Origin of the sequence: Pseudoalteromonas sp. T1lg88 (genome assembly GCF_002964765.1) — a bacterium.
Classification (GTDB): Bacteria; Pseudomonadota; Gammaproteobacteria; order Enterobacterales; family Alteromonadaceae; genus Pseudoalteromonas.
Genome location: NZ_PQCF01000032.1, coordinates 519,042 through 634,384, shown reverse-complemented (window position 1 = coordinate 634,384; position 115,343 = coordinate 519,042). Strand labels below are relative to the sequence as shown.

Annotated in this window: 102 protein-coding genes and 3 pseudogenes (2 of these 105 cut by a window edge); 43 read left to right on the top strand and 62 right to left on the bottom strand. The window is 48.5% G+C overall.

Annotated elements, in window-relative coordinates:
• From C2M34_RS14430 to C2M34_RS14390, 9 genes are all read right to left on the bottom strand, one after another.
• Positions 1-1,117 carry the 5' end (the start) of a M16 family metallopeptidase gene (locus C2M34_RS14430; protein ID WP_105259151.1) on the bottom strand. 1,667 nt of this gene lie to the left of the window's left edge, so only the first 1,117 of its 2,784 coding nucleotides appear in the window; its start codon is at positions 1,115-1,117; the stop codon falls past the left edge of the window.
• Between the two features lie 350 nt (positions 1,118-1,467).
• A complete protein-coding gene (locus C2M34_RS14425) occupies positions 1,468-2,127 on the bottom strand; it encodes a CoA transferase subunit B (RefSeq protein ID WP_105199024.1) in 660 nt (219 codons plus the stop codon).
• Positions 2,128-2,137: 10 nt separating this feature from the next.
• Positions 2,138-2,839: a CoA transferase subunit A gene (locus tag C2M34_RS14420; RefSeq protein WP_105199023.1), complete on the bottom strand. Its 702-nt coding sequence runs from the start codon at positions 2,837-2,839 to the stop codon at positions 2,138-2,140.
• A gap of 18 nt (positions 2,840-2,857) precedes the next feature.
• Entirely contained in the window at positions 2,858-3,769 is a 912-nt protein-coding gene (locus C2M34_RS14415) for a hydroxymethylglutaryl-CoA lyase (protein WP_199878805.1), read from the bottom strand.
• Positions 3,769-5,733: an acetyl/propionyl/methylcrotonyl-CoA carboxylase subunit alpha gene (locus C2M34_RS14410; RefSeq protein WP_105259149.1), complete on the bottom strand. Its 1,965-nt coding sequence runs from the start codon at positions 5,731-5,733 to the stop codon at positions 3,769-3,771. Before C2M34_RS14410 ends, C2M34_RS14415 begins: the two co-directional genes overlap by 1 nt.
• A gap of 3 nt (positions 5,734-5,736) precedes the next feature.
• Positions 5,737-6,513 carry an enoyl-CoA hydratase-related protein gene (locus tag C2M34_RS14405; protein WP_105215900.1) on the bottom strand — a complete coding sequence of 259 codons (777 nt, stop codon included), beginning with the start codon at positions 6,511-6,513 and terminating at the stop codon, positions 5,737-5,739.
• 8 nt (positions 6,514-6,521) lie between these two features.
• The gene (locus tag C2M34_RS14400) at positions 6,522-8,129 is read right to left on the bottom strand and encodes a carboxyl transferase domain-containing protein (protein ID WP_105215902.1); all 1,608 of its coding nucleotides are present in this window, start codon (positions 8,127-8,129) and stop codon (positions 6,522-6,524) included.
• Between the two features lie 8 nt (positions 8,130-8,137).
• A complete protein-coding gene (locus tag C2M34_RS14395) occupies positions 8,138-9,313 on the bottom strand; it encodes an isovaleryl-CoA dehydrogenase (protein ID WP_105189734.1) in 1,176 nt (391 codons plus the stop codon).
• A gap of 5 nt (positions 9,314-9,318) precedes the next feature.
• A complete protein-coding gene (locus tag C2M34_RS14390; protein WP_105199020.1) occupies positions 9,319-9,735 on the bottom strand; it encodes a MerR family transcriptional regulator in 417 nt (138 codons plus the stop codon).
• A 293-nt stretch (positions 9,736-10,028) separates the two neighbouring features.
• On the opposite strand from C2M34_RS14390, the gene C2M34_RS14385 reads away from it, so the two are divergent.
• From C2M34_RS14385 to C2M34_RS14355, 7 genes and pseudogenes are all read left to right on the top strand, one after another.
• On the top strand, positions 10,029-11,222 hold the full coding sequence (locus C2M34_RS14385) for a thiolase family protein (protein WP_105199019.1): 1,194 nt from the start codon (positions 10,029-10,031) through the stop codon (positions 11,220-11,222).
• A 62-nt stretch (positions 11,223-11,284) separates the two neighbouring features.
• Positions 11,285-12,774 (top strand): annotated as a pseudogene (locus tag C2M34_RS14380) (CoA-acylating methylmalonate-semialdehyde dehydrogenase).
• A 58-nt stretch (positions 12,775-12,832) separates the two neighbouring features.
• Entirely contained in the window at positions 12,833-13,990 is a 1,158-nt protein-coding gene (locus C2M34_RS14375) for an acyl-CoA dehydrogenase family protein (protein WP_105215907.1), read from the top strand.
• 9 nt (positions 13,991-13,999) lie between these two features.
• Positions 14,000-14,776 (top strand): enoyl-CoA hydratase, encoded by a 777-nt coding sequence (locus tag C2M34_RS14370; RefSeq protein ID WP_105259148.1) that lies wholly within the window; start codon positions 14,000-14,002, stop codon positions 14,774-14,776.
• Positions 14,776-15,909 (top strand): enoyl-CoA hydratase/isomerase family protein, encoded by a 1,134-nt coding sequence (locus tag C2M34_RS14365; protein ID WP_105259147.1) that lies wholly within the window; start codon positions 14,776-14,778, stop codon positions 15,907-15,909. Before C2M34_RS14370 ends, C2M34_RS14365 begins: the two co-directional genes overlap by 1 nt.
• A gap of 9 nt (positions 15,910-15,918) precedes the next feature.
• Positions 15,919-16,806: a 3-hydroxyisobutyrate dehydrogenase gene (gene mmsB, locus C2M34_RS14360; RefSeq protein ID WP_105199014.1), complete on the top strand. Its 888-nt coding sequence runs from the start codon at positions 15,919-15,921 to the stop codon at positions 16,804-16,806.
• Positions 16,807-16,808: 2 nt separating this feature from the next.
• Positions 16,809-17,582 (top strand): SDR family oxidoreductase, encoded by a 774-nt coding sequence (locus C2M34_RS14355; RefSeq protein WP_105199013.1) that lies wholly within the window; start codon positions 16,809-16,811, stop codon positions 17,580-17,582.
• Positions 17,583-17,663: 81 nt separating this feature from the next.
• Here the strand turns inward: C2M34_RS14355 and C2M34_RS14350 are convergent, their stop codons facing one another.
• Positions 17,664-19,757 (bottom strand): hypothetical protein, encoded by a 2,094-nt coding sequence (locus tag C2M34_RS14350; protein WP_105259146.1) that lies wholly within the window; start codon positions 19,755-19,757, stop codon positions 17,664-17,666.
• A 95-nt stretch (positions 19,758-19,852) separates the two neighbouring features.
• Entirely contained in the window at positions 19,853-21,592 is a 1,740-nt protein-coding gene (locus C2M34_RS14345; RefSeq protein ID WP_105259145.1) for a hypothetical protein, read from the bottom strand.
• Between the two features lie 168 nt (positions 21,593-21,760).
• Between C2M34_RS14345 and C2M34_RS14340 the strand changes: the two genes are divergently transcribed.
• Positions 21,761-23,578 (top strand): protein kinase domain-containing protein, encoded by a 1,818-nt coding sequence (locus C2M34_RS14340; RefSeq protein WP_105259301.1) that lies wholly within the window; start codon positions 21,761-21,763, stop codon positions 23,576-23,578.
• 473 nt (positions 23,579-24,051) lie between these two features.
• Positions 24,052-24,222, top strand: coding sequence for a ribosome modulation factor (gene rmf, locus C2M34_RS14335; protein WP_105199011.1), 171 nt, complete (start codon positions 24,052-24,054; stop codon positions 24,220-24,222).
• 57 nt (positions 24,223-24,279) lie between these two features.
• Here rmf and fabA read toward each other — a convergent pair whose 3' ends face one another.
• Positions 24,280-24,795, bottom strand: coding sequence for a bifunctional 3-hydroxydecanoyl-ACP dehydratase/trans-2-decenoyl-ACP isomerase (gene fabA, locus C2M34_RS14330; RefSeq protein ID WP_105199010.1), 516 nt, complete (start codon positions 24,793-24,795; stop codon positions 24,280-24,282).
• Between the two features lie 237 nt (positions 24,796-25,032).
• Between fabA and C2M34_RS14325 the strand changes: the two genes are divergently transcribed.
• The 3 genes from C2M34_RS14325 to C2M34_RS14315 are packed head-to-tail and all read left to right on the top strand — an operon-like array spanning position 25,033 to position 27,173.
• Positions 25,033-25,890 (top strand): 6-carboxytetrahydropterin synthase, encoded by an 858-nt coding sequence (locus C2M34_RS14325; RefSeq protein ID WP_105199009.1) that lies wholly within the window; start codon positions 25,033-25,035, stop codon positions 25,888-25,890.
• Positions 25,883-26,743, top strand: a complete 861-nt coding sequence (locus tag C2M34_RS14320; RefSeq protein WP_105215923.1) for a M23 family metallopeptidase — start codon at positions 25,883-25,885, stop codon at positions 26,741-26,743. Before C2M34_RS14325 ends, C2M34_RS14320 begins: the two co-directional genes overlap by 8 nt.
• Complete coding sequence (locus C2M34_RS14315) at positions 26,736-27,173, top strand: acyl-CoA thioesterase (RefSeq protein WP_105259144.1); 438 nt, start codon at positions 26,736-26,738, stop codon at positions 27,171-27,173. Before C2M34_RS14320 ends, C2M34_RS14315 begins: the two co-directional genes overlap by 8 nt.
• A 194-nt stretch (positions 27,174-27,367) precedes the next feature.
• Here C2M34_RS14315 and C2M34_RS14310 read toward each other — a convergent pair whose 3' ends face one another.
• The 12 genes from C2M34_RS14310 to C2M34_RS14255 all read right to left on the bottom strand — a co-directional run bounded on the left by C2M34_RS14310 (position 27,368) and on the right by C2M34_RS14255 (position 41,333).
• Positions 27,368-28,684, bottom strand: coding sequence for a Na+/H+ antiporter family protein (locus tag C2M34_RS14310; RefSeq protein ID WP_105259143.1), 1,317 nt, complete (start codon positions 28,682-28,684; stop codon positions 27,368-27,370).
• A 2-nt stretch (positions 28,685-28,686) separates the two neighbouring features.
• A complete protein-coding gene (locus C2M34_RS14305) occupies positions 28,687-30,624 on the bottom strand; it encodes a transglutaminase family protein (RefSeq protein WP_158681456.1) in 1,938 nt (645 codons plus the stop codon).
• On the bottom strand, positions 30,617-31,606 hold the full coding sequence (locus C2M34_RS14300) for a DUF58 domain-containing protein (protein WP_158681455.1): 990 nt from the start codon (positions 31,604-31,606) through the stop codon (positions 30,617-30,619). The genes C2M34_RS14305 and C2M34_RS14300 overlap by 8 nt, the downstream gene beginning before the upstream one ends.
• 1 nt (position 31,607) lies before the next feature.
• Positions 31,608-32,516 carry an AAA family ATPase gene (locus C2M34_RS14295; protein WP_105259140.1) on the bottom strand — a complete coding sequence of 303 codons (909 nt, stop codon included), beginning with the start codon at positions 32,514-32,516 and terminating at the stop codon, positions 31,608-31,610.
• A 5-nt stretch (positions 32,517-32,521) separates the two neighbouring features.
• Positions 32,522-32,902 (bottom strand): response regulator, encoded by a 381-nt coding sequence (locus C2M34_RS14290; RefSeq protein WP_105259139.1) that lies wholly within the window; start codon positions 32,900-32,902, stop codon positions 32,522-32,524.
• Positions 32,903-33,282: 380 nt separating this feature from the next.
• A complete protein-coding gene (locus tag C2M34_RS14285) occupies positions 33,283-35,184 on the bottom strand; it encodes a cation:proton antiporter domain-containing protein (RefSeq protein WP_105259138.1) in 1,902 nt (633 codons plus the stop codon).
• 102 nt (positions 35,185-35,286) lie between these two features.
• Positions 35,287-35,679 carry an MAPEG family protein gene (locus tag C2M34_RS14280; RefSeq protein WP_105215952.1) on the bottom strand — a complete coding sequence of 131 codons (393 nt, stop codon included), beginning with the start codon at positions 35,677-35,679 and terminating at the stop codon, positions 35,287-35,289.
• A 141-nt stretch (positions 35,680-35,820) separates the two neighbouring features.
• The gene (locus tag C2M34_RS14275) at positions 35,821-36,546 is read right to left on the bottom strand and encodes an SIMPL domain-containing protein (protein ID WP_158677959.1); all 726 of its coding nucleotides are present in this window, start codon (positions 36,544-36,546) and stop codon (positions 35,821-35,823) included.
• A gap of 125 nt (positions 36,547-36,671) precedes the next feature.
• Positions 36,672-38,228, bottom strand: coding sequence for a SulP family inorganic anion transporter (locus C2M34_RS14270; RefSeq protein ID WP_105259137.1), 1,557 nt, complete (start codon positions 38,226-38,228; stop codon positions 36,672-36,674).
• A 125-nt stretch (positions 38,229-38,353) separates the two neighbouring features.
• On the bottom strand, positions 38,354-38,812 hold the full coding sequence (locus C2M34_RS14265) for an Lrp/AsnC family transcriptional regulator (protein ID WP_105198954.1): 459 nt from the start codon (positions 38,810-38,812) through the stop codon (positions 38,354-38,356).
• Between the two features lie 102 nt (positions 38,813-38,914).
• Positions 38,915-39,556 carry an MBL fold metallo-hydrolase gene (locus tag C2M34_RS14260; RefSeq protein WP_105259300.1) on the bottom strand — a complete coding sequence of 214 codons (642 nt, stop codon included), beginning with the start codon at positions 39,554-39,556 and terminating at the stop codon, positions 38,915-38,917.
• Positions 39,557-39,563: 7 nt separating this feature from the next.
• Positions 39,564-41,333: a M14 family metallopeptidase gene (locus C2M34_RS14255; protein WP_105259136.1), complete on the bottom strand. Its 1,770-nt coding sequence runs from the start codon at positions 41,331-41,333 to the stop codon at positions 39,564-39,566.
• A 121-nt stretch (positions 41,334-41,454) separates the two neighbouring features.
• On the opposite strand from C2M34_RS14255, the gene C2M34_RS14250 reads away from it, so the two are divergent.
• Complete coding sequence (locus C2M34_RS14250; protein WP_105259135.1) at positions 41,455-42,282, top strand: SDR family oxidoreductase; 828 nt, start codon at positions 41,455-41,457, stop codon at positions 42,280-42,282.
• A gap of 57 nt (positions 42,283-42,339) precedes the next feature.
• Here C2M34_RS14250 and rplT read toward each other — a convergent pair whose 3' ends face one another.
• The 4 genes and pseudogenes from rplT to thrS all read right to left on the bottom strand — a co-directional run bounded on the left by rplT (position 42,340) and on the right by thrS (position 45,657).
• Positions 42,340-42,699 (bottom strand): 50S ribosomal protein L20, encoded by a 360-nt coding sequence (gene rplT, locus C2M34_RS14245; RefSeq protein ID WP_105189760.1) that lies wholly within the window; start codon positions 42,697-42,699, stop codon positions 42,340-42,342.
• Positions 42,700-42,714: 15 nt separating this feature from the next.
• Positions 42,715-42,915: a 50S ribosomal protein L35 gene (gene rpmI / locus C2M34_RS14240; RefSeq protein WP_022944197.1), complete on the bottom strand. Its 201-nt coding sequence runs from the start codon at positions 42,913-42,915 to the stop codon at positions 42,715-42,717.
• Between the two features lie 208 nt (positions 42,916-43,123).
• Positions 43,124-43,684 (bottom strand): translation initiation factor IF-3, encoded by a 561-nt coding sequence (gene infC / locus C2M34_RS14235; RefSeq protein WP_105199099.1) that lies wholly within the window; start codon positions 43,682-43,684, stop codon positions 43,124-43,126.
• Between the two features lie 63 nt (positions 43,685-43,747).
• Positions 43,748-45,657: pseudogene (gene thrS / locus C2M34_RS14230) on the bottom strand (threonine--tRNA ligase).
• 250 nt (positions 45,658-45,907) lie between these two features.
• On the opposite strand from thrS, the gene C2M34_RS14225 reads away from it, so the two are divergent.
• The 5 genes from C2M34_RS14225 (at position 45,908) to C2M34_RS14205 (ending at position 51,705) form a co-directional block, all read left to right on the top strand.
• Complete coding sequence (locus C2M34_RS14225) at positions 45,908-46,348, top strand: DUF3010 family protein (protein WP_105198950.1); 441 nt, start codon at positions 45,908-45,910, stop codon at positions 46,346-46,348.
• 92 nt (positions 46,349-46,440) lie between these two features.
• Complete coding sequence (locus C2M34_RS14220) at positions 46,441-46,980, top strand: manganese efflux pump MntP (RefSeq protein ID WP_105259134.1); 540 nt, start codon at positions 46,441-46,443, stop codon at positions 46,978-46,980.
• 435 nt (positions 46,981-47,415) lie between these two features.
• A complete protein-coding gene (locus tag C2M34_RS14215; protein WP_105259133.1) occupies positions 47,416-49,128 on the top strand; it encodes an AMP-binding protein in 1,713 nt (570 codons plus the stop codon).
• A 160-nt stretch (positions 49,129-49,288) separates the two neighbouring features.
• Complete coding sequence (locus C2M34_RS14210; RefSeq protein ID WP_105215968.1) at positions 49,289-51,133, top strand: ABC transporter ATP-binding protein; 1,845 nt, start codon at positions 49,289-49,291, stop codon at positions 51,131-51,133.
• 119 nt (positions 51,134-51,252) lie between these two features.
• The gene (locus C2M34_RS14205) at positions 51,253-51,705 is read left to right on the top strand and encodes a hypothetical protein (RefSeq protein ID WP_105259132.1); all 453 of its coding nucleotides are present in this window, start codon (positions 51,253-51,255) and stop codon (positions 51,703-51,705) included.
• Between the two features lie 50 nt (positions 51,706-51,755).
• Here the strand turns inward: C2M34_RS14205 and C2M34_RS14200 are convergent, their stop codons facing one another.
• The 9 genes from C2M34_RS14200 to lrp all read right to left on the bottom strand — a co-directional run bounded on the left by C2M34_RS14200 (position 51,756) and on the right by lrp (position 60,868).
• Entirely contained in the window at positions 51,756-52,805 is a 1,050-nt protein-coding gene (locus C2M34_RS14200) for a peptidase M42 (protein ID WP_105259299.1), read from the bottom strand.
• Between the two features lie 125 nt (positions 52,806-52,930).
• Complete coding sequence (locus tag C2M34_RS14195) at positions 52,931-53,317, bottom strand: hypothetical protein (protein WP_105215972.1); 387 nt, start codon at positions 53,315-53,317, stop codon at positions 52,931-52,933.
• A gap of 159 nt (positions 53,318-53,476) precedes the next feature.
• Positions 53,477-53,689: a hypothetical protein gene (locus C2M34_RS14190; RefSeq protein ID WP_105215974.1), complete on the bottom strand. Its 213-nt coding sequence runs from the start codon at positions 53,687-53,689 to the stop codon at positions 53,477-53,479.
• Positions 53,690-53,959: 270 nt separating this feature from the next.
• Positions 53,960-55,255: a serine--tRNA ligase gene (gene serS, locus C2M34_RS14185; RefSeq protein WP_105215976.1), complete on the bottom strand. Its 1,296-nt coding sequence runs from the start codon at positions 55,253-55,255 to the stop codon at positions 53,960-53,962.
• An 8-nt stretch (positions 55,256-55,263) separates the two neighbouring features.
• Positions 55,264-55,647 carry a fluoride efflux transporter CrcB gene (crcB, locus tag C2M34_RS14180; protein ID WP_249318882.1) on the bottom strand — a complete coding sequence of 128 codons (384 nt, stop codon included), beginning with the start codon at positions 55,645-55,647 and terminating at the stop codon, positions 55,264-55,266.
• On the bottom strand, positions 55,634-56,935 hold the full coding sequence (locus C2M34_RS14175) for a replication-associated recombination protein A (protein ID WP_105259298.1): 1,302 nt from the start codon (positions 56,933-56,935) through the stop codon (positions 55,634-55,636). The genes crcB and C2M34_RS14175 overlap by 14 nt, the downstream gene beginning before the upstream one ends.
• 46 nt (positions 56,936-56,981) lie before the next feature.
• On the bottom strand, positions 56,982-57,623 hold the full coding sequence (gene lolA / locus C2M34_RS14170; protein WP_105215988.1) for an outer membrane lipoprotein chaperone LolA: 642 nt from the start codon (positions 57,621-57,623) through the stop codon (positions 56,982-56,984).
• Positions 57,624-57,643: 20 nt separating this feature from the next.
• Positions 57,644-60,262, bottom strand: a complete 2,619-nt coding sequence (locus C2M34_RS14165; RefSeq protein ID WP_105259131.1) for a DNA translocase FtsK — start codon at positions 60,260-60,262, stop codon at positions 57,644-57,646.
• Between the two features lie 126 nt (positions 60,263-60,388).
• Entirely contained in the window at positions 60,389-60,868 is a 480-nt protein-coding gene (gene lrp, locus C2M34_RS14160) for a leucine-responsive transcriptional regulator Lrp (protein ID WP_105259130.1), read from the bottom strand.
• Between the two features lie 142 nt (positions 60,869-61,010).
• Here lrp and ald point away from each other — a divergent pair, with 142 nt between their 5' ends.
• Positions 61,011-62,132: an alanine dehydrogenase gene (gene ald / locus C2M34_RS14155; RefSeq protein WP_105259129.1), complete on the top strand. Its 1,122-nt coding sequence runs from the start codon at positions 61,011-61,013 to the stop codon at positions 62,130-62,132.
• Between the two features lie 71 nt (positions 62,133-62,203).
• Here the strand turns inward: ald and pssA are convergent, their stop codons facing one another.
• On the bottom strand, positions 62,204-63,529 hold the full coding sequence (gene pssA / locus C2M34_RS14150; RefSeq protein WP_105259297.1) for a CDP-diacylglycerol--serine O-phosphatidyltransferase: 1,326 nt from the start codon (positions 63,527-63,529) through the stop codon (positions 62,204-62,206).
• A 257-nt stretch (positions 63,530-63,786) separates the two neighbouring features.
• On the opposite strand from pssA, the gene trxB reads away from it, so the two are divergent.
• The 4 genes from trxB (at position 63,787) to infA (ending at position 66,512) form a co-directional block, all read left to right on the top strand.
• Positions 63,787-64,740: a thioredoxin-disulfide reductase gene (gene trxB / locus C2M34_RS14145; RefSeq protein WP_105199095.1), complete on the top strand. Its 954-nt coding sequence runs from the start codon at positions 63,787-63,789 to the stop codon at positions 64,738-64,740.
• A gap of 42 nt (positions 64,741-64,782) precedes the next feature.
• Positions 64,783-65,514 (top strand): leucyl/phenylalanyl-tRNA--protein transferase, encoded by a 732-nt coding sequence (gene aat / locus C2M34_RS14140; RefSeq protein WP_105198941.1) that lies wholly within the window; start codon positions 64,783-64,785, stop codon positions 65,512-65,514.
• The gene (locus C2M34_RS14135; protein ID WP_105259128.1) at positions 65,492-66,202 is read left to right on the top strand and encodes an arginyltransferase; all 711 of its coding nucleotides are present in this window, start codon (positions 65,492-65,494) and stop codon (positions 66,200-66,202) included. Before aat ends, C2M34_RS14135 begins: the two co-directional genes overlap by 23 nt.
• Before the next feature lie 91 nt (positions 66,203-66,293).
• The gene (gene infA, locus C2M34_RS14130) at positions 66,294-66,512 is read left to right on the top strand and encodes a translation initiation factor IF-1 (RefSeq protein WP_023401681.1); all 219 of its coding nucleotides are present in this window, start codon (positions 66,294-66,296) and stop codon (positions 66,510-66,512) included.
• Between the two features lie 82 nt (positions 66,513-66,594).
• Here infA and clpA read toward each other — a convergent pair whose 3' ends face one another.
• Together clpA and clpS are read right to left on the bottom strand one after the other, a co-directional pair.
• Positions 66,595-68,868, bottom strand: coding sequence for an ATP-dependent Clp protease ATP-binding subunit ClpA (clpA, locus tag C2M34_RS14125; RefSeq protein WP_105198939.1), 2,274 nt, complete (start codon positions 68,866-68,868; stop codon positions 66,595-66,597).
• A gap of 27 nt (positions 68,869-68,895) precedes the next feature.
• On the bottom strand, positions 68,896-69,213 hold the full coding sequence (gene clpS, locus C2M34_RS14120) for an ATP-dependent Clp protease adapter ClpS (RefSeq protein WP_105189777.1): 318 nt from the start codon (positions 69,211-69,213) through the stop codon (positions 68,896-68,898).
• Positions 69,214-69,413: 200 nt separating this feature from the next.
• Here clpS and cspD point away from each other — a divergent pair, with 200 nt between their 5' ends.
• The 9 genes and pseudogenes from cspD (at position 69,414) to C2M34_RS14075 (ending at position 78,258) form a co-directional block, all read left to right on the top strand.
• The gene (cspD, locus tag C2M34_RS14115; protein WP_105198938.1) at positions 69,414-69,635 is read left to right on the top strand and encodes a cold shock domain-containing protein CspD; all 222 of its coding nucleotides are present in this window, start codon (positions 69,414-69,416) and stop codon (positions 69,633-69,635) included.
• Positions 69,636-69,939: 304 nt separating this feature from the next.
• Positions 69,940-72,162 (top strand): NADP-dependent isocitrate dehydrogenase, encoded by a 2,223-nt coding sequence (locus C2M34_RS14110; protein ID WP_105198937.1) that lies wholly within the window; start codon positions 69,940-69,942, stop codon positions 72,160-72,162.
• Between the two features lie 56 nt (positions 72,163-72,218).
• Positions 72,219-72,872 (top strand): rRNA large subunit pseudouridine synthase E, encoded by a 654-nt coding sequence (locus C2M34_RS14105; protein ID WP_105259127.1) that lies wholly within the window; start codon positions 72,219-72,221, stop codon positions 72,870-72,872.
• Positions 72,865-73,308 (top strand): NUDIX hydrolase, encoded by a 444-nt coding sequence (locus C2M34_RS14100; protein ID WP_105216015.1) that lies wholly within the window; start codon positions 72,865-72,867, stop codon positions 73,306-73,308. Before C2M34_RS14105 ends, C2M34_RS14100 begins: the two co-directional genes overlap by 8 nt.
• 86 nt (positions 73,309-73,394) lie before the next feature.
• Positions 73,395-74,495 carry a tRNA 2-thiouridine(34) synthase MnmA gene (gene mnmA, locus C2M34_RS14095; protein ID WP_105198934.1) on the top strand — a complete coding sequence of 367 codons (1,101 nt, stop codon included), beginning with the start codon at positions 73,395-73,397 and terminating at the stop codon, positions 74,493-74,495.
• A gap of 1 nt (position 74,496) precedes the next feature.
• The gene (gene hflD / locus C2M34_RS14090; protein ID WP_105198933.1) at positions 74,497-75,099 is read left to right on the top strand and encodes a high frequency lysogenization protein HflD; all 603 of its coding nucleotides are present in this window, start codon (positions 74,497-74,499) and stop codon (positions 75,097-75,099) included.
• A gap of 70 nt (positions 75,100-75,169) precedes the next feature.
• Positions 75,170-76,537 (top strand): adenylosuccinate lyase, encoded by a 1,368-nt coding sequence (gene purB, locus C2M34_RS14085; protein ID WP_105259126.1) that lies wholly within the window; start codon positions 75,170-75,172, stop codon positions 76,535-76,537.
• Positions 76,538-76,649: 112 nt separating this feature from the next.
• Positions 76,650-77,791, top strand: a pseudogene (locus C2M34_RS14080) (cupin domain-containing protein).
• Between the two features lie 8 nt (positions 77,792-77,799).
• The gene (locus C2M34_RS14075; RefSeq protein ID WP_105198930.1) at positions 77,800-78,258 is read left to right on the top strand and encodes a GNAT family N-acetyltransferase; all 459 of its coding nucleotides are present in this window, start codon (positions 77,800-77,802) and stop codon (positions 78,256-78,258) included.
• Here C2M34_RS14075 and C2M34_RS14070 read toward each other — a convergent pair.
• From C2M34_RS14070 to C2M34_RS14050, 5 genes are all read right to left on the bottom strand, one after another.
• Entirely contained in the window at positions 78,245-78,670 is a 426-nt protein-coding gene (locus tag C2M34_RS14070) for a DUF4826 family protein (protein ID WP_105198929.1), read from the bottom strand. The two genes, C2M34_RS14075 and C2M34_RS14070, sit on opposite strands and share 14 nt — an antisense overlap.
• A gap of 99 nt (positions 78,671-78,769) precedes the next feature.
• The gene (locus C2M34_RS14065) at positions 78,770-80,002 is read right to left on the bottom strand and encodes a lipoprotein-releasing ABC transporter permease subunit (RefSeq protein ID WP_105259296.1); all 1,233 of its coding nucleotides are present in this window, start codon (positions 80,000-80,002) and stop codon (positions 78,770-78,772) included.
• A gap of 5 nt (positions 80,003-80,007) precedes the next feature.
• On the bottom strand, positions 80,008-80,709 hold the full coding sequence (gene lolD / locus C2M34_RS14060) for a lipoprotein-releasing ABC transporter ATP-binding protein LolD (protein ID WP_105259125.1): 702 nt from the start codon (positions 80,707-80,709) through the stop codon (positions 80,008-80,010).
• A complete protein-coding gene (locus tag C2M34_RS14055) occupies positions 80,702-81,910 on the bottom strand; it encodes a lipoprotein-releasing ABC transporter permease subunit (protein ID WP_105259124.1) in 1,209 nt (402 codons plus the stop codon). Before C2M34_RS14055 ends, lolD begins: the two co-directional genes overlap by 8 nt.
• Positions 81,911-81,996: 86 nt before the next feature.
• Entirely contained in the window at positions 81,997-82,905 is a 909-nt protein-coding gene (locus tag C2M34_RS14050) for a LysR substrate-binding domain-containing protein (RefSeq protein WP_199775733.1), read from the bottom strand.
• Between the two features lie 93 nt (positions 82,906-82,998).
• Between C2M34_RS14050 and C2M34_RS14045 the strand changes: the two genes are divergently transcribed.
• The gene (locus C2M34_RS14045; protein ID WP_234398825.1) at positions 82,999-84,126 is read left to right on the top strand and encodes an S-(hydroxymethyl)glutathione dehydrogenase/class III alcohol dehydrogenase; all 1,128 of its coding nucleotides are present in this window, start codon (positions 82,999-83,001) and stop codon (positions 84,124-84,126) included.
• Between the two features lie 9 nt (positions 84,127-84,135).
• Complete coding sequence (gene fghA, locus C2M34_RS14040) at positions 84,136-84,984, top strand: S-formylglutathione hydrolase (RefSeq protein ID WP_105259122.1); 849 nt, start codon at positions 84,136-84,138, stop codon at positions 84,982-84,984.
• A gap of 94 nt (positions 84,985-85,078) precedes the next feature.
• On the opposite strand, the gene C2M34_RS14035 is transcribed toward fghA, so the two are convergent.
• On the bottom strand, positions 85,079-86,974 hold the full coding sequence (locus tag C2M34_RS14035) for a beta-ketoacyl synthase (RefSeq protein ID WP_105216027.1): 1,896 nt from the start codon (positions 86,972-86,974) through the stop codon (positions 85,079-85,081).
• A gap of 120 nt (positions 86,975-87,094) precedes the next feature.
• Here C2M34_RS14035 and C2M34_RS14030 point away from each other — a divergent pair, with 120 nt between their 5' ends.
• The gene (locus tag C2M34_RS14030; RefSeq protein WP_233999562.1) at positions 87,095-88,093 is read left to right on the top strand and encodes a GlxA family transcriptional regulator; all 999 of its coding nucleotides are present in this window, start codon (positions 87,095-87,097) and stop codon (positions 88,091-88,093) included.
• A gap of 18 nt (positions 88,094-88,111) precedes the next feature.
• On the opposite strand, the gene msrA is transcribed toward C2M34_RS14030, so the two are convergent.
• Positions 88,112-89,404 (bottom strand): peptide-methionine (S)-S-oxide reductase MsrA, encoded by a 1,293-nt coding sequence (gene msrA, locus C2M34_RS14025; RefSeq protein WP_105259121.1) that lies wholly within the window; start codon positions 89,402-89,404, stop codon positions 88,112-88,114.
• A gap of 158 nt (positions 89,405-89,562) precedes the next feature.
• Between msrA and pxpB the strand changes: the two genes are divergently transcribed.
• The 3 genes from pxpB (at position 89,563) to C2M34_RS14010 (ending at position 91,525) form a co-directional block, all read left to right on the top strand.
• Complete coding sequence (gene pxpB, locus C2M34_RS14020) at positions 89,563-90,222, top strand: 5-oxoprolinase subunit PxpB (RefSeq protein WP_158681454.1); 660 nt, start codon at positions 89,563-89,565, stop codon at positions 90,220-90,222.
• A gap of 3 nt (positions 90,223-90,225) precedes the next feature.
• Positions 90,226-91,182, top strand: a complete 957-nt coding sequence (locus C2M34_RS14015; protein ID WP_105259119.1) for a biotin-dependent carboxyltransferase family protein — start codon at positions 90,226-90,228, stop codon at positions 91,180-91,182.
• A 130-nt stretch (positions 91,183-91,312) separates the two neighbouring features.
• Positions 91,313-91,525, top strand: coding sequence for a DUF2061 domain-containing protein (locus tag C2M34_RS14010; protein ID WP_105216037.1), 213 nt, complete (start codon positions 91,313-91,315; stop codon positions 91,523-91,525).
• A 30-nt stretch (positions 91,526-91,555) separates the two neighbouring features.
• Here C2M34_RS14010 and C2M34_RS14005 read toward each other — a convergent pair whose 3' ends face one another.
• The 4 genes from C2M34_RS14005 to C2M34_RS13990 form a co-directional block, all read right to left on the bottom strand.
• Positions 91,556-92,104, bottom strand: coding sequence for an Lcl C-terminal domain-containing protein (locus C2M34_RS14005; RefSeq protein ID WP_234398824.1), 549 nt, complete (start codon positions 92,102-92,104; stop codon positions 91,556-91,558).
• Positions 92,105-92,204: 100 nt separating this feature from the next.
• Positions 92,205-92,726, bottom strand: coding sequence for a GNAT family N-acetyltransferase (locus C2M34_RS14000; RefSeq protein WP_105259117.1), 522 nt, complete (start codon positions 92,724-92,726; stop codon positions 92,205-92,207).
• Positions 92,727-92,831: 105 nt separating this feature from the next.
• Positions 92,832-93,692, bottom strand: coding sequence for a hypothetical protein (locus C2M34_RS13995; RefSeq protein ID WP_105259116.1), 861 nt, complete (start codon positions 93,690-93,692; stop codon positions 92,832-92,834).
• Positions 93,682-95,394, bottom strand: coding sequence for an AAA family ATPase (locus C2M34_RS13990; RefSeq protein WP_105259115.1), 1,713 nt, complete (start codon positions 95,392-95,394; stop codon positions 93,682-93,684). Before C2M34_RS13990 ends, C2M34_RS13995 begins: the two co-directional genes overlap by 11 nt.
• Positions 95,395-95,945: 551 nt before the next feature.
• Here C2M34_RS13990 and asnB point away from each other — a divergent pair.
• From asnB to C2M34_RS13975, 3 genes are all read left to right on the top strand, one after another.
• On the top strand, positions 95,946-97,631 hold the full coding sequence (gene asnB, locus C2M34_RS13985; protein ID WP_105259114.1) for an asparagine synthase B: 1,686 nt from the start codon (positions 95,946-95,948) through the stop codon (positions 97,629-97,631).
• 148 nt (positions 97,632-97,779) lie between these two features.
• The gene (locus tag C2M34_RS13980) at positions 97,780-99,945 is read left to right on the top strand and encodes a S46 family peptidase (RefSeq protein WP_105259113.1); all 2,166 of its coding nucleotides are present in this window, start codon (positions 97,780-97,782) and stop codon (positions 99,943-99,945) included.
• A 247-nt stretch (positions 99,946-100,192) separates the two neighbouring features.
• Positions 100,193-101,767 (top strand): BCCT family transporter, encoded by a 1,575-nt coding sequence (locus tag C2M34_RS13975; RefSeq protein WP_105259112.1) that lies wholly within the window; start codon positions 100,193-100,195, stop codon positions 101,765-101,767.
• Between the two features lie 248 nt (positions 101,768-102,015).
• Here C2M34_RS13975 and C2M34_RS13970 read toward each other — a convergent pair whose 3' ends face one another.
• From C2M34_RS13970 to trhO, 8 genes are all read right to left on the bottom strand, one after another.
• Complete coding sequence (locus C2M34_RS13970) at positions 102,016-102,717, bottom strand: 3'-5' exonuclease (RefSeq protein ID WP_105259295.1); 702 nt, start codon at positions 102,715-102,717, stop codon at positions 102,016-102,018.
• 2 nt (positions 102,718-102,719) lie between these two features.
• Entirely contained in the window at positions 102,720-104,615 is a 1,896-nt protein-coding gene (locus C2M34_RS13965; RefSeq protein WP_105198912.1) for a DUF294 nucleotidyltransferase-like domain-containing protein, read from the bottom strand.
• Positions 104,616-104,704: 89 nt separating this feature from the next.
• Positions 104,705-107,791: an efflux RND transporter permease subunit gene (locus C2M34_RS13960; RefSeq protein WP_105259111.1), complete on the bottom strand. Its 3,087-nt coding sequence runs from the start codon at positions 107,789-107,791 to the stop codon at positions 104,705-104,707.
• Between the two features lie 3 nt (positions 107,792-107,794).
• Positions 107,795-108,763 (bottom strand): efflux RND transporter periplasmic adaptor subunit, encoded by a 969-nt coding sequence (locus C2M34_RS13955; RefSeq protein WP_105259110.1) that lies wholly within the window; start codon positions 108,761-108,763, stop codon positions 107,795-107,797.
• 367 nt (positions 108,764-109,130) lie between these two features.
• The gene (locus tag C2M34_RS13950; RefSeq protein WP_234398823.1) at positions 109,131-109,352 is read right to left on the bottom strand and encodes a hypothetical protein; all 222 of its coding nucleotides are present in this window, start codon (positions 109,350-109,352) and stop codon (positions 109,131-109,133) included.
• Between the two features lie 107 nt (positions 109,353-109,459).
• Positions 109,460-110,230 (bottom strand): serine hydrolase domain-containing protein, encoded by a 771-nt coding sequence (locus C2M34_RS13945; RefSeq protein WP_199878803.1) that lies wholly within the window; start codon positions 110,228-110,230, stop codon positions 109,460-109,462.
• Positions 110,185-110,610, bottom strand: a complete 426-nt coding sequence (locus C2M34_RS16010; RefSeq protein ID WP_199878802.1) for a serine hydrolase domain-containing protein — start codon at positions 110,608-110,610, stop codon at positions 110,185-110,187. The genes C2M34_RS13945 and C2M34_RS16010 overlap by 46 nt, the downstream gene beginning before the upstream one ends.
• A gap of 149 nt (positions 110,611-110,759) precedes the next feature.
• Entirely contained in the window at positions 110,760-111,746 is a 987-nt protein-coding gene (trhO, locus tag C2M34_RS13940; protein ID WP_105259109.1) for an oxygen-dependent tRNA uridine(34) hydroxylase TrhO, read from the bottom strand.
• Between the two features lie 167 nt (positions 111,747-111,913).
• Here trhO and C2M34_RS13935 point away from each other — a divergent pair, with 167 nt between their 5' ends.
• On the top strand, positions 111,914-113,263 hold the full coding sequence (locus tag C2M34_RS13935; protein WP_105259108.1) for a DEAD/DEAH box helicase: 1,350 nt from the start codon (positions 111,914-111,916) through the stop codon (positions 113,261-113,263).
• Positions 113,263-114,102, top strand: coding sequence for a CvfB family protein (locus C2M34_RS13930; RefSeq protein ID WP_105198905.1), 840 nt, complete (start codon positions 113,263-113,265; stop codon positions 114,100-114,102). Before C2M34_RS13935 ends, C2M34_RS13930 begins: the two co-directional genes overlap by 1 nt.
• A 12-nt stretch (positions 114,103-114,114) precedes the next feature.
• Here C2M34_RS13930 and C2M34_RS13925 read toward each other — a convergent pair whose 3' ends face one another.
• The 3 genes in view from C2M34_RS13925 to lapB are tightly spaced (at most 11 nt apart) and all read right to left on the bottom strand, a layout consistent with a single transcriptional unit that may run on beyond the window.
• Positions 114,115-114,501 (bottom strand): hypothetical protein, encoded by a 387-nt coding sequence (locus tag C2M34_RS13925; protein WP_105198904.1) that lies wholly within the window; start codon positions 114,499-114,501, stop codon positions 114,115-114,117.
• A gap of 1 nt (position 114,502) precedes the next feature.
• A complete protein-coding gene (gene pyrF, locus C2M34_RS13920; RefSeq protein ID WP_105198903.1) occupies positions 114,503-115,210 on the bottom strand; it encodes an orotidine-5'-phosphate decarboxylase in 708 nt (235 codons plus the stop codon).
• 11 nt (positions 115,211-115,221) lie between these two features.
• Positions 115,222-115,343 carry the 3' portion of a lipopolysaccharide assembly protein LapB gene (lapB, locus tag C2M34_RS13915; protein WP_105198902.1) on the bottom strand. Its footprint extends 1,015 nt past the window's final position, so 122 of the gene's 1,137 nt are visible here — the last part of the coding sequence; its start codon lies beyond the right edge, outside the window; it ends in the stop codon at positions 115,222-115,224.

The window sequence follows — 115,343 nt, the reverse complement described above, 5'->3', positions numbered from 1 at the left end:
CTACCTCTTCATCGATGATCTGTTCAATCTTATCGATATTGGCTTTATCCAGGGCATCGGCGCCTATCATTAACTGACCGGCAAGGGTACGTTGATAGTTAAAAGCAAAGACGCTTGAAGCCAGTTGTTCCTTATACACCAGGCGCTGGTAAAGGCGTGAGTTCTTGCCACCGGCGAGCACATCGCTCAGTAGCGACAAGTATTCGCCTTCCACACTGCCTTTTTCCGCCGTGTTCCAAACCTTGAGGATACGCGATGCCGGCACGCGGTCTTGCATTACTAAACGGGTTTGCTCGTCACGTTTGGCGATCCATTTTTCTAGCTTGGCAACGGGTTTACCCGGCTTAATATCGCCAAAGTACTTAGCAACTTTTTCTTTTGCCGTGTCAACATCTATATCACCGGCAAGCACAAGTACCGCGTTATTCGGGCCGTAGTAGTCTTTAAACCACTGGTGTACGTCGTCTAGTGACGCCGCGTTCAAGTCTTCCATGGAGCCGATCACAGACCAGGAATAAGGGTGACCTTGAGGGAAGGTGTTGCTCCAGATATTGTCCCACATGCTGCCGTAAGGCTGGCTTTCACCTTGGCGCTTTTCGTTTTGTACTACGCCGCGTTGCTCATCGAGTTTTTCTTGGGTAATGGCACCAAGCAGATGACCCATACGCTCAGATTCCATCCACAGTGCCATATCGATTGCTGGGGTAGGCACGTTTTGGAAGTAGTTGGTTCTGTCTGAGTTTGTAGTACCGTTTTGCTCTGTGGCACCGGCACGCTCAAAGGGACCGAAATATTCGTCGTCGTAGTTCTCTGTGCCATTAAACATCAGGTGTTCAAACAAATGGGCGAAACCCGTTTTGCCAACATTTTCATTTTTAGCACCCACGTCATACCAAACATTGACCGCAACGATAGGAGCCTTGCGGTCGGTGTGGACGATAACCTTAAGGCCGTTATCCAGGGTAAATGAATCATATTTGATATCAACGAAAGGCAGGTTAGCGGCATTTTGTGCAACTTGTTGCTTTGCCGAGGTTTGCGTATCGCTGGTGGCCGAGCAGCCGCTAAGGGAAATCATCACTGCCACGCTAAGGGCACTGAGGGTCATCTTATTCATGGAGATCCTTATTAAAATTGTTGGTGTCCTATTTATACCAATTCACTTAAATAGCTAATTATTCTAACGGGCTAAATATCATGATTTACCCAGCGCTATATATGATCACATACATAACAGAATTGGTATTATCCACCGCTAATCTACCACTATATTCGGAACGGTTAAATTGAACGCGATAATCTGCCGTAAAAAATATGTAAGTAAATGTTTAATGGCTGAATTATGCGTAATAGTGGCGAAAAAAAACCCCTCAAAAGAGGGGTTTTGGGTAACACAGTGCCAACTAGCACTGGGAATGAGGACGGTACATTTACGGGTATGCTGTGGGAGGGCTCCCAAGCTATCCGTTAGTCAAAGCTCATTTCTGGTACATCGCCTTCGACGATGAGTTTACCCGCTGTTTTACTGATGATTTCATCAACACTAACACCCGGGGCGCGCTCTAGCAAATGGAAAGCGCCGTCTTTGACTTCTAACACGGCCAAGTCTGTTACTATTTTCTTCACACAATTCACGCCGGTAAGAGGCAGTGAGCATTCTTCTAGTAACTTAGAATCGCCGTGTTTACTGGCATGGGTCATGGTAACGATAATGTTCTTCGCGCCGGCAACCAAGTCCATTGCGCCACCCATGCCTTTAATTAACTTCTTCGGGATCATCCACGAGGCAATATTGCCGTGCTGATCAACTTCAAATGCACCTAAGACGGTCAAGTCTACATGACCACCACGGATCATGGCAAAGCTATCGGCACTATTAAAAATTGCTGCACCCTTAGCTGCTGTAACGGTTTCTTTACCCGCATTGATCATGTCTGCATCAAGCTCGTCTTCGGTTGGGTAAGGACCCATACCCAGCAGGCCGTTTTCCGACTGCAGCATGACTTCAATGCCTTCTGGTACATAGTTGGCAACCAGAGTAGGGATACCGATACCCAGGTTCACGTAATAGCCGTCAGCCAATTCTTTGGCAACACGTTGAGCAATTTGTTCACGGTTTAATGACATTTTAATCTCCTTAGGCTTTACGTGTGGTAACGCGTTCAATGCGTTTTTCAAAGTTGCCCTTGATAACGCGGTTTACATAAATGCCCGGGGTGTGAATTTGGCTTGGCTCTAATTCACCCGGCTCAACGATTTCTTCTACCTCGGCCACGGTGATCTTACCGGCAGTGGCGGCCATAGGGTTGAAGTTCATCGCCGTGTGGCGAAATACCAGGTTACCGTAACGGTCTGCTTTCCACGCTTTCACAATGGCAAATTCACCGGTAACAGACTCTTCAAGAATATAGGGACGACCGTCAAATTCTTTTACTTCTTTACCTTCGGCAACTGGCGTACCGTAGCCTGTGGCGGTGTAAAATGCTGGGATACCAGCGCCGCCGGCGCGCATTTTCTCTGCCAGTGTGCCCTGAGGCGTAAGCTCTACTTCCAGCTCGCCGTCAAGCAACTGTTTTTCAAATAATGCGTTTTCACCCACATAAGAGGCGATGACCTTCTTGATTTGTTTATCTTGAAGCAGCACACCTAAACCGAAATCATCAACACCACAGTTGTTTGAAACCACGGTAAGATCTGTGGTACCCATGCGCTTAATCTCGGCAATTAGGCCTTCGGGGATGCCGCACAGCCCAAAACCACCGGCAATAATGGTATCGCCGTCTTTTAGTCCTGCCATGGCGTCGGCATAACTTGTTACTACTTTATCGAATCCGGACATGTCTAAGCACTCCTAGGTTTATTGTTCTTGGTCACAATCGGCAAGTATGGCGTTGGCCACCTTGCTCTGTGGATGCTTGTTTAGCGCCTTACAAATGGTCGCGCCTGCTTGGGCCAGTGTTTTTAAATCAATTCCTGTGTCTATGCCAAGCTTTTGCAGTAGATAGACCACATCTTCGGTGGCAACATTTCCTGACGCACCCTTGGCATAAGGGCAGCCACCAAGGCCTGCAACCGCACTGTCTACCGTGCTAATGCCCATTTTTAAGGCGGCATAGATGTTACTGATGGCCTGGCCATAGGTATCGTGGAAATGCACCGCCAACTGGCTGGCATCCAGGTGTTTAAGCAGCAGGTCAAGCAATTGCTCCACCTCATTGGCCGTACCCACGCCTATGGTATCGCCGAGACTGACCTCGTAGCAGCCCAAAGCCAACAATTGTTTACACACCTCAAGCACTTGCTCAGGCGCCACCGCGCCCTGGTAAGGGCAACCGAGAACGCAGCTGACATAGCCGCGTACCTTGATGTTGTTTGCCTTGGCAAGCTCTACCACAGGGCGGAAGCGCTCAATGCTTTCACTGATTGAACAATTGATGTTCTTTTGCGTAAAGGCCTCGCTGGCGGCGGTGAAAATAGCAAACTCGCCAACGTCGGCTGCCAATGCCAATTCCGCGCCTTTTAAATTTGGCGTCAAGGCACTGAGCAACACATCATCATGGCGCTCAATAGCGGCAAACACCGCACTGGAGTCCGCCATTTGTGGTACCCATTTAGGCGATACAAAAGCTCCGCCCTCAATATGCTTTAATCCCGCCTTGGCCAGGTTGTTGATCAAGGTCACCTTGTCTTCAAGGCTGACATTGCTCTCGTTTTGCAGGCCATCACGAGCACCTACCTCAACGATACGCACCTGTTGTGGAAAGGCCATTATTCTTGCTCCTCAACGATAGCAAGCAGGGCACCATGGCTGACCAATTCGCCCTCGCCATAGCAATAACTGCTAAGCACGCCATCAAATGGCGCATTAAGGGTATATTCCATCTTCATGGCTTCCATCACCACTATGGCATCGCCTTGTTTTACCTCGGTGCCAATATCCAGCAGGTGTTTTACCACAGTGCCGTTCATAGGTGCTGCCAGGGCATCGCCACCGCTTTGCTCGGCGCCGACATAATGCTTAGAAGTCAGGGCAAAGTCATACTGGGCACCTTGATACATAATGCTCAGTGCTTCGTCATCGATTTGTGCATCGGCGCTTAGGCGCTGACCATCGACCACGGCAACATAGTGGCCTTGACCTTGATACTCACCGCTCAAGCTATGGCCTTGGCCATCGATATCGACTTTAATTCCGGTAGATGTCACATGTAACACCAGCTGATGATCCGCCAGCGGTACGGTGATCTCGTTGATGGAGTTTAGTTTAAAGCCAGATAAGCTCTGCCACGGCGAAGTTGCAGCCGGGGCCTTGCTGGTACCCTGTAGATGACAATAGTACACCCAGGCAGCCATGGCTAACGCATGAACATCGGCCTGTGGCGCCTGAGTCAGGCTGTCACAGTTATTGTCGATAAAGTGGGTGTCCATGGTGGCATCTTGCAGCGGCTGTGACTCGCACAGGGCTACTAAGAAGCCGGTATTGGCTTTAACGCCGCCGACATAGGTATGACGTAGTGAGCGCTCTAACAGTGACAGCGCCTGCGCTCGGTTATCGCCTTTGACGATCAGCTTGGCAACCATGGGGTCGTAGAATGAGCTGATCTCATCTCCACAGGTAACACCTGTATCAATACGCACGTTCGCATTTTGCTCAGGGAAGCGTAAATGCGTCAGACGTCCGCTTGAAGGCATAAACTGCTCGCTTGGGTCTTCGGCGTATAAACGGGCTTCAAAGCTGTGACCTGTGATTTTTACTTGCTCTTGGGTCAGAGGCAGGGTGTCACCACCGGCAGTGGCGATTTGCCATTGCACCAGGTCCACGTCCGTGACCATTTCGGTAACTGGGTGCTCTACCTGCAAGCGGGTATTCATTTCCATAAAGAAGAATTCCTCGCCACACAGCAGGAACTCAACCGTACCAGCACCCACATAATCGATGGCTTGAGCACAGCGTACCGCCGCTTCCCCCATGCTTTTACGCATGGCGTCGCTAAGACCGGGAGCAGGGGCTTCTTCAATCACTTTTTGGTGGCGGCGCTGCAATGAGCAGTCGCGGTCGCCCAAGTACACGCAGTTACCGTGTTTATCGGCAAATACTTGTACTTCCACGTGACGCGGATTATCGACATAACGCTCAATCAACACCAGATCATTACCAAAGCTGCTGATAGCTTCACGCTTGGCACCTTCTAGGGCACTGATAAAGTCTTTCTTATCCCGTACTACGCGCATGCCCTTACCACCACCGCCATAAGCGGCCTTGATAAGTACAGGGTAACCGATTTTATCGGCCTCATCGCTGAGGAAAGTCGGGTCTTGGTTGTCACCGTAATAGCCAGGTACCAAAGGCACGTTGGCGCCAGCCATAATCTCTTTGGCGCGGGTTTTTGAACCCATGGCTTCGATGCTTTTGGCGTAGGGACCAATAAAGGTAATGCCTTTTTGCTCGCACTTTGCGGCAAAGGCCTCATTTTCAGAGAGGAAGCCATAACCCGGGTGAATGCAGTCGGCGCCGGCCTGTTCGGCAACGGCAAACAGCTTGTCCATATCCAAGTAAGACGACTTACTCGGTGCCGGGCCTATGTGATAGGCGCTGTCGGCCATTTGTACGTGCTGAGCATTGGCATCGGCGTCGGAATAGACGGCAATGGTGTGCATGCCCAGCATTTTGGCGCTGCGAATAACGCGACAGGCGATTTCACCTCGGTTGGCAATAAGAATTCGTTTTAGCATGAGTTATCCTTGTTGTTGCCAAGCCGGCGCTTGTTTATTGAAAAACGCGTTTAAGCCCGCTTGCCCTTCGTCGCTTACGCGAATGGCGGCAATGCGCTCGGCGGTTAAATGGCGCAGGTCGGCATCTATGTCTTTACCGGCAACGTCATTAATTAAGTTCTTCGCTGCTTTAACGGCCATGGGACCGTTGTCGGTAATGATATCGAGGAATTTGTCACATTCCGCTTGCAGGTCTTCACACACTTCGTGGATCAGTCCCATGGCGTGCGCTTTATCGGCGTTAAAGACCTCAGCGGTTAAGAAGTAACGTCTGGCATTGCGCTCGCCGATGGCTTTGATCACATACGGGCTGATCACAGCCGGGATCAGGCCAAGTTTTACCTCTGACAAACAGAATTTGGCAGTCGGGTTGGCAAGAGCAATGTCACAACTGGCGATTAGACCCAGGGCTCCACCAAAGGCTGCGCCTTGCACTAAACAAATGGTTGGGTGCGGGCAGGTGTGCAGCACATGCATGAGTTTGGCAAGCTCAAGCGAGTCGGCGACGTTGTCCTCAAAGGAGTTGTCTTTCATGGATTTCATCCAATTCAGATCGGCACCCGCGGAGAAGTGTTTGCCTTCGCTATTAAGCACCAAGGCACGAATATCAAGTGTGCTTGCATGCTCGATTAAGCGGATCATTTCGCTGATTAGCGCATCGTCAAAGGCATTGTGCTTTTCGACGCGCTGCAGAGTCAGTGTGGCGATACGGCTTTTACTAATATTGAGTGTAACTGACATAGCGCCTCCTACATTCTAAACACACCGAACTCGGTGTCTTTTTGTGGTGCGTTGGCAGCCGCCTCAAGGGCTAAACCGAGAACCGAGCGGGTATCCGCTGGGTCGATAATGCCGTCATCCCAGAGGCGCGCACTGGCGTAGTAGGGGTGACCCTGACGCTCATACTGCTCAACGATCGGCTTTTTAAACTCGGCCACTTGCTCATCGCTCATGGATTGACCCTGACGGGCAAGACCATCTTGTTTCACCTGAGCCAGTACGCCGGCGGCTTGCTCACCACCCATGACCGAGATACGGGCGTTAGGCCACATCCACATCATGGTTGGATCGTAGGCGCGACCACACATGCCGTAGTTACCGGCGCCGTATGAGCCACCGATCAACACGGTAAATTTAGGCACTTCGGCACAAGAAACCGCGGTCACCATTTTGGCGCCGTGTTTGGCAATGCCTTCGGCTTCATATTTCTGACCAACCATAAAGCCGGTGATGTTCTGTAAGAAAATCAGTGGGATGTTGCGCTTGGCACACAGCTGAATAAAGTGAGCACCTTTTTGCGCCGACTCACTGAATAACACGCCATTGTTGGCAACAATACCAACCGGGTGACCGTAGATATGGGCAAAGCCAGTTACCAGGGTCTCACCAAAGTAACGTTTAAATTCATCAAAGGATGAATCATCGACGATACGGGCGATAACTTCGCGTACATCGAAGCTCTTTTTCAGGTCGCTGCCGACAATGCCGTAAAGCTCATGAATATCGTAACGCGGTGCTTTCACCTCGTTTAACACGGGCGCAAGTGGGCGCACATGATTTAAACGGGCAATACACTGACGGGCGATAGACAACGCATGCTCGTCGTTATCGGCATAGTGATCCGCCACACCGGACACCTTACAGTGCACATCCGCACCGCCCAAGTCTTCGGCGCTTACTTCTTCACCTGTGGCCGCTTTAACCAGCGGTGGACCGGCCAAGAAGATGGTGCCTTGCTCTTTAACGATAATGCTTTCATCGGCCATGGCCGGTACATAGGCACCGCCTGCCGTACACAGGCCCATGACCACGGCGATTTGCGCTATGCCTTTGGCCGACATGCGCGCCTGGTTAAAGAAGATGCGACCGAAGTGCAGCTTGTCCGGGAATACCTCGTCCTGCTCCGGCAGGTTCGCACCGCCCGAGTCCACAAGATAAATACAGGGCAGGTGACAGCGCTCGGCAATTTCCTGAGCGCGCAGGTGTTTTTTCACCGTCAGTGGGAAGTAGGTACCGCCCTTAACCGTGGCGTCGTTAGCCACTATCATGCACTCAACGCCTTGAACGCGGCCGATACCGGCGACAACGCCAGCACAGGGAATGTCTTGCTCATACACGCCAAACGCGGCGAATTGGCCAATCTCTAAAAAGGGTGAGCCTTCATCGAGCAAGTGTTCTATACGGTCGCGCACAAATAACTTGCCGCGACTTTGGTGACGTTCTACATATTTAGGTCCGCCGCCACCGCGCAGGGTGGCCGCCTTGTCATGCAGGTCTTGAACCAGGGCACGCATCGCTTCGTCATTGACGGCGAACTGCGGGTCCTTAGGGTTTATGCTTGAAGATAGAATGGTCATACAACACCTTAGCGGCTTTCGCTGAACAGTTCGCGGCCGATCAACATACGACGAATTTCAGACGTACCGGCACCGATTTCATACAATTTGGCATCGCGCAATAGACGGCCTGTAGGGTATTCGTTGATATAACCGTTACCGCCTAGGATTTGAATCGCATCCAGGGCCATCTTGGTTGCCAGCTCGGCAGCGTAAAGGATAACCGCAGCGGCATCTTTACGTGTGGTTTCACCACGGTCACAAGCGCGGGCTACGGTGTACACGTATGAACGTGCGGCATTCATTTGCGTGTACATGTCGGCGATCTTACCTTGGATAAGTTGGAATTGGCCGATAGGCGTGTCGAATTGCTTACGCTCATGGATATAAGGCACAACCACATCCATACAAGCCTGCATAATGCCCAGTGAACCACCAGAGAGAACCACGCGCTCGTAATCAAGGCCACTCATCAACACCTTAACGCCTTCGTTTAGGTTACCCAGGATGTTTTCTTCTGGAACCGCACAGTTTTCGAATACCAGCTCACAGGTGTTTGAACCGCGCATACCTAGTTTGTCTAGCTTTTGCGCTTGCGTGAATCCCGGGGTGTCACGTTCAACGATAAAGGCGGTGATGCCTTTAGGGCCGGCGTTAGCGTCTGTTTTGGCGTAAATTACATAGGTGTGGGCATCCGGACCGTTAGTGATCCACATTTTATTGCCGTTAAGGATATAGTGGTCGCCTTTTTTCTCTGCTTTTAAGCGCATAGAAACCACGTCAGAACCCGCACCTGGCTCACTCATGGCCAGGGCACCAATGTGCTCACCGCTGATCAGTTTAGGCAGGTATTTTGCTTTTTGTTCTTCATTACCGTTACGGAAGATTTGGTTTACACACAGGTTAGAGTGAGCACCATAGCTCAGACCAATAGAGGCGCTGGCACGGCTGATCTCTTCCATGGCAATTACGTGCTCAAGGTAACCCAGACCGGCACCGCCGAACTCCTCGCTAACCGTCATGCCTAACAGGCCCATATCACCAAACTTGGTCCACAGCTCGTTAGGAAACATATTCTGTTCATCGGTTTGCTCTGCTAAAGGCGCGATCTCGGCACTGGCAAAGCTATTAACGTGGGCGCGGATCATGTCGGCGGTTTCGCCTAGGCCAAAGTTAAGCTCTTTATATAGAGAGATAGTACTCATGATGATTAATCCTGTTGTAAATGTGAGAGAGTTTCACGGCAGCGTTTTTCGGCCGTTACGAGTTCCATTAGTACGACTTTAATGTCGTCCATTTGCTGTATTAAGTGTGCTTTTTTCTCTTCGATAAGGTCTAACATAGTGACTAACTGTTTGGCGCTGGATTTGTCGGCGTCGTAAAGCTCGAACAAACGGCCGGTTTCGGCAAGGCTAAAGCCTAAGCGTTTGCCTCGTAAGATCAGCTTTAAACGGACCTTATCGCGTTTTGAGTAAATGCGGGTTTGGCCGTTACGACGTGGCATGATCAGTCCCTGGTCTTCGTAGAAACGAATACTGCGGGTGGTGATATCGAATTCTTTTGCCAGATCGCTGATGGAGAAAGTCTGTTCCATTTGCTCGTTGGGGCTTTGGCTTTGCTCAGTCATCGTTATTTAGTCTTATCTACTACAAAATATTAACACCAATATAAGTGAAGTTTACGTAAAGGTAAAGCTGGATTTCAACTCTCTTTAGGAGAGGTACAAAAACACAAATATGAGCTCAAGCGCAGGTTATTATTGGCCTTGAGAAAAAGGTGAGGGTGTTTTAACAGGGGGGGTGAGGCTGGTTAGATAAGTTTACAGCTCACAAAGTGTACAGTTTAAACTTATCTAATTGACGTTGGCGTAAACGTAAATTTTATGTATGCTCAAGTGAAATTGATTATGGAGACCCGAATATGAGCTCACAGTTAAACGATAACGACATTGTAATTGTCAGTGCAAAGCGTACCGCCATGGGCGGTTTTATGGGCGCCTTGAGCGGCGCAAGTGCCACCGAACTTGGTGCCACTGCTATTAAAGGCGCGCTCGAGAGTGTGAATATTAACCCAAGTGAGATCGATGAAGTCATTATGGGCTGTGTTCTGCCTGCGGGTCTGGGTCAGGCGCCGGCGCGTCAGGCTATGCTTAAGGCTGGTATGGACAAGCACACCGGTGCGACCACCATTAATAAGGTGTGTGGCTCTGGTCTTAAAGCCGTTATGTTGGCGCATGACCTTATTAAAGCTGGCAGCGTAAACAGCGTAGTGGCTGGTGGCATGGAAAGCATGTCTAACTCGCCTTATATGCTACCTAAGGCTCGTGGCGGCATGCGCATGGGTCACGGTGAAGTAAAAGACCATATGATGATGGATGGTCTTGAAGATGCGTACGATAACCTGGCCATGGGTTGTTTTGCCCAGGCTACGGCGGATCAATACGACATTACCCGTGAGCAAATGGACGAGTTTGCCGTAGCGTCATTGGAAAAAGCCAACAAGGCTATCGGCAGCGGTGCATTCAGCAACGAAGTTGTTGCCCATACCATCAGCACGCGCAAAGGCGACCTGGTAGTTGATACCGATGAGCAACCTGGTAATGCCCGCCCAGATAAAATTCCTTCACTTCGCCCGGCATTTAAAAAAGACGGCACCATTACTGCGGCTAACTCATCGTCAATTTCTGATGGTGCCTCGGCCTTAGTAGTAATGAGCTATGCGCAGGCACAGAAATTAGGTCTTGCACCTATCGCCCGTATCAGCGGTCATAGCACGCATTCGCGTTTACCAGCGGAATTCACCATTGCCCCTGTGGGCGCCATGGAGAAACTACTGGCTAAACTAGAGTGGAGCACGGATGACGTGGATCTGTGGGAAATCAACGAAGCCTTTGCCATGGTAACCATGTTGGCCATTAATGAAATGGGTCTGAATAAAGACAAGGTGAACGTCAATGGTGGTGCCTGTGCTCTGGGTCACCCAATCGGTGCAAGTGGCGCACGTATCCTGACCACACTTATTCACGCATTGCGTAACCAGGGCAAACGCCGTGGTGTTGCTTCTTTATGTATCGGTGGCGGCGAAGCCGTGGCCTTGGCAGTCGAAGCACTTTAATTTTTTCAGCGCCCGTATAACTAAAATTCCGGGCGCGCAGTCAATTTGGGGAGACCTGTATTATGCACAAGGTACCATTATATATCGGCGGCGAAATGCGCCAATCTGAAACATCTCAGTGGTTAGACGTAGTAAACCCGGCTAACCAGGAAGTACTTGCACAAGTGCCTATGGCCACCGAAGCAGAAGTAACTGAAGCCATTGCTTCGGCCAAAGAAGCCTTCCAAACCTGGAAAGAAGTACCGGTAAGTGAGCGTGCGCGCATCATGATGCGTTACGCTCAGTTGCTAAAAGACCACCACGACGAGCTGGCCACCATTATCTGTCATGAGCTTGGTAAAACCTTTGAGGATGCCAAGGGCGACGTATGGCGTGGTATCGAAGTGGTTGAGCAAGCAGCCAACGCACCATCGAACATGATGGGTGAAACCGTGTCTAACGTGGCACGTAATATCGACACCTATTCACTTATCCAGCCGTTAGGCGTGTGTGCCGGTGTAACACCCTTTAACTTCCCGGCGATGATCCCATTGTGGATGTTCCCACTGGCTATAGTATGCGGTAACACCTTCGTATTGAAGCCGTCTGAGCAAGACCCGCTAACGCCGATGCGCTTAGTCGAGCTTTTCGAAGAGGCCGGTGCACCTAAGGGCGTATTGCAGGTAGTTCACGGCACCAAGGGTCAGGTAGATCAGCTACTAGAGCATCCGGATATCCGTGCGATTTCATTCGTAGGTTCTTTGGTGTTGGTCAGTACATTTATGACAAGGGCACGGCAAACCTAAAACGCGTGCAATGCTGTGTGGGTGCAAAAAACCACATGGTCGTCATGCCAGATGCGCACAAGCAAAACGTCATCAATAACCTGGTTGGTTCATCGGTAGGTGCTGCCGGTCAGCGTTGTATGGGTATTTCGGTAGCCGTATTCGTTGGCAGTGCGAAAGACTGGGTTGATGAGCTTAAAGATGCACTAAGTGTGGTTAAGCCAGGTCCTTGGGACCAAGCTGACTCAGCCTATGGTCCGCAAACAACCATCGCCGCGAAGCAACGTATCCTGTCGCTAATTGCCCAAGGTAAGCAAGAAGGCGCCGACTGTCTGCTTGATGGCTCTGACTTCACCGTTGAAGGCTATGAAGAAGGTAACTGGGTTGGACCTACGCTGTTCACCAATGTCACGCCTGAGATGGCGATTTACCGCGAAGAAATCTTCGGTCCGGTATTGTGCTGTGTGTTTGTAGATACCCTGGACGAAGCCATTGCCCTTATCAATGACAACCCATACGGTAACGGTACTTCTATCTTTACCGCCAGCGGCGCTGCGGCACGTAAGTTCCAGCACCATATCGAAGTAGGTCAGGTTGGTGTGAACGTACCAATCCCTGTGCCATTGCCATTCTTCTCGTTCACCGGTTGGAAAGGCTCGTTCTACGGCGACCAGCATACCTATGGTAAGCAGGGTGTCCGTTTCTATACCGAGACCAAGACCATTACTGCGCGTTGGTTTGAAGACGACGTGGTAAGTGGACCAAACATGAGTATTCACCTTAAATAATTTCTTTACGGGTCGCCAAGGAGCGGCCCGATAAGCATGTAGTACAAGAGAGTGTGTTATGGACTTTAATCTTAGTGAAGATCAACTGGCCTTTGCCGATATGGCCGAGCGTTTCGCCAGCCAGGAACTAGCCCCTTTTGCAGCAAAGTGGGATCAGGAACATATTTTCCCCAAAGAAACCATTCAAAAAGCCGGTGAGCTTGGCTTTTGTTCCCTTTACACCCCGGAAGAAGCCGGTGGTTTAGGTCTTTCTCGCCTAGACTCAAGCATCATTTTTGAGCAGCTGGCCAAAGGCTGTACCGCCACCACGGCAATGTTGACCATTCACAATATGGCGACCTGGATGGTAGCAAGTTTCGGTACCCAAGCGGCGAAAGACATCTATTGCCCAGAATTGGTAACCGGTGAAAAACTGGCCTCATATTGTTTAACCGAGCCAGGCAGCGGCTCGGATGCGGCCTCACTTAAAACCAAGGCCGTACGTGATGGTGACCATTACTACATCACGGGTTCAAAAATGTTTATCTCCGGCGCCGGCAGCACAGAAGTGCTGGTGGTTATGGCCCGCACCGGTGAAGAAGGCCCCAAAGGCATTAGCGCCTTTGTGGTACCTGCAGACGCGGAAGGTATCAGCTATGGTAAAGCGGAAGAGAAAATGGGCTGGAACGCCCAGCCGACTCGCCTGGTTACCTTTGAAAACGTACGTATTCCGGCCGATCACCTATTAGGTAACGAAGGTGAAGGCTTTAAGTTTGCTATGCAGGGCCTGGATGGTGGCCGTATTAATATCGCCACCTGTTCAATCGGTACCGCACAACAAGCCTTGAACACGGCGAAAGCCTACCTTAAAGAGCGTGAGCAGTTCGGTAAGCCGCTGGCGGCATTCCAGGCATTGCAATTTAAATTGGCGGATATGAACACCGACTTGGTGGCAGCACGTCAAATGGTTCGCCTGGCGGCCTTTAAACTGGACAGTGGTGATAGCGAAAAAACAGCCTATTGCGCCATGGCCAAGCGTTTTGCGACCGATGTGGGCGTGAAGGTGTGTGATGATGCACTGCAGATCCACGGTGGTTACGGTTACATCAAAGAATACCCGCTTGAGCGTCATCTGCGTGATGTACGTGTTCACCAAATTCTCGAAGGTACGAACGAAATCATGCGCTTGATCGTTGCTAGACGCATTCTGGCCGATGAAGTGAACGAAATTCTTTAGGAGGAAGTTATGTCAGCACAAATTCAACTAGAAAAAAAAGGGCACATTGCCGTCTTTACCATGAGTAATCCGCCGGCAAACACCTGGACTGAACAAACGCTAATCAGCCTTAAAGAGCAGGTTGAAGCCCTTAACGCCGATAAAGACATCTTTGCCTTGGTACTGACAGGCGAGGGTGAGAAGTTTTTCTCTGCCGGCGCCGACCTAAATGTATTCGCCAGTGGTGACAAGGGCGTTGCGGCGCAGATGTCACAAGTATTTGGCGCCGCCTTTGAAGCGCTAAGCAATTTCCGCGGTGTGTCGATTGCCGCTATCAATGGTTATGCCATGGGCGGTGGTCTGGAAGTGGCCCTGGCCTGTGATATCCGTATTGCCGAAGAGCAAGCACAAATGGCACTGCCGGAAGCCAAGGTGGGTCTGCTTCCTTGTGCCGGTGGTACGCAGAACCTGTCATGGCTGGTGGGCGAAGGCTGGGCCAAGCGCATGATCCTGTGCGGCGAGCGCATTAAAGCCGACAAGGCCAAAGAAATCGGTCTGGTAGAAGAAGTGGTAGCCACAGGTGGTGCCCTTGATAAAGCCATGGCCCTTGCTGAGCAAGTGGGCGACCAAAGCCCTGTAGCGGTGAGCTACTGTAAGGAACTGATTCAAAAAGGTCGTCACGGCGATATCACCAGTGCACTGCCGCTTGAGCGTGAACTGTTTGTGAAGTTGTTCGACACCCAAGACCAAAAAGAGGGTGTAAATGCCTTCTTGGAAAAACGCAAAGCGAACTGGGTGAACGGCTAATGGATACACTGATCCCTCTCAATAACCCAGAATCAGAGGTGGTGTTTGAGCTGGCTCAGTGTAGCAATGGCGCAAAAATCGCCCTTGCTACCTTAAATGTGCCAAAAGCACTCAATGCCTTAAACCTGAATATGATCCGCCTGCTCGACGAGCAGCTGACCAAGTGGCAGAGCGATGACGAGGTTGCCCTGGTGATCATCAAGGGCGCCGGCGAAAAAGCCTTTTGTGCCGGCGGCGATGTGGTCAGCCTGCACCGCGCTATGGCCACGGGTGAGCCCAAAGACTATGGTAAGACTTTCTTTAGCGAAGAATACCGTCTGGACTATGCCATCCACTGCTATGACAAGCCGATCATCGAGTGGGGTGATGGCTTTATCATGGGTGGCGGCATGGGTCTGATGGCCGGCGCCAGTCACCGCGTGGTCACCGAACGCTCTAAGCTCGCCATGCCGGAAATCACCATAGGCTTATACCCGGATGTGGGCGGCAGCTATTTCTTACAAAAAGCGCCGGACCAGGTGGGTTTGTTCCTCGGCCTAACCGGGGCGCTAATGAATGCCGATGATGCTCGTTTCGCCAGTTTGGCGGATCACAGTATCGACAGCGAGCGCTTTGTCGAGCTGCTAAGCACCTTGTGTGAGCAAAGCTGGGGCCAGGTTTCAGCCCTTAACCACGATAAGTTGACTCAGCTTCTGAAGAAATTCGAAAGCGAGTCTAAGGCGATGGAAAAAGGTGGCCTGCGTAAGCATCAGGCAGTTATCACTAAGCTTGCCGAGTTTGACACTCTGGCAGCCAAGGTGGATTACCTGAGCGCTATCGAAACCGACGATAAATGGCTCGCCAAGGCCATTAAAACCCTGAAACACGGTTGCCCGCTTAGCGCGCATCTGGTGTTCGAACAGCTTAAACGCGCTCAGGGTTTATCCCTTAAAGCCTGTTTCCAAATGGAATTGGGCATGTCGGTGGCCTGCTGCGAGGTGGGGGAATTCCAAGAGGGCGTTCGTGCACTCTTGATAGATAAAGACATGGCACCCAAGTGGCAATACCCCACTTTAGAGAGTGTGCCTGCGGATGTAATTGAACGATTTTTTGCACCCATGGGTGAGAGCCACCCGTTGGCAAGCTTAGCTTAGGAGAAAGGCATGGCTAAAATAGGATTTATCGGCCTGGGTAATATGGGCGCGCCAATGGCGCGTAACCTGATTGCCGCCGGCCACCAAGTGCAAGTATTTGATTTAAACCAGCATGTGGTCAGCCAGTTGGCAGAGGAAGGGGCAACGGCGTGTAAGAATGCCAATGATGTCGCCCAGGGCGCGAATTTTGTGATCAGCATGCTGCCAGCGGCCAAGCATGTGCAATCACTTTATTTAGGCGAAGATGGCTTAATTAACCATCTTGGTGACGATGCAATCGTGATCGACTGCTCAACCATAGATGCGGCCAGTGCCAAGAGCCTTGGCGAAGCGCTAATGGACAAGGGCATTGCCTTTGTTGACGCGCCGGTTTCAGGTGGCGTAGCAGGTGCCGCGGCGGGTACTTTAACCTTTATCGTCGGTGGCGCGCAGGAACATTTCGACGCGGTTGAGCCGATTTTGCAAAACATGGGTAAGAATATTTTCCATGCCGGTGCCATTGGCGCCGGACAAGTGGCTAAAATCTGTAACAATATGCTGTTGAGTATCTTGATGGCGGGAACCAGTGAAGCCCTGCAAATGGGTATTAATCACGGCCTTGATCCTAAGGTGTTATCCGAAATCATGCTTAATAGCTCAGGCCGTAACTGGACATTAGAGCTGTATAACCCATGTCCGGGTGTGATTGATTCTGTGCCTTCAAGCAACCAGTATCAGCCGGGCTTTATGGTTGATTTGATGGCTAAAGACCTGGGTCTGGCGCTGGAAGCGGCGCAAAACTCAGGCTCGGTAACACCACTTGGTGCGCTTAGCAAAAACCTCTACACCCTGTTGCAAAACCAAGGGGCGGGAGCGAAAGACTTCAGCGCTATTTTTACCCTATTTGAGAAGAAATAAGCATGGATTTAAATAATAAAACCATAGTTGTCACCGGTGGTGCCCAGGGCTTGGGTCTAGCCATGGCGCAAATGGCTGCCGAGCAAGGCGCCCAGTTGGCCCTGATCGATATGGACAGTGCTCTGTTGGATGAAGCCGTGACGCATTTACGTCAGGCCAGTACCAATGCGGATGCAAAAATTAAAGCCTATGTAGCCAACGTCAGTGTTGAGCAGGAAGTGGAAGCAACTTTTGCCGCTATCGCTCAAGACTTTGGTGCCATTCATGGCCTTATCAATAATGCCGGTATTCTGCGCGACGGTCTGTTTATCAAGGCCAAAGAAGGCAAGGTGGTTGATAAGATGTCACTGGCGCAATTCCAGTCTGTTATTGACGTTAACCTTACCGGTGTTTTCCTTTGTGGCCGTGAAGCTGCGGTACACATGGTTGAAAGCGGCGAGGGTGGCGTGATTATCAACATGAGCAGTGTGGCTCGTGCCGGTAACATGGGTCAGACCAACTATTCTGCGGCTAAATCTGGCGTGGTCGCCATGACGACCAGCTGGGCCAAAGAGCTGGGTCGTTTTGGTATTCGCGTGGGCGCCATTGCCCCAGGCGTTATTCGTACCAAGATGACGGATGCCATGAAGCCTGAAGCGAAAGAGCGCTTGGTGAAGATGAAGCCGGTTGGTCGTCTTGGTGAAGCCGAGGAAATCGCCCATACCGCCAAGTATATCTTTGAAAACGATTTCTTCACCGGGCGTGTGGTTGAAATCGACGGCGGTATTCGTTTGTAATCGCCTTATTTAAGTCTAAAAAAAGAGAAGCAAAGTTGATAAAACCTCGCTTCTCTTTTTTGTTGTCTGTCAGGGTTAGCGTTAATAAATAACATTATTAATCGGCATATTCTCTGTAGTTTCCAATCGCTTATCTAGTTGTACGAGCTGGCTATAAACGCTGGGTTTGTAAATCCTTAATCGTTGTGCTCTTGCTAAGTGGCTTGGTTCAATCGCAGTAATTTTTGGCAAGACTAACTTAAGGTTTTCATTCAGTTTTCCATTGCTATAACTTTCGTCTAAAAGAAGATCTAACACATCGAGACCATAATGCCCTGTCGATACGGGGATGTCATTGTCGACAAGAAACTTAAGTGCATCACTGTTATGACGTGCGCTGTGCATATATAAATCAAACCCTTCAGCGTCTCTGATATTTAGATTTAAACCCATGTCAGCAAGGTTCACTAATCTAGGTAGCGAATTTTGAATAAGTAGAACAACAGAGCTTGGGGGGAGCGGCTCCACTCGATTTTGCCAGGCAAGGGCGTACTTTTGCGGGTTGAATACTAGTGAACGAAATAACATGTCGGTTTGATGTTGGCTCAGTGCAGTGGTGCTCACATAATCTGTCAGCTGTGAGTTATCCTGCGCGTTTAGCAAATTACGCAGGTCAGTATCTGAGGTATTGTTTTCATTCCTGTTGGCCTCGAAAGAGAGGCTGCTCAGATAGTGATTAACTAATGCAGGGTCTATAGCATGCAAACTAGCCTCCACCTCAGCCATCGTATTCCTTGCTTGTTCAACCGTATTTCTAATTTCACGATAGGATATTAAACCTTTGGCTGTTCTAATCTCATCGTTAACGCGGGCGCATTTTGTTTCGCGGTCTCTAAATGCGTGTATTTGCATATTTAACTTGTTGATTGCTGCATTTAAAGCATGCTTATCGCTGTTACCAGCTTGGTGTTCTTTAACAGGAAGTAATGTTATTGATTCCATTGCTTTTGCTAACCTAGGCGCATTATCCAAGTATTTGCCTATATAGGGGCCAAATACTAAGGGGGTGCCATATCTCACCCAAGTTCGCCCATTACGGTCTTGCTCCAATGTGCCATGGGCGGAATAACCATTTTGTACAAGATATATGATTGTATCTATATAGCGAGTTTGGTTTTCTGCAAGCTCTTCTTTAGTCTGAGGGAGGTTGTGGATAGCCAGATCTAATCCGGTTAGTAACTCGTCTTGGTTCGTAGGTGTGACGCCATGTTTTGCTAGCGCCCGCAGTACAGGAACATTGTGATGGTAAGCCGCTAAATCGGCCAGGTTCGCTATATAAGTAGTTTCTATATTGGGATAAAGAGGTGCTTGGTGTATCTGCTTGGTGTGCTTAATCAGTTCATCGATATAGGTAATGGGGATATCATAAACAATCGCAGCTGCCAGGTCATTTACAGTGAAGCTAAGTCCATTGAGCTGGTCTTTAAATTCTTCGAACGGGATTTGCGTTGCCGCCAATACAAAAAGAATTGAGGGAGATATTGGCAGGTCGCCAGTTATATTTAGCGGTGACTCTAGGTAGGTATTGAATTGCTTGTCGTTGCGCTTAAGTTCAGCGATATCCGATGGCGTTATATTATCTTTCAAACCTAAATTCATGGTAAGCCGAACATTCCCATCGAGCTTATCCAGGTGTGTTTGCAACTCTTTTATCTTATTCCTATCCAGTCCTGCGAGCAGGGTTATCCCATGCATGTTATCAAGATGACGCAATGAGGTTACGACCTCAAAGTTTTGCTTAGCCACATTGTTTGCGGCCTGCTTTATAAGGTCGTTATAGCTTCTGAAATACACAAGAGTGGGACGGTTGTTACTAAGATAGACCTCAAAGTAGCTTTTACCGGCAGTTAGTTCTACTTCTATCTCTCGTATAACATCTTCTTGAGCTAAGGTAATTTGCTTCTTAAAGTCACGAGATACGGATGAGCATTGTTTACTGAAGCTCACCAGTCCTTCTAGATTTTTTCGACGCTGGTTACCTAGTTTTTTTAGCGTTTGCTCCGACTGGTTAACGGTAGCAGCGAGCGCTGAATTCGTTTGCGTTGCGTTAGATGCCGTTAGATCATCCTTAGCAGTATATATGATGCCTATGAGCGAGAGCACTATGGCACTGGCAAGCGTTAGTCTATATTTCATCAGGAATCACCATCTAGCGAAGCTGTGTACCCAAAGGGCAAGGGCGTGAGGGTAGAGTACCAGCCTCTACCCTTTAATGGCTTATATGTTGCCGCTTAGTTCTTGCGAATATGCGAGCTTGAGCTTAGTTGTAAACCATGGCCATTGATGTCTGTGGTCATTGAGGTAGAAATGTCCTGCTCGGCCAGGGCCTTAAGTTCAGGCGGCGTTTCTTGCCCATTTGCTTCGTTGGCGGCAACGACAATCTTCATTAATGGTGCGAGGTTAACCGTCATGCCGAGAAGGCCATTGGCTGCAAGCGTTTCGTTTTCCAAAGCGCCAACCTGCTGCTCGGCTTGCTCACCCGTGTATAGCGTAATGTGATTACCCTTTACGGCCAGTTTAACGTCTAAATCGTGCTCCATGCCCATTTCCAGTAGTTCGTTTACCGAGACTGGACTACCGTCGCTCGGCACATTTACACCTGCCATATGAGGTACCAGAGATTTAGCGGTATTGATCAGCGTCATAGGATCGTCGGCACTGAGAGTAAATAGGCCGCTGAACTGCTTGATGTCGGGAACGTGTGGGTTGGTCAAATCCAAGTCCAGGTCATTAATGGTGAAGCTGACACCTTTAACCCCTGCAAACATACCCGTGGCCATGGCGATGGCCATAGGGTTGGCTCCCTGTGCTTGCTCTTGGGCCATTAATAAGGGTTCACATTCAAACTCGGCCTGAGTGAAGGAGCTCCATAAGGTGTTGGTTAGCGAACCCACCTTTGCTACGTCAATGCCATAGCCTAGGCTCAAAATGGCGTCGTCGGCATCGGTAACATGCTTAGGAATAAAGCCACGCAGGGTCGCTAATGCTCCAAGAAGGTCGCTATCACTGCTTTCAAAAATCACATCGACATCGAAGTTAGCATGGCTGCTGGTCACTTCCAGATCTGATGTGCCCCAGACCAGGCCCGGGAACTTAGTTGCGATGGCGGGCAGGTCTTTTTTACAGCCTGGAGTACGTACCGCATCCAAGGCATTGGTTTTACCTGCTTTGGCTATAAAGGTGTCGATCATGGTACCTAGGCGTGAAGGTTTCTCGGCGACTAGGGCCGAAACCAAGGCCTTATTATCGATAAAATTGACCGAGCTGCCATCCCAGCCATATTTATCAGCATATTCCTGCAGGCGACCTGTGCTCGCCAATGACCTAGTTGGTTTTTTAGCAGCGAGTGCCAGGGCGAGATCGTCTTCATTGCTCACCATATCGCTGTTCAGGGTAAGGGTTAACCATTGCCCCTGGACGCTGAGGACTAGCTCAAGAGACTGGCCTTGCTCTGCTTCAAGGATAAAACGGGTATAAGCGGTGTTATTCAGGTTTTTTTCTTCGTGGCTTATCCCCGCTTTGTCTGCAGCTTCTTTCACCGTGTTGACGAAGGTGTTTGGCTCGGCCAGTTCGATGCGGGCTACGGGCATAATACCAACTGCGTAGCTAAGGTAACGCAATTCGCTGCCAAAGCCCCATATCTTATCGGCGCTTTGTGTGGCTATGGCCTGCTCGTACTTGTTTAGCAGCTCGGCGATAAACACCGCAATCTTGTCGCCGTCTTGTTTTAGCGCCTCGGTAATTTCACTAAACTGACCGCGTTGCTCTTCACTCAATTCGGTTGCGGGTAACAGCTTGGCATATTGCTCATAGGGGAAGGGGGTAAGCTGAGAGGCAAAAAACACAGTGTCAGAGGGCACATAGTCTAGCTCGGCAAGATCTATTTTGGCACTGGACTGATTATTCTGCTGGTAATAGATACCACCACCTAAGGCGGCAACGACCGCAGCACCAATAAGGACTTTCTTCATAAGAACTCCATTTCTAGTTGATAATTATTTTGAGCAAAAAGAATACGTTAATGTGTGGCCCTTAACAAGCGCACGGGAATGACGAATTTGTTTCCTATTATTTCGAATAGCTCAAAAAAAGCGTAAACTGAGCAGATAGTTAGCACTTTAACAAACCTTGAGGTGGCGGTGGTACAACGGCCGATCATGAATTTTTACATCAATGAAGAGCAGTCCATTTATCTGCTCTCACATCGTGATGCAAAAAAACATAAGCAATGGCTTAATATTTGTATTAAGCAACTGACCATGCTGGGGTATCGGGATGTCGAGCTGATCGGCTCTGGTGCTTATGGCTTTGTGTTTGCCGGTGTTGATGACAAAGAGCAGCAGTGGGTATTTAAGTTTTCCCGTATTACCTTAGCGCAATCGGTGCGCGATCGTCTTGAAGACGAAGCCTATATGCTGTCTCGCTTCGACCATCCGATGATCCCTAAGTTTTATGCCTTTGAGCGCATAAAAAAACAGGGGATCCTGATGATGGAACGCTCCTTGGGTCACGACCTGGAGCATTTCTCCCTGCGCCTAGGAAAGATATCCGCAAAACAACTGTTGGCTCTGGGGTTGCAATTACACCAATTACTCTTGCTGCTGCGCCAGCATAGAAACGGCATTACGCCCACGCCCGTTGTTCATGGCGATATTAAACCTTCGAACCTGGTGTGGGACCCTGATAGCAGCACCTTATCCTTGGTCGATTGGGGCAGCTCCGTCTATGCGCAGCTGGATGCCGAAGGACACCCAGTGGGTGCCAATGTGATGGATTTAATGTCGGCGGATATTACCAACACCAATGCCCGTATGGGGGACGTGTACTTTATCGGTGATGAGCAGATGTCGGGTGCTAAATCGTCGCCGCGTTTTGACGAGCAAGGTGTGGCGTCAACGCTCTATGCGCTGGCTTCGGCTCAGTCATGTCGCTTTGGCGCCCAGGTTATTCCAGCGAGCTCTTTGGGCCTGCCTGTGGAGTTCGCCAGGGTAATCGATGGCATGCTCAGTAAGGACAAGACCACGCGGGACAAGGCCGGTGATTATTTTATTCGTAATATGCCGGCCATGGCGCGAGCCTTTGTGCCGGTCCAGCAGCGCGTTCCGTCTAAGTCGCTGATCCCGTTTTGGAGCTCGGTGGCCGATATCTTGCCCGACACAGTAGTATATAGCTCGCGTAAACAGTTTCTACGCCAAGCCGACAGCGATAAGCGCTTAACTGATGTGAATGATGCTCAATTAGAGCGGTATTATCGGGAGTTTCTGTTCGACACCGGCGATACGGAAAAAGCGTTTCTTGCCGCTATTAGCCGCCTGGCTAAATACCCTGTGGTGGGCGGCCTTAGTTTTCACTGGAAACAGGATAACCTGTTTGTTGAGTCCAGCCTGATCCTTTATGACGAATCCCTGCAACTGGCGTTTCAGGATGCGGTGGACAACACGGTGAAACTGGCTCAGGGCATAGAACAAAAGGGCTTATTTAAGTGTTGTCTGTTTGATGCCAGGCAAACTATTCAGGTAGAGCGAGACGACACCGGCGCATTTGTGTTTGAGCAGTTGCCTGAGCTGAGTTATGACGTAACGGATATTCCCACCAAGGAAATGCTAAGGCCGCACTCCTACTTTGAGGATGGCAAGGATCCGGACGAGCAGTTGCAACTGCCGAAAAAGATCATTCAATGCGTTTTCGAGCTCAATAAAATTCACCATACCGGCTGTATTATCTTTGAGTCATTAGCTCAGCGTTTGAAAATACACCATTATTATCGCCTGCTTGATGCCTCTCAGGAAGCGCGGTTTACCCAGTTACTGAATGAAATTATGCAGTATGCCATGAGCATAGACGGGGTAGGTGTGGCAGGCTTTATGAAGCTGCCTTATAAGAACACTCGGGAGTTTTCGCTGTGCGCAAAACAGCCGGATTATTTTTTATCAAAGAACCCAAAAAAACATAGTTGATGCAAAAATTAACATAAGAATGGGGTACGCCAGCGCAGTTTCATAAAGATCTGCGCCACTTTTCTTTTCTATCAATTGCCCGCACATATTATATCTAGTCAGACAAAAAAATAAGACTTGAAAACTGTCTCAAGAGACGGCAGATTGACCTTAGGGACAGCGGAACTTATTAGTCGCTTTTGCTGTCAGTAGTTGTAAGTATTGTCCGTTTTGTGCAAAAAAAATATTACCGTCAATTACACGGGGTTTTAGCACTACCGACGATGCCTTTATTACGGAGTCCATGTAATCGGTCGAAGAAACAGAGGTACGGCCACTTATTTTTTCGCAGTCAATAACTGCTCATTTAGCCGAAATAACCCAATGTGGTAATAAGTATGGCTATCTAAAGTGACAGTTCTATTAATTATCCATTACTTGTAGATGATAAAAACACTACAAATGACGAAACTACAATGGTGAGGACTTTACCTATGAAGAGACAAAAACGTGATCGTCTAGAACGCGCCCATTCTCAAGGTTATAAAGCAGGCTTGGCAGGCCGCTCAAAAGAAAACTGCCCCTACCAACAGCTCGACCCGCGATCACAATGGCTTGGCGGGTGGCGAGAGGCCATCGAAGAACGAGCCCAATTTAAAGTCTAAATTTTCAATTAAAACGCCGCTATAAAGCGGCGTTTTTTGTAGCGTTAATGCAGATGATTAAAACGCGCTGGTATCTTGGAAAAGACCTACTTTTAAATCTTTCGCTTCATAGATAACGCGGCCATCTACTTCTACAGTACCATCGGCCATACCCATAAATAGTTTACGCTTAATAACGCGCTTCATATCGATGCGATAGGTTACTTTTTTCGCCGTAGGTAGGATTTGACCGGTAAATTTAACTTCACCCACACCCAGTGCGCGACCTAGCCCAGGACCACCTGACCAACCTAAGAAAAAGCCCACGATTTGCCACATAGCATCAAGGCCAAGACAACCAGGCATAACCGGATCGCCCTTGAAGTGACAGTCAAAGAACCACAGTGATGGGTCAATATCCAGCTCGGCTACGATCTGACCTTTACCATGCTCACCACCGTCTTCGGTAATAGAAACGATGCGGTCCATCATTAACATATTGTCGCTAGGAAGGCGGCAGTTGTTCTCGCCGAACATTTTACCTTCACCACACAACACCAAGTCTTCTTTCGAGTAGCTATTCTTACGTTCCATAACACACTTATTGTTTGAAAATTTGCAGCTACTTTAGCGTACACCTGTACGCTAAACAACTCTGAGCAGTCATTTAATGGTCTAGATTTACAGGTTTTTATTTAATTTATGTGAATCTGGCGTTGTGTCGCTGTTACAGGGGCGAGAATCTTCAATAAATCCGCAAAAGGGCAGCAATTTAACCCTTTCCTCTGTATAATTTTGGGCAAAATTATCAATTGCTTGTTAGGCTGACCTATGACTTTGTTTGTCAACGATCTTACCGTTATCGATTTTTCATATTTTTGTCCCGACCGTGGACCGGTAGGAGAAAGTTGGATTGTTGATTTGACCCTGGATGGTGCTTTGAATGATGAGTCCATGGTGCTTGATTTTGGCTTGGTAAAAAAGCAGATAAAGCGCATTATCGATGACAGCGTCGACCATACCCTGGCCGTGCCAATGCAGGCGGATATAAGCCTGATTGAAAATGACGACATGGTGATTCTTGATGCGCATTTTGGTGCCAAGCATCACCTTGCCATGAGTGCACCGCTGCAAGCGGTAAGCAAAATCGATGCGCCGCGCATTGATGAGCAGGCCTTAATCGCACATCTTATTGCCTTGATCACCCCGCAATTACCGGCCAATGTTACCGGCATGGGTTTGCATTTACGCCCGGAGCCAAGCAATAGCTTCTATTATCATTATTCTCACGGCCTGAAAAAGCACGACGGTAATTGCCAGCGTATTATTCATGGTCATCGCAGCACCCTGGGTATGGAGCTCGATGGTATGGCAATGCCGCGCCTGCAAAAACAGTGGGCTGATCGCTGGGAAGATATCTACCTGCTTAGTGCAGAAGATCAGGTTGAAGCAACGCAACTGCAACATATCCAAGCCAAAGAGGGTGACCTCTGCAGCCGTTATCGCTCAACTCAGGGCGAATTTGAGCTGGCCATTAGCGCCGAACGCGTTGAAATACTCCCTTGTGATACCACGGTTGAATGTATTGCCGACTTTATGGCGCAAGAATTAAAACGAGAATACCCAGACAAGCAGATTAAAGTAACGGCTTATGAAGGGGTAGGGAAAGGATCCATCAGTTATGCTTAAACGCTTCATTTGTTCGAGTTTAATTACCCTAGCATGTATCAGTAGTTCGCCGGCCGCGGCCAAGGCTGCGCAGTTGCCACAGCCCTTGGTTAAGGGGACATTGACACAAGGTGCCATGCTTATTGGCCAATTGCCCCATGCGCAAAAAGTCGTGTTTGCTGAGCGTGAACTTAAACGCAGCGCTGAAGGCTATTTTGTCTTTGGTATAGACCGTGATGCCGAGCCACAGCAGCAGCTAAAATGGCTTGATAAGCAGGGTAACTGGCAGCAACTCGACTTTAACGTCAGCCAACGCGAATATAAGATAGATAAAATCGAAGGGGTGGAGCAAAAGTACGTAGAACCACCTAAAGAGGTGTTGGAGCGCATTCGCAGCGACGCTGCCATGGTTCGTGAGGCCCGTGCCAATGAATCGGATTTAACAGATTTTATAGCGCCCGTGTATCGCCCAGCCAAAGGTCGAATTTCTGGTGTGTATGGCAGCCAAAGGTACTTCAACGGTACGCCCAAACGCCCTCATTTCGGTTTGGATATCGCTAATAAGACGGGCACGCCCATTTATGCACCTTTACCAGGACGCGTGGTGTTCGCTCATCCGGACCTATATTACTCAGGTGGTACTGTGATTATCGATCATGGCCACGGTATCAGTTCAACCTATATCCATATGCACAAGGTGTTGGTGGAAAAAGGCGAAATGATAAAAACAGGCGAGCGCATCGGCCAAATTGGTGCCACAGGGCGGGTAACAGGCCCGCATTTAGACTGGCGTTTTAACTGGTTTAACACCCGATTAGACCCGCAACTTATGATGATAGACACTTTAGCGAGCGAAGCTAACACGAATGACTAATACCCTAGATAAAGATGCCGTTGTTGCACAGCGTATTCAAGACTCAATTACCCATGTAACCAAAACCGTGTTTCCTGGGCGTACCAACCACCACAACACCTTGTTCGGTGGCGATGCCTTGGCCTGGATGGATGAGGTCGCCTTTATCGCTGCGACCCGCTTTTGTCGCAAGCCTTTGGTAACCATTTCATCAGACCGCGTTGACTTTAAAGAAGCTATTCCTGCCGGTACCTTTGCCGAGTTAGTTTCTAAGGTAGTACACGTAGGTAACACCAGCTTAAGGGTGGATGTCGAAATCTTCCTTGAGACCATGCATAAAGATAACAAGCATTTAGCCATTCGTGGCAGCTTTACCTTTGTTGCCGTTGATGAAAACCACAGGCCAACTCCTGTAGTCTGCGAGCGAATGATAAACGGATTTCAAGACTAATAAGAATGGGAGCTAAGGCTCCCTTTTTTAATCTGCCCACGCACAATGAACACATCATACTAACGTTTTGACATGATCAACCTTGGCTTTCCCAACTAATCATTAGTTAAAGCTTTTCAAGGGAATGACAAATTGCGGTATTACAAAGGACAAAAAGCCGCGATGCGGCTCTTTTTGAATCTTACTTGGTTTGTCTAAAGCACCATGGCGGCTATCCAACCAAACAGGACTAAGGGAATATTAAAGTGGATAAAGGTTGGCACCACTGAATCCCAGATATGGTCGTGTTGGCCATCGACATTTAAGCCCGATGTTGGCCCTAGGGTTGAGTCCGAAGCGGGGGAGCCGGCATCCCCTAACGCACCGGCAGTCCCAACAAGGGCTGCGGTAGCCATGGGTGAAAAACCAAGTTGCAAACACAAGGGCACAAAGAGGGCGGCGATAATGGGCACGGTGGAAAACGAGCTGCCTATGCCCATGGTGATCATTAAGCCAACTAACAGGATTAGCAGTGCCGCCACGGGCTTATTACCGGCAATCATATCTGCGGCGCCGCTGACCAAAGTATCTATATGGCCGGTTGCCTTCATGACCTCGGCAAAGCCCTGAGCCGAGATCATAATAAAGCCTATCATCGCCATCATGGCCACGCCTTTAGAAAACACATCCTGGTTTTCATGCCATTTGACGATACCAAAAAGGGTAAAGACCATAACCCCAACCAAGCCACCCAGGATCATAGACTGACTCATAAACTGGGCGATCAGGGATAAAACAATAGCCAAGGTGCCGACCAGTAATACCTTGCCTGGGTTTTCAACTTCTAAGGATTTCGCCTCGCTCACCAGGGTGTGATTGTATTCACGTTTGCGACGATAACTGATAAACACCGCCACCAATAACCCCACAAACATGCCGATGGCAGGGATGATCATGGCCTGTGGTACGTCACTTTTGTCGATAACTAAGGCATTTTCAACCAGGTTAAGGTGCAAAATATTGTATAGATAAATACCGCCAAAACCGTAGGGCAGTACCATGTAAGCGGTGGCTAAACCAAAGGTAAGAATACAGGCAATGGCACGGCGGTCCATCTGCAAACGATTAAAAATCGCCAAAAGTGGCGGAATTAAAATCGGAATAAAGGCGATATGTACGGGGATCAGGTTTTGCGAACTTAAGGCGCAAAACAGCACCACGGCCATAATGGCGAAGGATAAAAAACGCTCCGATGTTTGCTCTTTGCCCATTAACACCAATAAGCGCGCCGCCAATAAATTGGTCAGTCCGGACTTGGCGATGGCGACGGCAAAAGCGCCGAGCATGGCATAGCTTAAGGCTATTTCAGCGCCGCCGGAGAGACCTGTGTTGAAAGCTGTGACCGTATCGGTAAGGGAAAGCCCACCGACCAAGCCGCTGACAAGCGCCGCGACCGTCATGGCGACAATGACATTGACCCGAAACAGGGTCAATAACAGCATAAGAAATACGCCGACAATGACTGAATTCATTTTTACCCTATGATTTTTATTGACTTATTTACTACTTTTCTAAACTCTGAGCGCTGTTTTTTTGTGAGCGGTTTCTGCTCGTAGGTGGCTTGGATGTAAAAACGAGAAATTTGCTCCATCTGTGTTTTAAGTCTTGGCGTATGCGTTGCCAGATAGTTTAGCTGCGCCACGGGTGTCAGTTGCTCTGGTGATAAAAGGGATGAATTATCGGCGGCATTAAATAGCTTGGCCAACTGCTTGGCACTGAAGGTCAATTGCACCTTGCGGTGGCGCGAACTGAGGATCAAGATAACAAATAACACCAGGGCAATGCCAATAACCACAAGGGCCATACTGTATTGTGCAAACTGACTGCCTAGCAACTCTTTTAGAAAGTTATTTTGTTTTTCCTGGTCGAACCCAAGCACCCATTTGGTCCAGCGGTAGTCAATTTTCTCTAATTGAATCCGCAGCCAGTTTAATGATTTAAAGCCACTAAGCTGTAATAGTCCGAGATCCAGATTGGCGCGAAACTCCTGTTGCAGCTGGTCGACTTGAGACAAAGAGCCATTCAGGCGCTCAGGAGCGACCACTGAGGTGGCATCAAAACGTTGCCACTGTTCACCATCGTGATATTCCACCCAGGCATGGGCATCGTATTGATATACAGAAAGATAATTACTGTCGCCGACATTTTCTCCACCCAAATAGCCGGATACCAAACGAGCAGGAATGCCAACGCTGCGCATCATAAAGGCACTGACACTGGCATAATGACCGCAAAAGCCACGCTGAGTCTGAGTGAGAAAAATATCCAGACTGTTGCTCCCGGTAATGGGTGTAGGGGTCAGGGTATAAGTAAAACCTTGATAGCGGTAATGCTCATAGAGCTCACTGATAAAAGCGTCGACATTATCACTTTTCGCTAGCAAACGCTTGGCCAGGTTACGGGCCAGCGGGTTGCCTTGTAGTGGTAATTGGGTGTAGTAACGATATTCGTATTGGCTTAGCGCCGCGGGCAATTGTGGACGATAACGCAATGGATATTTAAAGTTCGACGCGGATGGGTCTTGGCGCAGCAATAAACCGTCATTGATGTTTCTGACATCGGCGGCAGGGCTAACCCCATCGCCTAGCGTATAAAGCCAAGGGTTGGCACTTTTTTCCAGGTATATTTGTGCAGAACCTGTATAGGCGGGCCAATCTATATTTTGACGCTCGTAGGCCGGGGCTTTTTCCTTTACCCAGGCCTTGCCGTCGAAACTGGTATGCAACATGGCGCGCCAATAATAAGGCGGAGCTGCTTGATCATCATTGAACTCGGCGCGAAATACCAGTTCATCGGATTTTGCCAAACTGGCGATATCAAAAGGGTCGACGCGCTCATTCAAGCCAGTTTTAGCGGTATTGGCGCCGGGTAACTGCCAAAATGCCGGCATTTTAGGCACAAACACCAGCATCAAGGCCGCCAAAGGCACGGCAATACAGAGCGAATAAATACTCTTGCGCATGGCTAAACGAGTGGTTGGCAAGCCATTGAGGCTAGCCAGGGCAATGGTTAAGGTGACGAAAAAAACGCCTACAAGTAATGTGCTATACAAGGACTGCTGATAAAGAAACACGGTGGAGATAGAGAAAAAAGTCAGCACTATCACGGTTTGTTGTTGCTTAGCACTCTCTGCCTGCAAGAGTTTTAAAATGCTTGCCTGCAGCAGCATGATCACAAACAACAAGACACTTTGTTTTAAATTTACTGTGATAAAGAGTACCGCCAATAAGGCCGCCGCCAGCAGGTTGGTTGCCAGCATGGCTGGGCGTGTGAGCCCCTTGTTTGCTAATAGCAGGTTCCAAAGGCATAACAAGAGCAACAGACTCAACAGCATGGTCGGCAATTCGGCCGACAACATCATCAGGATGCCAATATAAATAAAGCTAAGGGCGCTGCTGGCAAAATTACTCATGGTGTGAGCCCCGCTTTTTATAAAGGGCGAGGGCACGCAGCGCCTTGAGATAATGTTCATCGCTGTTATTACAGGCAAGTATAAGGCCTGGCAGTGCGACGGCGATAGGCATATGTTGGATTTGCGCCTGCTCAATACTGTAAGCCATCAGGCTTAAACGATTTTCAACATCGCCAGGGAACTTTTCAAAATCTACTACGTAGGCGCCGTCGGCCTCGGTGATAAATTCTTTGACTAAAAGCTGCTCTCGCTTGGCAAAGTGTTTCCAGGAAATACGTCGGTAATCGGCGAGCTGTTTGTGCTCTTTAAGGCCATCGAATTCGTCATTACCGGATTGGCTTAAAGCACCGGAATTTTGTTGCGGCGAGTCATCAAGTGCTTGCTTGCTTAAACCATGATTATGGGGCTGAGGAGCAGGGTAGACATAATAATCGGCGTTCGCATCGAGGTAGCTCCATACTTTTGCGAGACCAAAGGGATAGGTGGAAAACACCTTCAATCTCGGTACCTTATAATAGCCTCGCGCTTGTTTCCCACCCTGGATGGAGACATCCTGGCTGCTATCTTCGACCTTCTCAACCAAAGTCGTGCTGCCTTGCCACTGTAATTGAATGGCATAGCTGTTACGTTGCTGATTAGCCAGACTGAGGCGATAAGTGCGTTCTTGATTGGCATAACCACTGGCCACTTCTTTAAATTGCAACTGCAGCCCTTTGATATTGGCGTAGGATTGGATCAAAGACATAAGCACCAGCACTAACATTAAATAGGAGCTCAGTTGTACCAGATTATTTTGATAGTTGGCGGCAAGTATAAAGTTCAGAGCAGCCACCAGGATAAAACCAAAACCCAGTTTTGAGGGCAGCACGTAAACCGTGCTGTGTCCTAAGGTGAGCGACGTGGTTTTATGTTTATCCCTTAGCAGCCAATCTTGTAATTGATGATGGAGTGGGGCGAATGCCTTGCGCAGCAGGGCGGTCATACTAGAGCGGCACCTTAACCCGGCGCAAGATATCGTCGCACACGCTGGCCTGACTGTAATTGTCATGTGGATTGACGCGATGTTCACAGATACTGGAAAAAACTGCCTGCACATCCTCTGGCATCACATAATCCCGGCCTTCCAAAAACGCCCAGGCTTTAGCGCCTTGGGCCAGAGCGATACTGGCTCGCGGTGATAAAGGATGGGTAATATCACGGTCATGACGAGTCAGAGTCACTAAGGCGAGAATATAATCGACCACTGTGTTGGCGATACTTATATTATCCACGTGATTTTGCATCTGTTGCAGCTCGGTGCAGCTGATAATAGGCTCTATTGATTTATGCCTTTGCGGACCAAGACCTTTGATCAGCAGTTTTTCTGCGTCTGCCGGTGGAAAGCCCAGGCTAAGTCGCATAAAAAAGCGATCCAGCTGGGATTCCGGAAGTGGAAAGGTACCGGATTGATGCTGCGGGTTTTGCGTAGCAATTACGAAAAAAGGTTCCGGTAAGGTATAACGCTCTGAGTCTATACTGACACAGCCTTCTTCCATGGCTTCAAGCAAGGCGCTTTGAGTTTTAGGGCCGGCGCGGTTAATTTCATCCGCCAACACAATTTGGCTGAAAATAGGGCCTTTATGAAACGTAAACTTATGCTCTTTGGTGTTAAAAATACTGGCGCCGAGAATATCCGCGGGCAATAAGTCACTGGTAAATTGAATACGCTGATAACTCATGCCTAGGGTTTGCGCCAAACCGTGAGACAAGGTTGTTTTACCCATGCCAGGCAGGTCTTCAAGCAATAAATGGCCACGGGATAGCATGGCGCATAGGGCGAGTTTTATTTGTTGTTCTTTGCCATAGATGACATCCGCTAAACCCAGCGTCAGTTGTTTTAATTTTTCTTGCATAGGGATTAGTTAAGCTCTAAACGCTTCATAACCATGTCGACTTTGTTGGCGTTAAAAGGTTTACTTATGTATTCCTCGGCGCCAAATTCCCAGTTGTGCTCAACGTTTTCGTAAGAATTATGGTCGGCACAAAGGATGATTTTACTGTGCGGGTGTAGGTCCGACAGGTAGCTGATAATGTCGCAACCGTCGCAGTCGGGTAAGGCAATATCAACGAAGATAACCTTGGGATCGAGTTGAGCGAGTAAAGGTTTAGCGTCGTTGATATCCGCGCTACCGGTGATCTGGTCATAACCTAGTTCGGTGAGAATCGCGGCTAAAGAACTGCGCATGGACTGATCATTATCGATAATCAGAATTGGCTCCAGCGGACGAACAAACTCCATAATGCATCTTTTTTATTGCTGTTTTAAACAATACTATGCGATAAGGCGCATTTGCTCAATACAACCAAGGCATGATTGAACACTTATCGTGAATTTAATCGACATTTAATGTGAAGCTATAGCCGCTGTGATAGTTAGTGCTATAGAGATGGGTCGAATAATACTTATATAAATCATCAAAATGTCCGATACCGTCTAGTATTGGACATATGTGGTCGTATGGATTCGTGCTGCTGCATATAAACCTCAATAACCTATAATTTATGTTATGTTAAATGACGTATTTGTAAGTATAAACAGGGTTCTCCTCTTAATAAGTAATGTGTTTGCGCAGCCCTTTTTACCTGTTCTTGATTAACCAAGGTATTTTTTGTCGAGTTTCAGTGCTTGTCTGTTGAGTCAGCGTAAGTATCTTTGTCGCTGGTACCGGATTGTTTCTCGGTATTGATGATGCTTGCAACCGACTCTTTTAATTCTGGCGCGTATTGCTGCATATAGTCTTTCACTAACTTCACGTACTCATCATTATCCTGAAATGGCAAACTGGCATCAAAGGCCTCTGCGGTGACCCGCATCATTTTCTTATCATAGGTATCGAACTTGGAAATGATATCTGCTGCCTGTTCGCTGTTAAATCCAAGCGCTTCATAGGCGGCGCGCCCTATACGCAGTGAGCTGTCGTAGGTTTCTCGGATAATGTCACGGCAACCCAGTGCCCATAACTGATAAACATGATGCCTGTCTATGGCTCGTGCTAACACATGGACATGGGGATAATTCTGTAAAACGTACTGAGTTAAGGTGGTGATTTGCTCTTTATCGTCCAGGGCTATCACCAATAATTTCGCTTTCTCTATTCCGGCACTATTTAATAGATCAGGTCGTGTCGCATCCCCATAGAAATAATGCACTCCGATACGCGCCATGGCTTCCAAATGTTGATAATTATGGTCAATTACCGTGGCACGATACCCGCCTATTTTTAATATCCTATCCACTAAACCGCCGACTCGTCCCGAACCGGCGATAATAATATGGCTGTTTTGTGGAAACTCTTCTTCGCGGCTTTTTCCTTCAACCACATATCTCGGCGCTATAACCTTTTGATATAGAATAAAAAGTAAAGGCGATATCAGCATAGACAGAGTAACCACCAGTAATAAACGGTCTGCCATGGCCTGCTCCATCACCTGATTGGTCACTGAGAATGACAGTAAAACAAAGCCGAATTCACCGGCTTGGGCAAGCCCAAGTGCAAGTAACCAAAGGGCTGCGCCTTTAATGCCAAGCATGCGTCCTAATACCAGTAACACGGCAATTTTTACCAGTATCAGGGCTAAGGTAGTAAAGAATATCCAGCCAAACTGCGCAGCCAATAGAGTGAAATTAATCCCGGCACCAACGGTAATAAAGAAAACGCCCAACAAGAGTCCTTTAAATGGTTCGATATTACTTTCAAGCTCATGTTTGTATGGAGAATTCGCAAGAACTACCCCGGCGATAAAGGTACCTAAAGCCGGCGATAACCCAACTAATGTCATCATTAAGGCTATGCCTATCACCAGGAATAAGGCCGTTGCAGTAAATAATTCCCTTAATCTTGCCTGGGCGACAAATTTAAAGATGGGCCCAGTCAGATACGCGCCCCCTACCACCACACTTAAGATCACCGCCAGTACTATTAATGCGCTTTGCCAGCCATTTAATCCACTTAGTATGTTTATTTGGGACATAGCATGTGTGCCAGCGATCTCGGCGCTACTTGCATCGCCCATGGCCAGTAAGGGCAACACGGCCAAGATTGGAATAACGGCGATATCCTGAGTGAGTAATACGGAAAATGTTGCCTTACCGCCCTCTGTATCAAGCTCTGAGCGTTCGGCCAAACTCTGCAAGACTATGGCGGTGGATGACAAGGTGAGAATAAGTCCGATACTCAGGCCCAGTTGCCATGAATATCCTAAAAGCACAGCGACTCCCATAATAGCCAGAGCCGTAAGCAATACTTGCCCTCCACCTAAGCCTATTAACTGAGCGCGCATAGACCAGAGTTTTTTTGGCTCCAGCTCCAATCCCACCAGAAAAAGCATCATCACCACACCGAACTCGGCGACATGCTGAATCGATACCAGGTCTATTTTAAGTACTGTTAATAAGGGTGCAATGATAATACCGGCTATCAGATAGCCAAGTACGGAGCCTAAACCAAAGCGCGTGGCAATGGGAACGGCCACTATGGCGGAGATCAGAAAAATACAGGCAACAATAAGAATGTCTGTCATCAATTTGCCCTTGAGCTAGCAATTTAGAATCACGCTTAAGGGCAAGTTTAGACGACAATTTATACTAAGGCTTTGATTTTGCCGAGATAAGGTAGGCAGGATTTAAAGATAAATCCCCAAGGTGGCATCGAGCAGCAAGGACACCGCAGAGATCATTATCACTGAGAAGGTTAACACCATGCTCACTACCCTCACCTTTATGTTTTCATCTAACTGGGAAATGTTGCTGGCATGGATTAGACGTGCAAACACCAAGGTTGCCCCTAGCAAGTGGCTATAATGGCTTGCAAGACCCTGATATTCATTGAAAAATAATAGAAGCAACGCCAGCGGTACATACTCGATAAAGTTACCGTGAGCGCGTACTGCCCTCTGCAGTGCCATGCTGTCGCCGATACCGATAGAGCGGTGGCTACGTCGGCGCTCTTTGACTACGTAAAGGCTAAGTTGCAAATAGACCAGCGCTAAAATGGCGGCATAGATGGAAACAATCACGTCTGCTCTCCTGAGTACATTATCAGGCTAGAAGTTACAGGTAATTGATTTAAAAGAAAAGCGCCGAAGGAAAACTCTTTGGGATTTTACCTTCGGCTTTGACTAGGTTACACAGTCACGCACGGATTTTTATTACCGAGTTTAATTATCGAGTAAAAATACCGCGTTAACCGAGGCACTGACCTTAATTTCGCCAACATTGTACGCTTGCTCGACACCGGGCGCGGCATCTGCACTGACCATCATTTTCATTTCCGCGCGCGGATATGGAATCGGTCTGTCATGGCTCATTACGTTAATGCTGTAAACTTTGCCCACCTTAGTATCAAAGCCATCGGCATAGGTTTTTGCTTTTTGCTTGGCATCACTAAAGGCTTGCTGTTGCGCTTGGTTATACAGTTCGTCGTAATTACTCAAACCAAAATGCGACTGCCCTACCTGGTTGGCCCCTTGCTGTACCAACAACTGCAAAACCGATGCATAGTTATCGATTTGGCGCAGAATAACACTGACGTTACGGCTGACTTCATAGCCGTCGAACTCATTGGTTTGTGTATCGCGGTTATAGCGGGTTTTGCTGTGAATGCCCAATTGGCTGGCATGAATATCCTTACTTTCAATACCCAGCTCTTTTAACGCCATGATCATGTTTGCCAGCTTTCTGTCGGCGGCACTTTTGGCCTCCAGCACATCCATGCTTTGCTCATTAACGCTCAGATTAATGGTTACCTTATCTGGCGTGGCCCACACTTCACCCACGCCGCGAACCTGTAAATGGGGCTCGTCGGGAATGGTTTGCGCCTGTACAGCGAAGGCTCCACCAAGGGCCAAAGAGGAAGTCAGTAACACCGAAAGTAGTTGTTTCATAGTCGTACCCATTATTGAAGAATTAACATAAGTCTATGTATAGACTAGTTAATTGCAACTGAATAAAAAAGGCCAGCGAAATGCTGGCCTAAAATTATGGGTTCAATTGGGTTAGTGAATTGGTATTAACCCAGCTCATCCGAAGCAACACGGTATTTAGGGTCTTCAATTACATTGATTTCCACAAGATCCCGTGCTTTACGCAGCAATTCCTTACAGTCGGCACTAACATGGCGCAGATGCAAGGTTTTACCTGCCTTGGTGTATTTATCCGCCAAGGTGTCTATGGCTTCGATGGCACTGTGATCCGCAACGCGACTGTGTTTAAACTCTACAATAACGTCTTTAGGGTCGTTTTTAATGTCGAATAGCTCTAAGAAGTTCTTCGCCGATCCGAAGAACAAGGGGCCATGTAGCTCATAGACCTTAGAGCCCTGCTCATCGATATAGCTCTCGGTGTAGATATGTTTCGCATGTTGCCAGGCAAATACCAGGGCCGACACAATAATACCTACGCACACGGCAATGGCCAGATCCGTCGCTACCGTTACCGCACTTACTAAGAAGATAACGAAGGCATCGGATTTAGGTACCTTGCGCATAATACGGAAACTTGACCATTCAAAGGTGCCGATAACCACCATAAACATGACGCCAACAAGTGCTGCCAGTGGGATCATTTCAATGTAGCTGGCGGCAAATAGGATAAATACCAATAGCAATAATGCCGCGGTAATACCGGATAAACGGCTACGACCACCGGAATTAATATTGATCATCGACTGACCTATCATGGCACAGCCGCCCATGGCACCGAAGAAACCACAGGTTACGTTTGCCGCGCCCTGGCCTACACATTCTTTATTACTTTGACCGCGGGTATCGGTAATTTCATCGATCAGGGTCAAGGTCAGCAGTGATTCAATTAAACCTATGGCCGCTAAGATCACCGCGTAAGGCAGGATGATTTTCAGGGTTTCAAGGTTAAATGGTACTTGAGGAATATGGAACTCAGGGAAACCGCCGGCTATGGTTGCAGTGCTATCACCCGTCATATCTTTTACAAAGTCGATAACGGTACGCGCTTCAAGGTCTAAACCTAGCACCAGGCCGGTTACCACTAAAATAGCGGCCAGGCTCGATGGAATAGCCGTTGTCAACTTAGGGAGGAAATGAATAATGGCCATGGTTAAGGCAACCAGGCCTAGCATGGTATAAAGCAGTTCGCCTTGCATCCAGTTCATTTGGCCATCGTCGCCCAACACCTTAAACTGCCCCAGTTGGGCAAGAAAAATGACGATCGCCAAGCCGTTTACAAAGCCGAGCATGACCGGGTGCGGCACCATACGAATAAATTTGCCGAGCTTAAACACGCCCGCCAGTATCTGCAATATACCCATCAAGAGCACGGTCGCAAACAGGTATTCGACACCATGGGTGATAACCAAAGAGGTCATAACCACGGCCAAGGCGCCGGTTGCGCCGGAGATCATACCCGGACGGCCACCGATCAGTGAGGTGATAAGACCTACAATAAAGGCGGCATACAAGCCGACAAGGGGGTCAACCTGAGCTACAAAGGCAAAGGCCACGGCTTCGGGTACCAATGCCAAGGCAACGGTTAATCCCGATAGGATATCGTTTTTAGCAGAGCTAGGTGCTTTGCTGAGTAAGTTAAACATTCATTCCTCGTTTGCGGTGCGATTAGAAACAAGCTGCGAAAGGGGTGCAGATTCTAGCAAAAAGCAGAGAAATTAACAATTCAGCAAAGAGTTAGGCGACCGTTTTGGCCGCCTATAAAATACATTTATAAGGGTAAAGAGGTAGAGCGTTTTACGCAGGTCATGGTGACGTTGGAGTGTACCTCTTGCACATAAGGCAGATTGAGCAAATTATCGCGAACAAATAGCTCATAACCTTCAATACCCTTAGAGATGATGCGCAGCATAAAGTCCATGGTGCCAGCCATGGTGTAACACTCGGTCACCTCGTCATAGCTCATGATCAATTCTTCAAATTGCGCCAGTTGATCGCGACCGTGATTGGATAAACGAACATGGGCATACACCAGCATATCGAAGCCGAGCTTCTTCTCATCGAGTAAAGCTACTTTGCCCTTGATATAGCCTTCTTGCTCTAAACGGGCAATTCGGCGCCAACAAGGCGATTGCGAAAGGCCGACCTGATCGGCTATTTCCGCGGTAGAGAGGCTGGCATCTTGCTGCAGCAGTGCCAGTATCTGGCGATCAACTTGATTTAATGACATTGATTTTTCTTATTCTTTCGTTAATTAGGTAAAATTATACACAATCCATCCGGGATCGTCCTGCTTTTTTAACCCGAACTCCGAGTTAGTAAAGCCATCAGCTTAGCCAAAACGACCACTGATAAAAGGGTTAGTGGCACGTTCGTGACCCACGGTGGTATTTTCACCGTGACCGCTTAAGATGACAAAATCATCGTCCAAAGACAATACCTGACTTTTGATAGAAGCTATCAAGGTCGGAGCATCGCCCCTAGGAAAGTCGGTGCGCCCTATCGAACCTTTAAAGATCACATCCCCTACCAGCACCTGTTTTTGCGTTTGTTCAACAAAAATAACATGGCCGGGTGTATGTCCTGGGCAATGGCGTACCTCAAAACTGAGCTCGCCTAAGGTCAAGGTGTCGCCGTGACTTAACCATTTCGTCGGCCAAAATGCCGGACGAGGTGCAAAGCCAAACATCTGCGCCTGCTGTGGCAGTGCATCGAACCAAAACTTTTCTTCTATATGCGGGCCGATAATATCAAGGTTGTAAGCCTTAGCCAGCTCATCGGCTGCTCCTACATGATCCAGGTGACCATGAGTTAGCCAAATGGCCTCGGGCACAAGTTCGTGCTCATTCAAGGTGGCAACTATTTTTTGTGCGTCACCACCTGGGTCGACAATAGCCGCCTTGTTGCTGCTGGTACACACCAAAATACGGCAATTTTGCTGAAATGGTGTCACCGGCACAGTAAGTATCTTTATGGTCATATTAGTACTGCATCAATATGGGGTAATTCAAATATTGCTGATCATAATACGGGCTTTGCGCATAAAGCCAAGCGCGGCGTGCTTTAGCATCCTCGGCAAAGCTCGAGTCTTTTAGCTTTTGTTCATAGCTTTCCTTGATGTCCTCATTGTTTAACAACATCTGCTCTGCATAGGGAGCCAAGGCATAGTTCTCAACATACTCGGTGCGCTGAAACAGGCTATGGAAAAAGCCCCACTGTAACAAAGAGTCTGGCGCTTGCGGGTGCAATAGATGCGTGGCGAGCAAGCCAAGCGTTTGATCTGTATCTACTTTTAGCCAATGCTCATCGACCATGACATTCACCTCTGTATATTCCATTGTCGGCGTCACTCTAAAGCGCCCTTCAAATGGCGCCTTGGCAAACTCGTGGCTGCCTATGCGCCCTTGGTGCAGGGTAAGTGTTACGGGTGTTGATATGGCTTCTGTTTTCACCCCTTGAATGTTCAGCACATCTAAAACTTGCGCATATTGGCGAGGAATATGAAAGGCCTTGGGGACAGCAACCTTGGTTTTAACTTCTTTTTGCCAGTAAATAGGCAAACTCGGATAATCGTGCGCCTCGCCTAGGTAGCGAACCTCATGGGCTTGGGTGGTTTTGCTGTGATAGCGCTCGTAGGCTATGCCCTTAAAACTAATATAGTCCGGCTCGCTGGCATAAGCGCGCTCAACGACCAGCTCTTTGTAGTTATCCTTAATTGAAGCAGTGACCGCCTGGTTAAGTTGTTTACCATGCTTTGCTAAGGCTTCAATTGCGCCGTCTAAGAGCACATAGGTGCCAAGCACCCTTTGTCTATAGGGCTTTAATGAATGGTTCTCAACCAATATGGTGGGCAGGTGACGCAACTCTCCCCAGCCGTTAGAGTATCGAGGCCCAGCCACCCAACCGGCCAGACCCTTTGAAAATTCCATTTTATCCATCACAAACACCAAAGGACCGGGCATATGCCCCTGTTGTTCGAGCCTGGCATTGATAATGGGCGCCACCCACTTGTCCAAAGCCTGTGTTACCTTGGGCGTGCTACTTGCAAAGCTTGGGTTATAGCCATAGGTGATATCGTATTGATAGTCGGCGCCGTCGGTCACATGCACATCTATGTATAAATCCGGCTGATAGGCATTAACGACATGGGCGATGGCGCGAACACCCGGGGTGTCTAACTTGGTGTAGTCGCGGTTTAAATTAAGGTTTTGGCCATTGGTACGAAAGCCCATAATGCGTGGGCCTCTTTGGTTAATGCGATTAAAGGCGCTGCGGCGCTCATGACCATCGACATTGAGAATGGGGATAAACAGCAGATTAACCTGTTTTAATATATCGGGACGTTTGCCATTGGCAATATCGCGAAGCAGCATAAAGCCGGCGTCTTTGCCGTCTATCTCGCCACTGTGTATGCCCGCTTGAATCAGCAAGGTGGGTTTGCTGTCAGCTACAAGCTGCTCGGCGGAGGTCAACCCATGCTCAGTGGCAATGAGCATGCGAATATCACGCCCGGCATCGCTTTTACCTATGCTCACAGTATGAAACTGAGCGCTATTTGCCTTTGTCAGCTGAGCTAAATACGTCATGGTGTCTTTATAATTTGGTGAGTCGACACCACCTGAGCGTTCAAAGTCGGTTAGTAAGGGGCCCTGGGTTTGCATCAGGGTTTCACTCTTTCCTTGCCAGGGGATCAATGGCGGCAGATGCGCATCTTGGCTCAGGGCGGCACTAAGCAATAAAGAGGTTAGCATAATAAGCTCTTGTTATTCTTATAAGTGGGTTTGAGTATAACAAGGTTAAACAAACACTGGCGAGGGCTGCGATGAAATGCTAGTTTGCCTACAAACCAGCGAATAATCATTACATTAGACTATGAAAACCATACTTATCACCGGCTGCTCCAGCGGCATTGGCTATTATTGTGCACAGCAATTGCAAAAGCGTGGCTATAAGGTTATTGCCAGTTGTCGTGCCCAAGAGGATGTAGATAAACTCAATGCAGAGGGTATAACCTGCGTGCAGCTTGATTACACAGATACGCAATCAATAGAAAAAGGCCTGCAAGAGGCACTCACCCTCTGCGGCGGTAAACTCGATGCGCTCTTTAATAATGGCGCCTATGGTCAGCCCGGCGCCGTAGAAGACTTACCCGTAGAGGCGCTACGCAAGCAATTTGAAACCAATGTCTTTGGCTGGCACCACCTTACCCAGTTGGCCTGTAAAATGATGCGTCAACAAGGCCATGGCCGCATTATTCAAAACTCCTCGGTGTTGGGCTTGGTGACCTTACCCTATCGCGGCGCTTACAACGCCAGTAAGTTTGCCTTGGAAGGTCTCACAGATACCCTACGCTTGGAGCTCAAAGGCAGCGGTGTCCATGTATCTTTGATTGAGCCCGGACCCATCACCTCGAAATTTCGTGATAATGCCCTGCAGGCTTTTTTAACCTCGGGTATCAATATTGAAACCAGTGCGCATAAGGAAAACTATTTGGCACAACAGCGTCGGCTGGAATCGGCCACTGGGCCGCAACCTTTTACATTAGGCCCGGAGGCTGTTTACAAGCGCTTGGTGCACGCCTTGGAGTCGCAACGACCACAGGCAAGGTATTATGTCACTACCCCAACCTATTTATTCGGCTTTTTAAGAAGAATCTTGCCCATTAGCTGGATGGACTGGGTGTTAACTAAATCCCGTTAACAGGAATTGCAGGCAATAAAAAAGGAGCCTATTGGCTCCTTTCTCTGCTAGCACAAATTAAGCTTCTAGGCCTTCTTTAGCCTTAGCTACTAGTGCCGCGAAAGCAGTTTGGTCATAAACAGCGATGTCTGCAAGGATCTTACGGTCGATCTCTACAGAAGTCTTCTTAAGACCGTTGATGAAACGGCTGTAAGACAAACCATTTTGACGAGCTGCAGCGTTGATACGAGCAATCCATAGTTGACGGAAAGTACGTTTCTTCGCACGACGGTCACGGTAAGCGTATTGACCCGCTTTAGTAACCGCTTGGAAAGCTACGCGGTAAACACGTGAACGTGCACCGTAGTAACCTTTAGCTTGCTTTAAAACTTTCTTGTGACGTGCGCGCGCGATAGTACCGCGTTTTACTCTTGCCATTATTCTATACCCCTATTAAGCGAATGGTAACATACGAGAAACTAAGCCGTGGTCGTTCTTGTGAACCATTAGCTTAGGACGTAGGTGAAGCTTACGCTTAGAGGTTTTCTTGGTCAGAATGTGACGAAGGTGCGCTTGTTTACGCTTAAAACCGCCAGAAGCAGTTTTCTTGAAGCGCTTAGCGGCGCCACGGTGTGTTTTTAGCTTATAAGCCATTGCAATAACTCCAATTGATATTGCTTAAATTTAGCAAGCAGGCGTCCAGCTTACACTGACACTTTATTGGCCTAACTTACTCCCAAAACCGGTGAAGGGACTTAAAAAGCCCCTTACTTTCAACCGGATAGATACAGGTGCTAAATAAATTACCAAGGCAATTTAGCTAGCTTGTAAACCTGCACTAAATCTTAAGCCGCGCAGTATACTATTTTTTAGCCACTGGCGCTAGCATCATAATCATTTGACGACCTTCGACTTTCTTAGGGAAAGACTCGCAGGTTGCCAAATCTTCTAAATCGTTTTTAATGCGATTTAAAAGTTCGATACCAATTTCTTGGTGGGCCATTTCACGGCCACGGAAGCGGATAGTTACTTTCGCTTTGTCACCCGCTTCTAAGAACTTACGAAGGTTGCGCAATTTAACCTGGTAGTCACCAATGTCAGTACCCGGACGGAACTTGATTTCCTTAATCTGGATTTGCTTTTGCTTCTTCTTCTGTTCTTTTTGTGCCTTGCTCTTTTCGAAAATGAACTTACCGTAGTCCATAACCTTACAAACAGGTGGCTCAGCATTAGGGCTGATCTCAACGAGATCGACACCAGCTTCTTCCGCCAATGACAACGCTTCACTCAAAGACACAATGCCTGCTTGCTCACCGTCAAAGCCAATTAGTCGAACTTCTTTTGCCGTGATGTCTTCGTTAATACGATTTTTTTGAGTCGTTTGTTGACTCTTTTTTCCGCCTCTAATGGTACGTTCCTCCAAGAATATTAAAAACAAAAAAGGGTGTCACCTTCAGTATTTGGCACACCCTTTTTCAATCACAGACTAACGTCTATTCTTAATTTCGTCTGCGATTTTTGTAATAAAGTCATCGACTTTAAACTTGCCCAGGTCTTCACCTGTACGTGTCCTTACCGCGACTTCCTGTTCTTCAACTTCTTTGTCGCCAACTACTAACAGGTAAGGAATACGTTTTAAAGTATGTTCGCGAATTTTAAAGCCAATTTTCTCATTTCTCAAGTCGGCTGCAGCACGAATACCCAGTTTATTTAATTTTTGTACAACTTCTTGCACATAATCGGCCTGCTTATCGGTAATATTCATCAATACTACCTGCTTTGGCGCCAACCAGGTTGGGAATAATCCCGCGTATTCTTCGGTCAAAATACCGATGAAGCGCTCGATTGAACCCAAAATCGCGCGGTGGATCATTACTGGAGTGCGACGTTCGTTGTTTTCAGCAACGTAAGTTGCGCCCAAACGACCCGGCAACATAAAGTCTAGCTGCACCGTACCACATTGCCATGCGCGTTCCAAACAATCGTATAAAGTAAATTCGATTTTTGGCCCGTAGAAGGCGCCCTCGCCTGGCAGGTATTCAAACTCTATATCCTTGTCCATGAGCGCCTGCGCCAGCGCTTGTTCGGCACGACCCCAAAGCGCATCTTCACCGATACGTTGCTCTGGACGTGTCGACAGCTTAACCACGATTTTTTCAAAGCCGAAAGTTGAGTAAGTGTCGTAAACCATGTCGATACAGGCCGCTACTTCATCCAGGATCTGCTCTTCGGTACAGAAGATATGGGCATCATCCTGAGTAAAGCCGCGTACACGCATCAAACCGTGCAGTGCACCCGATGGCTCATTACGGTGACAACAACCGAATTCGGCCATGCGCAGTGGCAGGTCGCGGTATGATTTTAAACCCTGGTTAAAGATTTGTACGTGACCTGGGCAGTTCATAGGTTTAATAGCGTACTCGCGCTTTTCAGACTCGGTAGTAAACATGGCGTCGCCATATTGTCCCAGTGACCTGATTTTTCCCACAGTACACGGTCCATCATCAATGGGCCTTTAACTTCTTCGTAATCGTACTCGCGTAACTTCTCACGAACGAAATCTTCTAGCTCGCGATAAATGCTCCAGCCGTCGTTATGCCAAAACACCATGCCCGGCGCTTCTTCTTGCCAGTGCCATAGGTCAAGTGCTTTACCGATTTTACGGTGGTCACGTTTTTCGGCTTCTTCTAAACGTTGCAAATACGCTTTAAGTTGCTTTTTATCGCCCCACGCGGTGCCGTAGATACGTTGCAGCATCTTGTTTTCTGAATCGCCACGCCAGTATGCGCCGGCTACCTTCATCAGTTTGAAGTGCTGACAGAAAGACATGTTAGGTACGTGCGGGCCACGACACATGTCAACATACTCTTCGTGATGGTATAGGCCAGGACGGTCATCTTTTGAGATATTTTCGTCAAGGATTTCCATCTTGTAGGTTTCGCCACGTGCAGCAAAGGCATCGCGGGCTTCTTGCCAGCTGACAACCTTTTTAACTACATCGTATTTGGTTTTTGCAAGCTCAAGCATGCGCTTTTCCAGCGCTTCAAGATCTTCTTGCGTCAGCGAGTGCTCCATATCGACATCGTAATAAAAGCCGTTGTCGATTGTCGGACCTATGGCCATTTTGGCGTCCGGGTAAAGCTGTTTAATGGCATGACCAATAAGGTGAGCACAAGAGTGGCGAATAATTTCTAAACCATCTTCATCTTTGGCGGTGATAATCTCTAAACGCGCATCTTCGGTTATAAGGTCACAGGCATCAACGCGCTCGCCGTTTACACGGCCGGCAATGGTTGCTTTCGCAAGACCTGGGCCGATATCAAAGGCCACATCCATTGTTGAGACTGGGTTATCAAAAATACGCTGACTACCGTCAGGAAGAGTAATTACAGGCATGTTTAATCCTTTTACAGTGGTGACACCTACGCCGCGCCACATGTAGTAAGTTATATTTAATCGATTTAATTCATAATCAACGCTTATACCAACAAGCATTGCGATGATGTTGTTGCGCCTGAGTATGAGCGCAAGCGGCTATTCTCGCGTGCCCTGCATACAAATTCAAGGTTCAAGGAATAATTTTATTCCATTGTTTTTACACCATCTCTGATATACTAGAGGCCATTGAATACAAAGGCGATATAACATGAATACCTGTGGTGTAGAAATTAAAGGCAGCGAAGTGCTGCTGTGCTTATTATCAAAAGACAATGACGTTTTCGACATTCGCGACGTACGACAAACACGTTTTGTACTCAGTGACGCCGACGACACGGAACAAGTACAAAAGTTTTACCGCGATTTTAAAAAGCTGATGGAAGACTATGGCGTTGATTCAATCGCCATTAAAGGTCGTCCACAAAAGGGCAAGTTCGCCGGTGGTGCCGTTGGTTTTAAAATGGAAACGGCGCTGCAGCTTATTCCCGACCTAGATGTGTGTGTTCTTAATGCCACCACCATGAAAGAGCAATTAAAGCGCAACCCTGTTCCTATCGATTTTGAAGAAACTGGCTTAAAGAAATTCCAAGAACAAGCATTTATCACAGCTTATGTGTATATAATGCAGCGCACCTACGCCAAGGATTAAGCGCCAAGAATTACATGCTACTAGGTCGCTTTTTCAAGCGGCCTTTTTTATGTTGCTCACTCTTTTTTAAATCAACGATAGCGAGCTCTCTTATGATTGAAGTTTTTATCTTAGCCGTGGCCCTAAGCATGGACGCGTTCGCAGTATCCATCGGGCTTGGCTCAAAACACACCAGCTTAACGCGCTCGTTGGCACTCAAAGCCGGTGTGTATTTTGGTTTGTTCCAAGGCTTTATGCCGTTAATTGGTTATCTCGGTGGTAAAGGCGTGCTGGGCTGGGTGGACGCCTATGCTCATTGGATAGCCTTTGGCTTATTACTGCTTATCGGCGCAAAAATGATTTTTGAAGCCCTCAGTGAAGGCATCGAAGAAGATATAGCGCAAATCACCCATAAGGTGTTGTTGTTACTGGCCATAGCTACAAGCATTGATGCCATGGCTGCGGGTTTTACCTTAACCCTGCTAGATGTGCACCCCTTGTTGGCTTGTGCAATTATCGGGGCAGTCACCCTGGTATTTAGTTTTGTCGGCGTATTTGTTGGTGCCCGCAGCGGCACCTGGTTAGAAAGCAAAGCAGAATTACTCGGCGGTGTGGTCTTGATCCTTATCGGATTTAAAATCCTCCTTTTCTAACACTCGTCTAGCTCCTTATTACAGAATAACCAATAGGGTCCGGGCAAATTTGCGCCGGGCCCACTCCCCCTTCTTTATAATACCAATTCACTTACGGGCTAAATATCATGCTAACGGCGTTGGTATTTTTCTATGTAGAATAACTACATAAGAAAAATAACGCCTTGTTATCATATCATTTAACCAGCGCTACCTCTGATCTCATACTTAACAGAATTGGTATAAGCGTCTAGCTTGCCCACACACTAGATTTTTCAATTCATTACTCTTGCCCTACTTACCTAAACTCCCCACTCTTTGTCGACACCTATCTACACCTTTAGTCGAATCTGCAGGGTTAATCGTCTTTTTTAATGGCATGTGTCGACAATCTATGTTTGAGTAGTTGCTAAGAATTGATTGAGTAAAATTCACTTTGCGCCAAGGAGGCACAGTATGCCCACGCATTTAAACCAGCAATTTCCTCTTACTCACAGCGCGTATCAAGGCACCAGCCAAATTAGCCTTAGCGAGCAGACAATAGGCGGTTACCTGCAAGGTATTGTCGACACCTATGAGGATAAAGAAGCCATAGTCTTTTGCCACCAAGACATACGATGGAGCTATAAACGTTACCTTGAAGAAATAGAGCGGGTCGCCACCGGCCTATTGGCATTAGGCGTACAGCCCGGAGACAGGGTCGGCATTTGGTCCCCGAATAATATCGAATGGTCACTGATCCAAATGGCGACGGCGAAAATCGGCGCCATTATGGTGTGCCTAAACCCGGCTTACCGCCCTCACGAACTGGAATTTGCCATCAATAACGTTGAGGTGAAATTTCTGGTCATGGCGCAGCAGTTTAAGGCATCAAATTATGTCGAAATGCTGTATCAGTTAGCGCCAGAGTTAAAAGAGCCTAACCACCAAGGGCCAATTGCTAAACTGCCTTCATTGATTAAGGTAGTCAGTATAGGTGAGCAAGAGCTCCCCGGTATGCTGCCCTTTGCCCAGTTACAGAATTTAGGCCGAGATCAGCATTATAAGCAGATGCAGGAAATCGCAACGCTGCTCAGCCCGGATGACGCCATCAATATTCAGTTTACCTCGGGCACTACGGGCAACCCAAAAGGCGCGACCCTAAGCCATAGAAATATATTGAATAACGGCTTGCTCGTTGCGCGTGCCATGCACTTTAACGAAAACGACCGCCTGTGCATTCCTGTGCCCTTGTACCACTGTTTTGGCATGGTGCTCGGCAACCTGGTCTGTGTTGCTAGTGGCGCCTGCGCCATCTTCCCTAGCCTGTCGTTTGAACCCCTGACCACGCTAAAAGTTGTTGAGCAGGAGCGCTGCACCGCCTTACATGGTGTGCCTACCATGTTTATTGCGCAATTAGAGCTCCCGGAATTTTCTCAGTTTGACCTTTCTACTCTGCGTACCGGGGTCATGGCTGGCGCCACCTGCCCGCAGGAATTGATGCGCAAGGTGCACAGTGAATTTAATATGACACAAGTACTGATTGGCTATGGACAAACCGAATGCAGCCCCATTAATCATATTACCGAGATGGACTCTCCTATAGAGAAGCAGGTGGAAACCGTAGGCCGGGCCATGGCGCACACCGAAGTGAAAATTATCGATGAGCGCGGCGACGTTGCAGCCATTGGCACGGCCGGGGAAATATGTGCCCGCGGCTATTGCGTAATGCAGGGTTACTGGGGTGATGAAGCGAAAACTAAGGCCACCATAGACGCACAAGGCTGGCTGCACTCAGGCGATCTTGGAGTTATGGACGAGCAAGGCTATGTCACCATAGTGGGTCGTATCAAGGACATGATCATACGTGGCGGTGAAAACATCTACCCGCGCGAAATTGAAGAGCTGTTATACCTTAACGAGGCAATCAGTGATGCCGCCGTATTTGGTATTCCCGATGATAAGTTCGGCGAGCAGGTGTGCCTGTGGCTTAAATTAAAAGATGGCCATTTCCTCAACGAGCAACAGGTGCGTGACTATCTTAAAGAACACTTGGCTTACTTTAAAATTCCCAAATACATTGAAATCGTCGACGAATACCCAATGACGGTGACCGGTAAACTACAAAAATTCAAAATGCGTGAACAAATGATTGCTAAGCTCGAAGCAGAGCAAGCATTAGCGGTATAAGCCCGAAGGCCCCAGCACAGGGGCCTTTGTTATGATCCAAGTAACATTAATTAATCCCCTAAGCCGCACACTGTTGCCGAATTGCCACGCGCTATGGCTAGGCAGCTCTTTTTAAAGCCGCTACACTGCGCCATTAACAGTATTAGTTGTTTATGGTCTTATGTTTGCATTTTTTGAAAAGCTAACCCGCCCCTTCCCCGAGCGCAGCACACAAGCGCCACCTAAAGGCTTGCTGGCATTTTGTCGTTATTACACCCGAGGAATGGAATGGCCGCTGGCGGTTATGTCTATCAGTGCCGCACTTTTAGCTGTAATTGAGGTATCGCTATTTAGCTTTATGGGTCAGCTGGTTGATTGGCTCAATCAGACCACACCACAGCAGCTGTTCGCCAAAGACAGCGGCAAACTCTGGTTTATGGGTATTTTGACCTTGATCATCTTGCCCATACTGGTGTTTGTTCATTCCGCCGTATTGCATCAGGCTCTACTTGGCAATTATCCCATGTCGATCCGCTGGCTAGCGCACCGCTATTTGTTGCGCCAAAGCATGAGCTTTTATCAGGATGACTTTGCCGGACGTATCGCTACCAAGGTAATGCAAACATCCCTGGCGGTACGGGAAACCGTGATCAAGCTGTTAGATGTTGCCGTCTATATTCTGGTTTATTTTACTGCCATGCTGCTGTTTATTGGCCAGGCAGACTGGCGCCTGACAGCGCCCATGTTGCTCTGGCTGGTAGGCTACGCCTGTATTCAACGCTATTTTATTCCTCGTTTAAAGCGCGTTGCCGAGGAGCAAGCAGAGGCGCGTTCGCAAATGACAGGCCGTATCGTTGACAGCTACACCAATATTTCCACCATTAAGCTGTTTTCCCACTCATCGAAAGAAGAGCGCTACGCCAAGGAGTCGATGGAGCTGTTTTTAGATCCCGTTTATCGCCAAATGCGTTTGGCGACAGGCCTTCAAGTGAGCGTGCAAGTGCTCAACTATACCTTAGTGGCTATTACGGCGGCGCTGTCTATTTACTTGTGGTCTTTAAGTGCTATCAGCGTTGGCGCCATTGCTATCGCCGTGAGCCTGGCCCTGCGTCTAAACGGTATGGCTCAGTGGATCATGTGGGAAATAAGCGCCTTATTTGAAAATATAGGTACGGTAGCCGATGGCATGAGTACCCTGACCAAACCCATCGCCATTGAAGATAAACGCGATGCCAAGGCACTTGAAGTAACATCCGGTGCTATTAGCTTTAGCAATATTAGTTTTAACTATGGCAAGGCCCAGCAGGATGAACAACACAGTGTCTTGGCTGGGTTGGATTTGCATATTCGCGCAGGAGAAAAGGTCGGTGTGGTTGGACGCTCAGGCGCCGGTAAATCCACTTTGGTTAACCTTTTGCTGCGCTTTTACGATGTTGAGCAAGGCTCCATCAGCATCGACAATCAAGCAATAGATGGCGTCACTCAGGAGAGTCTGCGCCAGCATATCGCCATGGTGTCACAAGACACCGCCCTATTGCACCGCAGCGTGCGTGAAAATATCGGCTATGGTCTGGCCGATGCCAGCGATGAGCAGATCATCAATGCGGCAAAACAAGCCAAGGCCTGGGAATTTATCGAAGAGCTTGAAGATAGCAAGGGCAACAAGGGGCTTGACGCTCAAGTGGGCGAGCGCGGGGTTAAACTCTCAGGCGGTCAGCGCCAGCGTATCGCCATTGCCCGAGTGCTGTTAAAAGACGCGCCGATATTGGTGCTCGATGAGGCCACCTCGGCACTCGACTCAGAGGTCGAAGCGGCCATTCAGGCCAGTTTAGATACCCTGATGCAGGATAAAACCGTAATAGCCATTGCTCACCGTTTGTCGACCATAGCGCAAATGGATCGCCTGGTAGTGATGGATAAGGGTCACATCGTTGAACAAGGCACGCATCAGGAGTTGATCGCTGCAGGCGGCATTTATGCCCAGCTCTGGGCCCATCAAACCGGTGGCTTTATTGGTACCGAATAACGAATATTAAGACCTCGCTTAGGCGAGGTTTTTATACACTTGATTAGACAGACGAAATAAACAGAACTAGTTTTATTAGCTCAAGTTGCAATATCGCAACCTGTAACGAGGAGCTTACTATGTATAAGAACTTATTTATAGGAGCGTTGTTTTGTGTTTTTAGTTTGCTGTCTATTCAAGTCGTACACGCCGAAGATAATGAGCCGCCTTTTATTGGCGGCAATTACTGGGAAGTTACAGGGATTAAAATAGCCGATGGAGCAGGATTAAAGTATGCGAAGTGGTTGGCGTCCGAGTGGCGTAAAAGCTCTGACTTCGCCGTAGAGCAAGGCTGGATCAGCAGCTATTCCATTGTCAAAAATGTTCATCCAAGAGCAGACGAACCCGATCTCTACATAGTACGGGTTTTTGAAAATATGGCTTCGGTTGCCGAGAATGAAAAGCGCCGTGAAGCCTACTTCCAATGGGTGCAGAAGAGCATGGAAAAGATGCAAGAAGAAAGTGGTAATCGTGCAGAATATCGCACCATTATGAGCACTTATTTATTGCAGGAAATGAAGTTTAGGCAATGACTAAAAGCAAGCAGAGTCCTTAGACTGGCTCTGCTTGCTCCTCACCCCGCCTATTCCTGTGACAAGGCACACAAAAGAGATAAGAAGGTTTCAACTGACTCCACGGACGCCGACTCCGACATGGTGTGATAACCGGTCGAGGGGATCTGAATCGTAGTGCCGTCCACTAACCCGTTGGAAGCCGCGATGATACGCCCTAACTCGGTGCTGCCAATGGATCTTGGCTCCTCACCTTGGGCAACTAGCTGCTCATTTATGGCTTCCATATATTTGTCTTTATACAAGTAGCTTATATTCTGTTGCTCACAAAGCTGCTGCACCATTTGCGTTGCCTCGCTGTTGAAAGCCGCGTTGGCGTCTTTATTTCTGAGCACCAGTTGTTGATTGTCTGCTGCGTCCACATCAGGAAATGGACTGGTATCAACCACAAACAGGCGGTTTGTAGAGCCGCCAAAACGACGGAACCACTCAAGCAAATAGCACCAGCTCTTGCCCGCTTCTTCCTGTGCGGTAAAAAACGCCGTGCCCTGAAAGCCAAGACTAAACATATGTACCAAGGCCGCCGCACATAAGACGTTGTCGAGCTGCCCGTAAAGTCGCTGCTCCTGTATTTTCAATTTATCTTTAAAGGCCACGGGCGTACCGGCAACCAGGCCTTCTAAGCCGTCAATTTCAAAGATCAGGTTATTGCGATACTCGCAGATGTAGGCATTGGTGATCACGCCACTGCCACGATACGCGCCGGACCAGGGTTCATAGGCATACACGGGTTCATTTTGAAAGCGCTCGGTGATCTTGGTCATCAGCTCTTCGGATACCGAGTTATTTAATAAATCCGTACGATTAGCGGAGATAAAGGCCGCGTATTGAAACTCATTGGGGCCAGTGCAGATCAGGCCATGCCTGTCGATATGGGCGGAAAACATGGTGCTAAAAGGCTTGCTCCCCTGGGCTACCAATAAACCTTCATACCAGGTTACATGCGCGCCGCGCTCTTCTAACTCCCTTTGTAACACCCTAAAAAATGAATGCTCAGCACCAACCACGCTGGGCTGACGGATAATGGTTTTTAGCAGATCAAAGAACTCATTGTTTAACATAACCACCTGACTCTGTAAGCGCTCTATAAGCAAAAGTTAATTGGGTCCATTCCCAACTAGCGAAGCTAGAACAGCTCTAGTTTAGAGTCAATCAATTTCACTCTAGGCACTGATTTGCTTGGCTATTAATTTACATTTTTGAATTCAAACGAGGTATAAAATGGCTGACTGTCGGGCGTGTATGACAAGGAACTTGCCATAACATCTGCAAAACATTCGGAAAACTTGCTGCTACCCTGATGCCACGAATTGATCACCTGCCCCGAGGCGTCAATTTGCACCACAACCGTAAACTTGATGGGAATTGAGCTTGTTTCCCGTAAACAATGAGGAAATGCCGAAGATGCAAGCTTACCTTGTGCCTGAACTAAGCGCTCGGCTTCATTTGCCGACATAGAAGCCTCTATGTTATCTGCGCGGGATTTTGCCTGTTCAAAGCTAAGCGGTTCGGCCGATGCCAACGAAGAGAGGGTTGCGGCCATGGGGGCCAGCAGGTAAAACGCGTATTTCATTGTTGAGTCCTTTCTATTATAAAAAACTCCCCTGTTAGGGGAGTCATTGCCTGGGTCGCTAAATAAGTATTTTAGACCAAGCGGGCATTTTAGCGACCTAGGTCGCTGGTGGCTTAAGGTACAATTCCTTGCTCTTACCTCGACGCTACCTTGTCTTTTTTACGCTGCCTGTTGTGCCAACAAGAGCCGATTCAGTTTCTTAAGCTGCAAAATCGCCATTGCACCAACGACAAGACCTGCCGCACCGAGGGCGATAATGAACATGCCTCGGCTATCACTGGCGTTAGGTGTCGCCAATAACGTTGCCAAGCCAGAAAATGATAGTAAGAATGTACTTAGGATCAGTAACAGCGTAGATGGGATAACTTTCATAATAATTCCTTGTTAATCGTTTTATATTTTTATTATGTTAATGCTGTACCAGGAAATAGGCATAGTCCGCCAACGTGTTTCCCTGCATATTCACTACTTCTATTGATAACAGATAGTTACAACCTTTACTAGGGTAGACTCAATCCGCCTACTTGGATAGTAAAGCAGCTTCATAGTGGCAAATTAAATAAACGCACAAGTTTAAGGTTTAAATTCAAAGCACAAAAAAAGGCCACCACTAGGCGACCTTTTTTATTTCTGTATCAGCGCTTATTGCGCGCGAATAACTTCCAAGCCGCCCATATATGGACGCAGTACACTTGGTACCACAACAGAGCCATCGGCTTGCTGATAGTTTTCCAAGATAGCAACCAGGGTACGGCCAACGGCCAGGCCTGAGCCATTTAGGGTATGAAGAAGCTCTGGCTTCTTCTCACCGGCGCGGCGGAAACGCGCCTGCATACGGCGCGCCTGGAAATCACCCATATTTGAACATGATGAGATCTCACGGTAAGTATCCTGAGCCGGCAACCAGACTTCCAGGTCGTAGGTTTTAGTTGCGCCAAAGCCCATGTCGCCGGTGCACAGCACGACTTTACGATACGGCAGCTCAAGAGCCTGTAGAATTTGCTCGGCGTGGCCGGTTAGCTCTTCTAATGCCTGCATTGAGTCTTCCGGTTTAACCAGTTGTACCAATTCAACTTTATCAAACTGGTGCTGACGAATTAGACCGCGAGTGTCACGCCCATAGCTGCCCGCTTCACTACGAAAACAGGGTGTGTGTGCCGTCATGCGCACAGGTAACTGCTTTTCATCGAAGATTTCATCGCGTGCGCAGTTTGTAAGAGGTACTTCAGCGGTTGGAATTAAGCTAAAACCTGCATCATGCTCGCCAAGTTTTTCAGTGTGGAACAGATCTTCGGCAAACTTAGGCAACTGACCGGTACCGAACAGGCTGTCCTTGTTTACCAAATAAGGTACGTACATTTCGGTATAGCCATTTTTATCTGCATGCGTATCAAGCATAAATTGCACAAGTGCACGGTGCATACGCGCAACCTGGCCACGCATCACGGTAAAGCGTGCGCCTGATAGTTTTACACCTGCTTCGAAATCCAAGCCTTTATCTAATGCTTCACCAAGGTCAACATGGTCTTTCACTTCAAAATCGTATGACTTTGGCTCGCCCCACTTACTTACTTCAACATTGTCAGCTTCATCATTACCTACAGGCACTTCTTGTGCTGGCAGGTTTGGTAAGCCAGACGCGATATCGTTTAGCTCGGCTAAAACATCGTCTTGTTCTTTTTTCGCGTTTTCTAACTCGTCGCCTAAGTGCGCAACGGCATCAAGTAGCGGCTGAATATCTTCACCCTTGGCTTTGGCTTGGCCGATGGCCTTGGAACGGGAGTTACGCTCGCTTTGTAGTTCTTGTGTTTTTACTTGTAGTGCTTTGCGCTTCTCTTCAAGCTCGGCAAGCTTGGCAACGTCTAATTCGAAACCACGCGTTTTTAAACGTGCGGCTGTTTGCTCTACGTCCTGACGGAGATACTTTGAGTCTAACATGTGAGTTATTAACCTTTTTGCGTTGTTAGCATGAGGCCTAGTGCAGCCATAAAAATACACACCCCGACATTGAGCAGGATGTTTAACGCCACTTTCAGCCACTGACCTTGCTGCATTAGCAGCAGGGTATCGAGCGAAAATGTTGAAAATGTTGTTAGTGCGCCTAAAAACCCTATTCCCAGGGTCAGGCGGTGCGGATCGGTCAGTATTTCACGATCCAAAAGGCCGTATAAAACGCCCATTAACAATGAACCGAGAATATTAACCGTCAGCGTACCAAAAGGGAATCCCTTGGACAGGAGTTTTAGTGCTAATTCATTAATACCAAAGCGCATACAAGCGCCAAGCGCCCCACCTAGGGCAATCAAAAGATAGGTATTAATCACGCTCATAGCGTTTACGCAGACTCTGCTGGTCGCGCTCCTTGAGATATTGCAGCTTATCGGCGATGCGCTTTTCCAGACCCCTGTCGCTGGGGTGGTAGTACTGAGTTTGCGCAATCTCCGGCGGGAAGAAGCTCTCACCGGCCGCGTAGGCGCCGGGTTCGTCATGGGCATAACGATAATCTGCGCCAAAGCCCTGCTCTTTCATCAAGGCCGTGGGGGCATTACGCAAATGTAAAGGTACGTCGAGATCCGCGGTCGCTATGGCATGACGTTTTGCCTCTTTAAAAGCGGTATAAACGGCATTGCTCTTTGGTGCGCTGGCAAGGTAAATGGTGGCCTCGGCGATGGCACGCTCGCCCTCGCTAGGTCCCACGCGGTGATAAATGTCCCAGGCGTTTAAAGCCACTTCCATGGCTTTGGGATCGGCGGTGCCGATATCTTCGGTGGCAATAGCCAATAAGCGACGTGCCACATACAGAGGATCACCACCGGCGGTAATAATACGGCAATACCAATATAAAGCCCCGTCCGGGCTTGAGCCCCGAACCGACTTATGAAAGGCAGAAATCAAATCGTAATAGTGGTCACCGCCCTTGTCATAGCGGGCGACCATTTGCGGTGCGACCTGCTGCATAACTTCCTGGTCGATCACCACGCCTTTAGTTGCGGTTGACTCCTTTGCACTAATGGCATAGGTAGCGGCAAGCTCGAGTAAATTAAGCACGCTGCGCGCATCGCCAGAGGCACCCTGGCACAGTTGCTCCAGGCTATCATCGGCAATGCTGATATGAGCATTTATTAACTCATCATCCTGCGTCAGTGCCTGGTTCACTACGGCCTTGAGTTCATCCAGACTCAGCTTTTTCAGGGTGTAAACGCGGGCTCGGGACAGTACCGCATTATTCAGGGCAAAAGACGGGTTTTCGGTGGTCGCACCGATAAAGATAAAGGTGCCGTTTTCCACATAAGGCAACAGGGCATCTTGCTGCGACTTATTAAATCTATGAACTTCATCGACAAATAACAGGCTGCGACGCCCTTGCTGCAGGCTCAGTTGCGCTTGCTCGACGGCGTCGCGTATATCTTTCACTCCGGCGGTAACCGCAGAAAGCGTGATAAATTCAGCGTCGCAGTGATGGGCAATAATATGCGCCAAAGTCGTTTTCCCTACTCCCGGCGGACCCCATAAAATAAGGCTGTGGCATTGGCCCGAGGTAATGGCACGGTAAAGGGGTTGATCTGGGCCAAGAATATGGCTTTGGCCTATGTATTTCTGTAATGACGTAGGACGCATGCGCGCCGCAAGTGGGCGCACATCGGGGGCAAAGTCGAGGGAAAAACTATTCGCCACTTAACTGGCTTCCTCGCTGCTCCCTTTGGTCATCAATAAAGACCTGCTCGGGAATGGTAAATTCAAAGCGCCCATCGTCAATGTCGTTATTGATTTGCGCATCCTTGAATTCAAATTTAGAGCGCTGCCCGGATTGGTCGGTAACCTCAAGCGCGGAGATCTGCTCTTGCTCATTAAAATACAGACTAAGCTGCTCTACCTGGCCCTGCTCCTTGCTAATGGGTTTTACCGCAAAGCCGTTTTCAATGGCGGTAATGGTAAATTTTTGCCACAGCTGTTCATCATCCGTGGTTAATAAAATAAAGGGTGTATTGTCGATAAGTTTGGCGGTATCAAGCAAGGTTACCTGCTCGGCAAAAGGATCGAAATAATAGCTGTCGACACCGTTAGAGACGAACAGGGTCTCATCAGGCGTTTGCTGCTGCCAGCGAATTTTACGAGGTTGCTCTAACTGCAACTGACCATTGCTTTCGCTTACCAGCTCGCCTTCAGGGTCAAAAACCTGCTGGGAGAATTCGCTGCTCAGCGAGTTTAAACTCGCTAACTTTTCCTTTAGCGCCTTGGCATCATCGGCCAAGGCATGAGTAGCTGTTAGAGAAAAAAGCACAGCAGACATAAAAATACGTTTCATAATACCTCCAATACAGGCAATTAATTGGCGTTGTTTTTCACCAATACTTCACGGGTGCCATTATGCCCCGGCGGGCTAACCAGCCCTGAAATTTCCATTTGCTCGACCAGGCGAGCGGCGCGGTTGTAACCAACGCGTAGTTTACGCTGCACACTGGAAACCGATACGCGACCACTTTCAATCACAAAAGCCACGGCTTCATCATAGAGCGGGTCGGCCTCACCGTCTTCACCCTCAGGCACCTCGCCCGGCAGTAAGACGTCTTCCACAGCATCGCCATTGAGGATTTCATCCACATAATTTGGCTTACCGCGGGCCTTCCAATCGCTCACCACCGCATGCACCTCATGGTCATCAACGAAGGCACCATGCACACGTATCGGCACGCTGGTACCCGGTGGTAAATACAACATATCACCCATGCCCAAGAGGTTCTCGGCGCCCTGCTGATCTAAAATAGTGCGCGAGTCGATTTTTGACGACACCTGGAACGCCATACGGGTCGGGATATTGGCCTTAATCAGACCTGTGATCACATCCACTGACGGTCGCTGTGTAGCCAGTACCAGATGGATACCTGCGGCACGGGCCTTTTGCGCGATACGGGCGATCAGCTCTTCCACCTTCTTGCCCACTATCATCATCATGTCGGCAAATTCATCGATCACCACCACGATACTTGGCAACTTATCCAGCTCTTGCGGGCCATCTGCCATCCCATCCGTATCCTTAAACAAGGGGTCGAGAATGGGTTGCCCTGCTGCTTTGGCATCCATTACCTTTTGGTTATAACCCTTAAGGTTACGCACCCCAAGCGCCGACATTAGTTTGTAGCGACGTTCCATCTCACCCACACACCAACGCAGAGCGTTGGCCGCCTCCTTCATATCTGTGACTACTTCACATAAAAGGTGGGGGATCCCTTCGTACACCGAAAGCTCAAGCATTTTCGGGTCGATCATGATTAAACGCACATCTTCCGGCGGCGACTTGTATAGCAAGCTTAAGATCATCACATTAACGCCCACTGACTTACCGGAACCCGTGGTACCGGCTACTAGCAAGTGCGGCATTTTTGCCAAGTCGGCCACTACAGGCTGACCGGCGATGTCCTTACCGAGCACCATGGTTAATGGCGATTTATTCTGTTCAAACTTGGGGGCGTTAATCACTTCCGACAGGCGCACCACTTCACGGTGTTTATTTGGCAACTCCAGACCAACATAGGTTTTACCTGGGATCACTTCAACCACACGCACGCTGACGGCGGAGAGTGAACGCGCCAAATCTTTGGCTAGACCGGAAATCTTCGCTACCTTAACACCGGGAGCCAGGTCCAACTCAAAGCGGGTTACAACGGGACCCGGGTACACACCAACCACCGCGGCCTGCACGCCAAAGTCTTGTAATTTGGCCTCAACCAAACGCGACACAGCTTCAAGTTCTTCTTCAGAAATCGGGTTCTTTTGTTTATCCGGGCGATCTAGCAGGTCCAACGAAGGTAAAGGCGCCATAGGAGGCTGCTCGGCCATCAATTGGTCAAACTTTTCTTTCGCCGATAGCGGCTGGTTATTTAAGGGCGTGTGCGCCGCTTGGCCATTAACAGCTGGCTTTGGCATTGCCTGAGGCTCAGATTTAGCTAAGGGTTGCTCACGGTCTAATTCGTTAAGCGCGTCAGCGGTATCAAAGCCTTCACCATCGGTGGCACTAAAGGCCATTTCATCGGCGAAGATATCGTCAAGTTGATCCAATGCCGCATGCTGTTGCTTACGTGGTGCAGCAGTGTTATTTGGCGCTAAAGAGTCAGGTTCGATGTTAAACTCACCATCAAAAGCCGGCTCTTCCTTTGCTTGTGATTTAGGCTCGGGAGCAAACATGGCCGCGGCTTTTTCCATTAATGAGGCTGTTTTTTGTTTAGCCGCTGCACTGTCTTGTGTCTGCGTTCTTATTTCCTTGTCCGCAGGCGCGTCCTGAAGCATTTTAACCTCGGCGGCACTGCCTTCAAGGGCCGGTTGCAACTCGGCTTGCTCATATTCATCACGCCACTGACCGCGTTTGCGCTGGAACCAATTCCACAGCCAAAGCCCGGCTTTCATAACCCAGGCACCTAAGGTATCGACAAACTGCACCCAGGAAATACCGGTTAACAGCGTTAAGCCGGCAAAAAAGAAACACAATAAAAGAATGGAGGTGCCGGTAAAATTAAAGGCGGGCATCATGGCGCCGGCGATAACATCCCCTACTACCCCACCGGAAGAAAAATAAAAAATATCATCAAAATTAACCGAACTGATTGCCGTGGCGCTTAGTACAAACAAAACCAGGCCGATAAGGCGCAAGGCCAGAGTGATGTAGTCCAGGCGAAGTACCTGATGGGGACGCTTAAAAGCAAAGTAGCCAAACAGCTGCACGCCAGCGGGCACTAAAAACGCCAACCAGCCAAAACTAAAGAGAAGAATATCGGCCAACCAGGCCCCTGCTGTACCTGTGATATTTTTAACATCGACAAATTCGCCGGTTTGCGACCAGGATGGGTCGGCAGGATCGAAACTGATAAGTGCGCATAATATGAAAATGGCAAAGGCGGTGCTTATGATTAAGCCCGTCTCAAGTAGTCTTTGTACACCATTTAGGCGCATATTCCTTTATCCTTATTATTTATCTAGATATTTCGGCGCAATACGCCTACCTTACCAATTCTAAGCACAAGATGCACTGGGTTTATAATCAGTAATTGTAATTGCAACCCAGGCTTTACGCCTCTATTAGGGTACCTGGGGACGAATGATCAAAGCCTCTTCGCCTTTGACTTCTTCCATTACTACGTAGGTACGGCTTTCGCTGATGTTTGGCAACTTTAACAGTATGTCGCCAAGTACCTGGCGGTATTCCGACATATCCGTTACCCGCGTCTTTAACAGAAAATCAAAATTCCCCGACACCAGATGACACTCAACAATTTCATCGTGCTTTTTCACCGCCTGGTTAAATTCGTCGAATACATCTGGCGAGGTCTTGGTAATGGTGACTTCTACATACACCAAGAGGCCCTGCCCTAATTTCGCCGGGTCAACCACAGCTTTATAGCCACGGATGTAACCCTCACGTTCGAGCTTTTTAACCCGCTCCAGACAAGGGGTGGCGCTCAGGCCAATGCGCTTGGCCAGTTCAACGTTAGAAATACGGCCATCACGCTGTAATTCGACTAAAATTTTACGGTCGATTCTATCGAGTTGTTGATGCATGTTTGATAATAGTTAATTGCACTGAATTTAGAATTAATAAAGTTTAATACACTGGCTACAGATTGCAAAATAGTGAGACACACTATTTGGCCATATGTACAATAGTGAAAAATTTTTCCGTTCAAAAAAGGTATAGTTACTTATGATTATCGGTGTACCAAAAGAGATTAAAAACCACGAGTACCGTGTGGGCATGATCCCAGCAAGCGCGCGCGAGCTGATCGCTCACGGTCACGAAGTGATCGTTGAAACCAACGCGGGCTTAGGTATTGGCTTTACCGACGAAGACTATATTGAAGTTGGCGCTAAAATCTTGCCAACTGCAGCTGAGATTTTTGCTCAGGCTGAAATGATCATCAAAGTAAAAGAGCCGCAAGCCGTTGAGCGTGCGATGCTGCGTGAAGATCAAATTCTATTCACTTACTTGCACCTAGCACCAGATCTTCCACAAACCGAAGACCTAGTGAAAAGTGGCGCTATCTGTATCGCTTACGAAACAGTAACCGATGCTAAAGGCGGTCTACCTCTTCTTGCTCCTATGTCAGAAGTTGCTGGTCGTATGTCAATCCAAGCCGGTGCTCAAGCGCTTGAGAAGTCTAAGCAAGGTCTTGGCATGCTACTAGGCGGCGTTCCAGGTGTTGAGCCTGCAAAGGTTGTTGTTATCGGTGGCGGTATGGTTGGTCGTAACGCGGCGCAAATGGCAGTAGGCCTAGGTGCTGACGTAACCATCCTTGACCGTAACATCGACGTACTGCGTAGCCTTAACGCACAATTTGGCTCACTGGCTAAAGTTGTTTACTCAACTGCTGATGCCCTTGAGAAGCATGTTGTTGAAGCTGACCTTGTTATCGGTGGCGTACTTATCCCAGGTGCAGCTGCACCTAAGCTAGTAACTGCCGAGCACATCAAAGCGATGAAGCCTGGTGCTGCAATCGTTGACGTAGCAATCGACCAAGGCGGTTGTATCGCGACTTCTAAGGCAACTACACACGATGAACCTACCTTCATCGTTGATGACGTTGTTCACTACTGTGTTGCTAACATGCCTGGCGCCGTACCTCGTACTTCTACGTTCGCCCTAAACAATGCAACTCTGCCTTACATCATCAAGCTAGCGAACAAGGGCTACAAGCAAGCGCTACTTGAAGACGAGCACTTCCTAAAAGGTCTTAACGTGATCAAGGGTAAGGTAACGTACAAAGAAGTAGCAGAAGCGTTCAACATGGAATATGTTGACCCACGCACTGCCGTTGAAACACTATAATTTAGAGTTAGTGTTTACGAAAAACCCGCCAATCGGCGGGTTTTTTATTTGCTTAATATTTTTTAAAAAGGCTAGATAAAGCGCTTAATAATAAAGTCGACCTTTACGCGCTTGGCCTGACCCAATATCTTTTGTACCGGCTCTGGATAATCGCTCAGTTGCTCAAGTTCGGTGTAGCTTTCTAGTCGCGTACAATGGGCCATAATGGCCGCTTTTTCCCGCGCGACCGCGTCCACAAGCTGACCTTTGTGATCATCGATAAAAATACCGTTTTCTATATCCAGACCCCAGGCTCTGGGGTTGAGGTTATGGCCACTTAGCAGGTGGTAACGGTTATCAGAACAAATGCCTTTAAGATGGAACGAGTTCTTCTCATGCTGCCATAAATACACATTGAGGTTACCGGCATCCACATAACGCTGTTGGGTTTTCAAAAACTTAGCCAAGATTGTTTCATATAGATACGGCAGCGCCCCCACCTTGGAGAATTTTTCCTCCGGCGGAATATAGAAATCATTGGCGGTTTTATCCCCCACCACTATGGTGACTTGCTTACCCTGGCGTAATAATCGACGCAATGCGCGTAACAAGGGCGTGGGGAAATTAAAATAAGGGGTGTAAAGCACCAGTTCCTGTTCGGTGATATCGAACAGCTGCTTGATCAGGCGATTAAGCTTGTTATTTCTGCGTCCTAAACCGATAAAGGGGCGTACCGTTAAATCGCTCTCGCCTTCATTTTTGGCCAAGGCATAACTGGCTTTTTTTAGTGCCTTAACCAACTTGCGGTGTTCGCTCTTAATATCGATGAACTTGGGGATGGGCCTAGTGTCCAATCGTGGCACCGCATCACTTGCCAATAACACCTGGTCGGTAAATTCCACAAAGGCGTCACATAGCTGCGCTTGGCGTATCAAAAAATAACGGTCGAGGCGATACTTATCAAAATACTGCAGGTACACATTATTTAGGCTGGCGCCGCTATAAAGTAAGGTATCGTCGATAACAAAACCTTTTAGGTGCAACACGCCAAAAAGCTCTTTGGCTTTCACCGGCACACCGTAAACCTGCACATTGGATTGATGTTGTTCAAGGGCGCTCAGATACAGGGCTGCATTGCCTTCACTGGCCGCTGCGCCAATCAAGCCGCGTTGGGCACGATGGTAATCGACCAATACCTTTACATCTAATTCTGGGTTGTTTTGCGAGGCTTTGTGAAGAGCTTCGAGAATTTCCCGCCCCGCTTCATCGTCCTGTAAATACAAGGCGGTGATATAGATGCGCTGTTTCGCATTGGCGATCAGCTCAAGTAGCTTGGTTCGATAGCTTTTTGCATCAAGTAGTATGTCTATATCTTGTTGTTCGAGGCCATAGCCTGCTTGATGTTGCCAAAAATACATAAGGCCCTTATTTTTCTGCTTCGCCATCAGCTTGGCGCTGTCTGCGAGTTTTTATTTGCCTAGAACATAGCAAAAAAAATATCTAAGGTCATGAAATAACGCTTAGGCTATCGCTATTTGCTGTTTAATCACACAGTACAGTTATTTTGACAGCCTAGGTATTTATGCAAATGGAAAATTCGTAATTTTGTTTACATATGGATTGTTTTTCTTAGAATCACCCGCATAACCTAATTCTATAAATTCATTTGAGACGTATTATGAGCGCCAAACACTGCAAACTACTTATCCTTGGCTCTGGCCCTGCTGGTTACACAGCCGCCGTTTATGCTGCCCGTGCTAACCTAAACCCGGTATTGGTTACCGGTATTCAACAAGGCGGTCAGTTGACCACCACTACTGAAGTTGAAAACTGGCCTGGCGATGCCCACGGTTTGACCGGCCCTGCACTGATGGAGCGTATGAAAGAGCACGCCGAGCGCTTTGAAACTGAAATCGTCTTTGACCATATCAACGAAGTAAACCTCAATGTACGCCCGTTTGAGCTAAAAGGTGACAGCGGCACTTATACCGCCGATGCCCTGATCATCGCCACCGGTGCTTCAGCTAAGTACTTGGGTCTTGAGTCAGAAACTGCATTCCAGGGTCGTGGTGTGTCTGCCTGTGCAACCTGTGATGGTTTCTTCTATAAGAATCAAAAAGTGGCTGTTGTTGGTGGTGGTAATACCGCCGTTGAAGAAGCCCTTTATCTTTCTAACATCGCTTCTGAAGTACATGTTATCCACCGTCGTGACAGCTTCCGCAGTGAGAAAATCCTTGCCGACCGTCTGCTAGAAAAAGCAGAAAACGGCAACGTGACCATTCACTGGAACCGCACCCTTGACGAAGTTCTGGGTGACGAAATGGGTGTAACTGGTCTGCGTATGAAAGACAGCCACTCTGACGCTACCGAAGAACTTGATTTAGCTGGTGTATTTATTGCTATCGGCCACAAGCCAAATACCGATATGTTCCAAGGCCAACTGGAAATGAAAGACGGTTACCTGGTTGTTGAGTCTGGTCTTAACGGTAATGCTACGCAAACCAGCATCGAAGGCGTATTTGCTGCCGGCGACGTGTCTGATCATATCTACCGTCAGGCCATTACCTCGGCCGGTACAGGTTGTATGGCGGCGCTGGATGCCGAGCGTTACTTAGATAACCTTAAGTAATATAATTGGGGCTTAGGGTTAAGACCCTAGGCCCCAACGTTTATGACTCAGTATTTGCATTACCTTGGCAGCGTTGGAGAAGGTTTCCCCGACCCCAACACAGCTCTGACCCAACCCGATGGCCTACTTGCCATAGGCGGGTGTCTATCGCTGCCGCGCCTGCAGCAAGCCTATCAGCAAGGCATTTTTCCCTGGTATAGCGAAGGCGAGCCATTAATGTGGTGGTCTCCGAGTGAGCGAGCCATTATCGAACTCGATGAGTTTCATATCAGCCGCAGCCTGAAGAAGGCAGCACGCCGTCTTAATACCCGCGTCACCATCAATACTTGTTTTGCCGATGTGATACATGCCTGCAAGATGCAACGTCAGGACGTTGAAGGCACCTGGATCACAGATGCCATGGAGCAAGCCTATATCCATGCCCATGAAAACGGCTTAGCGCACAGTGTGGAAGTATGGCAAGACGACACACTTGTCGGCGGCTTATACGGTATTATGCAGTCTCGGGTGTTTTGTGGTGAATCGATGTTTTTCCATGTTCCCGAATGCTCTAAATTGGCCATGTGGGCGCTGGTTGAATTACTCAAAGCCAATAATGGCACCTTTATTGACTGTCAGTTGATGAATCCCTACCTAGAGCAATTAGGGGCAAAGGCCCTGTCACGCCAGCAATTCTTGACTAAACTAAAGGAAAGTAACCATCAGTCGATAGACTTGTCATTTTGGCAAGCTCGGCAGTTAGAGACTCCTTATGACGCAACACCTTCCGATTAAAATCGGCCTAAGTCAGCGTTTCCCCTGCAGTTACTTGGCCGCTCAGGAAGAGCAATTACTGGTTATTCTAGACCCGGTTTGTTACAGTCCAAATGGATTCGAGGCCTTGTTAAAACAAGGATTTAGACGCAGTGGCGAGCAGATCTACCGGCCCCATTGTCCAACCTGCAATGCCTGTCAGGCGGTGCGGGTATTAGCGCTCCATTATACACCCAGCCGCTCGCAAAAACGTCTGATAACCAAGGCAAAAGAGTTTCAGGTGCGTATCAGTAAGCGCGAAAAAGCCGAATATTATCCCTTGTACGAGCGTTATATTAATGCCCGCCATAACGATGGCACCATGTTCCCGCCACAGCGCTCACAATTTGACAGTTTTTTATTTTGTCACTGGATGGATATAGACTTTATTGAGCTGTGGGATAGGGACAAGCTGATCGCCGTGGCGGTCACCGATGTGATGGCCCATTCCCTTTCCGCCATTTATACCTTTTTCGACCCCGATTATGAGCAGTTGAGTCTGGGCAGTTTAATGATCATTAAGCAGATCCAATTGGCGGCAGATTGGGGTAAGCGTTACCTGTATCTTGGTTATCAAATAGACGAGTGTCGTAAGATGCGTTACAAGCTACAGTACTTGCCCGCACAACAACTGCGCAATAATCATTGGGAAGACGTAATTTGCCTGTAAAATCGACAAATTCAGTGCCTTGGCTTTACTTATCCGTTGCTTTTCGGCACAATCCCATGCGTTTAACTATCACAGAGGTGTTACGCTAGATATGGCGAAAGAAGACGTAATTGAAATGCAAGGTACGGTACTAGAAACCTTGCCTAATACAATGTTCCGTGTAGAGCTTGAGAATGGTCACGTAGTTGTGGCTCACATTTCCGGTAAAATGCGTAAAAACTACATTCGTATTTTAACTGGCGACAAAGTAACAGTGGAACTTACGCCTTACGATCTATCAAAAGGCCGTATCGTTTTCCGTGCACGTTAATACGCCTGCACGCTAAGCCGATTTAGCAAAAAGCCCAGCAAGTGCTGGGCTTTTTGTTATCTGCCGTTTGCCTAACATGTCATTAGGCTGGACTCAATTGCGACGCATAGGTAAATGACAAGCAGTCGTTATCCGTGTCCACATCAACCTGAACATCGCCGCCGTCAGTCAGGCTGCCGAACAGGATTTCATTGGCCAATGGCTTTTTCAATTGCTCCTGTATTACCCGAGCCATGGGACGTGCCCCCATTGCCTTGTCGTAGCCCTTCTGGGCCAGCCAACGACGAGCAGCATCGCTAAGCTCCAGATTAACAGATTTCTTATCAAGCTGGGCTTGCAGCTCCACCAGGAACTTATCCACCACAAGCAGGATGATCTCGCTATCGAGGTGATTAAACCAGATGATGTTGTCGAGACGGTTTCTAAACTCAGGTGAAAACACCTTGTTTATCTCGCTCATAGCATCAAAAGAGCTGTCCTGATCGGCAAAACCTATGCTGTTTTTCACCGTCTCCTGTACCCCGGCATTGGTGGTCAATACCAGTACCACATTACGGAAGTCGGCCTTGCGACCATTGTTATCCGTCAATGTGCCATGATCCATTACCTGCAACAGTATGTTATAGATGTCGCTGTGTGCCTTTTCGATTTCATCGAGTAGCACTACGGCATGAGGGTGTTTTATTACCGCATCGGTCAGCAAACCGCCCTGCTCGTAACCCACATAACCAGGAGGCGCACCAATCAAACGGCTGATCGCATGGCGTTCCATGTATTCGGACATATCGAAGCGTAAAAACTCAATGCCCATGCATTTGGCCAGCTGCTTGGTAACCTCGGTTTTACCCACACCAGTCGGACCGGCAAATAGGAAAGAACCCACCGGTTTGTCTTCATTAGCCAATCCAGAGCGTGATAAGCGAATGGCCGACGATAAGGCGTCAATGGACTGATCCTGACCAAAGACCAGCATCTTGAGGTTGCGGTCCAGGTTCTTCAATACTTCCTTATCGGACGAAGACACGCTTTGCTGTGGAATACGGGCAATCTTGGCAATGATCTGCTCAATATCCGCCACATTAATGGTTTTCTTACGCTTAGACACAGGCTGCAAACGCTGATTGGCGCCTGCTTCATCGATAACGTCTATGGCCTTATCCGGCAAATGACGTTCATTAATGTATTTGGCGCTCAGCTCGGCCGCCGCACGCAGTGCTTTTTGCGTATAACGAATACCATGGTGCTCTTCGTAACGCTCTTTTAAGCCATTAAGAATTTTCGTGGTGTCATCGATACTTGGTTCATTGATATCGATTTTTTGGAATCGACGTACCAAGGCACGGTCTTTTTCGAAAATATTCTTAAATTCGTTATAGGTAGTTGAACCCATGCAGCGTATCTGGCCGCTCGATAACAGCGGTTTGATCAGATTCGATGCATCCATGACCCCACCCGATGCCGCTCCGGCACCGATTATGGTATGAATTTCATCGATAAAGAGAATGGCACCGGGTTGTTGCTGCAGCTGTTTAAGAAGGCTTTTTAAGCGTTTCTCAAAGTCGCCGCGGTATTTAGTACCGGCAAGCAAGGCACCCATATCCAGCGAGTACACCACGCCATCGGCGATCACTTCAGGTACCTCGTTATTGACGATACGATAGGCCAGGCCCTCGGCAATAGCGGTTTTACCCACCCCAGCTTCACCCACCAGTAGTGGGTTATTCTTTTTACGGCGACACAATACCTGCACCGTGCGCTCCACTTCTTGGTCACGACCAATCAGAGGGTCGACCGAGCCTTTTTGTGCTTCCACATTAAGGTTAGTGGTGTATTTATCGAGAATATTTTGCTCTTCGCTGGCCTCGCCCACCAATTCTTCGGAAATTTCTTCGTGATCGTCAATATGTTCACTTTCATCATCGGCACGGGAAATACCATGAGAGATGAAGTTAACGATATCAAGGCGATTAACATCATGTTTTTTAAGCAAATAAACGGCTTGGCTTTCCTGCTCCGAGAAAATAGCGACAAGCACGTTAACGCCAGTGACTTCACTTTTACCGGACGACTGCACATGAAATACCGCGCGCTGCAGTACACGTTGAAAACCTAAGGTGGGCTGGGTCTCACGCTCTTGTTCAAGATCTGAGATCACCGGTGTGGTTTCATCAATAAACTCAGATAATTCACTGCGTAACAGGGCCAAATCCAAACCGCAGGCAATTAAGGCCTCGTTGGCCGATGGGTTATCCAATAGCGCCAGCAATAAATGCTCGACCGTCATAAATTCATGACGACGGGTGCGGGCTTCTTTAAACGCATCATTTAAAGTAATTTCTAGATCTTTATTTAGCATTGGCAACCCCCAAAACTGAAAAACTCGTTATTCCTGCTCACAACTACAAAGCAGTGGATGCTCATGCTCTCTGGCATAGCGATTAACCTGCTCGGTTTTGGTGTGGGCAATATCTGCAGGATAGATACCGCATACCGCTTTACCCTCATGGTGAACTTTGAGCATAACGTCTGTTGCTCTTTCGCTATCCATATTGAAAAAAGTCATTAAAACTTCGATAACAAAATCCATTGGTGTGTAGTCATCGTTATTGAGTATCACCTTGTATTTACGTGGCGGCTGCAACTTTTGCTTCTGCTCGTCACGACTACGCTCTACAACACCAGAATCTTTCATTCCACTCATAAATAAATATAGTCTTCTCTGTAGATCTCAAGCAAACACGAAATCAAAAATAAATAAACTGTTAAAAAAATGCACAAAATACTTGACTGAATGGGCAAATAAACTACAGTCAAGTTTGGACTGTCTATCTATTAGCCAGTCTATCAAACTATCAGGTTTAGATTAACTAAATTAGTCAACTTATAGAAGGATGTAGAAGTATGGCTTGTGGAAAAGTCAAATGGTTCAACAATGCCAAAGGGTTCGGTTTTATCCAGGAAGTAGGCAGTGAGGAAGACATCTTTGCACACTACTCAACCATTAATATGGATGGATACAAAACACTAAAAGCTGGCCAAGACGTAACCTTCGAATTGCAACAAGGCCCCAAGGGTCTACACGCCACAAACATTCTACCCACTGATGGCTCCGAGGTCATTTGATCGGTAAATGCTAAGCGTCTTGCACTAACAGCTATGCTGTTCGGTCACGTCTAAGAGCGAGCTTATGCTGTAACTAGCTCGCTTTGATCCCCTCTGTACCCCCTTATTTTACTCGTCGCTACGTAAAGTTTTCCCTTATTCTGTAAACAATACTTGAATTTTTAATATCCGCCCTAACCTAAAGGTGAATGGAGCTTTTCTCTTTTGCTTGTTAAACTGCACCGCAGTGACAGCAGATGTCGGTCTTTTTAGGTGGATTTTTTTGCCTAGGCCGATAATACACAACGATAAATTAGGACACAAAATGACCTCGAAAATCATTTACACCAAGACTGATGAGGCGCCAGCTCTGGCTACCTATTCTTTGCTTCCTGTAATCGAAGCAGTTTCAAAAGTTGCTGGTATCGATGTAGAAACTCGCGATATCTCTCTTGCCGGCCGTATTATTGCCCTATTCCCTGAGTTTTTAAACGAAGACCAGCGTATCGGTGATGCCCTTGCCGAGCTAGGTGAATTGGCTAAAACACCAGAAGCAAACATCATCAAGCTTCCTAATATCAGTGCATCAGTACCGCAGCTTAAAGCCGCGATTAAAGAATTGCAGGCCCAGGGTTATGCCCTTCCTAACTACCCTGATGAGCCTAAAAACGAGCAAGAAGAAGATATCAAAGCCCGTTACGACAAGGTTAAAGGCAGCGCCGTAAACCCGGTATTACGTGAAGGTAACTCAGACCGTCGCGCGCCAGCGTCGGTAAAAGCCTATGCCCGTAAAAACCCTCATTCAATGGGTGAGTGGAGCAAGGACTCGCAATCTAGTGTTGTATCAATGACAGACGGCGACTTCTTCGGCTCAGAAAAGTCTGTAACCGTAGAAAAAGCGACCAGCGTACGCATCGAGCATGTGGCTGATAACGGTGACATCACGGTATTGAAGCCAGAAGTAAAACTACTAGACGGCGAGATCATCGACGGTTCTTGCATGAGCGTATCTAAGCTACAGGCCTTTATTGCCGAGCAAATCGATGCAGCTAAAGCACAAGGCGTGTTGTTCTCATTGCATATGAAAGCAACCATGATGAAGGTGTCAGACCCAATCATCTTCGGTCATGCAGTAAAAGTATTCTACAAAGACGTATTCGCTAAGCACGGCGCCCTATTTGAAGAGCTAGGTGTAGACGTAAATAACGGTCTTGGCGATGTATACGCTCGTATTGAAGGCCTAGACGAAGCCAAGCGCAAAGAAATCGAAGCCGACATCATGGCGGTATACGAGCAGCGCCCAGCGGTTGCCATGGTAGACTCAGACCGCGGCATTACTAACTTGCACGTACCAAGCGATGTGATCATCGATGCGTCAATGCCAGCGGCCATCCGTTCTTCTGGTCAAATGTGGAACGCCGACGGTCAGCTACAAGACACTGCTTTCGTAATTCCAGACCGTAGCTACTCTGGCGTATACGATGCGACTGTTGAGTTCTGTAAAGAGCACGGCGCATTCAACCCAAGCACCATGGGCAGCGTACCAAACGTAGGTCTGATGGCACAAAAAGCCGAAGAATACGGTTCACACGACAAGACGTTTGAAATCAAGAGCGCGGGTAAAGTACGCGTTGTTGATGCAAATGACACTGTGCTTATCGAGCATGATGTTGAAGCCGGTGATATCTGGCGTATGTGTCAGGTGAAAGATGCACCTATCCAAGACTGGGTTAAACTGGCCGTAAATCGTGCCCGTGCCACTAACACTCCTGCAGTATTCTGGCTAAATGAAGCCCGCGCACACGATGCCGAGCTTATCAAAAAGGTTAACGCCTACTTGCCAGAGCACGACACCAGTGGCCTGGAAATCCTTATCCTAGACCCAATTGCTGCAACCAAGTTCTCACTTGAGCGTATTAAAGAAGGTCAGGACACTATTTCAGTAACAGGTAACGTACTACGTGACTACCTAACTGACTTGTTCCCAATTCTTGAGCTGGGCACCAGTGCGAAAATGCTGTCTATCGTTCCTCTTATGAACGGTGGTGGCCTATTCGAAACCGGCGCTGGCGGTAGTGCACCTAAGCACGTACAGCAGTTCCAAAAAGAAAACCACTTACGTTGGGATTCTCTAGGTGAGTTCCTTGCCCTTGCCGCATCTTACGAGCACCTAAGTGCCCGTACTAACAACGCCAAAGCGCAGGTACTTGCTGATACATTGGATCAAGCAACGGCTAAGTTCCTTGACGAGAACAAGTCACCTTCACGTAAAGTGGGTGAAATTGATAACCGTGGCAGCCACTTCTTCCTGACCTTGTTCTGGGCTGAAGCACTTGCTGCACAAGACGCTGATGCGGATCTTAAAGCACGTTTCACCGAGGTAGCAGCGCTACTTCGCGAGAATGAGCAAACCATCATCAAGGAACTAAACGACGCACAAGGTCCAAGCATGGATATCGGCGGTTACTACCAGCCAAATGAAGAGCTTGCGTTCAAAGCTATGCGTCCAAGCAATACTTTCAATGCGATTCTTGCTAAACTAGCTTAATCGTATCGAATGCAATATCAAGGCATCCAATCGGGTGCCTTTTTTATTTTTACTCCATGACAAAAAAGCCCAATAACACACGCTCACGCCCGTTTTCAGGTAAACCAGCGGATAAAACCCGATTTAAGCGGAAACCCGCCAAGCCCAGCGTGCCGCCACAGCAAGTTAAGGTGGTTTTATTCAATAAACCCTATGATGTGCTGTGCCAGTTTACCGATGATGCCAACCGTCGTACCTTGGCCGATTACATAGACATCAAGCAGGTTTATGCCGCAGGTCGTCTCGACCGCGACTCCGAAGGTCTGTTGCTTTTGACCAACTGCGGCAAGTTGCAGCACCAGCTCGCCAACCCCAAGAAAAATACCTATAAAACGTATTGGGTTCAGGTAGAAGGTGCTCTCACCGATGCTGCCTTGCACGCTTTACAACAAGGCGTTGAACTCAATGATGGCATGACCCTGCCCGCCAAAGTCAAGATCATCGACGAGCCACAAGGACTTTGGCCGCGCACGCCGCCAATACGCGAGCGGAAGAATATCCCCACCACCTGGCTTGAAATTCAGATCCGAGAAGGTCGCAACCGCCAGGTGCGACGCATGACCGCCCATGTCGGCTACCCGACCCTGCGGCTCATTCGCGCCGCCATAGGTAGCTATCGCTTGGGCGATTTACAAAGCGGCCAGTACCGTTTGGAGAAAAAGCATGTATAGACCTAATGTTACCGTCGCCATGGTGTTAAAAAGTGGCGAGCGTTATTTGATGGTGCAAGAACGTGACAAACTAAGCGGCGAAGTGGTTTTTAATCAACCGGCCGGGCATTTGGAAGAAAATGAATCTCTCCTTCAAGCCTGTACCCGCGAGCTTTATGAGGAAACCGGGATCACAGCTGCGCCCTTAGGTCTGGTGGGTATTTACAGTTTGCAGGCAAAAAATGGTGTCCATTATCTGCGCTTTTGCTTTTATGGCGAGCTGGAACAGTGTCTTGAACCCAAGCCGCAGGACGCGGATATCATGGCTTGTCACTGGTTAACACATGAAGAAATCCAATCTCTGGCGCTTCGCTCCGAGTTAGTCCGCCAATGCATTGATGATTCCCAATCACGGCCCTTGATCCCCCTGAGCCATTTAAGCTATCAAGTGGGTTAACAAGCCCACCTTGCCACTTCAAGCCCTTGGGTAAGCGTGATATAATTCGCGCCTTTAAAGCCAAGTGATGTGAAAATTCAGTTCCTATGAGCGATAACAGCCAAATTAAAGTAATCGTCGGCATGTCCGGTGGTGTTGACTCATCCGTATCCGCTTACCTGTTAAAAGAGCAAGGCTATCAAGTCGAAGGCCTGTTTATGAAAAACTGGGAAGAAGACGACAACGATGAATATTGTGCCGCTGCAGAAGATCTGAAAGACGCACAAATGGTCTGTGAAAAGTTAGGAATCGAATTACACACGGTTAACTTTGCCGCCGAATACTGGGATAACGTGTTCGAGTACTTCCTTGCCGAATACAAGGCAGGACGTACCCCCAACCCGGATATTATGTGTAACAAGGAAATCAAATTTAAAGCCTTTTTAGAGTTTGCCGCCGAAGCCTTGGGCGCCGACTATATCGCCACCGGCCACTATGTGCGCCGTGAAGAGCGCGATGGTAAGTTCGCCATGCTCCGCGGTGAGGACGACAACAAGGATCAAAGTTACTTCCTGTACACCCTAAGCCATGAGCATATCGCCCAAACCCTGTTCCCCGTAGGCGAATTACCTAAGCCGCAGGTACGTGAAATCGCCGAGCAACAAGGCTTAGTGACCCACGATAAAAAAGACAGTACCGGTATCTGTTTTATCGGCGAGCGTAAGTTTAAAGACTTTTTACAACGTTACCTTCCAGCCCAACCCGGTGTAATCGAAGACACGGATGGCAACGAGGTGGGTGAACACGAAGGTTTGATGTATCACACCCTAGGTCAGCGTAAGGGCCTGCATATCGGCGGTCTAAAAGAAGGCTCTGGCGAGCCTTGGTATGTGGTCGACAAAGACATAGAGCGCAATGTGCTGGTTGTAGGTCAGGGTAAAGACCACCCTCGCCTCTATAGCAATGGCCTTAATGCAGATCAGCTGCATTGGGTTGACCGCGTTGGTCCTAAAGGCACGGCACGCGTTACGGTGAAAACCCGTTATCGTCAGCATGACATTCCTTGTACTTTATTAGTTGGCCAAGACGGCGTTGCTCGCGTGCTCTTCGATGAGCCGCAAAAGGCGGTAACTCCAGGTCAATCAGCGGTATTTTACGACGGCGATGTCTGCCTTGGTGGCGGTATTATCGACTCGGTGATCCGCTAGTATGAACGCCAATCAAGTGATGGCCCTGGCGGCCATGTGCCAAGTAGCCCTGCAGGTGCAAAAGCTGGCCAAATACGGCCAGTCACAACAGCATGAAATTGAGCCGCTACTCAATTCCTTGTTAGCGACCGATGCCGACAATGCCGAGCAAATTTACGGCAGCAGTCGTAATCTTCATTCTGGCTATCGCGCCCTGGTTTCTCAGTTAAGCCCGGGCAGTGATAAAAACGTCGAGCTGGTCAAATACGTCGGTGGCTTAATTCAACTTGAACGCATCCTGAGCAGCAAGCCGCAAGCCCTGGCCGAGCTTGGCCGCGATATAGACCTGGTAAAAAATAAATTAAACCACTTAGACCTGCTTGATGAGTCTATTATTGCCGCCTTTGCCGATACCTATGCCCGCATCATCAGTCCGCTTGGGCAGCGCATTCAGGTATTCGGTCAACCAGCACTATTAAAACAAAGCAGCATTCAAAACCGTATTCGTGCCCTGCTCTTGGCAGGCATACGCGCGGCGGTGCTATGGCGTCAGGTCGGTGGTAAACGCCGCCACTTTATATTTGCCAAACGCAAAATATTGGCCTTAGCTAAAGAACACATTTAAACCCCGGCTTGTGAGTTATTGGCTTGCAAGCAAATAAAAGATAATCGTTCAACGTAACTTAGGAGTTAATATGGAGCTTTCAGCGTTAACCGCGATCTCTCCGGTAGATGGGCGCTACGGTAGTAAGACAACTGAACTACGTAGCATTTTTAGTGAATTTGGTCTGATCAAATACCGCGTACAGGTAGAAGTACGTTGGTTACAAGCCCTCGCCGAGGCCAAGGAAATTGCAGAAGTTCCAGCGTTAAGCGCAGAAGCCAATGCCCTGCTTGATAGCATAGTTGCAAACTTTAGCGAAGCCGATGCGGCCCGCGTTAAAGAAATTGAACGCACCACCAACCACGACGTAAAAGCGGTTGAATACCTTCTAAAAGAAAAAGTGGCCGATAACGCCGAGCTTAATGCCGTTAACGAGTTTATCCACTTCGCCTGTACCTCTGAAGATATCAATAACCTGTCACACGGCCTGATGCTAAGCGAAGCGCGCGATACCGTATTGCTTCCTTACATGGATCAGCTACTTGACGCAGTTAAAGAAAAAGCCGTTGAATACAAGTCAATCGCCATGATGACACGTACTCACGGTCAGCCTGCTTCACCTTCAACCATGGGTAAAGAGTTTGCCAACGTGTACATGCGTCTTAAGCGCCAGCGCGATCAGGTTGCTCAAGTAAGCATGCTAGGTAAAATCAACGGTGCCGTTGGTAACTATAACGCTCACCTAAGCGCCTACCCTGACTACGACTGGCACACACATGCAGAAAAGTTTGTTACCAGCCTAGGTCTTACTTTTAACCCGTTCACCACGCAAATCGAACCACACGACTACATCGCCGAGTTGTTCGATGCGGTAGCGCGTTTCAACACCATTCTTATCGACTTCGATCGTGACGTTTGGGGTTACATTGCTCTTAACCACTTTAAGCAAAAGACCATTGCCGGCGAAATCGGTTCATCAACCATGCCGCATAAGGTTAACCCGATCGACTTCGAAAACTCAGAAGGTAACCTGGGTCTGGCCAATGCGATTTTCGCTCACCTGGCGCAAAAGCTTCCAATTTCACGCTGGCAGCGCGACCTAACCGACTCAACGGTTCTACGTAACCTGGGTGTTGGCATGGGTTATACCCTAATCGCTTTTCAAGCGACCCTAAAAGGGATCAGCAAGCTTGAAGTAAATGCCGACCGTTTACTTGCCGAACTTGATCAGAACTGGGAGCTACTTGCAGAGCCAATTCAAACGGTAATGCGTAAGTACGGTATCGAAAAGCCGTATGAAAAGCTAAAAGAGCTGACTCGCGGTAAGCGTGTTGATCAGGTGGCTATGGCCGAGTTTATCGACACGCTTGAACTACCAGCAGAAGTTAAAGCGCAATTAAAAGAACTAAGCCCAGCCAACTACATTGGCCGCGCCGTTGAGTTCATTGATAACCTTTAATTTTCAGCACTAGAATATGCTATAAAGCGAAAGATGCAGCCAAAAGCGCAGCTCTTTCGCTTTTTTTATACCAATTCTGTTAAGTAAGTAAATTGGTATTATAGGAGTAACCATGTACAGCCTAACAATAAACGAGCTCAGCAAGGCGCAATTTTTAGCGCAATACTGGCAAAAACAACCCCTACTCATTAAGGGCGGCTTTAAAAATTTTGTTGACCCGATCGATGCAGAAGAACTCGCCGGTCTGGCAATGGAAGAAGGGATAGAGTCGCGTATCGTCACTAATAGCGACGGTTGGCAATGTGCCAATGGCCCTTTTGAAGACTTCAGCACCCTAGGCGAAGAGCACTCTACCCTGTTGGTACAGGCGGTCGACCATTGGCACCCTGATGCTGCCGAGCTGGTTGAGCCATTTCGTTTTATTCCCAATTGGCGCATTGATGACTTGATGGTGAGCTATTCCACCCCGGGCGGCGGCGTGGGTCCGCACATAGATCAGTATGATGTGTTCATTATTCAAGGTTCGGGTAAACGTCATTGGCGAGTTGGTCAGGTTGATAAAAGCGTACAACAATTTAGCGCCAATAAAGGCCTGCTCCAGGTTGGCCCTTTTACTGCGGTTATCGATGTCGAACTAGAGCCCGGTGATATTCTCTATATTCCGCCTAATGCGCCACACGAAGGTTATGCCATTGAACCATCGCTAAACTATTCAATTGGTTTTAGAGCGCCGAATCAAACGGATCTACTCTCTGCATTCGCCGACCACCTCATTGACCATGACCTAGGGCAAGCGCGTTATGGTGATGAACAGCTAACGGAGCGCCCCAGTCGCGGTGAACTAACCAGTGATGAAATCGCCCGCCTGCGTAAATTAATGATTGCCGCCATTGACGACGACAGCACCTTCTTGCGCTTTATCAGCGAAAGTCTCAGCGAGCCTAACATGATAAGGACTTATTGCCCTTAGATGAGCCGCTAGAAGAACACCAGGTAATGGATTTCCTTAGTGATTATCCCCTTTTACACAAGGCCGGAGGTCTGAGATCTCTTTACCTAGAACAGCAAGATGCCGTTATCCTTGCCGTTGAAGGCCACAGCTTTTGCCTGCCAATCAATCACTTGGAAACCGTAAAACTATTATGTGATGAGCAAAGCATAGCTACCCATGTGCTGGCAATGAATACAAGCTGTTTACTTTTCAGGCAGACATTAGCTACACTGATCAAAGAAGGTTATTGGTTTGCAGATTAGGAGGGGTTATGCCTTATCGGATCCACCAAGTCGACTGGGGGTCTCAAGATAGCCCGATACGCCAAATACGTGAGCGAGTCTTTGTTTTCGAATTAAACATTCCCAAAAGTGTTGAATTTGACGAGCGCGACAATAATGCCCTGCATTTTGTCGCCTATGATGAAAACGGGACTCCTGTTGCTACTGCACGCCTATGTCAAGACGGCCTTTTAGGCCGTATTGCCGTCCTTCCAGACCATCGTAACCCCAGCATCTATACAGAAATACTCAAATACGTACTGATCAACGCCAGCAATTGCGGCTTTAAGTCCATATGTATTAATTGTGTGCTCGATGAGGTAGAACGCTTTAAGCAGAAAGGCTTTTCGCCTTGTGGCTGTGTGTTTATGGAGGCTGGCATTCCAAGACAGCGCCTGGAATGCCCGGTGTCACGCTGTGACAGTAGTCCTTTTACTATGGTTCATTAGCCCATAGTTCTTGTTTTTCGTATAGCTCATAAAGGCCATGTGCACGGTTTATCAGCAGTTGAGCAAAGTCGTGCTGAGTTTTATCTAAACGTGGGCTATTAAGCAATTGATCCGCTTTAAGCTGCCATTGTAGTGAGAAATGACGAATTGCCTCGCGAGCCGAGCCAGCGGCTGACACTTCAATATGATCGACTGGTAACTGACCTGTGATCACCCAATAGCTTTTGCCATCTTGCGCCTTAAACTTCCACACCGCACAAAGTGGCGCTAAGAAGCGACTGTCTTTTTCTACCAAAGTTTTTGGCATGATGCCTTTTTCGGCTAAATGCTTTTGCGCAGCTTCAAAACCTTGACGTTGGAAAGCGCGAATTAGTTGTTCTTGTTGTGCTAATTGTTCTTGTTGTTGCGACATAATACTACTTCTATTGTTGTTGCTAGGGTCACTTTACGAAGAAGCGCCCTGCCTTGCAAGCCCTAAAGGATACAAAGCAGGAGTTTAGTTTTGTGAGGGTTAGTTGCCCAATACCTTGGCGGGGTCAATCTTGGCAGCTTGCCACGCCGGATAAATGGACGCCAACACGGTAATAACCAGGGTAATAGCCGCGACTAAGGTGATGTCCTGCCAGTGGATTTGTGCCGGTAAGAAATCGATAAAATACACGCCAGCTAATTTATTCTCACCGATAAAATCGCTCCAAAGCACGAAAATATCCGTGATATTCAAGGCCAGTAACACCCCCACCAGAGCGCCAATCAAGGTAGCGGTAACGGCCGAGACCACACCTTGAAGCATAAAGGCCTGCATGATCACCAGATCGCTGGCGCCCATGGTACGTAAGATGGCAATGGCACTTTGCTTCTCTTTTACTTCCATAAACAGCGAAGAAATAATATTAAAGCTGGCCACGGCTATGATCAAAAAGACGCTTAAATAAACTATGGTGCGCACCATTTGAATATCCTGATACAGGCCGCCCTGAGTGCGAACCCAGCTGTTCACATAGACATAGTCATCGAGGGAGCGACCAATACGCATAGACTCGCTCTGGGCACTAAATACATCATCCAGGGTAATGCGCAATCCGGTGACCTGATCCTCTGTAAAAGCAAACGCCTGCTGCAAAGCGGTCAAAGGCAAATAAACTTGCAGTTTATCCAGCGGTCCATGGCTTTGAATTAACCCTGCCACCTGCACATTTAAGCGTATCGGTGCGCTTAGGGCATCGCTGGGGTTATTAATATCCGTCATCAAGAGCGTCAGGCTATCGCCGCGCTCAAGCCCCAGCGCCTTGGCCAATTGGGCGCCGATAATCACTTCATTGGCATCTAACTCCGTCAGTTTTTTACCACTTATAAAGTCATCGACTATGGATACCTTGGTTTCAAGTTCGGGCACTACTCCCCTAACCTGTGCCGCTTCGAGCTTACCGCGATATTGCGCCATGGCATTGACGGCAATAAAAGGCGCCGCCGCAACTACATTGTCTTGTCGCTCCAGGCGTTGCTGCTTTTGCGGCCACCGCTCTATAGGCCTGTCCGCGGCCACATACTCAACATGGGGCACCAGGGCTAACAAGCGCTCAACCAATTGCTGCTGAAAACCGTTCACCACGGACAGCGCCAAAATAAGTACGGCGACACCAAGAATAATACCCAGGCTTGAGCTGCGGGCCATAAAGCCCATAAAACCGCTATTACGCTGAGATTTACGAAAACGCTGCGCCAGTAGCAAACTTAAGGACATGGCCTTCATAGTACATGAGCCTCGGACCTTTGCGGATTCAATACGCCCTCATCCAAGACCACGGTACGGGTAAGGCGACTGGCCAAATCAAGATCATGGGTCACCACCACAAAGCTAGTGCCCAAATCCTGCTGCAATTCCATCAACAAGGCGAAGATACGCTGGGCATTGTGTTTATCCAGGTTACCCGTCGGCTCATCGGCCAGCACCAGATCCGGTCCACTCACCACGGCACGGGCAATAGCCACACGCTGGCGCTCGCCACCGGACAGTTTTGCCGGTTTATGCTGGGCGCGATGGGTCAGTCCCACCTTCTCCAGCATGACTTTCGCTTTTTGTTCGGCCTCTTTGGCATCCATTCCCGCTATCAGCAAGGGCATGGCCACGTTCTCAAGTGCCGTAAACTCCATCAGCAGATGGTGAAACTGATAGATAAAGCCCAAATGCTTATTTCGAAACTGTGACTGTTGCTTACGCGTCAGTTTGGCCACCTCGGTATTGCAAATTTCCAAGCTACCCTGCGTGGGTTTATCCAAGGTGCCAAGAATATGCAATAAGGTACTTTTACCCGAGCCGGAAGAGCCGACTATAGCAACGCTTTCGCCGCGCTCAACGGTTAAATCTATGCCCTTAAGCACCTCAATTTGCTCCGCCGCATCGCTGTAAACCTTGGTCAACCCCTGACAACTAATTACCTTACTACTCATACCTTAACACCTCTGCTGGACGCACCTCGGCGGCCTTTTTCGCTGGATACAAGGTGGCGACAAAACTCATCACCACGGCCCCAAGTACAATTAGCATTAGATTGCCATAGGACACCACTACCGGTAGCTCTTGTTGACCAAATAAATGCAAACCGACCGCCGCCAAAATGGCATTGAGGTTAAAAACCACCAACACAGCTAAAACCGCGCCTATCACGCTGCCGACCACTCCGTTATATAAACCCTGTATCATAAAAATTCTGGCAATTTGGCTGTGATCTAACCCTAGGGTCTGCAAAATTGCCACCTCGCCTTGCTTCTCCCTCACCATCATGGTTAAAGAGGATAAAATGTTGAACACGGCGACCATAAATATCAGCCCCAAAAGCAGGCTCATAATGCGTTTTTCCATCGCCACCGCAGCAAATAAACTGCCCTGACTCTGCCGCCAGTCTGTGACGCCCTGACGCTGTTGCTCATTTAAGCGTGACAGCACCAATTCGCTGTTAAACGCATCGCTCAGGCTTACTTCAATGGGCGCATCATCGGCATTTTTTATACGCAATAAGCGCTGCAGTGACTCGCCTGAGGTAAACAAAGTATGCATATCCAGCTCTGAGCCGGTACGGTAGATAACAGCTACGGTAAATAATCGCTGCGCCGGTATACGCCCCATGGGGGTATAGGTAGTCACACTGGGAATGGTCACGCGCAGCGTATCGCCGACCCCCACATCCAAAGTACGGGCCAAATAACGACTGATGGCAATCTGATAGCGCTCGTTATAGAGGCTCTTCAAGCTACCCACTTCGATATTCTCAACCACATTATCCGGTAAGCTTTGATAAGGCGCTTGCAGAAGTACGCCCTGAATATCGGCGGCGCTTTGCACTATGGCCTGAGCCTGATGATAACGCTTGATTGAGCTGACTTGGGGCTGCGCTTTTAAATCATCGATCAACTCTTGCTGCGCCTGGGGCTCTCGCTCGGCCATAGTAAATTGCAAATGAGGGATCATCGACAGCATGGTGCGTTTTAGGTTGTTTTCAAAGCCATCCATTACCGACATCACGGTAAACAAGGCGGTGATCCCCAGGGCAATACCGGCAATGGAAAAAAACGAGACAAAGGAGACAAACGCACTGCCTTTAGATAAGCGCGAGTAGCGTAGACCAATAAATAAACTGACAGGCTTATACATCAACAGCTTAACAATAAAACGAAATTGTCACGATGCTAACACAGGGACGCGGTCATGGGTATGCTCAGCACTTCCGGTAGGCGAATTTATCGCCCCAGCCCAAGGTCGTAACTGGCCCCTAGCCTATCACTCAGATGCTCGGCGAGATAATCCATCAGCGCCTTGGTGGCATTGGCCTGGTATAAATTAGCCGGGGTAATGGCAGATATGGGCTCTTTGCGAATTGCAAAACTGTGCAGCACCTCTTTGAGCTGGCCCTGTTGCAGCGCCGGTTGCACATAATAATCCGGCAGTTGTACCAACCCCAAGCCACGCATGGCCGCATCCGCCAAGGCCCAACCGCTGTTACAGCGTAATTTGGTCTTGGCTATTTTTACATGCCTAAAGCGCCCATCTTCTTGAAATCGCCAGGTGTCGGCATGGCCGAGAAGGCATTGATGATGAGCAAGCTCACTCAATACATAAGGCTGGCCATATTCGTTTAAGTATTCAGGTGACGCACAGACTATCACCGCCCTTGATGCCAGTCGACGAGCTTTAAGATTCGAGTCCGCAAGCTCACCGATACGTATAGCCAGGTCTATATGCTCACCAATTAAGTCCATGGTTTGATTACTCAAGATCATGGTGACGCTGACCTTAGGGTAAAGGGCCATATATTCGTGCACCAGGGGCATAATAAATTGCTCGCCAAACATTACAGGTGCGGTGATCCTCAATTGCCCACTGGGCTGGGCCTGCTGCTGCTGCAGCGCCCACTCCCCTTGCTCAAGTACGCTCTGTGCCTTTTTGGCATGGTGCAAAAGCAACTCACCTTGTTGCGTCAACACTACCTTACGGGTGCTGCGAATAAAAAGCTGAGTATTGTAATACTCCTCCAGGGCACTGATTGAACGACTGATATGGGCCACCGAGGTGCCTATTTGCCTTGCCGCGGCGGTAAAGGATTGAGCTTGCGCCGCAGCAATAAATTCCGGCATGCCTTGCCAACGCATTATTACCTCTGTGTAAAAGTATATTAATTCCAGTTAAAACTTAACATATTGTGTAATAATTTCACCTCATTTCATAAGAAGAGATCCATGGTTATGGCTGAATTTATTAAATCAAAAGCCGCCGTTGCTTGGGGCCCTAAGCAACCACTTAAAATTGAAGAAGTCGATGTGATGATGCCGAAAGCCGGCGAAGTGCTGGTAAAGATCCATGCCACCGGCGTGTGTCATACCGATGCTTTTACCCTCTCTGGTGAAGACCCTGAAGGCATCTTCCCTGCCATCCTAGGCCATGAAGGCGGTGGTGTAGTTGAAGCCATAGGTGAAGGCGTGACCAGTGTAGCCGTGGGTGACCATGTTATTCCTCTTTACACCCCGGAATGTGGCGAGTGTAAGTTCTGTACCTCGGGTAAAACCAACCTGTGTCAGAAAATTCGTGAAACCCAGGGTAAAGGCCTGATGCCAGACGGCACCTCACGTTTTTATAAAGACGGTGAGCCAATTTATCACTACATGGGCTGTTCAACCTTCTCCGAGTACACGGTTCTGCCTGAAATTTCCCTCGCCAAGGTGAATAAAGAAGCGCCTTTGGAAGAAGTCTGTCTATTAGGTTGTGGTGTTACTACCGGCATGGGCGCAGTGCTTAATACCGCCAAAGTACAGCCTGGTGACACAGTCGCTATCTTTGGTTTGGGCGGCATCGGTCTGTCGGCCATTATCGGCGCAAAAATGGCCGGTGCCGGTCGCATTATCGGTATCGACATCAACGAAAGTAAGTTTGAGCTGGCGAAGAAACTTGGCGCTACCGACCTTATCAACTCCAATGATTACGATAAACCAATCCAGGAAGTGATCGTTGAGATGACAGATGGTGGTGTTGATTATTCATTCGAGTGCATCGGTAATGTCAATGTGATGCGCAGCGCCTTGGAATGTTGTCATAAGGGCTGGGGTGAGTCGGTGATTATCGGTGTTGCCGGTGCCGGTCAGGAAATCTCAACACGTCCATTCCAGCTGGTAACAGGCCGTGTATGGCGCGGCACTGCCTTTGGTGGCGTAAAAGGTCGCTCAGAGCTGCCAGAAATCGTAGAGCGTTACCTAAATAACGAGTTCGCTCTGAATGACTTTATTACTCATACCATGCCTCTTGAAGACATCAACGAGGCGTTCGAGCTGATGCACGCGGGTAAGAGTATTCGCAGCGTGATCCATTACGATAAGTAAGGGGGCGATATGAGCTTGGAATTAATTGCCAATAATAAGGTACACGGCGGCTGGCATAAGCGTTACAGCCACAAATCCGCGGTGAATAACTGCACCATGACCTTTGCCATCTTTTTGCCCCCGGGCGTGGATGAAACCGCCAAGGCACCTGTGCTGTATTGGCTGTCGGGTTTAACCTGCACCGATGAAAACTTTATGCAAAAGGCGGCGGCCTTTAAAACCGCCGCCGAGCTCGGCATTATTCTTGTAGCACCAGACACCAGCCCACGTGGCGAGGGTGTTGCTGATGATCCCGAGGGCAATTACGACTTCGGTTTAGGTGCCGGCTTTTACGTTAACGCCACCGAAGAGCCTTATAAGCAGCACTACCAAATGTATGACTACATTTGCTCTGAGCTGCCGGCACTGATAGATGAGCACTTTCCCAGTAATGGTAAAAAGGCCATCAGCGGCCATTCCATGGGTGGTCATGGTGCTTTGGTTTTAGGTTTACGTAATCTTGGCCAATACACAAGTGTTAGTGCCTTTGCTCCTATAACCAACCCGCTTAGCTGCCCTTGGGGTGAAAAAGCCTTTAGCGGTTATTTGGGTAAAGACAGGGAGAGTTGGAAGGCCTATGACAGCTGTGAGCTACTCAGCCATACCCCAGTGGATAAATGCCCGCCGCTGCTGGTCAGCCAGGGCATGAGTGACACCTTTTTGGAAAGCCAGCTGCGACCGGAGCGTTTAATAGCCGCGGCAGAGCAAGCCGATGTCTCTCTTTGCCTGGAGCAGCACCCTGGTTACGATCATAGTTACTTTTTTATCAGTAGCTTTATCGATCAGCACTTGCGCTTCCATGCGCAATACTTAGGCTAAAGGAAAGCCCTTGGGGAAAGCCCTTAGGGCCGGCCCTTACAGATAACAAAAAGCCCCGCTGATGCGGGGCTTTTTTCATTCTTTCACGACCAGCTTATTTGGTCATGTCGCTGTACGGATTGGCAATATCCAGACGAACTGGCTTATCAAAGCCCGGGATCTGCATCTGCTCGGTATCAAAGCTGATAGCATTTTCGTCGATAAGACCTTCACCAAAACGATAGATAAGTGAAAACTCGCCGCGTTGCGCCTGTTCAAAATAAACCTGCTGTTGCGCTGCTGTATCTTTAAAGGCCACTTCATGCTCCGCGATTGCAGCATCGCCATGGCGCGCAGCCAACATGCGTTTAGTCACACTTGGGCTGAGCACAGGCGCGGTGGCGTTGTTACCACCAAAGCCTTTAGAGTTAATAAAGGCCACATCCTGAGGGGCACATTGATAATGCTCCAGGCTGATATTAAGACGAGCGTTAAATACATCGTCCGCCACCTTATCTATGGTGGTTACACCCGGCATGATGTTGTCGCTAAACACACCCAGGGCAAAGGCAAGCTGATCGCCACTGGCTGGTGCTATGGTGTGGCCAACAAAAGCTTTTGGCGCGACAACCGGCCAATTGTTAATGTCATAAGCAGTAGCGATACGGTCGTAAATCGCCGACTCGGTCACACGGTTTTGTGGTGTGCTCGAACCATGGGCGAGAATAAAGCTGCGCTCACTGATGGCTTCATCGCCAACAATGGCTTGTGCCAATGCCACGGCTTTGGCCATAGTGATATAGTTACCCGGACCCGGTGCGGTAATAGACTTCTTAAAACCATCGGCATTAACAAACACATCCGGCACACTGCCAAGAATGTCAGCGCCTAATTCCAACGCTAAGGCGTCGTCCATTAATATGGTCACCTGAGCGCCCTCACCTATGGTGAAACCACAGTTTTCGCCAAATGGACGCGAGGTACGGCGGTAATCCACTTCATCGCTGCCATCAAGTTTTTTCAGGTTATCGTCGTTGGCCAAGGCGCCCATATTACCGAAGCCTTCAATGATCTCCGGCTCGATGGCACATTCGCTTGAAGCCACGATAGCAACACGAGTACGACCAGCCTTAATGTCGTGTACCGCAGCACGCAGGTTATACAAAAAGGTGGCACAAGCACCTGAGGTGGTAAAAGTGGTACCCACGTTACCGGTGACATAGGCATTGATAAAGTCGGTAGACATGGTATTAAGACCCAGCGCCAGCTGTTTGGTGCTCACACGGTCACCTTGCAGACGCGCTTTAAACAGACCGCCCAGACCTTCGCTATTCACCTGACCGGCCACAGACGCACTGTAGGTACCGATTTGATCCGGCTCCACCGAGTTCATCACCTTTTGCCAATCCAGACCGCTGGCATGAATCGCATCACTGGCAGCAAAAATGGTGGCTTGCAGACCACGCGGCTGATAACGGCTGTTATACATTTGCGATGGGTCAAAACCGGTAGGCAATTGACCAGCAGCCTTGATCGGGTTGTCACGGTAACTGTCGAGCTTAACCTCAAAATCACCACAAATGGTTACTTCAACCTGGCCTTTTTCCAGCTCGGTGACTTGCCAATTACTTGGGATAGGCTCAGGTAGCTGACGCTTACGGGTGGTAAAGCTGATAGGCGCACTGGCCTGGGCTACCAATTTTTGGTGCGAATGAGTGGCGTCAACGTCGAAGAAACGCTCTTCGATACGACGAATTAGGGTACCAGCTAGGATCTGCTCGCCCAGTTGCGCTTCAACATTGTCGGCTGTGATGGCAACGCCATCCTTGCTCAGCAATTGTCCCTGCTCGTCACTTACCAGATTCATTAAACTGGCCAGGCCTAATAGGGTTTCTTGGCGCTGTGCTAATGGCAAGGCGTCGAGTACCACACGGCGGAAACCCTGGTTAAATGACGTGCGCCCGGCGGCATTAATACCACCCATGGCAACAATTACAGGTAATGCACTCATAACAACTCATTCTTTTACTTTGGAAATTGTCCCTAGTGTAAGTGGAACACAGCGGTCGATATGTGTTTTAATGGCCATATATTTATCAAATACGGCCAAATTTAAATGGTCGGATCTTTTATGAAGCCATTTAACGTATTAATAGCCCTGTATCCACAAATGCTGGCCACCAGCCTGACCCTGCCTTTTGAGATGCTCCACGCCGGTTATGCCTTTGCACGGCGCCATAGCAAGGAAGCACCGAAACTCTGCCTGCAGTTGATGGCACAAACCACTGAGCCGGTTCTCGCCCACAGTGGCCTGCCCTTCACCGCCAACGTCGGATTAGATGCACTAGATACCTGTGATCTGCTTATTTTACCCAGCCTGTGGCGCAACCCGCGTCCGGTATTGAGAAAACAAGAGGGTATGATTCAGGCGCTGGCCAAGCTCGACCCAAAACGCTGCGCCATGATAGGCGTTGGCACCGGCAACTGCTTTCTCGCCGAGGCCAAATTGCTCGACGGCCACCCGGCCACCACCCATTGGCATTATGCCGATCAGTTTAAGCGCGATTACCCCAAAGTTGAGCTAAAGCCCGAGTACTTTATTACCCAGGCCGAGGGACTTTATTGTGTCGCCAGCCTCAATGCCTTAGCCGACGTGATAGTGCATATCCTTGAGAATCTCTATGGCCGCGAATGTGCCCTGCATGTGCAGCGCAACTTCTCCCATGAGGTACGAAAACCCTATGAGCAACAGCGCTACCTAGAAGGTATGAATGAACGTCACCCCGATGAGCTTATCGCCCAGGTTCAGTTTTGGCTGAAGAATAATCTGAGCGCGGAACTGAGTATTGCCGACATAGCCAGTCAATTTGCCATCTCACAGCGCACCCTGACGCGGCGCTTTAAACAGGCCACCGGCCTAAGTCCGAATCAATATTGGCGCAAGCTTAAGGTACAGGCTGGCCAAGAGTTGCTCGCTAACTCCAACCTCAGCATTAACGATATCGCTTTGGAGCTGGGCTTTAACCATCAGGCACTGCTCAATAAGCTCTTTGCCCAGGAGCTAGGACAAAGCCCGAGTGAGTACCGCACCCTGGTGCGTAAAAAACTATTTAGCAGCGACAGTGACTAGCCCAAGCATTATTGCGCTCTATTGCGCTTCGGTACGGGCAAGATATTGGGCCCGGTGTACAAATTCCAGCACTGTGGCATTGATGCAATAGCGCGGTTTGCCTCCCGGTCCCTCGTTGGCAAAGACATGCCCCAAGTGAATACCCGAGGATTTAGAGCGAATTTCCACGCGGCGCATGCCATAACTGTTGTCTTGATGACGGGTTACCTGCCCCGCCACGGGTTTGGTAAATGACAACCAGCCGGTGCCGGAATTAAAACGATCTTTGGTATCGAATAGAGGCGCACCTGAGAGTTTGTCTATAAACACACCGTCCGGTGTATTTTTAAAGATTTCATATTCCTTACAAAAGCGATTATCCGTGCCCTTGTTAAAGGCGACCCGATAGGCCTCGGTGTCTCCTAGTTTGAACGCGCCCAGCGCCTTATAAAACAGACCCGGTTCCATGTACCCTTGATAACCCGCCACTTCCTTGCCGTTTTCTAAAAATAGTATGGTTGGCGTCGCAAAAGTGGGCGTGGTCACGCTTAGGCCATCAAGCTGTGACGCATAGCGCATATGTACCTTGATAGAGCCTTGATAGTCATTCAGTACATCCGCCTTAAATTTCTCACAGTACGGGCAATAGGCACGGGCATCGAGCATGACAATATGCTTCCCCTTTAACAGCGGCGTATTATCTACCCGAGCTTCTTCTTGCTTTGCAAAACGAACGCCGGTGGAATGATCTGGGCAATAGCCATTAGGGTTTTTGCGAAGATAGTCCTGATGATAATTTTCGGCAGGATGGAATTTTTCCAGCGGTTTGATAACCGTCGCTATCTGGCCATAACCGGCCTGGGTTAATAATTTTTGATACTGACTCTGTATCTTAACGGCAATACCCTGCTGCGTTTCATCGTAGGTAAGTATGGTCGAGCGATACTGGGTGCCCCTATCATTGCCCTGACGATTAACCTGGGTAGGGTCATGTTGTTCAAAGTAGAACTGGAGGATTTGCTCTAAGCTGACGACATTGGCATTAAAGGTCACGCGTACCACTTCGGCGTAGTTATTTTCATCAAAACGACGTTTTCTGGCGATGATGTTCTTATAAGTGGGTTTAAATCCCCGTCCATCTGCATAACCCGACTCGGCGTTGAGCACCCCTGGTAAGGCTTCAAAGCGCTTTTCAACGCCCCAAAAACACCCAGCCCCAAGCACAATTTGTTGCGTCGCGTTGGTCATTTGCGCCTTATCGGCGCCAAGCAAGCTGCTTGAACTTAGCCCAAGGAACAGTGAAATCGCGCATAAAAACAACTTGTTAAACATAATAACCCCGATAGACTGTAGAGATAAGAAGATATTCGGCGATATCAATGCAGGTCTCATATTCCCCCTGCACCTGTTTATTAGACCGTACCCAGGCTTATAATTATTCACACAGCCCAGAGCTAAGCCGTAACACCAGAATTAAGGATCAGCTTGCTATGACTTCAGCCTTGCCGGCGCCGCATTTTTATCAAATCGATAACGCCACCCTGGTATTGGACGCCAGTCCTATTAGCGCGCTCGATAAGGCGCAAAAGCAGCGTATGATCAATGCCTTGGCCCGCCAGTTGCTGCTACAACCTGATTATGTAGATGTAGTCAGTGCCGATCAAACCTTGACCCTGTATGGCCGCAGTCATCTCGAATTAGAGAGGGTGCAACAGCACTTGCTGCTGATGTGGCAGCAATTTGATGAAGATAGCAGTCAAAGCCAGTTTCATGAGATCAAGGTGCAATACGGGGGCAAGCACGGCTTGGATCTCGCCTCGGTAGCTAAGAGTTGTGGCCTTAGCGAGCGCGAGGTCATAAATATTCACACCAGTGGGCTTTATACCGTGGACTTTATCGGCTTTCAGCCCGGCTTTGCCTACATCAGCGGCCTGGACTCGCGCCTGCAGCTGCCACGTTTGGCTACACCCCGTACCTTAGTGCCCAAAGGCAGCGTTGCCATCGCCGCAGATAAAACCGCCATCTATCCTGCTAACTCTCCTGGTGGCTGGCATATTCTCGGCCACACAGAGCAGACGCTGTTTGACCCAACTAAACAGCCACCGGCATTATTCGCCCCTGGCGATACCCTTCGCTTTGTGGAGGCTTAGACCATGTTGACCATCATTAAGCCCGGACCCCAGCTAACTATTCAAGACCTTGGCCGCTTTGGTCACCGTCACTTAGGCGTATCCCAGTGCGGCGCCCTTGATAGCGATGCCCTGCGGGTTGCCAATCTATTGGTAGGCAATAACGAAGATGCTGCCGCGTTAGAGATCACCCTGGGCATGGCCAAGCTGCGTTTTGAACGACCGTGCTGCTTTGCTCTTAGCGGCGCCGATATGAGCGCTAATTTAAACGGGAAGCGCATAGAAACCGGCTGGTGTTACCGGGCTGAAGCTGGGCAAACCCTCACCTTTGCCTCCTCGTCTCTGAACCTGCGCTGCTATTTAGCCATAAGCGGTGGTTTTGCTTTAGAGCCGGTCTTGGGCAGTTGTAGCACAGATTGCATGGCCGGATTCGGTGGCCTGGATGGGCAGGTGCTTAAGGAAGGACAACAAGTTGCTTTCGCCACCAGCAAATTTGAGTGGCTTAATTGGGGAGCCAAGTTACCCAGGCGCCAAGGCCCAATCCATTATATTGCCGAGCCCAGAGAATTTGGCTTAGCAGCAAAACTTAAACTCGCGTTTAGCGAGGCAACTTGGCAGGTATCGGCGCAAAGCAATCGCATGGGGTTGCGCCTGCAGGCAGAGCCAACCAGCGCGGACCTTGACGAGTCCATTAGCCATGCTTTAAGCATTAAAAGCACGGCGGTGGCACCGGGTAGTATACAACTGCCGCCAAGCGGCGAGCCCATAGTCCTGTTAAATGATTGCCAAACCACCGGCGGCTATCCGCTGTTGGGTCAGGTGATCGCCGCAGATCTGCCGCGCTTAGGGCAACTCAGGGGTGGCCACAGGGTCACCTTTACCCCGGTGACCCTGGCTCAGGCGCGACAATTGAATCAACAACATCAGAACGAGCTTAATCGCCTACGTTTGGCCATGCGCTATCGCCGCGAGTCTAGTTAAAACGCTCAAAAGCTGATTTGAGTTATTCATTCTATTTTTGTGATTGCATTAATCATATAAACCCATTTTATCTATCAATATGCCTGACTAATAATAAACGGACTTGAACTGGAGATTTAGAGAATTAGTCATGAAGAAAACAGCCACTTTCGCAACCATGCATTTCGCCATTGCCTTTGGTGTAACCTACCTATTAACCGGTAGCCTGGTGCTTGGAGGCCTGGTCGCCATTGTCGAGCCCGCGGTGAATACAGTGGCATTTTACTTCCACGAGAAAGCCTGGGGACTGGTTGAGCGTAAGCACGCTATGAATGCAGAAGACACCAGTGTGCTGCTTGCTTAAAGCAGCGTCTCTTGTCTAACACACTCAATGCTAAGGGTTTGAAACGCAGGAAGCGTAGGTAGTATAGCTCGGGAATAAGTGGGGGTTGTCGCTCGTGCTGTTCGGTTCACTGGTGCTCACATAGCCATAACCGAGATCCACGTCGTAATAGTAAGCATCATCGGCTGTCACCGACCAGTAAGTGCCATCGGTTGGCCAACCCCGTGCACTAAACATATTACCGTAACTGTCATATAAACCCATTAACTCTTCTCGTGTTGGTAATCGCCAGTTGGTTCGCCCTCCGAGACTTTGGGAATTATAGGTATTACACAGTGCCTTTGCATTGCTCCAGTTGAATAGGTAGAAAGTGCCGGATGGTCCCCGCGTTCCATCCACAGTCCAAGTTGGGTGTGTTGGATGTGTTGGACTTCCTCCAATACCGTCAAGGTAAGCCACTGATGGTGAGTTAGTAAACAATTTTCCACTGCCCGTATCGAAGACATCAATACAGCTATTTGCGAGAGAAGCGCACTTGTTGGAGCCACTGGCTGCAGTACTCAATACAAGTGCTATTACTGCGATTAATTTAAGTTTCATGTGTCTCTGCATTTAGTTAGTCCAGCACAACGTTCTTTATTCTCTATCTAATTAAACATTGCCGCAGCCAATTCAGGCTTAACGCCGTGGTAAGCAGCGTCTATACGTGCAGCGAATAGATGCCGATTGCTTGTTCTTTATTTGGGATGTCCAATGTATTTGGCACTTTCCTTAAAAGCCTTGCCCCAGCACGTTCAACTATTTTAATGCTGGCAAAATTGTTTTCTAAACACTGGAATTCAATGGTTCGCACACCCAGCTCAGTCGCTAAGTAGGGGATTATCACCGCTAAGATTTGCCCAACCACCCTATTGCCTCGGGCGTTGTCGGCAAGCCAGTAACCGAGTTCACAAACCCCCTTATCAGGGTCAATATATTTAACACCAAAGACACCACTGAATTGGTTGTGAAACTGAATCGAGAGCCACTGCGCCCCATCTAAACCACTATTTAAGCGGCTTTCTATATAAGCCCTCGCACCGGCACTATCCAGGACGCTTTTTTCCCACGCCATATATTGAGAGAGGTTTGCTCTACTTAGCTCAACCGCCTCATACAGCGCTGGCGCATCTGCAAAACTTAAATGGTCAAGATGTATATCACTCGATATCTTTAGGAACATGGAGCCTCTTTTTATAGGGATAACGCCGCGCTCACCGGTAAATTAAGAGCGAAGCGAATAATTTATCCGAGTGGAGCGCTTTGTTATGCATTGCTGTGGCGTACTCTATAAATTATCAGGCAATGGGCCATTTTCTAGGTATCCCATTAACTCATCATTCTCTAGAATAGACCTGTATAATACAGCATCCCATGAATTAATAGCTTTTTCTTGTTCCATTTCCAGAAATAGAGCTAAAACATCCCGTAAGCCTTTTGTTTCAGCTTGTCGACAGTTTTGAGCTCTCCGTAAAATACTTATATACCTTGTCTTAAAGTACTCTTTGAAACGAGTAAGAAAATCAACTCCCTCCAAGTGAGACTTTACTAATAAACTTAGCCCTTCTGGTATTTCTTCCTTAACAGCTATATCTATTGAAGGTGTGGCAAATGGAGGTGTAAATGTTATCGAAAACAAGGGTCGGTTTACGTCATCAAAATATGGGTGAATGTACCTCTTTTGACCATCCTCAGTGACATAGTCTGTGAGTTTCTCACCTTGACACCAATCACACATTGGCGTCAAATTCAGCAACAAAACTGACAGTTCAGGAAATATATCTTTAGGAAGATAGTGGTCTAGCGTTCTCGGTCTTCCAGGCTCTCCACAGCTAGGACAAACAACTAGTCCATTATGCTTTCTCATAGCCTCCAGTTGCAGGAAAGGTAACTTTTCAGCCTTTGGTGTGTATAGGCCAATCAAAGACTTCTTTCGCTTATTAGCCTCTTCTTCGGAATCTGTATAGTTATTCAAGTCAAGTGGAGCAAGCATTAACGGGCTTCCGTTATGCTCTATGAACATTTCTGCTTGTTTTATAAGGTCAGTCGTAATTCGATCGTAAAATGGTTTATATTTTTGCCTTTCATTTATTACCTCTCTCAAAATCTTGAGAGAGTCTTCTTCGGGAAGTCGTATTTTAGATACCATTGGACTTCCTTGAATTAAGCAGCTTTATCAATATTTCCTCATTTAGCTCTTCCCCAAGTCTGTCAATAATATCCTGAGGATCGTCATAGATTGCCAGCTGCTCTTCTATCCAATTATCGAACGGCTTTGTAATGGAGTTATCACCAAAGACATATGATGAGATTCTCTGCATATCTCCACCAAATGTTTCAAATGGTGGGTATTCTACTTCGATTGTATCATTCTGTTTTCGGTAAACGTGCACACATTTAGCCGGAACTTCCCTTGTGATAGCCAAAGAGTGAGTGGCCAAAATCGCTTTAGATGTAAAAGCTTTCAGAACCTTTTTAAGCAAATCAATAAACTTTATTTCAAGTGCGGGATGTAAGAAAAGTTCAGGCTCATCAATGACGACTAAACTGTCTTTCCTTATTTGTCCGACCACATTCACCACAATATAGCAGAACAGTCTTTGCCCAGAGCTGATTTCAATTGCCTTATTCCCTTTAATGAAAACAGCGCCAGATTCAAACTTAATACAATCTTTTAATTCAATATTCCACTCATCTATTTTTTGAATCACATGATCATCAATTTTAAGATATTTCTTGTCTTCACCAACTAAAAACCCAGAGAAATCTGGAGTCTGATTAAACAAATCAAAATCTTCAACTATTTCAAATGCAATAAAGTCAAATTCAATAGCTGACATCAAGACAGACAATATGGTTTCGAATTTATATGTCCAATTAGGCAGCGAGCCAAACTTCAAATCATCATGTAGCGACTTCAATATTGACGATACAGAATCGCTTGCTGGTAGATTTCTACTAATACCTACTCTCTGATTTCCATCAAGATCCTCAATGATCCTACGAAAACCAAAGTACCTATAAGCATCTTTATCCTTCAAATTGGTCTTGGATAAATCAATTGTGAATTCTTCAAACGGGCTATACGATATCAGAATCAATTTAGAAATATTTGGATAGTGATCAAATGGTTCGTGCTGTATTTTATCAAGTGCAACCTTACTTCCTCGATCTACACCTAACCAGTATTCTACTAAGGACTTTAATGTATAAGATTTCCCTATGCCATTTTCACCAATAAGAACATTAATGTCGTAAGGAAGTAAGTCGGAATTGAACTTGAAGCGAATTGGCTCGATCAAATCATCCCTTCTTATAGTATTAAGCGTGAAGTCCTTAATGCTTGACACCTCTTCATTAAACAGCTTCCAGCCGTCTTCATAAGCTTTCCTTGCCCCAGCTTCTCTGAGAGGTGATGTGGAAAAATCATCATGCTCAATCAATTTGAGAGCTTTTTGATCTTGTAAGATATTCTTAAAATAGCCAGCGTCTCTTATAAGACTAAGAACATCTTTAGCTTCATCTATTCCAATCTTCGCGATTAGAGAGTTATAAAAATCAATATCACTTGGGACCGATACATAATTAAGTTCTGGAATAGGAAAAAAGCCATCCCACCCCTTATCACATAGCTCGTTTAGCTTCTTTGGTGAGTAATTGTCATTTTCGATTAACAACTTAAGGCCAAATTCAAAAAAATTCTTACCATCAACGTATAAGGCAGCATTGAGGGTAGTGCTTATCCCATAGTCATCCCAATTGTTGAATGATAGAGAAAGCATGGTATCTTCAGATGGTAGCTTCGCCGGGGTTGCGCGCCAATTGCTGCCTTTCTGATAAAACACTTTCATTTATTATTTGTTCCTTATAAAAGATCACGAAGATACAGTGCTTGGATGCAAAACAGCTCATTAGCAAGACCTTACAAAGTGCGTCTCCTTGCAAGGTAGGAAGGAAACTATCCATCTATTATCGCACTAATAAGAATAAAAAATATCTATGAATCATACAGTAAATTAATTGGCTCCTTCGTACAATGCAAAGGTGATGAAGCAATAGAACAATAGATTCCCTTGCTACCGTGGCAATCTACTTACTCCCGCCAATAACCAGTTAAATAAAACCATAATACTCCCGTCTAGAGTCCGCGCTTGTTTGGTGCAAGCAAACCTCCACCAGCCTAGTGGGCATAAAGAGTACGGCACGTAATAAGACCGCTTTTGCCATAAAATTGCGATAGCAGCTCGGAGATTGACCGCCCAAAACCCACCTTAGTGCATAAGGGTGAAATCGCGCACTAAATTGGCGCATAAAAAATTCAAAAACAACCTAGCCAAGCATGTGACTTGGCATATTTTTTCTGCTACAACAAAAGCTCGAGATAGGAATGAGGAAAACAAATATGTGTTCAATTTTTGCGGTGCTCGATATCAAGTCCAGTATTGCGCAATTGCGCGAGCAAGCCATAGACATGTCGAAACTGTTGCGCCACCGCGGCCCGGACTGGTCCGGCGTTTATACCGGCGATAAGGCCATTTTAGTGCATGAGCGTCTGGCCATCGTCGGCGTACAAAGCGGCGCTCAGCCGCTGTTTAATAAAGCCGGCAACCATGTGTTGGCGGTCAATGGTGAAATCTACAACCATCAGCAACTCGCCGATGCCCTGACCATAGACTACGAATTTCAAACCCAGAGCGATTGTGAGGTGATCCTCGCCCTGTATGAAGAAAAAGGCAGTGCCTTTCTCGACGAGCTCAACGGTATTTTTGCCTTTTGCCTGTACGATGAAGAAAAGGATAAATACCTGATTGGCCGCGACCACATTGGCATTATCCCCCTTTATACCGGCCGCGACGAACATGGCAATTTCTATGTGGCCAGTGAGCTCAAGGCGCTGACGCCAATATGTAACCACATTGAGGAGTTCCCTCCCGGTCATTTCCTTGATAGCGAGGTGGGCGAATACCAGCGCTATTATCACAGAGACTGGCAAGAATATTCCGCGGTTAAAGACAATGATGCCGAGCCGGAAACCCTTAAACATGCCCTGGAGGCTGCGGTAAAACGCCAGCTGATGTGCGATGTGCCCTATGGGGTTTTATTGTCAGGGGGCCTGGACTCTTCGCTTATCTCCGCCATTACCCAAAAATATGCCGCCAAGCGCATCGAGGATAACGATGCCAGCGATGCCTGGTGGCCAAAGTTGCACTCCTTTTCCATTGGCCTTGAAGGCTCGCCGGACTTGGCCGCCGCCGCTAAGGTTGCCGAGCATATCGGCACCATTCACCACCCTATTCACTTTACCGTGCAGCAAGGGATAGACGCCATTAAAGAGGTCATCTACCATCTGGAGACCTATGATGTCACCACGGTGCGCGCCTCTACCCCCATGTACCTGATGGCTCGTCATATTAAGGCCATGGGCATTAAAATGGTGCTCTCCGGCGAAGGCGCCGATGAACTCTTTGGCGGCTATCTGTATTTCCATAAGGCGCCCAATGCCGAGGAATTCCATGACGAATTAAACCGCAAGGTGGCCAAGCTGCATATGTTCGATTGCCTGCGCGCCAATAAATCCATGGCAGCCTGGGGCGTCGAGGCGCGAGTGCCGTTTTTAGATAAGGAATTTATCGATATCGCCATGCGCATTAATCCAGAGGCAAAAATGTGTAAGGACGGGCGCATCGAAAAGCACATTATTCGTGAAGCTTTCGATGGCTATCTGCCGGACGAGGTCTTATGGCGACAAAAAGAGCAGTTCTCCGATGGCGTTGGCTATAACTGGATAGACTCACTTAAAGCCTACGTCGAAGAGCAGGTATCGGACCGGGATATGCAAAACGCCCACTTTAAATTTCCGCTCAATACCCCGGATAGCAAAGAGGCGTATTTTTATCGCAATATCTTCGAGCAACACTTCCCCGGCGGCGTTGCGACCTTGTGTGTGCCTCACGGTAAATCGGTGGCCTGCTCTACCCCGCAAGCGCTGGCCTGGGATGCGTCATTTCAAACCAATGCTGACCCATCCGGGCGCGCCGCCAATACGCACCAAGCCGCCTACACAGCCGAGGCTGCACTCAAGGAATAACACCTACCCGGCGCAGTCTCGACTGCGCCACCTTCTTGTTGCTCGGACCGCTCTGATGGTTGGAAACATTTTGTAAACGTAAAAAGTTGCACCTAACCCTTTGCTGCGCGACACTGCGTCGCGAAAATATAACAACTAGGATGAAACTATGCGTTTATCTCTTATTGGCGCCGCGATTTTAGCGACGACCATAAACTCAGCCCTTGCCGACGAAGGCATGTGGCAGCCGCATCAATTACCGCAGCTAGAGTCGGTATTAAAGGAAAAAGGCCTGGAAATCGACCCTAAAAACATTTCTAAGCTGACCGAATTCCCAATGAACGCTGTGATTAGCCTGGGTGGCTGTACGGCTTCTTTTGTCTCTCCTAAGGGCCTGGTTGTTACTAACCACCACTGCGCCTACGGATCTATTCAGTACAATTCGTCGCCGGAGAATAATATTCTGCAAAATGGCTTCCTGGCAAAAACCTATGGCGAAGAGCTGCCGGCCTCTCCGGGCTCACGTGTTTATGTGACCGAAGAAGTAACCAATGTCACCGACAAGGTTAACGCCCAGCTCAACGACTCTATGGATGGAAACGCGCGCTACAAGGCCATTGAGCAAGCCCAAAAATCTTTGGTTGCCGAGTGTGAGCAAGGCGGTGGCTACCGCTGTACTGTGTATAGCTTCCACGGCGGTTTAGAGTATTACCTGATCAAGTCTTTGGAAATCCAGGACGTACGTTTGGTTTACAACCCGGCACAGGGGATAGGTAAATACGGCGGCGATATTGATAACTGGATGTGGCCACGCCACACTGGCGACTATTCTTTCTACCGCGCCTATGTAGGTAAAGACGGCAAGCCGGCGCCTTTCAGTGAAGAGAATGTGCCCTTTAGCTCGGATTCATTCCTAAAGGTCAGCGCCAAAGGCGTTAAAGAAGGTGACTTCGTTATGGTTACCGGCTACCCAGGTCGCACCAACCGCTATCGCACCAATGCCGAGGTAGAGCATCAATTTACCGAGGTGTACCCTAAAGCCAAGGCCTACCGTGAACAGTCCATGGATATCATCAAGGCCACCGCCGAAGAAGGCTCAAAAGCGCGTATCGCCTATGAAAGCACGCTGGCGAGTCTGGCCAACTATGCGAAAAACTACGGCGGCATGGTTAACTCGTATCAAAAAACCGATATGCAGGAGCGCAAAGATAAACTGGCCACCGAGTTGGCAAGCTGGATCAATGCTGATAAAGCACGTAAAAAACAATACGCTCATGTGCTTAAAGAGCTTGATAGCTTGATTGCCAAGTCACAGGCCAGCAGCGAACTGGATTTAATCCTGGGTTATTTAAACCGCAGCGCCATGATGTCGACGGCAAGCCGCTTGTACCGTCTTGCTAACGAGCAACAGCTGCCTGATGCCCAGCGTGAACCCGGCTATCAAGAGCGTGATATGACCCGCTTCAAAGCCGGTATGACCAGCCTGTCGCGTCGCTATGACGATGAGGTAGATATGGCGCTAATGGCCCACTTTGTTGATCTTTACGCCCAACTAGAGCCGCAACAACGCGTTGCATCTCTGGATAAGGCACTTGGCTTAGACAAGGGCTACAGCAAGGAAAAAATGGCTAAGACCCTGGCCGCCATGTATAAAAACACCGAGCTTAACGATGAGCAAGTACGTTTGGCCTGGATGGATAAGTCGGTTACCGAGTTTAAACAAAGCGATGATGCCTTTATTAAACTGGCAGTTGCCACCTATGAGCAAATGCGTGAGCGTGAGCTAGAAGACAAGGCGCTAACCGGTGAGCTTAATAAAATTCGCCCACAATATATGGCCGCGATTATTGCTTACAACCAGGAACAAGGCCTGCCTGTGTATGCCGATGCCAACAGCACGTTACGTGTAACCTATGGCTCGGTTGAGGGCTACAGCCCGCGTGACGCCTTGACCTATACGCCGTTTACTACCCTTGAAGGGATCACCGAGAAATACACGGGTGTGGCACCTTTTGATGCGCCAGCAGCACAAATGGAGCAAATTACCGCCAAAAACTACGGTAGCTACGAGATGTCCAGTCTGGGTTCGGTGCCGGTTAACTTCCTAAGTACAGTAGATACCACAGGTGGTAACTCTGGCTCGCCAACGCTTAACGGTAATGCCGAGCTGGTGGGTTTATTGTTCGACGGTGTGAGCGAGAGCATCATCGGCGACTGGGACTATGACGCTAACTTAAATCGTTCGATTCATGTCGACAGCCGCTATATGTTGTGGGTTATGCGCTATGTCGATAAGGCCGATAACCTGCTTAATGAAATGGTGATAGTGAAATAAACTAATTCCACCGCGAATTATTCCATATAATTTAAAGCGCCACCCGGCGCTTTTTTTATGCGCATAAAAAATACAAAAACCACCTCATTTATGGCATTTATCGCGCTGACAATTTACATTTATATTTTAATCCCTAAACTATTGTACATATGAAGGGGTCTAATTTAGTTAGTCTACAAATCATTGATTTACGTGGACTCACTCAACTAGGCCTTGGCTCTAATGGGTTTAACAACTAGAGGTAGGCATGAGTGAACATCATGACAAGTACAGTATAGAAAATACCGATTACACCGTCGGCCAGGATAATGTGCAAAAGTGGGGGTTTGATGTTCATAACCCTGTTTTCGGCATTAGCGCAGGCCTTATCATCATCTTTTTGGTAGCTATTCTGGTTACCGATCCAGCCACCGCGAAAAAGGCCCTGGACGGCCTCAAATGGGACATCATAGGTAATTTTGATGTGTTATTTATGTGGGCGGCCAACCTCTTTGTGCTCTTTTGTTTGGCCTTGATCGTCTCCCCTTACGGTAAAATTAAACTCGGCGGAGAGTCGGCAACGCCTTCACACTCGCGCATTTCCTGGCTGGCCATGCTTTTTGCCGCCGGCATGGGGATAGGCCTGATGTTCTGGGGCGTAGCCGAGCCGGTGGCTTATTACACGGGTTGGTACGAAACACCGCTAGGCGTCGAAGCCAATACTCCAGAGGCGGCGAAGACCGCTATGGGCGCTACCATGTTCCACTGGGGCCTGCATCCTTGGGCCATCTATGCTGTGGTTGCACTATCGCTGGCCTTTTTCTCCTATAACAAAGGCTTGCCGCTGTCGATTCGCTCTATCTTCTACCCAATTTTAGGCGACCGCGCCTGGGGATGGCCCGGCCATATAATCGACATTCTTGCGGTACTGGCGACGCTATTTGGTTTAGCTACTTCTCTGGGTTTAGGTGCGCAGCAAGCCTCTGCCGGCTTTAATCATGTCTTTGGGACCGACGGTGGTGTTGGTTTGCAAATTGGCGTGATCATTGGTGTTACCCTGCTGGCCATTATCTCGGTGGTGCGCGGCATCGAAGGCGGGGTAAAGGTATTAAGTAACGTCAATATGATACTCGCCTTTGCGCTCTTGTTATTTGTTGCTCTAGTTGGCTTTGCTGCCGCCATGGGCAACTTACCGAACACCCTGCTTGGCTATATCGAAAATGTTATTCCTTTGAGTAACCCGCATGGCCGTGAGGACGAAACCTGGATGCACGGCTGGACCGTATTCTATTGGGCCTGGTGGATTTCATGGTCACCTTTTGTTGGCATGTTTATCGCCCGTGTATCCAAAGGCCGCACCATTCGCGAGTTCCTCATTGCTGTCTTGCTTATCCCGACCTTAGTGACCGCGCTTTGGATGTCAATTTATGGCGGTATCGCCATAGATCAAGTGGCCTCAGGCCTGGGATCCTTAGGTGAAAAAGGCCTGACCGAGGTGCCGCTGGCCATGTTCCAAATGTTTGAACAGCTGCCTATGGCCAAGGTGCTCTCCTTTATCGCCATAGTGTTGGTACTGGTGTTCTTTATCACCTCTTCCGACTCGGGCTCCTTGGTTATCGACTCGATCACCGCCGGTGGTAAAGTGGATGCGCCGGTACCACAAAGGGTCTTTTGGGCCTCTATCGAAGGCGCGATTGCCGCAGCCTTGCTTTGGATTGGTGGTAAAGAAGCCATGGAGGCACTGCAAGCTGGCGCCGTTTCCACCGGCCTGCCCTTCACCATAGTGCTGTTGCTGATGTGTGTGAGCTTGATTTTAGGTTTGCGCACCGAGCCCAGACCTTAAACCTGGGATTTGGAAATTATACAAAACGCCGCATCAGCGGCGTTTTTTTAACCTGAGGCTTGGATAAGGGATGAGCTAACTTATTGTTTTTAAATACTTACTATAAATTACCCCTTGTCTAGCCAGAGAGTTTTAGGGATAACCAGGCGAATTGATGCACCAATAGCTGGCTATTGGAAGTGAATTCAACGCAGTTAGCGCCAAAACTGGCTGCTAGAAAAGCATTCGCTATCCGAAGTTCAGGTTTTTTACATCCACAGCTGGTTGAGCTGGGTGTCAATGCGATAATGATAGCGCAACTGGGCTTGCAATAATTCGGCGGTAGCCAAGGCGTCTATCATGGCATTATGCACACCATAAGGAGGCAAGTTATAGCGGGCACGACAATCAGATAGACGCAATGAGCCAATTTTCTCACCCAGTAAACGGCCGATAAAGCCGCGGCGCGCCTGTAACGCCTGGCGCTCTATGGCCATGGTATCAATGAGCGCAAATTCAATGCCTTCGTTGATGCGTCGTAACAGGCTGTTGGCCAAAAATGGCCGCTCTATGGCACGGTAATGCACCACCACCACCTTTCCTGCTATAGCCGCCAACAAGGGTTCAAGTACCTTGCTTAAGTCCGGCGCATCTTCAACTTCGGAATGGGTAATGCCGTGGATCACTATGGACTGCTCAGCCAAATTTCGTTTGGGTTGCACCAACCAGTGACGGGCCTGCCGGCAATAAATGCGCTGCCAGGTAAAGGGCACCAGACCAATGCTGACAATTTCATCGCCGGCGCTGTCGAGCCCGGTGGTTTCAAAGTCCAGAGCCACAAACTGCGCCTCGCCCAGGGTCTGCTCACCGCTCGCGATGCCGGCTCGATAAAATTGCTGTAACTGGGGATGTTGAGCTTTATTGGCCAGCTGCTGGTAGCGTGCTGGCCAGTCTATGAGGTGATCTGACAACACTAGTTCAACCCATTACCTGTTTGATAACGGAACTTAAGAAAGCTTTGTGCCTTTTCTAAGATGGCAAAGGCTTCTTTTAAATTACGCTGCTCGAATGGCGATAACAAATTCGGATCCAGGTTGTTGTCCGGGTTTTCACCCTGCTCGATTTGCCAAGCCTGATGGCGAATGCGCATCATGGCAATATACTCCAGGGCATCGCGAAGATCCTGGGCCTTGCCCGGCGGCAATAGCTTGGCATCGATAATGTCTTCCAGGCGCTCAAACGAATTTTGCTTACGCGAGCCAACCGCCAGGGCATGCACACGAATAACATCCGATAATGGCGCCGTACCGCGACGTTTTAGGTTCATGGAATGCTTGTGCTCGCCGTCGTGTTCTAACACAAAGCCCTTAAAAAAGCCCAGCGGCGGCGTACGGTTACGGGCATTGGCCGCCAGGTTTGCCAAGAATTTACGATTGGCCCGCCCTTCCTTGGCGATATAAGATTTAAGCTCTTCCGCCCACTTGGTTTTGCCCCACACACCATCCAAATCGAAAAAGATTGAACTGTGTAACAGGGCTTGCGGCTTGGGCTCGGCAATCCAGGTGGCGAATTGCTCGCGCCATTGACTGCGGGTAAGACGCCATTTTTTAAACGACGCCATGATCTCGCCATCGCAATAGGTATAGCCACACGCCGCCAAACCATCACAGACAAAATCTGACAGCGCCTGAAAGTAAGCGTCATGCTCCTGCTCGTTAAAGCTATCGTCAAGAATAATGGCGTTATCCTGATCCGTAACTATGAGTTGCTCGTCCCGGGCCATGGAACCCAGGGCGATAAAACAATAAGGAACCGGCGGCGGCCCCAGCTTTTCCTCAGCCAGGGCCAGCAGTCGCTGTTTAAAGGTGCGGCCGATCACCGCCATGGCCGTACCTATCATATGCGAATTAGCATCTTCGTTGACCATGCGCACAAAGACATTGGGCAGCTGCTTGGCAAAATGAGTGAGATCGTCCACCGTTTGCTGGGCAAGAATTCCACGCACCAACAGCAGGCTGCTTTGCGACTCGTAACGCAAAATGTCCGATAAGGAGATCACGCCAATGGGCTTGCGCTTATGCAAAATAGGCAAGTGATGAACATTGTCCCTGAGCATGGCCAGCACCGCCTCAAACACATAATCATTGGCATCGAGTAAGGTAAGATTAGTGGACATCACCTCATGGGCCGGCGTGACCAGGCTTTTCCCCAGCGCCACCACCTGAGAGCGAATATCCCTGTCTGTGATAATCCCCACCACCTGACCGTCGTCTTCTTCTGGGTCATCGCTAATGGGCTTGTTGGGATCGGTAACCAAGACACTGGAGATATGCTCATCGCTCATCAGCAGAGCCACCTCCTGAATACTGGCATCGGCGGAGACGGTCACAACGTCCCTGTGTAACAAGGCCTTAACCTTAGCGGTGGTTAAATCATTGCTGTCGGCTTGCTCGACTATGGCCTGGTGTAAGCGCACATTGCCATCGGCCTCAAAGTAATCGGCAAAAACCTCGAATTTATCGCAGTATTCGGTAAATAGTTCCACATCGATGCAATAAACCAGGGTGTCTTCTATGGCGGTCACTGGAAAACGCACCTTGCGATTCATCAGCAGTCCCATCTGCCCAAAAATACCGCCGCTGTCCATACGGTTGTAAAGCTCACCACTGCGCCGGTAGGATTCCACCGCGCCGGAGCGAATGACATAGAGGTCGGCAATATCGTCGCCATAGTAAAGAATATCCGTACCGGCACGGAAATAAGCGACTTCGACTTGTTGCGCAAGATGGGCTAAGGCATCTTCGGGGAGCTCGTCAAAGGGTGAATGACTAGTGAGAAATTGAGCTATCTCAAGCTGCTCTGCCTGCATAGTGCATCCTTTAATCTGCGGCTAATAGGCTGAAGCTTAATATAAATTGGGGTAAAAAAAAATGTCCGCGATATTCGCGGACATTCAGATCAGGAGGCTTGCTCAAGCTCGGCGGCGAGTTGTTTACTTTCATCCGCCCTTGGCTTAGTAAAGCGTGCCAGGCCTAAATACACCACAGGGGTGAGGAATAAGGTAAAGAGTACCGCCAGGGCCAAGCCACCGAAAACAACCCAACCGATGGCGCTACGGGCTTCGGCGCCGGCACCGGTAGAGAGAATCAATGGCAAGGCTCCGAGCAAGGTGGAAACCAAGGTCATGGTTATTGGGCGCAGGCGCACCAGAGCTGCCCGCTCAACCGCTTCACGCACCTGGTAGCCTTTATCTCTTAGCTGGTCGGCAAATTCCACCAGCAAGATGGCGTTTTTGGCGATAAGGCCAATCAACATCACCAGACCGATTTGCGAGAAAATATTGAGCGAGGTACCGGTGAGATACAAGGCCAAAATTGCCGAACTAATGCCAAAGGGCACAGTGATCATCACCACCACGGCGCTATTGACGCTCTCAAACTGAGCCGCCAACACCAAAAGCACTATGACAAAAGCCAGCACATAGGTCAGCACCACCTCATTGGCGGTTTCCTCAAAGGTGAGCGCTTCTCCTTTAAAGGCCAGAGTTACGCTGCTGGGCAAGGTGTTTTCACCAATATCACGGAGCTGATCAACCAGATCACTCATGGCCATATCCGCTGGCAACTGCATATCCACTTCGATGGCGCGGCGCTGGGCATGGCGTCCTAACTCCGCAGCCACGCCTTCTTCACTGATGGTGGCCACCGAGCTTAGCGGTACCAGTTGACCATTGCCACTACCCACATAGAGGTTGGCCAGATCGCTTGGCGAATTGATGGTGCGGTTCTGTGCCTGCAACATAATAGGAATGGATTGGTCGCCAACGTTCAAGTCAGCTACATCGTCGCCGTTGATGGCGGCACGCAGGGTTACGGCGATATCACTTAGCTCTACGCCTAACTCCTGAGCGCGGCGGCGATCGATATTCACTCTGAGCTGCGGCTGCGACGGCTGATAAGAAATACGCACCGGCGCCACCTCAGGAATGGCCTGCTCTACCGCCTTGACATAATCCTGGGCCGCAGCATAGATAAGCTTGTAGTCCTGACCTAACAAGGCCAACTCAACGCCACCACCTTGACCGCGTAAGTTCAGACTGTTTGAGCCAAATGCCCGCGCCGGAGCGCCGGGAATATCCCCTAAGGGGGCCCGCAGCTTGTTGATAATTTCCTGTTGGCTGAAATGGCGCTCGTCCCAATGCTTCAGCGGCACGGTAATAAAGACAATATTCGGATCCCATTGCCCCACCACGGTATAGATGGACTCGATCTCACCACTTTGCACATAAGGGAGAAGCACGTCTTCCATCTGTTTCGCCTGACGGTCCATAAAGTTCAGACCAACGCCATCCGGGCCACGGGCAAAGATACGTATTTTACCCCTGTCCTCAGACGGCAGAAGTTCATTATCAAGCTGTAAATACAGGGCTCCTGAGCCAGCGGCGACAAGCAGGGAAACGGCAAAGGTCGCCCAGGCATGGTCTAACACCTTCCTAATGCACCACTGATAAGCACCCGCCAATCGATTACCCAATTTAGCAAAAGGATGACGGCCACCGGATTTTGGCTTTAATTTTGAGGTTAAGGCCGGGACCAAAGATAAGGCGACAAAGCTGGAGATGATCACGGCCCCAGCCAGCACACCACCGAATTCACGGAATAAGCGCCCGGCGGTAGAAGGCAAAAAGGCGATGGGCACAAACACGGCGGCCAATACGGCCGTGGTGGCAACCACGGCAAAGAATACTTCCCGCGTGCCTACCACAGCCGCAGCGCGGCGGCCAAAGCCCATGCTGCGCTGACGCTGGATGTTTTCGCTCACAACTATGGCATCATCAACAATCAGGCCTGTGGCCAGTACCAGGGCCAGCAGGGTAAGAATATTGATTGAAAAGCCCAGCGCCCAAATAAGAGCAAGTGAACCGATAAGCGCCACCGGAATGGCAAAAGCAGGTACCAGGGTTGCCCGCCATGAGCCGATAAAGACCCACAGGGTGATCACCACCAGCACTATGGTCAGCACCAGGGAGTTAAGCACCTCATCCACCGAGCTGCGAATAAACTGAGCATCGTCCGAAGTCAGGGTAAATTCCATTTGCGGAAAACGCTCGCGCATGCGCTCAAGCAACAAGAGAACTTCATCGGAAATTTCTATGGTATTGGACTGAGCCTGACGAATGACTTCCATGCCGATCACCGGCTTGCCGTCTAAACGCACCATGGAGCGCGGATCGGCGGGGCCGAAATAAACGGCAGCAATATCGGCAATACGGGTATCGCCGCGGACTATGATGTCCCCTACCTGCTCGGCACTGACAGAGGTGGCATCGGCACGTACGATAAGCTGTTGGTCATCGGATTTTAAGCTGCCCGCTGGCACATCAAAAGGCGCCTGGCGCAGCGCCGCCGCCACATCCGGGATAGTAAGGTTAAAGCTGCTTAGCTTTAAGGGATCGATGCGCACCCGCATCACCCGCTCACGGTCGCCGTTAAGGCGCACGTCGGCAACGCCGGGTATGGTCAAAAACTGCGGCGCCAAGTCGGTTTCCACGCGCTCGGTGAGCGCTTCCAAGGACAGGGTTTCGCTGCTTACAGTCAGAGACACCACGGCTTCGGCATCATTATCGGCCTTGATAATGGACACCCGCTCTACCTCTTCTGGCAACTCTCTTTGTACCCGGGATACTGATTCCCGGGTTTCATTGGCGGCATCGTCGAGATTGATACCTGGGCGAAACTCAACACTGATACGGGCACTGCCCTCTTCACTTTGGGCGCGAATAGACTTAACACCACTGACGCGGGCCACGGCGCCCTCAAGTTTACTGGTGACTTCTGTGTCTACGGTTTCCGGTGAGCCACCTGGGAATGAGGCAGAAACGGTAATGCGTGGACGGTCGACATCCGGCAACTCCCGTACCTCAACGCCAGCAATGGCGGCGATACCGGCAATGATGATCAGCAGGTTCAATACCACTATCAGCACAGGCCGGCGTATCGCCATTGAAGGCAAGTCTTGAATTTGCGTATTAATTTGCTCGCTCATGGCTTAATTCCTCTCCGCCAACTGAGTCTGCTCAAACTTTACGCTTTGATTGACGCGTAAACGCTGCACGCCTTCAACTATCAGTAGCTCGCCTTCATCTAGGGCACCGCTGACCAAGAGACGTCCGGAAAGGCGCTGGGCAATTTTCACATCCACTCGAGTGGCTACATTATCCACGCTTTTCCATACATAAGGGCCGGTTGCGCCCCAAAGTAGCGCCGCTTCGGGCACCACGGCATAGGCGTCGCCCTGCATACTTAAACGCACACGAAAGCTCATACCAGGAATATAAAGCGCGTCGGAATTATTTATCTGAGCTTTAACCCTAAGAGTGCGCGAGTCAGCATCGATACGTGAATCAAGCTGCGCGATTTTCGCTGTAATCGCCTCTTGTTGCTGCCAAGGCTGTACGCTCACTTCAGCGCCGGCTCTGAGCATGGTCAGGGCCGCCTCAGGAGCGTTGAAATTGATATACAAGGAAGTGATGTCATCTATGCTGGCAATGGCGGTTTGCGCGCTGATGCGGTCACCCACCTCGACATCGGTAAGCCCCATCACGCCGGCAAAAGGCGCGCGCACCTGACGGTCTTCAAGCTCGGCTTGGGCCTTAGTCAGCGCGACCTTGGCCAGATCCCGTGCAGTTAACGCATTGTCTCTGTCACTTTTAGGAATGGCGCCCTTGGCAAAGCTGTTTTGCAAACGCTCCAGGGTGCGCTCGGCATCGGCCAAACGGATTTTGGCCTCTTCCAACGCCGCGCGCTGCAAGCGTGAGTCCAGCTCAAGCAAAAGCGCTCCGGATTCGACCTTTTGTCCCGGCGTAAAGTGAACCCCTGTCACCCTATCGCCCACGGCCGGATACAAGACCACTGAATGAATGGCCTCGGCACTGCCGACCGCCTGAACCTCTTGCTGTGAGTGCTCTAAACTCACATTTTCCACCACTACTTTGGTGGCCTTAGCGAGCGCTGGCATAGTGATTATTAAACTACAAATAATTGCACTGAAAAGCTGTCGCAAACTGAACCTTCCTTCTTGTTATATACCAACTCATGTCGGCTATTAGGGTAATTATCCTGTTGTGTGAGTGTAACAGCTCGTCGCTCTGAGACTCTTCCTAGCTTCGGTCAATTCCCGATATAGCGCGACTAGTTACATTAACGCATTACAGATACGTACTAATTAATAGCATTAGATCACAAATCATCGGCCTTGAAAGCCGGTTTTACATATCTTTACTTTCGCTGAACCGCGCTCGCATAATTGAGGGAGGAAATGGATTTGCACCCGCTTCCGGGAAAAGAATATTAAAAAAGGGGTCACATACCCCTCTATCTAATCATTACATTTTTTTGGTCAGTAACACCCCATCGACAACCATTTGGTACTGACCATCGACCTCCTGAGGCGGCTGCGTTACCGAAAAGCGGGTATTGATAAATCCAAAGCCAACGATAAAGTCATCGCCTTCAAACTCTTGTAAAGTCGCGTTTATGGAGGTTGTGCCACCATTTTTAAGTCGTTTATAATCGACCGTGCCATCGGCGAGTATCAGTAACCTCATCTCAGGACTTTCCCATACACCTACATAAGCTTGCCTATCCGAAGGTACTGGCTTGCTACATCCAAATAGCAGCAGGGCTAAAAACGCAATCATGAGTCCTTTTTTCACTATTTATCTTCCTTTTTGTTTAATACTTCATTAAATACCTTGTCCCTAATCGCTTTATAAGCGCTGAAAACATTGTCGTTAGAGACATCATTGCACATCAATGCAAATGACAATTTTAATTGCGGATATCGTGCAAAATAGGTGGTAGTTCCAAGCCACCCCCCAGAGTGAGCAAACTCCCTGTACCCTTTAAATTCACTGATAAACTGACCATTGGCATAGCTCGATGCAGCTGAGGGACCAATATTGGAGTTAGGCGTGTTCATCATGGCTATCAACTGTTCTGGATCCTGACCCAAGCTTGGCGTAGTAAATTGATTATTCCAGATTAATAAATCGTCTAGAGTGGTCTGCAGGCCACCATCCCCGACCCAGAATAGATTGGTCATGTCGGTTACATAGGTACCGTCAGGCTCTTTTTTGTAACCCGAAGCTCGGTTTTTTACCACCTCGACGGGGTTATCACTAAAAAAAGTGTGTTTCATTCCCAAAGGGGTAAACATCTGCTCTGAAGAAAACTGCCGCAGTGATTTGCCAGAAACCTTTTCGACGAGCATAGAAAGAAGAAAATAAGCCAGGTTCGAATATTTGAATTCCTTGCCGGGTTCCTGCGCTAACGGTACGGTTTTTACGACATTATAGAATTCATCAATGGTTAGATAATCTTCATTACCGAGACGAAATTGCCCTCCGGCCGCGGATCTTAACTCTATTGCCTTATCACTTACTTCCCCTTCATAGGAAGGCGCAATAAGGTCATAATCTCCCATTCCTGCGGTGGCCCTAACATTTGGCGAATACTGACCTTGCTTTGATACTCCCTTAGCGCTGGCAGATAAGTTCGAATGTCTTGATCTAAGTCGATCTTTCCTTGCTGAACCAAGAGCAACACGGCCATAGCAGTAAACTGTTTAGAAACCGATGCCATTCGGTGAACCTGGTTGCCATCCAAGGGAACGTCTAACTCGAGATTAGCCAATCCATATCCGCGTTTGTGAATAAATTGGCCCTGATGACTTATTCCTAAATTACATCCTGGTGCGTCCTTGTCGATAGCAGCGTCCATGATGCTATCAATCTCTGAGCTAAGCGACGCGCTAGCAGTGTTTAAATTGAATGCAAGTAATATGGCAAGTGGCGCGCGTTTCATATCATCCCTCTACCGACAATGCGGTTTAATCTATTGCCAACAGAAGCTACTAACCTTCTGTTAATACGGATCCTTTTCGTAAACTCTAAGCCTTAGCCATAAAAAAAGGAAGCGATAGTCGCTTCCTTTTTTAAGTATATAAAATTAAATTATTTATTTGCTGCGCGCTGTTGGTCTTTAAGCTGCTGCTTTAGCTCTTTGCGCTTATGCAGCATTTCCTGGGCTTCATGACCAATATGGCCTTCGCCACGCTCTTTGGCCAGCTCGATTTGCTTTTGACGCTCAGCAAAACGGGCACGCTGCTCATCGCTGACATTTTCGTGGCAGTGGTGGCAAGAAACCCCCTGCATATATTCCGGCTTTTGCTTGTCATCTTCGGTGATAGGCATGCGACAGGCATGGCATTGGTCGTATTGACCCTTGTTCAGGTCGTGATCAACGGCTACGCGGTTATCGAATACAAAACACTCACCCTGCCACATGGTTTCTTCTTTCGGCACTTCTTCCAAGTACTTTAAGATACCGCCTTCAAGGTGATACACCTCTTCAAAGCCCTGTTCTTTCATATAGGCGGTGGACTTTTCACAGCGGATACCACCGGTACAGAACATGGCGACCTTTTTATGCTTTTTCGGGTCAAGGTTTTGCTCGGCCCAGGCTGGGAACTCGCGGAAGGTCTTGGTTTTAGGGTCAACCGCGTTCTCAAAGGTACCGATTTGGATTTCATAATCGTTACGGGTATCTACCAATACCACATCAGGGTCGCTGATCAGGGCGTTCCAGTCTTTCGGCTTCACATAAGTGCCCACCACTTCACGCGGGTCGATACCTTCAACACCCATGGTAACGATTTCTTTTTTCAGCTTTACCTTGGTGCGGTAGAAAGGACATTCATCATCAAAAGATTCTTTAGAAACGATATTGTCCAGGTTCGGTTGCTTATCTAGCCAGGCCAGTAAGGCATCGATACCTTCGCGCTTACCGGCGACCGTACCGTTAATACCTTCGTTGGCAAGCAATAATGTACCGCGTACATCATTGGCCAGCATCACATCAAGAAGAGGTTGACGAATTTGTTCAAAATTAGGAAGCGCGACAAACTTATAAAGCGCACACACGACGTATTGTTGTGACATTAATATACCTATTTATTTGCTTTTAACTCTACCGAATCGTAAATCCGGCGCATTAGGGAGGCGTATTTTACCCATAATGGCTGAAAACGCAAAATTAGCTGCCAGAGGGCCGTCGCAATACGTTATAATAGCGCTGTATTAACTGTATTTTTTGTTGGAGAGTGAATTTGCAATTCAGTGATTTGGGTATCGATACGCGCCTGTGTGCACAAATAACGCACCAGGGCATTACCACACCTACCGATATTCAAGCCCAAGCTATTCCCTTGGCGTTGGCCGGGTACGACTTATTTGCGCAATCAAAAACCGGCTCGGGCAAGACCTTGGCGTTTTTGTTACCTGCGGTACAAAGGGTGATTAAGCAAAAGGCCTTATCAAAGCGCGACCCTCGGGTGTTGATCGTTACTCCTACCCGTGAACTTGCGACCCAAGTCTATACCCAACTGCGTTTGCTGATTGCCGGCACCGCCCTGAGCGCCGTAAAAGTGCTCGGCGGTGAGAATTATAACGATCAGGTGAAAGCACTGCGCAAAGACCCGCATTTTGTTGTTGGCACCCCGGGACGTATTGCCGATCACCTCGAAGACCGCTCTTTACACTTGGCCGGTCTGGAAATGCTGATTTTCGATGAGGCTGACCGTATTCTTGATTTAGGCTTTAGTGAGCAAGTCGAACTTATCAATAAAAGCGCCGACCACCGCCTGCGCCAGAGTCTGTTGTTTTCGGCTACCTTAGAGCACGCTCAAGTAGGTGCCCTATCGCGCAATTTATTGAAAAACCCTAAGGGTGTAAGCATCAGCGCCGCCACCGACGAGCATGGTGATATCTCCCAACGCCTGTATTTAGCGGATCATCTCGACCATAAAGAAGCGCTGCTTGACCATCTTCTTGCCAACGAAGAAGGCTTAGGTCAGTGCATTATCTTTACCGCCACCCGCGAAGATACCCAGCGCCTGTGTGATAAAATCAGCAAGCAAGGCTTAAAGGCCGTAGCGCTTGAGGGTACCCTGGCACAAAATAAGCGCCTGGATATCATGGATAGTTTCAGCCGTGGCCTTTACCAAGTGCTTATCACCACAGATGTCGCCTCGCGCGGGCTGGATCTTTTAAATGTGACCCATGTTATTAATTTCGATTTACCGAAAAACGCCGAAGAATACATCCACCGCATAGGTCGTACCGGTCGCGCCGGATTTAAGGGCTCAGCCATTTCCCTGGTAGGCCCGAAAGACTGGCAAAGCTATTTAGCCATTAACCAGTTTATGCGCCGTCCTCTGCCTTTTAGTGAAATCGAAGGCCTGGTAGGTAAATTTAAAGGCTTTACCCAGCCTAAGCCTAAGATCAGCAAGCCTAAAAAAGCAGATAAAACGGCAGCACAAGGCAGTAAATCAGCAAAAGTTAAATCGCGTAAGGGTCCTGCCGCTAAGGCTAGAAAACCCATTGCCGCGCCATTTGACCCTAATGCCATGGGCTCACTAAAGCGTAAACCAAAACCGATGCAGGATGAGGAAGAATAATGAGTAGCTTAGGACAATGGCAAACCCTGTTTGTCGATGAAGTAGCCGGCGAAGGCCTGTATTTACACAGCCCAGACTTGGGTGAAGTATTCCTACCCGCAGAGCAGACCCCGGATGAGATTGAGCGCGGCGATAGCCTAAGCGTGTTTGTTTACCTGGATAACATGGGCCATCCAACGGCGACCCGCACTAAACCCAGAGCCCAGGTCGGTGATTTTGCCCTGCTCCAGGTAAAACAAGTGAATCAAATCGGCGCCTTTTTGGATTGGGGTCTAGAAAAAGATCTACTGGTGCCCTTTAATGAGCAAAAGCCACGCATGCAACCCGAGCGCAGCTATCTGGTAAAACTTTACCTGGATAACGCCTCAAAGCGTATTTGCGCTTCGAGCAATCTTAACAAGTTTGTTGGTCGCGCCAAGCCAAATTATAAAAACGGGGATCAGGTTGAGATCATAGTAGCGGCGAAAACCGACCTTGGTTTTAAAGTAATAGTCGATGAGCTGCACTGGGGTCTTATTTTCCACAACCGCGTGCACCGTAACCTCTTTGTCGGCCAACGCTTAAAAGCCTATGTGCAGCAGTGCCGTGAAGATGGCAAAATTGATATCCTGCTCGAAGCGCCTGGGATGGCGAAAATCGATCCTCTGAAGCAGCAGATCCTTGATGAACTTAATAATAAAGGCGGCATCTTGCCCCTAGGCGATAAGTCGACCCCGGAGGCAATTAAGCGTCAGTTTGGCACCTCAAAAGCCAACTTTAAAAAGGCCATAGGCGGCTTGTTTAAAGACGGGCTGATTGATATCGAAGCCACACAGATAAAACTAAAAACGCGACCTTAAGGTCGCGTTTTTTTATTTAATCGGCTGATAGCTTAAATCTTCATAAGGCAGGGAGCAGCGTACATAGCGCTTAGCGTAATCAACCACCTCATCTCTATCCGTTATGGTTAGTGGTGCCAGGCGAAAAACACGTTCATTACACTCGGCATGCTTGATGTCATGAAGCTGCTCACAATCACTCACCGAGCGCTCGCTTTCAAGCAACCTGCTGGAGTTGCTGTCGCAAATAGCGTACACATGTTTTGTCAGCGCGTCTTTCAAGGCAAAAAGGTCAACCTCACCCTTTCTAGCCTCGGAGAGAACTAGATTCAGCGCTGAGGCATTACTTTGAGACCTTGTGTGTTCAAGGTAATAATACCCAGCCGCCGCCAGGGCAGCGATAAACACTAAATATTTCACCTTAGTCTCCTAGACTCTCATTGATGGCTTTCAATACGGCAACCGGGTCTTCAGCCTGGGTAATTGGACGCCCTATTACCAGGTAGTCGCTGCCGCTTTCAATCGCCTGCTTTGGCGTCATAATGCGCTTTTGGTCGCCCGCATCACTGCCTGCTGGTCGGATCCCCGGCGTTACCAGTTTAAAGTCAGCACCTAAGTGTTGCTTAAGCGCTTGCGCTTCTTGCGCCGAGCACACCACACCATCAAGGCCTGCCTGCTTGGCTAACTCTGCTAAATACAATACTTGCTCTTGCGGGGTCTTTTCAATACCTAATTGTTTTAATTGCATTTCATCCATGCTGGTAAGCACGGTCACGGCAATTAACAAGGGTGCTTTATCGCCAAAAGGTACTAATATTTCCTTGGCCTTTTGCATCATTTCCACACCACCGCTGGCGTGCACGTTAACCATCCATACACCCAGTTCGGCAGCGGCTTTTACCGCTTTAGCAACCGTATTAGGAATATCGTGAAACTTTAAATCCAGGAATACATCGAAGCCCAACTCTACCAATTGCTTTACAAATTCCGGACCGAAATGAGTAAACATTTCCTTGCCAACTTTAAGGCGGCAGCTATCCGGAGATAATTGTTGTACAAATGCCAATGCCTTGGCTTTATCATCGTAATCTAAAGCGATAAGAACTTTTTTAGAGTCAACAGCGTTCATGTTTTTCCTGTTTAAAAACCATCAAGCCCACGGCTTGGTTGCATAGATTCCCAATGACGACAAGACGGACACAACCAATAATGACTGTGACTTTGAAAGCCGCAATGCTGACACTGAAAATCTGCTTTGGTAT

What these genes read in the sequence shown, in the direction of transcription:
- C2M34_RS14215 (WP_105259133.1), top strand. Translation starts at nt 47,416, where the DNA reads ATGCCCACGCATTTAAACCAGCAATTTCCTCTTACTCACAGCGCGTAT.
- ald (WP_105259129.1), top strand. Translation starts at nt 61,011, where the DNA reads ATGATTATCGGTGTACCAAAAGAGATTAAAAACCACGAGTACCGTGTG.
- C2M34_RS14350 (WP_105259146.1), bottom strand. Translation starts at nt 19,757, where the DNA reads ATGAAATATAGACTAACGCTTGCCAGTGCCATAGTGCTCTCGCTCATA.
- msrA (WP_105259121.1), bottom strand. Translation starts at nt 89,404, where the DNA reads ATGTTTAACAAGTTGTTTTTATGCGCGATTTCACTGTTCCTTGGGCTA.
- C2M34_RS13950 (WP_234398823.1), bottom strand. Translation starts at nt 109,352, where the DNA reads ATGAGGTTACTGATACTCGCCGATGGCACGGTCGATTATAAACGACTT.
- C2M34_RS16010 (WP_199878802.1), bottom strand. Translation starts at nt 110,610, where the DNA reads ATGAAACGCGCGCCACTTGCCATATTACTTGCATTCAATTTAAACACT.
- C2M34_RS14345 (WP_105259145.1), bottom strand. Translation starts at nt 21,592, where the DNA reads ATGAAGAAAGTCCTTATTGGTGCTGCGGTCGTTGCCGCCTTAGGTGGT.
- clpA (WP_105198939.1), bottom strand. Translation starts at nt 68,868, where the DNA reads ATGCTAAATAAAGATCTAGAAATTACTTTAAATGATGCGTTTAAAGAA.
- purB (WP_105259126.1), top strand. Translation starts at nt 75,170, where the DNA reads ATGGAGCTTTCAGCGTTAACCGCGATCTCTCCGGTAGATGGGCGCTAC.
- C2M34_RS14275 (WP_158677959.1), bottom strand. Translation starts at nt 36,546, where the DNA reads ATGAAACAACTACTTTCGGTGTTACTGACTTCCTCTTTGGCCCTTGGT.
- mmsB (WP_105199014.1), top strand. Translation starts at nt 15,919, where the DNA reads ATGGCTAAAATAGGATTTATCGGCCTGGGTAATATGGGCGCGCCAATG.
- C2M34_RS14255 (WP_105259136.1), bottom strand. Translation starts at nt 41,333, where the DNA reads ATGCTAACCTCTTTATTGCTTAGTGCCGCCCTGAGCCAAGATGCGCAT.
- C2M34_RS14405 (WP_105215900.1), bottom strand. Translation starts at nt 6,513, where the DNA reads ATGTCAGTTACACTCAATATTAGTAAAAGCCGTATCGCCACACTGACT.
- C2M34_RS13995 (WP_105259116.1), bottom strand. Translation starts at nt 93,692, where the DNA reads ATGGTATCTAAAATACGACTTCCCGAAGAAGACTCTCTCAAGATTTTG.
- C2M34_RS13945 (WP_199878803.1), bottom strand. Translation starts at nt 110,230, where the DNA reads ATGGGAGATTATGACCTTATTGCGCCTTCCTATGAAGGGGAAGTAAGT.
- C2M34_RS14210 (WP_105215968.1), top strand. Translation starts at nt 49,289, where the DNA reads ATGTTTGCATTTTTTGAAAAGCTAACCCGCCCCTTCCCCGAGCGCAGC.
- C2M34_RS14015 (WP_105259119.1), top strand. Translation starts at nt 90,226, where the DNA reads ATGTTGACCATCATTAAGCCCGGACCCCAGCTAACTATTCAAGACCTT.
- C2M34_RS13980 (WP_105259113.1), top strand. Translation starts at nt 97,780, where the DNA reads ATGCGTTTATCTCTTATTGGCGCCGCGATTTTAGCGACGACCATAAAC.
- C2M34_RS14030 (WP_233999562.1), top strand. Translation starts at nt 87,095, where the DNA reads ATGAAGCCATTTAACGTATTAATAGCCCTGTATCCACAAATGCTGGCC.
- C2M34_RS14270 (WP_105259137.1), bottom strand. Translation starts at nt 38,228, where the DNA reads ATGTTTAACTTACTCAGCAAAGCACCTAGCTCTGCTAAAAACGATATC.
- C2M34_RS13930 (WP_105198905.1), top strand. Translation starts at nt 113,263, where the DNA reads ATGAGTAGCTTAGGACAATGGCAAACCCTGTTTGTCGATGAAGTAGCC.
- C2M34_RS13975 (WP_105259112.1), top strand. Translation starts at nt 100,193, where the DNA reads ATGAGTGAACATCATGACAAGTACAGTATAGAAAATACCGATTACACC.
- C2M34_RS14410 (WP_105259149.1), bottom strand. Translation starts at nt 5,733, where the DNA reads ATGCTAAAACGAATTCTTATTGCCAACCGAGGTGAAATCGCCTGTCGC.
- C2M34_RS14045 (WP_234398825.1), top strand. Translation starts at nt 82,999, where the DNA reads ATGGCTGAATTTATTAAATCAAAAGCCGCCGTTGCTTGGGGCCCTAAG.
- asnB (WP_105259114.1), top strand. Translation starts at nt 95,946, where the DNA reads ATGTGTTCAATTTTTGCGGTGCTCGATATCAAGTCCAGTATTGCGCAA.
- C2M34_RS14175 (WP_105259298.1), bottom strand. Translation starts at nt 56,935, where the DNA reads ATGCGTCCTACGTCATTACAGAAATACATAGGCCAAAGCCATATTCTT.
- hflD (WP_105198933.1), top strand. Translation starts at nt 74,497, where the DNA reads ATGAACGCCAATCAAGTGATGGCCCTGGCGGCCATGTGCCAAGTAGCC.
- C2M34_RS14035 (WP_105216027.1), bottom strand. Translation starts at nt 86,974, where the DNA reads ATGAGTGCATTACCTGTAATTGTTGCCATGGGTGGTATTAATGCCGCC.
- C2M34_RS14050 (WP_199775733.1), bottom strand. Translation starts at nt 82,905, where the DNA reads ATGCGTTGGCAAGGCATGCCGGAATTTATTGCTGCGGCGCAAGCTCAA.
- C2M34_RS14110 (WP_105198937.1), top strand. Translation starts at nt 69,940, where the DNA reads ATGACCTCGAAAATCATTTACACCAAGACTGATGAGGCGCCAGCTCTG.
- C2M34_RS14105 (WP_105259127.1), top strand. Translation starts at nt 72,219, where the DNA reads ATGACAAAAAAGCCCAATAACACACGCTCACGCCCGTTTTCAGGTAAA.
- fabA (WP_105199010.1), bottom strand. Translation starts at nt 24,795, where the DNA reads ATGGAACGTAAGAATAGCTACTCGAAAGAAGACTTGGTGTTGTGTGGT.
- C2M34_RS14400 (WP_105215902.1), bottom strand. Translation starts at nt 8,129, where the DNA reads ATGACCATTCTATCTTCAAGCATAAACCCTAAGGACCCGCAGTTCGCC.
- C2M34_RS14165 (WP_105259131.1), bottom strand. Translation starts at nt 60,262, where the DNA reads ATGCGCCTAAATGGTGTACAAAGACTACTTGAGACGGGCTTAATCATA.
- pyrF (WP_105198903.1), bottom strand. Translation starts at nt 115,210, where the DNA reads ATGAACGCTGTTGACTCTAAAAAAGTTCTTATCGCTTTAGATTACGAT.
- aat (WP_105198941.1), top strand. Translation starts at nt 64,783, where the DNA reads ATGACTCAGTATTTGCATTACCTTGGCAGCGTTGGAGAAGGTTTCCCC.
- C2M34_RS14075 (WP_105198930.1), top strand. Translation starts at nt 77,800, where the DNA reads ATGCCTTATCGGATCCACCAAGTCGACTGGGGGTCTCAAGATAGCCCG.
- cspD (WP_105198938.1), top strand. Translation starts at nt 69,414, where the DNA reads ATGGCTTGTGGAAAAGTCAAATGGTTCAACAATGCCAAAGGGTTCGGT.
- C2M34_RS13990 (WP_105259115.1), bottom strand. Translation starts at nt 95,394, where the DNA reads ATGAAAGTGTTTTATCAGAAAGGCAGCAATTGGCGCGCAACCCCGGCG.
- C2M34_RS14310 (WP_105259143.1), bottom strand. Translation starts at nt 28,684, where the DNA reads ATGAATTCAGTCATTGTCGGCGTATTTCTTATGCTGTTATTGACCCTG.
- rmf (WP_105199011.1), top strand. Translation starts at nt 24,052, where the DNA reads ATGAAGAGACAAAAACGTGATCGTCTAGAACGCGCCCATTCTCAAGGT.
- C2M34_RS14390 (WP_105199020.1), bottom strand. Translation starts at nt 9,735, where the DNA reads ATGACTGAGCAAAGCCAAAGCCCCAACGAGCAAATGGAACAGACTTTC.
- C2M34_RS14315 (WP_105259144.1), top strand. Translation starts at nt 26,736, where the DNA reads ATGACTAATACCCTAGATAAAGATGCCGTTGTTGCACAGCGTATTCAA.
- C2M34_RS13955 (WP_105259110.1), bottom strand. Translation starts at nt 108,763, where the DNA reads ATGCCAGCGCTCGCTAAGGCCACCAAAGTAGTGGTGGAAAATGTGAGT.
- C2M34_RS14320 (WP_105215923.1), top strand. Translation starts at nt 25,883, where the DNA reads ATGCTTAAACGCTTCATTTGTTCGAGTTTAATTACCCTAGCATGTATC.
- C2M34_RS14265 (WP_105198954.1), bottom strand. Translation starts at nt 38,812, where the DNA reads ATGTCATTAAATCAAGTTGATCGCCAGATACTGGCACTGCTGCAGCAA.
- C2M34_RS14325 (WP_105199009.1), top strand. Translation starts at nt 25,033, where the DNA reads ATGACTTTGTTTGTCAACGATCTTACCGTTATCGATTTTTCATATTTT.
- infA (WP_023401681.1), top strand. Translation starts at nt 66,294, where the DNA reads ATGGCGAAAGAAGACGTAATTGAAATGCAAGGTACGGTACTAGAAACC.
- lolD (WP_105259125.1), bottom strand. Translation starts at nt 80,709, where the DNA reads ATGAGTAGTAAGGTAATTAGTTGTCAGGGGTTGACCAAGGTTTACAGC.
- C2M34_RS14000 (WP_105259117.1), bottom strand. Translation starts at nt 92,726, where the DNA reads ATGTTCCTAAAGATATCGAGTGATATACATCTTGACCATTTAAGTTTT.
- trhO (WP_105259109.1), bottom strand. Translation starts at nt 111,746, where the DNA reads ATGTCACAACAATACGTCGTGTGTGCGCTTTATAAGTTTGTCGCGCTT.
- C2M34_RS14295 (WP_105259140.1), bottom strand. Translation starts at nt 32,516, where the DNA reads ATGCAAGAAAAATTAAAACAACTGACGCTGGGTTTAGCGGATGTCATC.
- C2M34_RS14010 (WP_105216037.1), top strand. Translation starts at nt 91,313, where the DNA reads ATGAAGAAAACAGCCACTTTCGCAACCATGCATTTCGCCATTGCCTTT.
- C2M34_RS14420 (WP_105199023.1), bottom strand. Translation starts at nt 2,839, where the DNA reads ATGTCCGGATTCGATAAAGTAGTAACAAGTTATGCCGACGCCATGGCA.
- clpS (WP_105189777.1), bottom strand. Translation starts at nt 69,213, where the DNA reads ATGAGTGGAATGAAAGATTCTGGTGTTGTAGAGCGTAGTCGTGACGAG.
- C2M34_RS14355 (WP_105199013.1), top strand. Translation starts at nt 16,809, where the DNA reads ATGGATTTAAATAATAAAACCATAGTTGTCACCGGTGGTGCCCAGGGC.
- C2M34_RS13960 (WP_105259111.1), bottom strand. Translation starts at nt 107,791, where the DNA reads ATGAGCGAGCAAATTAATACGCAAATTCAAGACTTGCCTTCAATGGCG.
- C2M34_RS14205 (WP_105259132.1), top strand. Translation starts at nt 51,253, where the DNA reads ATGTATAAGAACTTATTTATAGGAGCGTTGTTTTGTGTTTTTAGTTTG.
- mnmA (WP_105198934.1), top strand. Translation starts at nt 73,395, where the DNA reads ATGAGCGATAACAGCCAAATTAAAGTAATCGTCGGCATGTCCGGTGGT.
- C2M34_RS14300 (WP_158681455.1), bottom strand. Translation starts at nt 31,606, where the DNA reads ATGACCGCCCTGCTGCGCAAGGCATTCGCCCCACTCCATCATCAATTA.
- C2M34_RS14370 (WP_105259148.1), top strand. Translation starts at nt 14,000, where the DNA reads ATGTCAGCACAAATTCAACTAGAAAAAAAAGGGCACATTGCCGTCTTT.
- C2M34_RS14070 (WP_105198929.1), bottom strand. Translation starts at nt 78,670, where the DNA reads ATGTCGCAACAACAAGAACAATTAGCACAACAAGAACAACTAATTCGC.
- crcB (WP_249318882.1), bottom strand. Translation starts at nt 55,647, where the DNA reads ATGAGCGTGATTAATACCTATCTTTTGATTGCCCTAGGTGGGGCGCTT.
- C2M34_RS14385 (WP_105199019.1), top strand. Translation starts at nt 10,029, where the DNA reads ATGAGCTCACAGTTAAACGATAACGACATTGTAATTGTCAGTGCAAAG.
- serS (WP_105215976.1), bottom strand. Translation starts at nt 55,255, where the DNA reads ATGTTAGACTCAAAGTATCTCCGTCAGGACGTAGAGCAAACAGCCGCA.
- C2M34_RS14200 (WP_105259299.1), bottom strand. Translation starts at nt 52,805, where the DNA reads ATGTTAAACAATGAGTTCTTTGATCTGCTAAAAACCATTATCCGTCAG.
- C2M34_RS14425 (WP_105199024.1), bottom strand. Translation starts at nt 2,127, where the DNA reads ATGTCATTAAACCGTGAACAAATTGCTCAACGTGTTGCCAAAGAATTG.
- C2M34_RS14415 (WP_199878805.1), bottom strand. Translation starts at nt 3,769, where the DNA reads ATGGCCTTTCCACAACAGGTGCGTATCGTTGAGGTAGGTGCTCGTGAT.
- C2M34_RS14365 (WP_105259147.1), top strand. Translation starts at nt 14,776, where the DNA reads ATGGATACACTGATCCCTCTCAATAACCCAGAATCAGAGGTGGTGTTT.
- lrp (WP_105259130.1), bottom strand. Translation starts at nt 60,868, where the DNA reads ATGCATCAACAACTCGATAGAATCGACCGTAAAATTTTAGTCGAATTA.
- C2M34_RS14190 (WP_105215974.1), bottom strand. Translation starts at nt 53,689, where the DNA reads ATGAAAGTTATCCCATCTACGCTGTTACTGATCCTAAGTACATTCTTA.
- C2M34_RS14195 (WP_105215972.1), bottom strand. Translation starts at nt 53,317, where the DNA reads ATGAAATACGCGTTTTACCTGCTGGCCCCCATGGCCGCAACCCTCTCT.
- C2M34_RS14395 (WP_105189734.1), bottom strand. Translation starts at nt 9,313, where the DNA reads ATGAGTACTATCTCTCTATATAAAGAGCTTAACTTTGGCCTAGGCGAA.
- C2M34_RS14375 (WP_105215907.1), top strand. Translation starts at nt 12,833, where the DNA reads ATGGACTTTAATCTTAGTGAAGATCAACTGGCCTTTGCCGATATGGCC.
- C2M34_RS14250 (WP_105259135.1), top strand. Translation starts at nt 41,455, where the DNA reads ATGAAAACCATACTTATCACCGGCTGCTCCAGCGGCATTGGCTATTAT.
- C2M34_RS14100 (WP_105216015.1), top strand. Translation starts at nt 72,865, where the DNA reads ATGTATAGACCTAATGTTACCGTCGCCATGGTGTTAAAAAGTGGCGAG.
- C2M34_RS14225 (WP_105198950.1), top strand. Translation starts at nt 45,908, where the DNA reads ATGAATACCTGTGGTGTAGAAATTAAAGGCAGCGAAGTGCTGCTGTGC.
- C2M34_RS14135 (WP_105259128.1), top strand. Translation starts at nt 65,492, where the DNA reads ATGACGCAACACCTTCCGATTAAAATCGGCCTAAGTCAGCGTTTCCCC.
- C2M34_RS14285 (WP_105259138.1), bottom strand. Translation starts at nt 35,184, where the DNA reads ATGACAGACATTCTTATTGTTGCCTGTATTTTTCTGATCTCCGCCATA.
- C2M34_RS14305 (WP_158681456.1), bottom strand. Translation starts at nt 30,624, where the DNA reads ATGAGTAATTTTGCCAGCAGCGCCCTTAGCTTTATTTATATTGGCATC.
- pssA (WP_105259297.1), bottom strand. Translation starts at nt 63,529, where the DNA reads ATGTATTTTTGGCAACATCAAGCAGGCTATGGCCTCGAACAACAAGAT.
- C2M34_RS14220 (WP_105259134.1), top strand. Translation starts at nt 46,441, where the DNA reads ATGATTGAAGTTTTTATCTTAGCCGTGGCCCTAAGCATGGACGCGTTC.
- C2M34_RS14065 (WP_105259296.1), bottom strand. Translation starts at nt 80,002, where the DNA reads ATGTCCTTAAGTTTGCTACTGGCGCAGCGTTTTCGTAAATCTCAGCGT.
- rpmI (WP_022944197.1), bottom strand. Translation starts at nt 42,915, where the DNA reads ATGGCTTATAAGCTAAAAACACACCGTGGCGCCGCTAAGCGCTTCAAG.
- C2M34_RS13965 (WP_105198912.1), bottom strand. Translation starts at nt 104,615, where the DNA reads ATGCAGGCAGAGCAGCTTGAGATAGCTCAATTTCTCACTAGTCATTCA.
- rplT (WP_105189760.1), bottom strand. Translation starts at nt 42,699, where the DNA reads ATGGCAAGAGTAAAACGCGGTACTATCGCGCGCGCACGTCACAAGAAA.
- C2M34_RS14005 (WP_234398824.1), bottom strand. Translation starts at nt 92,104, where the DNA reads ATGAAACTTAAATTAATCGCAGTAATAGCACTTGTATTGAGTACTGCA.
- lolA (WP_105215988.1), bottom strand. Translation starts at nt 57,623, where the DNA reads ATGAAACGTATTTTTATGTCTGCTGTGCTTTTTTCTCTAACAGCTACT.
- pxpB (WP_158681454.1), top strand. Translation starts at nt 89,563, where the DNA reads ATGACTTCAGCCTTGCCGGCGCCGCATTTTTATCAAATCGATAACGCC.
- C2M34_RS14290 (WP_105259139.1), bottom strand. Translation starts at nt 32,902, where the DNA reads ATGGAGTTTGTTCGTCCGCTGGAGCCAATTCTGATTATCGATAATGAT.
- fghA (WP_105259122.1), top strand. Translation starts at nt 84,136, where the DNA reads ATGAGCTTGGAATTAATTGCCAATAATAAGGTACACGGCGGCTGGCAT.
- C2M34_RS14055 (WP_105259124.1), bottom strand. Translation starts at nt 81,910, where the DNA reads ATGTATAAGCCTGTCAGTTTATTTATTGGTCTACGCTACTCGCGCTTA.